This is a genomic window from Cobetia sp. UIB-001, from assembly GCF_044789135.1.
Lineage (GTDB): Bacteria > Pseudomonadota > Gammaproteobacteria > Pseudomonadales > Halomonadaceae > Cobetia > Cobetia amphilecti.
Map to the genome: position 1 here is coordinate 229,377 of NZ_CP058244.1, position 115,343 is coordinate 344,719.

The 115,343-nt window shown below is 63.9% G+C and carries 94 protein-coding genes and 9 tRNA genes (2 of these 103 cut by a window edge); 64 read left to right on the plus strand and 39 right to left on the minus strand.

All coding sequences use genetic code 11. The annotated features are described in order from the left end of the window. Positions 1-500, plus strand: partial view of a fumarylacetoacetate hydrolase family protein gene (locus HA399_RS01060; protein WP_216060197.1) — the 3' portion only. 235 nt of this gene lie to the left of the window's left edge; only the last 500 of its 735 coding nucleotides appear in the window; its start codon lies off the left edge, out of view; the stop codon is at positions 498-500. Between the two features lie 215 nt (positions 501-715). Here HA399_RS01060 and speA read toward each other — a convergent pair whose 3' ends face one another. The 3 genes from speA to HA399_RS01075 all read right to left on the minus strand — a co-directional run bounded on the left by speA (position 716) and on the right by HA399_RS01075 (position 4,278). After that, positions 716-2,614: a biosynthetic arginine decarboxylase gene (speA, locus tag HA399_RS01065; RefSeq protein ID WP_404325729.1), complete on the minus strand. Its 1,899-nt coding sequence runs from the start codon at positions 2,612-2,614 to the stop codon at positions 716-718. A gap of 176 nt (positions 2,615-2,790) precedes the next feature. Then, on the minus strand, positions 2,791-3,753 hold the full coding sequence (locus tag HA399_RS01070; RefSeq protein WP_248379758.1) for a homoserine kinase: 963 nt from the start codon (positions 3,751-3,753) through the stop codon (positions 2,791-2,793). Positions 3,754-3,948: 195 nt separating this feature from the next. Next, on the minus strand, positions 3,949-4,278 hold the full coding sequence (locus HA399_RS01075) for a DUF2782 domain-containing protein (RefSeq protein WP_082388170.1): 330 nt from the start codon (positions 4,276-4,278) through the stop codon (positions 3,949-3,951). A 357-nt stretch (positions 4,279-4,635) separates the two neighbouring features. Between HA399_RS01075 and polA the strand changes: the two genes are divergently transcribed. Together polA and HA399_RS01085 are read left to right on the plus strand one after the other, a co-directional pair. Beyond that, positions 4,636-7,524, plus strand: coding sequence for a DNA polymerase I (polA, locus tag HA399_RS01080; RefSeq protein WP_404325731.1), 2,889 nt, complete (start codon positions 4,636-4,638; stop codon positions 7,522-7,524). Positions 7,525-7,636: 112 nt separating this feature from the next. Next, positions 7,637-8,782 (plus strand): HNH endonuclease, encoded by a 1,146-nt coding sequence (locus tag HA399_RS01085; RefSeq protein ID WP_404325732.1) that lies wholly within the window; start codon positions 7,637-7,639, stop codon positions 8,780-8,782. A gap of 350 nt (positions 8,783-9,132) precedes the next feature. Here the strand turns inward: HA399_RS01085 and HA399_RS01090 are convergent, their stop codons facing one another. Further along, positions 9,133-9,588, minus strand: a complete 456-nt coding sequence (locus tag HA399_RS01090) for a hypothetical protein (protein ID WP_404325733.1) — start codon at positions 9,586-9,588, stop codon at positions 9,133-9,135. Between the two features lie 356 nt (positions 9,589-9,944). On the opposite strand from HA399_RS01090, the gene HA399_RS01095 reads away from it, so the two are divergent. The 12 genes from HA399_RS01095 (at position 9,945) to HA399_RS01150 (ending at position 22,866) form a co-directional block, all read left to right on the plus strand. Beyond that, the gene (locus HA399_RS01095; RefSeq protein WP_404325734.1) at positions 9,945-11,465 is read left to right on the plus strand and encodes a sigma-54 interaction domain-containing protein; all 1,521 of its coding nucleotides are present in this window, start codon (positions 9,945-9,947) and stop codon (positions 11,463-11,465) included. Positions 11,466-11,916: 451 nt separating this feature from the next. Next, positions 11,917-13,053 (plus strand): TRAP transporter substrate-binding protein, encoded by a 1,137-nt coding sequence (locus HA399_RS01100; protein WP_082388171.1) that lies wholly within the window; start codon positions 11,917-11,919, stop codon positions 13,051-13,053. Beyond that, positions 13,050-13,781, plus strand: coding sequence for a TRAP transporter small permease subunit (locus tag HA399_RS01105; protein WP_404325735.1), 732 nt, complete (start codon positions 13,050-13,052; stop codon positions 13,779-13,781). Before HA399_RS01100 ends, HA399_RS01105 begins: the two co-directional genes overlap by 4 nt. Then, positions 13,771-15,120, plus strand: coding sequence for a TRAP transporter large permease subunit (locus HA399_RS01110; RefSeq protein ID WP_054555227.1), 1,350 nt, complete (start codon positions 13,771-13,773; stop codon positions 15,118-15,120). Before HA399_RS01105 ends, HA399_RS01110 begins: the two co-directional genes overlap by 11 nt. 143 nt (positions 15,121-15,263) lie before the next feature. Next, entirely contained in the window at positions 15,264-15,887 is a 624-nt protein-coding gene (locus tag HA399_RS01115) for a hypothetical protein (RefSeq protein WP_054555228.1), read from the plus strand. 232 nt (positions 15,888-16,119) lie between these two features. Continuing rightward, positions 16,120-17,262: a TauD/TfdA family dioxygenase gene (locus HA399_RS01120; RefSeq protein ID WP_404325737.1), complete on the plus strand. Its 1,143-nt coding sequence runs from the start codon at positions 16,120-16,122 to the stop codon at positions 17,260-17,262. Continuing rightward, complete coding sequence (locus HA399_RS01125; protein ID WP_404325738.1) at positions 17,259-17,879, plus strand: HD domain-containing protein; 621 nt, start codon at positions 17,259-17,261, stop codon at positions 17,877-17,879. The genes HA399_RS01120 and HA399_RS01125 overlap by 4 nt, the downstream gene beginning before the upstream one ends. A 209-nt stretch (positions 17,880-18,088) precedes the next feature. Next, entirely contained in the window at positions 18,089-19,063 is a 975-nt protein-coding gene (locus tag HA399_RS01130) for an ABC transporter substrate-binding protein (protein WP_404325740.1), read from the plus strand. A gap of 432 nt (positions 19,064-19,495) precedes the next feature. Then, complete coding sequence (locus HA399_RS01135; protein WP_216060190.1) at positions 19,496-20,353, plus strand: amino acid ABC transporter ATP-binding protein; 858 nt, start codon at positions 19,496-19,498, stop codon at positions 20,351-20,353. 79 nt (positions 20,354-20,432) lie between these two features. Further along, positions 20,433-21,299 carry a transporter substrate-binding domain-containing protein gene (locus HA399_RS01140; protein WP_404325742.1) on the plus strand — a complete coding sequence of 289 codons (867 nt, stop codon included), beginning with the start codon at positions 20,433-20,435 and terminating at the stop codon, positions 21,297-21,299. 96 nt (positions 21,300-21,395) lie between these two features. Then, entirely contained in the window at positions 21,396-22,115 is a 720-nt protein-coding gene (locus HA399_RS01145) for an ABC transporter permease (RefSeq protein ID WP_404325743.1), read from the plus strand. 1 nt (position 22,116) lies between these two features. Beyond that, positions 22,117-22,866 (plus strand): ABC transporter permease, encoded by a 750-nt coding sequence (locus tag HA399_RS01150; RefSeq protein ID WP_215823721.1) that lies wholly within the window; start codon positions 22,117-22,119, stop codon positions 22,864-22,866. A gap of 317 nt (positions 22,867-23,183) precedes the next feature. Here the strand turns inward: HA399_RS01150 and HA399_RS01155 are convergent, their stop codons facing one another. Further along, positions 23,184-23,861, minus strand: coding sequence for a TetR/AcrR family transcriptional regulator (locus HA399_RS01155; RefSeq protein WP_404325745.1), 678 nt, complete (start codon positions 23,859-23,861; stop codon positions 23,184-23,186). A gap of 244 nt (positions 23,862-24,105) precedes the next feature. On the opposite strand from HA399_RS01155, the gene HA399_RS01160 reads away from it, so the two are divergent. Continuing rightward, complete coding sequence (locus HA399_RS01160; protein WP_404325747.1) at positions 24,106-25,233, plus strand: HlyD family secretion protein; 1,128 nt, start codon at positions 24,106-24,108, stop codon at positions 25,231-25,233. Between the two features lie 2 nt (positions 25,234-25,235). Then, the gene (locus HA399_RS01165) at positions 25,236-26,870 is read left to right on the plus strand and encodes a DHA2 family efflux MFS transporter permease subunit (RefSeq protein ID WP_404325749.1); all 1,635 of its coding nucleotides are present in this window, start codon (positions 25,236-25,238) and stop codon (positions 26,868-26,870) included. 149 nt (positions 26,871-27,019) lie between these two features. Here the strand turns inward: HA399_RS01165 and HA399_RS01170 are convergent, their stop codons facing one another. The 4 genes from HA399_RS01170 to HA399_RS01185 form a co-directional block, all read right to left on the minus strand. Beyond that, positions 27,020-28,498 carry a 4Fe-4S binding protein gene (locus tag HA399_RS01170; RefSeq protein ID WP_404325751.1) on the minus strand — a complete coding sequence of 493 codons (1,479 nt, stop codon included), beginning with the start codon at positions 28,496-28,498 and terminating at the stop codon, positions 27,020-27,022. A 41-nt stretch (positions 28,499-28,539) separates the two neighbouring features. After that, the gene (locus tag HA399_RS01175; RefSeq protein WP_043333240.1) at positions 28,540-29,400 is read right to left on the minus strand and encodes an FTR1 family protein; all 861 of its coding nucleotides are present in this window, start codon (positions 29,398-29,400) and stop codon (positions 28,540-28,542) included. 76 nt (positions 29,401-29,476) lie between these two features. Beyond that, a complete protein-coding gene (locus HA399_RS01180) occupies positions 29,477-29,800 on the minus strand; it encodes a cupredoxin domain-containing protein (RefSeq protein WP_404325752.1) in 324 nt (107 codons plus the stop codon). Positions 29,801-30,082: 282 nt separating this feature from the next. Further along, on the minus strand, positions 30,083-30,643 hold the full coding sequence (locus HA399_RS01185) for an iron transporter (RefSeq protein ID WP_404325753.1): 561 nt from the start codon (positions 30,641-30,643) through the stop codon (positions 30,083-30,085). A 279-nt stretch (positions 30,644-30,922) separates the two neighbouring features. On the opposite strand from HA399_RS01185, the gene HA399_RS01190 reads away from it, so the two are divergent. Together HA399_RS01190 and HA399_RS01195 are read left to right on the plus strand one after the other, a co-directional pair. Next, positions 30,923-33,253 carry a tRNA(Met) cytidine acetyltransferase TmcA gene (locus HA399_RS01190; protein ID WP_404325754.1) on the plus strand — a complete coding sequence of 777 codons (2,331 nt, stop codon included), beginning with the start codon at positions 30,923-30,925 and terminating at the stop codon, positions 33,251-33,253. A gap of 330 nt (positions 33,254-33,583) precedes the next feature. Next, a complete protein-coding gene (locus tag HA399_RS01195; protein ID WP_248379790.1) occupies positions 33,584-35,050 on the plus strand; it encodes an aminoacyl-histidine dipeptidase in 1,467 nt (488 codons plus the stop codon). A 117-nt stretch (positions 35,051-35,167) separates the two neighbouring features. Here the strand turns inward: HA399_RS01195 and HA399_RS01200 are convergent, their stop codons facing one another. Then, a complete protein-coding gene (locus HA399_RS01200; RefSeq protein WP_404325756.1) occupies positions 35,168-35,581 on the minus strand; it encodes a hypothetical protein in 414 nt (137 codons plus the stop codon). A gap of 375 nt (positions 35,582-35,956) precedes the next feature. After that, positions 35,957-36,544: a type 1 glutamine amidotransferase gene (locus HA399_RS01205; RefSeq protein WP_279834715.1), complete on the minus strand. Its 588-nt coding sequence runs from the start codon at positions 36,542-36,544 to the stop codon at positions 35,957-35,959. Positions 36,545-36,766: 222 nt separating this feature from the next. Here HA399_RS01205 and rmuC point away from each other — a divergent pair, with 222 nt between their 5' ends. The 5 genes from rmuC to HA399_RS01230 all read left to right on the plus strand — a co-directional run bounded on the left by rmuC (position 36,767) and on the right by HA399_RS01230 (position 41,627). Continuing rightward, the gene (gene rmuC / locus HA399_RS01210) at positions 36,767-38,593 is read left to right on the plus strand and encodes a DNA recombination protein RmuC (RefSeq protein WP_404325757.1); all 1,827 of its coding nucleotides are present in this window, start codon (positions 36,767-36,769) and stop codon (positions 38,591-38,593) included. A gap of 346 nt (positions 38,594-38,939) precedes the next feature. Continuing rightward, positions 38,940-39,236, plus strand: a complete 297-nt coding sequence (locus tag HA399_RS01215) for a DUF2282 domain-containing protein (RefSeq protein WP_043333233.1) — start codon at positions 38,940-38,942, stop codon at positions 39,234-39,236. A gap of 110 nt (positions 39,237-39,346) precedes the next feature. Continuing rightward, positions 39,347-40,273 carry a DUF692 family multinuclear iron-containing protein gene (locus HA399_RS01220; protein WP_404325759.1) on the plus strand — a complete coding sequence of 309 codons (927 nt, stop codon included), beginning with the start codon at positions 39,347-39,349 and terminating at the stop codon, positions 40,271-40,273. Next, the gene (locus tag HA399_RS01225) at positions 40,270-41,076 is read left to right on the plus strand and encodes a putative DNA-binding domain-containing protein (protein ID WP_404325760.1); all 807 of its coding nucleotides are present in this window, start codon (positions 40,270-40,272) and stop codon (positions 41,074-41,076) included. Before HA399_RS01220 ends, HA399_RS01225 begins: the two co-directional genes overlap by 4 nt. Positions 41,077-41,153: 77 nt before the next feature. Beyond that, positions 41,154-41,627 carry a DoxX family protein gene (locus HA399_RS01230; RefSeq protein ID WP_404325761.1) on the plus strand — a complete coding sequence of 158 codons (474 nt, stop codon included), beginning with the start codon at positions 41,154-41,156 and terminating at the stop codon, positions 41,625-41,627. A 124-nt stretch (positions 41,628-41,751) separates the two neighbouring features. On the opposite strand, the gene HA399_RS01235 is transcribed toward HA399_RS01230, so the two are convergent. The 3 genes from HA399_RS01235 to HA399_RS01245 form a co-directional block, all read right to left on the minus strand. Further along, positions 41,752-42,864, minus strand: coding sequence for an App1 family protein (locus HA399_RS01235; RefSeq protein ID WP_054555243.1), 1,113 nt, complete (start codon positions 42,862-42,864; stop codon positions 41,752-41,754). Positions 42,865-43,066: 202 nt separating this feature from the next. Beyond that, on the minus strand, positions 43,067-43,546 hold the full coding sequence (locus tag HA399_RS01240) for a Dps family protein (protein WP_043333228.1): 480 nt from the start codon (positions 43,544-43,546) through the stop codon (positions 43,067-43,069). Between the two features lie 364 nt (positions 43,547-43,910). Further along, positions 43,911-45,908: a BCCT family transporter gene (locus HA399_RS01245; protein ID WP_404325762.1), complete on the minus strand. Its 1,998-nt coding sequence runs from the start codon at positions 45,906-45,908 to the stop codon at positions 43,911-43,913. A gap of 412 nt (positions 45,909-46,320) precedes the next feature. Between HA399_RS01245 and HA399_RS01250 the strand changes: the two genes are divergently transcribed. From HA399_RS01250 to HA399_RS01275, 6 genes are all read left to right on the plus strand, one after another. Next, entirely contained in the window at positions 46,321-46,944 is a 624-nt protein-coding gene (locus HA399_RS01250) for a hypothetical protein (protein WP_404325764.1), read from the plus strand. Beyond that, a complete protein-coding gene (locus HA399_RS01255) occupies positions 46,944-47,381 on the plus strand; it encodes a hypothetical protein (RefSeq protein WP_216060180.1) in 438 nt (145 codons plus the stop codon). The genes HA399_RS01250 and HA399_RS01255 overlap by 1 nt, the downstream gene beginning before the upstream one ends. A 139-nt stretch (positions 47,382-47,520) precedes the next feature. After that, a complete protein-coding gene (locus tag HA399_RS01260) occupies positions 47,521-49,686 on the plus strand; it encodes an ATP-binding protein (RefSeq protein ID WP_404325766.1) in 2,166 nt (721 codons plus the stop codon). A gap of 16 nt (positions 49,687-49,702) precedes the next feature. Further along, positions 49,703-51,232 (plus strand): sigma-54-dependent transcriptional regulator, encoded by a 1,530-nt coding sequence (locus HA399_RS01265; RefSeq protein ID WP_404325767.1) that lies wholly within the window; start codon positions 49,703-49,705, stop codon positions 51,230-51,232. 122 nt (positions 51,233-51,354) lie between these two features. After that, the gene (locus HA399_RS01270) at positions 51,355-52,116 is read left to right on the plus strand and encodes a DUF1007 family protein (protein ID WP_084589350.1); all 762 of its coding nucleotides are present in this window, start codon (positions 51,355-51,357) and stop codon (positions 52,114-52,116) included. After that, a complete protein-coding gene (locus HA399_RS01275) occupies positions 52,106-53,356 on the plus strand; it encodes a nickel/cobalt transporter (protein WP_404325769.1) in 1,251 nt (416 codons plus the stop codon). Before HA399_RS01270 ends, HA399_RS01275 begins: the two co-directional genes overlap by 11 nt. A 115-nt stretch (positions 53,357-53,471) precedes the next feature. Here the strand turns inward: HA399_RS01275 and HA399_RS01280 are convergent, their stop codons facing one another. Next, positions 53,472-53,900 carry an HIT domain-containing protein gene (locus HA399_RS01280; protein WP_054555248.1) on the minus strand — a complete coding sequence of 143 codons (429 nt, stop codon included), beginning with the start codon at positions 53,898-53,900 and terminating at the stop codon, positions 53,472-53,474. A gap of 404 nt (positions 53,901-54,304) precedes the next feature. Between HA399_RS01280 and HA399_RS01285 the strand changes: the two genes are divergently transcribed. The 8 genes from HA399_RS01285 (at position 54,305) to HA399_RS01320 (ending at position 61,591) form a co-directional block, all read left to right on the plus strand. Beyond that, positions 54,305-55,312: a TAXI family TRAP transporter solute-binding subunit gene (locus HA399_RS01285; protein ID WP_404325770.1), complete on the plus strand. Its 1,008-nt coding sequence runs from the start codon at positions 54,305-54,307 to the stop codon at positions 55,310-55,312. A 363-nt stretch (positions 55,313-55,675) separates the two neighbouring features. Next, positions 55,676-57,748 (plus strand): TRAP transporter permease, encoded by a 2,073-nt coding sequence (locus HA399_RS01290; RefSeq protein ID WP_152965327.1) that lies wholly within the window; start codon positions 55,676-55,678, stop codon positions 57,746-57,748. Between the two features lie 202 nt (positions 57,749-57,950). Then, a complete protein-coding gene (locus tag HA399_RS01295) occupies positions 57,951-58,730 on the plus strand; it encodes a sulfite exporter TauE/SafE family protein (RefSeq protein ID WP_404325771.1) in 780 nt (259 codons plus the stop codon). A 168-nt stretch (positions 58,731-58,898) separates the two neighbouring features. Further along, complete coding sequence (locus HA399_RS01300; RefSeq protein WP_404325773.1) at positions 58,899-59,894, plus strand: zinc-dependent alcohol dehydrogenase family protein; 996 nt, start codon at positions 58,899-58,901, stop codon at positions 59,892-59,894. 65 nt (positions 59,895-59,959) lie between these two features. Next, on the plus strand, positions 59,960-60,091 hold the full coding sequence (locus HA399_RS01305) for an entericidin A/B family lipoprotein (RefSeq protein ID WP_084589348.1): 132 nt from the start codon (positions 59,960-59,962) through the stop codon (positions 60,089-60,091). Positions 60,092-60,114: 23 nt separating this feature from the next. Further along, the gene (locus HA399_RS01310; protein ID WP_107335644.1) at positions 60,115-60,246 is read left to right on the plus strand and encodes an entericidin A/B family lipoprotein; all 132 of its coding nucleotides are present in this window, start codon (positions 60,115-60,117) and stop codon (positions 60,244-60,246) included. A 151-nt stretch (positions 60,247-60,397) separates the two neighbouring features. After that, entirely contained in the window at positions 60,398-60,529 is a 132-nt protein-coding gene (locus tag HA399_RS01315) for an entericidin A/B family lipoprotein (protein ID WP_043333217.1), read from the plus strand. 174 nt (positions 60,530-60,703) lie between these two features. Next, positions 60,704-61,591 (plus strand): LysR family transcriptional regulator, encoded by an 888-nt coding sequence (locus HA399_RS01320; protein WP_317292537.1) that lies wholly within the window; start codon positions 60,704-60,706, stop codon positions 61,589-61,591. Positions 61,592-61,717: 126 nt separating this feature from the next. On the opposite strand, the gene HA399_RS01325 is transcribed toward HA399_RS01320, so the two are convergent. Further along, the gene (locus HA399_RS01325; RefSeq protein ID WP_404325775.1) at positions 61,718-62,830 is read right to left on the minus strand and encodes a rhodanese-related sulfurtransferase; all 1,113 of its coding nucleotides are present in this window, start codon (positions 62,828-62,830) and stop codon (positions 61,718-61,720) included. A 336-nt stretch (positions 62,831-63,166) separates the two neighbouring features. On the opposite strand from HA399_RS01325, the gene HA399_RS01330 reads away from it, so the two are divergent. The 4 genes from HA399_RS01330 (at position 63,167) to HA399_RS01345 (ending at position 68,488) form a co-directional block, all read left to right on the plus strand. Further along, a complete protein-coding gene (locus HA399_RS01330) occupies positions 63,167-63,958 on the plus strand; it encodes a formate dehydrogenase accessory sulfurtransferase FdhD (protein ID WP_404325777.1) in 792 nt (263 codons plus the stop codon). 15 nt (positions 63,959-63,973) lie between these two features. After that, entirely contained in the window at positions 63,974-66,361 is a 2,388-nt protein-coding gene (locus tag HA399_RS01335; protein ID WP_404325779.1) for an FdhF/YdeP family oxidoreductase, read from the plus strand. A gap of 174 nt (positions 66,362-66,535) precedes the next feature. Further along, positions 66,536-66,976 (plus strand): VOC family protein, encoded by a 441-nt coding sequence (locus HA399_RS01340; RefSeq protein WP_043333215.1) that lies wholly within the window; start codon positions 66,536-66,538, stop codon positions 66,974-66,976. Positions 66,977-67,261: 285 nt separating this feature from the next. Then, complete coding sequence (locus HA399_RS01345; protein WP_404325781.1) at positions 67,262-68,488, plus strand: diguanylate cyclase; 1,227 nt, start codon at positions 67,262-67,264, stop codon at positions 68,486-68,488. A 41-nt stretch (positions 68,489-68,529) separates the two neighbouring features. Here HA399_RS01345 and HA399_RS01350 read toward each other — a convergent pair whose 3' ends face one another. Further along, a complete protein-coding gene (locus tag HA399_RS01350; RefSeq protein ID WP_404325782.1) occupies positions 68,530-69,213 on the minus strand; it encodes a phosphatase PAP2 family protein in 684 nt (227 codons plus the stop codon). Between the two features lie 533 nt (positions 69,214-69,746). On the opposite strand from HA399_RS01350, the gene HA399_RS01355 reads away from it, so the two are divergent. Then, complete coding sequence (locus HA399_RS01355; RefSeq protein ID WP_404325783.1) at positions 69,747-70,253, plus strand: META domain-containing protein; 507 nt, start codon at positions 69,747-69,749, stop codon at positions 70,251-70,253. Between the two features lie 110 nt (positions 70,254-70,363). Here the strand turns inward: HA399_RS01355 and HA399_RS01360 are convergent, their stop codons facing one another. Next, a complete protein-coding gene (locus tag HA399_RS01360) occupies positions 70,364-73,207 on the minus strand; it encodes a valine--tRNA ligase (RefSeq protein WP_404325785.1) in 2,844 nt (947 codons plus the stop codon). A gap of 262 nt (positions 73,208-73,469) precedes the next feature. Between HA399_RS01360 and HA399_RS01365 the strand changes: the two genes are divergently transcribed. Next, positions 73,470-76,424, plus strand: coding sequence for an ATP-binding protein (locus tag HA399_RS01365; protein ID WP_404325787.1), 2,955 nt, complete (start codon positions 73,470-73,472; stop codon positions 76,422-76,424). A gap of 15 nt (positions 76,425-76,439) precedes the next feature. On the opposite strand, the gene HA399_RS01370 is transcribed toward HA399_RS01365, so the two are convergent. The 3 genes from HA399_RS01370 to HA399_RS01380 form a co-directional block, all read right to left on the minus strand. Continuing rightward, the gene (locus HA399_RS01370; RefSeq protein ID WP_043333207.1) at positions 76,440-76,910 is read right to left on the minus strand and encodes a DNA polymerase III subunit chi; all 471 of its coding nucleotides are present in this window, start codon (positions 76,908-76,910) and stop codon (positions 76,440-76,442) included. 249 nt (positions 76,911-77,159) lie between these two features. After that, positions 77,160-78,254, minus strand: a complete 1,095-nt coding sequence (locus HA399_RS01375; protein WP_192838659.1) for a branched-chain amino acid aminotransferase — start codon at positions 78,252-78,254, stop codon at positions 77,160-77,162. Positions 78,255-78,399: 145 nt separating this feature from the next. Next, entirely contained in the window at positions 78,400-79,920 is a 1,521-nt protein-coding gene (locus tag HA399_RS01380) for a leucyl aminopeptidase (RefSeq protein WP_043333204.1), read from the minus strand. A gap of 412 nt (positions 79,921-80,332) precedes the next feature. On the opposite strand from HA399_RS01380, the gene lptF reads away from it, so the two are divergent. Genes lptF through HA399_RS01395 form a run of 3 tightly spaced genes read left to right on the plus strand, consistent with a single transcriptional unit; the run spans position 80,333 to position 82,966 of the window. Further along, the gene (gene lptF / locus HA399_RS01385; RefSeq protein ID WP_082388186.1) at positions 80,333-81,427 is read left to right on the plus strand and encodes an LPS export ABC transporter permease LptF; all 1,095 of its coding nucleotides are present in this window, start codon (positions 80,333-80,335) and stop codon (positions 81,425-81,427) included. After that, positions 81,427-82,509 carry an LPS export ABC transporter permease LptG gene (gene lptG, locus HA399_RS01390; RefSeq protein WP_213113694.1) on the plus strand — a complete coding sequence of 361 codons (1,083 nt, stop codon included), beginning with the start codon at positions 81,427-81,429 and terminating at the stop codon, positions 82,507-82,509. Before lptF ends, lptG begins: the two co-directional genes overlap by 1 nt. Next, positions 82,502-82,966 (plus strand): RDD family protein, encoded by a 465-nt coding sequence (locus tag HA399_RS01395; protein ID WP_235506925.1) that lies wholly within the window; start codon positions 82,502-82,504, stop codon positions 82,964-82,966. The genes lptG and HA399_RS01395 overlap by 8 nt, the downstream gene beginning before the upstream one ends. 157 nt (positions 82,967-83,123) lie before the next feature. On the opposite strand, the gene HA399_RS01400 is transcribed toward HA399_RS01395, so the two are convergent. After that, on the minus strand, positions 83,124-83,948 hold the full coding sequence (locus HA399_RS01400) for a hypothetical protein (RefSeq protein ID WP_404325789.1): 825 nt from the start codon (positions 83,946-83,948) through the stop codon (positions 83,124-83,126). A 632-nt stretch (positions 83,949-84,580) separates the two neighbouring features. On the opposite strand from HA399_RS01400, the gene HA399_RS01405 reads away from it, so the two are divergent. Beyond that, positions 84,581-84,784, plus strand: coding sequence for a bacterioferritin-associated ferredoxin (locus tag HA399_RS01405; protein WP_043333196.1), 204 nt, complete (start codon positions 84,581-84,583; stop codon positions 84,782-84,784). 399 nt (positions 84,785-85,183) lie between these two features. Continuing rightward, the gene (bfr, locus tag HA399_RS01410) at positions 85,184-85,663 is read left to right on the plus strand and encodes a bacterioferritin (protein WP_043333195.1); all 480 of its coding nucleotides are present in this window, start codon (positions 85,184-85,186) and stop codon (positions 85,661-85,663) included. A 93-nt stretch (positions 85,664-85,756) separates the two neighbouring features. Here bfr and HA399_RS01415 read toward each other — a convergent pair whose 3' ends face one another. From HA399_RS01415 to HA399_RS01450, 8 genes are all read right to left on the minus strand, one after another. Then, positions 85,757-86,878, minus strand: a complete 1,122-nt coding sequence (locus HA399_RS01415; RefSeq protein ID WP_404325790.1) for a 5-(carboxyamino)imidazole ribonucleotide synthase — start codon at positions 86,876-86,878, stop codon at positions 85,757-85,759. Between the two features lie 3 nt (positions 86,879-86,881). Beyond that, positions 86,882-87,400: a 5-(carboxyamino)imidazole ribonucleotide mutase gene (gene purE, locus HA399_RS01420; protein WP_043333193.1), complete on the minus strand. Its 519-nt coding sequence runs from the start codon at positions 87,398-87,400 to the stop codon at positions 86,882-86,884. Between the two features lie 221 nt (positions 87,401-87,621). Continuing rightward, complete coding sequence (locus HA399_RS01425) at positions 87,622-87,879, minus strand: DUF1653 domain-containing protein (protein ID WP_225347491.1); 258 nt, start codon at positions 87,877-87,879, stop codon at positions 87,622-87,624. A 73-nt stretch (positions 87,880-87,952) separates the two neighbouring features. After that, positions 87,953-88,837, minus strand: a complete 885-nt coding sequence (tcdA, locus tag HA399_RS01430) for a tRNA cyclic N6-threonylcarbamoyladenosine(37) synthase TcdA (RefSeq protein WP_404326873.1) — start codon at positions 88,835-88,837, stop codon at positions 87,953-87,955. Positions 88,838-89,052: 215 nt separating this feature from the next. Continuing rightward, complete coding sequence (locus tag HA399_RS01435) at positions 89,053-89,991, minus strand: pseudouridine synthase (RefSeq protein ID WP_404325792.1); 939 nt, start codon at positions 89,989-89,991, stop codon at positions 89,053-89,055. Between the two features lie 133 nt (positions 89,992-90,124). Next, positions 90,125-90,961, minus strand: a complete 837-nt coding sequence (locus tag HA399_RS01440) for a putative DNA-binding domain-containing protein (protein WP_404325794.1) — start codon at positions 90,959-90,961, stop codon at positions 90,125-90,127. After that, positions 90,958-91,902 (minus strand): DUF692 domain-containing protein, encoded by a 945-nt coding sequence (locus HA399_RS01445; RefSeq protein WP_404325795.1) that lies wholly within the window; start codon positions 91,900-91,902, stop codon positions 90,958-90,960. Before HA399_RS01445 ends, HA399_RS01440 begins: the two co-directional genes overlap by 4 nt. A gap of 237 nt (positions 91,903-92,139) precedes the next feature. Next, positions 92,140-92,406, minus strand: coding sequence for a hypothetical protein (locus tag HA399_RS01450; RefSeq protein ID WP_197738697.1), 267 nt, complete (start codon positions 92,404-92,406; stop codon positions 92,140-92,142). Between the two features lie 269 nt (positions 92,407-92,675). Between HA399_RS01450 and HA399_RS01455 the strand changes: the two genes are divergently transcribed. Next, positions 92,676-95,174 (plus strand): fatty acid cis/trans isomerase, encoded by a 2,499-nt coding sequence (locus HA399_RS01455; protein ID WP_404325796.1) that lies wholly within the window; start codon positions 92,676-92,678, stop codon positions 95,172-95,174. Positions 95,175-95,381: 207 nt separating this feature from the next. Here HA399_RS01455 and fnr read toward each other — a convergent pair whose 3' ends face one another. The 4 genes from fnr to HA399_RS01475 all read right to left on the minus strand — a co-directional run bounded on the left by fnr (position 95,382) and on the right by HA399_RS01475 (position 98,828). After that, entirely contained in the window at positions 95,382-96,131 is a 750-nt protein-coding gene (gene fnr / locus HA399_RS01460) for a fumarate/nitrate reduction transcriptional regulator Fnr (protein ID WP_043333190.1), read from the minus strand. Between the two features lie 288 nt (positions 96,132-96,419). Further along, on the minus strand, positions 96,420-96,698 hold the full coding sequence (locus HA399_RS01465; RefSeq protein ID WP_192838652.1) for a hypothetical protein: 279 nt from the start codon (positions 96,696-96,698) through the stop codon (positions 96,420-96,422). 25 nt (positions 96,699-96,723) lie between these two features. Further along, positions 96,724-97,341, minus strand: coding sequence for a cbb3-type cytochrome c oxidase subunit II (locus HA399_RS01470; protein ID WP_404325797.1), 618 nt, complete (start codon positions 97,339-97,341; stop codon positions 96,724-96,726). Next, a complete protein-coding gene (locus HA399_RS01475; RefSeq protein ID WP_404325798.1) occupies positions 97,338-98,828 on the minus strand; it encodes a cbb3-type cytochrome c oxidase subunit I in 1,491 nt (496 codons plus the stop codon). The genes HA399_RS01470 and HA399_RS01475 overlap by 4 nt, the downstream gene beginning before the upstream one ends. 321 nt (positions 98,829-99,149) lie before the next feature. Between HA399_RS01475 and HA399_RS01480 the strand changes: the two genes are divergently transcribed. The 12 genes from HA399_RS01480 (at position 99,150) to HA399_RS01535 (ending at position 111,517) form a co-directional block, all read left to right on the plus strand. Beyond that, on the plus strand, positions 99,150-100,016 hold the full coding sequence (locus tag HA399_RS01480; protein ID WP_404325799.1) for an alpha/beta family hydrolase: 867 nt from the start codon (positions 99,150-99,152) through the stop codon (positions 100,014-100,016). A 216-nt stretch (positions 100,017-100,232) separates the two neighbouring features. After that, a tRNA-Val gene (locus HA399_RS01485) sits at positions 100,233-100,308 on the plus strand. Between the two features lie 78 nt (positions 100,309-100,386). Next, a tRNA-Asp gene (locus HA399_RS01490) sits at positions 100,387-100,463 on the plus strand. A gap of 41 nt (positions 100,464-100,504) precedes the next feature. Beyond that, positions 100,505-100,581, plus strand: a tRNA-Asp gene (locus HA399_RS01495). A gap of 49 nt (positions 100,582-100,630) precedes the next feature. Next, positions 100,631-100,707 (plus strand) — tRNA-Val (locus tag HA399_RS01500). A 4-nt stretch (positions 100,708-100,711) separates the two neighbouring features. After that, a tRNA-Asp gene (locus HA399_RS01505) sits at positions 100,712-100,788 on the plus strand. Positions 100,789-101,271: 483 nt separating this feature from the next. Next, the gene (locus tag HA399_RS01510; protein WP_404325800.1) at positions 101,272-103,299 is read left to right on the plus strand and encodes an FAD-dependent oxidoreductase; all 2,028 of its coding nucleotides are present in this window, start codon (positions 101,272-101,274) and stop codon (positions 103,297-103,299) included. 203 nt (positions 103,300-103,502) lie between these two features. After that, entirely contained in the window at positions 103,503-104,576 is a 1,074-nt protein-coding gene (locus tag HA399_RS01515; RefSeq protein WP_404325801.1) for a 1-aminocyclopropane-1-carboxylate deaminase/D-cysteine desulfhydrase, read from the plus strand. Positions 104,577-104,775: 199 nt separating this feature from the next. After that, entirely contained in the window at positions 104,776-105,861 is a 1,086-nt protein-coding gene (locus tag HA399_RS01520; RefSeq protein WP_131431206.1) for a low specificity L-threonine aldolase, read from the plus strand. A gap of 703 nt (positions 105,862-106,564) precedes the next feature. Next, positions 106,565-108,487, plus strand: coding sequence for a PrkA family serine protein kinase (locus tag HA399_RS01525; RefSeq protein WP_043334761.1), 1,923 nt, complete (start codon positions 106,565-106,567; stop codon positions 108,485-108,487). 97 nt (positions 108,488-108,584) lie between these two features. Further along, on the plus strand, positions 108,585-109,868 hold the full coding sequence (locus tag HA399_RS01530; RefSeq protein WP_043334759.1) for a YeaH/YhbH family protein: 1,284 nt from the start codon (positions 108,585-108,587) through the stop codon (positions 109,866-109,868). An 83-nt stretch (positions 109,869-109,951) separates the two neighbouring features. Continuing rightward, on the plus strand, positions 109,952-111,517 hold the full coding sequence (locus HA399_RS01535; protein ID WP_303569559.1) for a SpoVR family protein: 1,566 nt from the start codon (positions 109,952-109,954) through the stop codon (positions 111,515-111,517). 183 nt (positions 111,518-111,700) lie between these two features. On the opposite strand, the gene HA399_RS01540 is transcribed toward HA399_RS01535, so the two are convergent. After that, entirely contained in the window at positions 111,701-112,018 is a 318-nt protein-coding gene (locus HA399_RS01540) for a high-potential iron-sulfur protein (protein WP_043334757.1), read from the minus strand. A gap of 448 nt (positions 112,019-112,466) precedes the next feature. On the opposite strand from HA399_RS01540, the gene HA399_RS01545 reads away from it, so the two are divergent. Then, positions 112,467-113,333, plus strand: a complete 867-nt coding sequence (locus HA399_RS01545; RefSeq protein WP_303569195.1) for a DNA/RNA non-specific endonuclease — start codon at positions 112,467-112,469, stop codon at positions 113,331-113,333. A gap of 287 nt (positions 113,334-113,620) precedes the next feature. On the opposite strand, the gene HA399_RS01550 is transcribed toward HA399_RS01545, so the two are convergent. The 4 genes from HA399_RS01550 to HA399_RS01565 all read right to left on the minus strand — a co-directional run bounded on the left by HA399_RS01550 (position 113,621) and on the right by HA399_RS01565 (position 114,233). Continuing rightward, positions 113,621-113,707 (minus strand) — tRNA-Leu (locus HA399_RS01550). A 100-nt stretch (positions 113,708-113,807) separates the two neighbouring features. Further along, a tRNA-Leu gene (locus HA399_RS01555) sits at positions 113,808-113,894 on the minus strand. A gap of 42 nt (positions 113,895-113,936) precedes the next feature. After that, a tRNA-Leu gene (locus HA399_RS01560) sits at positions 113,937-114,023 on the minus strand. 123 nt (positions 114,024-114,146) lie between these two features. Continuing rightward, positions 114,147-114,233 (minus strand) — tRNA-Leu (locus tag HA399_RS01565). Positions 114,234-114,573: 340 nt separating this feature from the next. Here HA399_RS01565 and rnr point away from each other — a divergent pair. After that, on the plus strand, positions 114,574-115,343 hold the 5' portion of the coding sequence (gene rnr, locus HA399_RS01570) for a ribonuclease R (protein WP_404325806.1). The gene runs 1,936 nt beyond the window's last position; 770 of the gene's 2,706 nt are visible here — the first part of the coding sequence; it begins with the start codon at positions 114,574-114,576; the stop codon falls past the right edge of the window.

Consider the following 115,343-nt stretch of genomic DNA (forward strand, 5'->3'; position numbering starts at 1 on the left):
CGCTGCTGATCGGCAAGCCGCTGTGTGAAGCCAGCGAAGCAGAGGCGCTGGAAGCACTGGCCGGCATGGGCCTGGCACTGGACCTGACCCTGCGTGAGCGCCAGAGCAAGCTCAAGGCCAAGGGCCAGCCGTGGGAGCTGGCCAAGGCCTTCGATGGCAGCTGTCCGCTGTCTTCCTTCGTGGCGCTGGAAGGGCCGCGTTGGCGCGATGCCGATGGCGAGTTGCACAGCGTGGATTTCCAGGCGCTGCACTATCGCTTCGCCATCGATGGCGAGCAGCGCCAGCAGGCGGATACCAGCCTGATGCTGTTCCCCGTTGCGCGCCTGCTCAGTGAGATCAGCCACAGCTTCACCCTGCTGCCCGGCGATGTGGTGCTGACCGGCACGCCGGAAGGCGTCGGCGAGCTGAATCCGGATCAGGCGCTGGCACTGGCACTGGACGCCCCGGATGGCAGCGGTGAGCTGTTGCGCATCGAGACACGCACGCGCGGCGTGGCATGACGTCTGGGGTTGAGACAGCCTTGAGTGAGTAGACAGCAGCCCTGAGCGAGTTGAAAACAGCCCTGAGCGAGTTCTGAAAAAGAAAAGCCCCTGCCGGGTCACCGGCAGGGGCTTTTGCTGTCTGGGCTTTAGCTTTTGCTATCCGGGCCAATCCTTCCGAATCTGATCCTTCCAAACTCGGTTCATTGAGCCAGGGCCCGAGCCTCGCACAAGTCTCAGCTCTCCAGGTAGGTATAGCCGTCGAGACCGGCCTTCAGGTCTTCGAGCAGGTCTGCCTGTTCCAGCGCATTCAGGTTGGATGACTTGAGCTGACGCGCGAGACGTGCGGCCAGCTGCTCCGGGTCGAAGTTCACGTAACGCAGCACCTGCGCCACGCTATCACCCTGAATCGCATGGGAAAGCTGCCACTGGCCATCATCGTCGAGGCTGGCATCCACGGAATCGGTATCGCCGAACAGGTTGTGCAGGTCGCCGAGGATTTCCTGATAGGCGCCGACCATGAAGAAGCCGAGCAGCTTCTCTTCATCGGCATGCCATTCCGGCAGCGGCAGGGTGGCGTCCAGGCCCTGATCATCCACATAGGTGTCGATGCGGCCATCGCTGTCGCAGGTGATGTCCTGAATCACGCCACGTCGTGTCGGCGCGCGGTCGAGGCCGGTCAGCGGCAGGATCGGGAAGATCTGCTCGATGCCCCAGATGTCCGGCAGCGACTGGAACAGTGAGAAGTTGACGAACAGCTTGTCGGCCAGCTTCTCGTTGAGCTCATCGAGCACCGCGCGGTGCGAACGCTGACGCGCATCGAGACGCCCGGCCAGGCTACGACACACGTTGGTATAGATGGCTTCGGCCTCGGCGCGGATGGCGATGCTCGCCAGCCCCATCACGAAGCGCTCCTGCACCTGATGCTGGGCGTGCACCACGGCGTGGTAGATCTCCACCAGCTCACGCGGCTCCAGCTGTCCTTCCAGTCGTGCAGCCTGCGCCCACAGCGCGGCGATCTGGGCATCGTCCTCGCGGCGTGCGGGCAGCGACAGGTTCACGCGCTCCTCGCCGATCACGTCCGTCACCAGCACCGCATGATGGGCGGTCAGGGCGCGGCCGGATTCGGAGATGATGTGCGGATGCGGCAGGTCATGGGCATCACAGACGGCGTGGAAGGCACCGACCACATAGTCGGCATATTCGCGCATCGAGTAGTTGAGCGAGCAGGCGCTTTCCGAGCGGGTGCCTTCGTAGTCCACGCCCAGGCCACCGCCGACATCGACGATTTCCACGCCGGCGCCAGCTTCGTGCAGACCCTGATAGAAGCGCGCGCACTCGGCCAGACCGCGCTGGATATCGCTGATGTCCGCGATCTGGGAGCCAAGATGGAAGTGGACCAGCTTGAGGCAGTCCAGCGCATCCACTTCGCGCAGACGCTCGACCAGCGCGACGATCTGGCTGGCGGTCAGCCCGAACTTGGACTTCTCGCCGCCGGTGTTCTGCCAGTTGCCCTTGCCGATGGTGGCCAGGCGCGCGCGCAGGCCGATGCGCGGCCGCACGCCCAGGCGCTGTGCCTCTTCCAGCACCAGTTCCAGCTCGCTGGCCTTCTCGACCACCAGATGCACGCGGTGGCCGAGCTTCTCGCCCATCAGCGCCAGACGCACGTACTCGCGGTCCTTGTAGCCATTGCAGACGATCACCGACGGGCCGCTGTCCGACAGCGCCAGCACGGCGAGCAGTTCCGGCTTGCTGCCGGCTTCCAGCCCGACACGCCCGCGTGAGCGCTCGCTGGTCGCCAGCAGTTCCTCGACCACGCGACGCTGCTGATTGACCTTGATCGGGTAGACGGCGGTATAGCTGGCGCCATAGCCGCGCGAGCTGATGGCGGCATCGAAGGCAGCGCACAGCTGCTCGACGCGGTCATGCAGGATATCGGCGAAGCGAACCAGCAGCGGCAGGCGCAGGCCTTGGGCGCGCGCCTTGTCGATCAGCGAGATCAGCGGCAGCGCAGGCGTGCCCGGCTCGCCATGCGGGCGCACCAGTGTCAGGCCATCCTGGCCCACGTCGAAATAGCCGCTGCCCCACTGGTCGATGTTGTAGGTGCGGCGTGCTTCGGCTGCAAAGGAGGTCATCGCGGTCTCCGGAGATGGACGGCGTGAAGGCAAGCCCGGCGGTGCCCAACAGGTGTGGGCAGCGTCGGAGAAGACAATGACGCCCGCAGGAATGCGGGCGCTCAGAGGGCGCATTATGCCTGCTGGGGGCCAGCAGGCAATTGCTTTGACGACTCGGTCAATACGGAAGGTACCGATCAGGCCGGTTGCGTGGCCTCGGGCAGCGGCAGAGCGCCTTCCTCGATGCGCCGACCCAGCAGCTGGCGGTACTGTGCTGGGTCCTTCGGCGTCAGGCTGTGGGCGGGCGGGTCCACGTAGACCACCAGCAGGCGTGACAGCCAGTAGCGCAGCGCGGTCATGCGCAACATGCTCGGCCACAGGCGGCGCTCATCGGCGTTCATCGGGCGCTCGGCCAGATAGGCACTGAGCAGGGCGTCATAACGCGCCTGGTCCAGGCGGCCATCGTCATTGGAGCACCAGTCATTGACCAGAATCGACAGATCGAAGATCAGGTCGCCGGTGCAGCCATTGTAGAAGTCGATGATGCCGCCGAGGCGGTCGCCGTCGAACAGGGTGTTGTCGCGGAACAGGTCACCGTGCAGCGCGCCCTGCGGCAGCTCGACACCGCTGAAGACGTCTTCGCAGACATCGATCTCGTCGGCCATCAGCGCCTGGTCTTCCGGGCTCAGATACGCCAGCACCTTGTGGTGCATCGGCTTGATCCAGTGCAGGTCACGGGTGTTGGGGCGGTGGCCGGTAAAGTGCTGCGAGACGGCATGCATGCGCCCCAGCGCCGCGCCGATCTCGCGGCACTGGGCCACGTTGGGCGAGACCGGCCAGTTGCCCGGCATACGCGGGAACAGCAGCGCCGGCTTGCCTGCCAGCACCTTGAGCGCCTGGCCGTCGCGGTCGTGCAGCGGGCCCGGCACCGGCAGCTTGTGGCTGGCGAGGAAGTCGAGCAGCTCGACGAAGAAGGGCAGTTCCGCATGCTCGCCCTGCTCGAACAGGGTCAGCACCATCTCGCGGCGATCGGTGGTGACGAAGAAGGTCGAGTTCTCGGTGCCGTGCGCGACATCCTCAAGCGATGTCAGCGTGCCTGCGTCGTACTCTGCCAGAAATTCTGCGACCTGAGCGTCGCTCAGGGGGGTAAAGACTGCCATGGGTGACTCTTCTCGCCGAAATGTGTCCGCCCCGCCAGTGGCGCGCCGCCGGAGCGAAACGGCGGCAATGCGCTGACAGGAGTTGTTGTAGGTATGCAGGAAGGATGCCGCCACGCCCGGGGGCAAGAGATGTGCCGCGGGCGTGACGCCTGTCGCTGCTGGCTCAGCTGTCGCGTGAACCAGATGCCGAGCTTATCACTTTTTCAGTGCCCAGCCGGGTACCTTGAGCTGGCTGGCACTGGTGACGCTGGACTTGATGAAGTTGCCGTTGCCGTCACTGTCGAGCAGGAAGAAGGGCGCGCCGCCCTTGGGGATGATCTCGATGGCATACAGATGGCCATTGACGCGGTATTCGCGCAGCTGGCGGTCATCCTGCTGACGGCTGGTGATCTGCGGCTTGGGGGCCTCGCTCTCGGCGACGGCCAGCGGCGCACTCAGGGCGGTGACGGCCAGCAGCAGCCCGGTGGCCAGCAGCGTGGGCAGGCGCAGCAGGGAATGCGGAGCAATGGAAGCAGTCGAGCGCATGACAATCCTCCTTTACACAAGCGCAGCCTGTATCAGGTTCCGCGTGCAAAAGTTCTGTGAGCAAGGGGCCTGCAAGCAGGGTGCCTGCGAGCAAGCACCCGGTGCGTACCCGTGCAGAAGACAAGCGAATCGGCGCTGGCCTGAAACCTTGCCTGATGGGCGCAGTTTACGTCCCTTGCCGGCAGTGTGCACGACTTCCCGCCATCAATGCCGGGCGCAGAAGACACACGCGCCGAGGGTGGCGACTGTGCCTCGCCGCAGCCCTTGCGTATCATGACAGCCATAGCTGCCGAGAGGTTTTCGGCCCCGACTCTGCTTGCCCCAAGCTCACCCTTCAGCCTACGGATGCGACTGCTCATGGCCGCCACGCCGATCGTTCTCGTCGATGGATCTTCCTATCTCTATCGTGCCTTTCATGCTCTGCCGCCGCTGACCACCTCCAAGGGCCTGCCCACCGGCGCGGTGAAGGGCGTGATCAACATGCTCAAGAGCCTGATCCGCCAGTACCCGGACAGCCCCATGGCGGTGGTCTTCGATGCCAAGGGCAAGACCTTCCGCGACGACATGTACCCCGAGTACAAGGCACAGCGCCCGCCGATGCCGGATGACCTGCGCCTGCAGGTCGAGCCGCTGCATGCCTGCGTGCGCGCCCTTGGTCTGCCCCTGTTATGCGTGGAAGGCGTCGAGGCCGATGACGTCATCGGCACCCTGGCGCGCATGGCGACGGAGGCCGGGCGTGACGCCGTCATCTCCACCGGCGACAAGGACATGGCCCAGCTGGTGAACGAGCACATCACCCTGGTCAACACCATGAAGAACGAGACGCTGGACGTGGACGGCGTCACCGAGAAGTTCGGCATTCCGCCCAACCTGATCATCGACTTCCTCGCGCTGATGGGCGACAAGGTCGACAACATTCCCGGCGTGCCGGGCGTGGGCGAGAAGACCGCGCTGGGCCTGCTGCAGGGCATGGAAGGCGGCCTCGACACCATCTACGGCGATCTCGATCGCATCAAGACGCTCAGCTTCCGTGGCGCCAAGACCCTGGCCAAGAAGATGGAAGCGCATCGCGAAGATGCCTACCTCTCCTATCGTCTCGCCACCATCAAGCTGGACTGCGAGCTGGAATATGGCCTGGATGACCTCGCGATCGCCGCGCCGGACACCGCCGCGCTGGTCGAGCTCTACAAGGAGATGGAATTCCGCGCCTGGCTGAAGGAGCTGCTGGAAGGCGGCGACATGGCGGCCACGCCGCATGCCGACGAGAAAGACAGCGGAGTCGCCGGCAGTGACCTGTTCGGTGACAGCATCGCGCCGGTCGCTGAAAAGACCTCAGGCAAGGGCAAGACCGCCGCTGCGCCAACGCCTGATCTGGAAGCGGCGGAAGAGGGCGACGAGATGCCCGACGCGCTGCCGCCGCGTGAGGAGCGCAACTACCGCGCCATCACCGAGCAGGCCGAGCTGGATGCGTGGCTCGAGCGCGTGCGCAACGCCACCTCGCTGTGCTTCGATCTCGAGACCACCAGCCTCAACTACATGGAAGCCGAGATCGTCGGTATCGGCATGGCGCTGGAAGTCGGCGAGGCCGTCTACATTCCCGTCGCCCACAGCTATCTGGATGCCCCCGCGCAGCTGGAGCGCCAGGCCGTGCTGGAAGCGCTGACGCCGATTCTGGCCGATACCGCCATCACCAAGATCGGCCAAAACCTCAAGTACGACATCGAGGTGCTGGCGCGCTATGACATCGCGGTGGCCGGCCCGCTGGCCGACACCATGCTGATGTCCTACGTGCTCAATTCCACCGCGACCCGTCACGACATGGACTCGCTGGCGCTCAAGTATCTGGGCGAGAGCACCATCAGCTTCACCGACATCGCCGGCAAGGGCGCCAAGCAGCTGACGTTTGATCAGATCGCGCTGGAAGAGGCGATGCCGTATGCCTGCGAGGATGTCGACATCACCCTGCGTCTCGCCGCGCTGCTGATGCCGCGCATCGAGAAGCTGGGGCGTCTGGATGAAGTGCTGCGTCAGTTCGAATATCCGCTGATTCCGGTGCTGGCGCGCATCGAGCGCAACGGCGTCGCGATCGACCCCGAGCGCCTGCACACCCAGACCCGTGAGCTGACCGAGCAGATCCACGACATCGAGAAGCAGGCCTTCGAGCTGGCGGGTCGCGAGTTCAACCTCTCTTCCCCCAAGCAGCTGGGCGAGATCCTCTTCGAGGAGCAGAAGCTGCCAGTCAAGAAGAAGACGCCCAAGGGCGCGCCGTCCACCGCCGAAGCGGTACTGGAAGAGCTGGCGCTGGACTACCCGCTGCCCAAGCTGATCATGCGTCATCGCGGCATGACCAAGCTCAAGAGCACCTACACCGACAAGCTGCCGCAGCTGGTCAACCCGACCACGCGTCGCCTGCACACCAGCTACCATCAGGCCGTCACCGCCACGGGGCGTCTGTCGTCGTCCGATCCGAACCTGCAGAACATCCCGGTGCGCAGCGACGAGGGCCGTCGTATTCGTCAGGCCTTCATCGCGCGGCCCGGCTATCGCATCGTCGCGGCGGATTACTCGCAGATCGAGCTGCGCATCATGGCGCACCTCTCCGGTGACAAGGGCCTGCTCTCGGCCTTCGCCGACAACCGCGACGTGCATGCCGCCACCGCCGCTGAAGTCTTCGGCACCGAGGAATCGCGTGTCAGCAGTGACCAGCGCCGCAGCGCCAAAGCCATCAACTTCGGACTGATCTACGGCATGTCCGCCTGGGGTCTCTCGCGCCAGCTGGATATCGAACCCGGCCAGGCCAAGACCTACATCGAGCGCTACTTCGAGCGTTATCCGGGCGTCGCCACCTACATGGAAGACACGCGTCAGCTCGCCGCCGAGCAGGGCTACGTCGAGACCATCTTCGGCCGTCGTCTCTACCTGCCCGAAATCGGCTCACGCAATCACGCGCGTCGCAGCGCCGCCGAGCGCACCGCCATCAACGCCCCGATGCAAGGCAGCGCCGCCGACATCATCAAGCGCGCCATGATCGACGTGGACGCCTGGCTGGCGGGCAGCGATGGCGCCGACAGATACGACGCCATGATGGTCATGCAGGTACACGATGAACTCGTCTTCGAAGTCGCCGAAGCGCAGGTCGAAGACTTCATGAAAGACGTCGCCCAGCGCATGCAGAACGCCGCCTCCCTCGACGTCCCGCTGCTCGTCGAAGTCGAGCAAGGCGACAACTGGGAAGAAGCGCATTAATTAAAACGATGTTATAATATGTTTTGAAAGAGGTCCTCAGTTAATGAGGGCCTCTTTTTAGTATGTGTGGTGCAAGGCTCAATGGACTAATTTAATGTGAAGGGGAGTAGGGATGCTCAACTGTATTTATTGTCCTGATGAATTTTTCCTGCAAGGTAAAGGTTCTAGAGAGCATGTTATCCTTTCTTCTCTAGGGGGCAGGAAGGCATCAAGGAATATTTGTTGTGTCAAATGTAATCGTCGCCTAGGTAATGAGATTGATGAGCCTGTGACTAATGGCGTAAGATATTTGGCTAATTTGTGTTCCATTAAGACTGGGCGAGGGAAAAATACGTCAGTAATCCATAAGGCTGGTGTCTTCAATGATATGAACTACTCATTAGCACCAGGAGGTGAGATGTTTTTCCCTCGCTCAAATATAAGCTGTGATGGTGATCTCGGCAGTCCTAACAATAGCCTGAGAATAATATCGGGAGATATAGATAAGGCAAGAGTTTTGTTAGAAAATAAGCTTAAAAGCTTTGGCAAGGAAGTGGCAGAAAAGCTTTCATTCGAAGCGTACGAGTATGAGCATTATGTTCCTTACACTGAGATGGATGTAGATTTAGGGCTTCATGTTCATCATCGTTCTATAGCGAAAACGGCGTTAACCTATCTCGCTACCTTGACTTCTCCTCACAGGATTAGATCAACTTCTTTTGAAAATATAATAAATTATATAAATGGTGTTGACGAGAGTAATAGTTATGTGACTTTCATGGAAGGGGAATTTCCAAGTGAGCTACACCTAAGTCCTGTTCAGCATCGAGTAATGATATGTGCATCCTTCTCTAGGAAAAGTGTTATAGGGTTTGTTGAGTTATTTGGTGGTATAAAGTTTAAAATTCTCTTGTCTGATGCTTGGGAAGGCCCGAATTTAAGTAGTGTGTATGTGGTTGACGGTGTTGCTGGTGAAGATGCAGAGCAAAGTTTTAATATTGATGGGTTCAAGCAAGATGCTTTATTTGATATACCTTCTGCCTCGCAGGATGAGTATTTTAAGATGCATGTGAAAAGCTTTTCTAATGCATATGAGCAACATAGAAAGGTTGTCGAAATCAGTATGATCGAAAAGATTTTATCAGATTTTTACGAAGAATATGATGAGTGTGAAATGACGGATGAATTAAAATTTGAGTTGGCTGACAGATTGGCGAACGAATTAGCTAGATATAAGCTTAGAATAAACAATAAGGTGGAAGTAAAGCCTTTTAATTGACAGGCTGGTCTTAAATACTATCAGCATAATAATCTTTGATTGTTATTGATGCAGATCTTTTAGATTCAATGCTATACAACTATTCGTCACGTTGACCGTAAGCGGCGGTAGGCCGATGCTGTGGGTGGTGTCCGGTTTGCAGGATACTGGCTAGTTATGAGTATGCACTGCATAATCATCAGTTCCGATAGGTTCGGTGGCAGAGAGGGCGGCTGCCCACGATGACCAGATGCATCGAGAGAGCAGATAAGATTTTATAAGTGATAGAGTAAAATTTTCAAAAGGCAAGCGGCAATAGAATATATCGAAATCACTACTGCTTGCTTTTTGGAATGGATTATTAGGACGTTTTAGTTTGTTGCTTCGTGCATCTCGTCTGTCACTTGTTCTTTCTTTGCAAATTCCACCCGAAAAGTTCTTTCATCAAGCCAGGTGATAGATGTTTCATACCCTGCAGGGATGTCTTTGTCATCAAAGTCCAAGGCTTCGTTAACCAAAGCTTCCTTGGCCGCTAGATGCTTTTCGACGCATTTCTTTTTTAGTTGGCTTGCTAGTGCACATACGGCAACACCCAAGGAGGCAATATATAATCCACTGGCCAGAAGAATCTGACCAATAGTAGGGCCACGGAAAACATTGTAAGTAATTTCATCAGGGCCAAAAAAGTAAATTCCTAGCCCGACTGATATTATTATCCAGCCAAAAATGCTTACGAATATGTAACTTTCATCCATATCAGATAAACGGATCTTGATGGTCGCAGGCAAGTCTTCTGCAGTTGCTTTAGAGAGTGCTTTCTCTGACATGAATCTATCCTTGATTGTAGATCTGATGATTGATGAATTCCTTGTGAGGCATAATACAATGCTTCTCTTATGGAAGGAATGGTGTCTGCCTGATGTCAATTTTCCTATCAAGTAAAGAGATAAAAATCTGTCAGGTTTTCATGGTTTGATCTTGGCTATTTACTTTGGCTGATGCAGCGACTACGACCACTGGCTACGTTGATCCTTGGCGGCGGTAGGCCGATGCTGTGGGGGGTGTCCGGTTTTCCGGACGCTGGCTGCGTGATGGCGCAGCCCATAACAATCAGATCCGGCGGGTGTGGTGGCAGAGGGATATGGCTGCCCACGATGACCGGACACGCCAAGGGAGAGCGGTGATGGCTCAGCAGATGCCTGTGTCAGGCGCGGTGGGCGGGGAGAAGATGGCTGCCCCGCTGCGTGATGATTTACCTGCCACCTCGATTCATCTGGAGCGGGCGCGCCGCGAGTTGCTGCGTGCCGCGATGGATGCGGTGGAGGAGTGGGTCGTGGTGGTGGATGCCCAGGGTGGTATCCAGTTTCTGAATGCGCCCTATGCCGAGTTTCTCGGCGTCGAGGCCAGCGAGGTGCTGGGGCGCGATGTCAGCGAGGTGATCGAGAACACCCGCATGCACGAGGTGCTGGAGAGCGGACGCGCGGAGCTTGCCCAGCTGCAGCTGATTCGTGGCCACCACATGATTGCCCACCGTTACCCCATCTTCCGCGACGGCGAGCTGATTGGCGCCATCGGCTCGGTGCTCTATCACGACACCTGGGAATGGCGGCAGGTGAATGCTCAGGTTCAGGCGCTGGAAGCGGAGGTGGACTATTACCGTCAGGCGCTGGAAACCCCCACCGGCGCTCGCTGGCAGCTGAGTGATATCATCGGCGATTCGCCCGCCATGCGGGAACTTGCCTGCAAGGTGCGCAAGATCGCCCCCGGCGGCGCCTCGGTGTTGATCCGTGGCGAGTCCGGCACCGGCAAGGAGCTTTATGCCCATGCGCTGCACCGCAGCTCGGCGCGCGCCAAGGGCCCCTTCATCAAGCTCAACTGTGCGGCGATCCCCGAAGCGCTGCTGGAAGCGGAGCTGTTCGGCTATGAAGAAGGCGCCTTTACCGGCGCCAAGCGTGGTGGCAAGCCCGGCAAGTTCCAGCTCGCGGATGGCGGCACGCTGTTTCTCGATGAGGTCGGCGACATGCCGCTGGCGATGCAGGCCAAGCTGCTGCGCGTGCTGCAGGACCGCGAGGTCGAGGCGGTCGGCGCGACTCGTCTGGTCAGCGTCGATGTCCGTGTCATTGCCGCGACTCACCGCCCGCTGGAAGCGCTGGTCGAGAGCGGCGAATTCCGCGAAGACCTCTTCTATCGCATCAATGTGGTGCCCTTGAAGGTGCCGCCGCTGCGCGAGCGCCGCGACGACCTGCCGACCCTGGCCACGCACCTGCTGTCGCGTCTGGCACGCCGCAGTGGTCGCCGCCCGCCGATTCTCTCCGAAGCCGCCCTCGAGCGCTTGTGCGCCCACCATTGGCCCGGCAACGTGCGCGAGCTGGAAAACGTGCTCGAAGCCGCCTTCTATCTGGGCGGCAGCCATATCCAACCGACCGATCTACCGGATGCCATCGGTGCCCGGCACGCCGCTACCCATCAAAGCGACTTGTCCACACCCGCTTCAGCGTCCGAGTCGTCCACAACCGCCCGGGAATCGAGTACCACGCCGACCACGCTGCGTGAGGCGATGGCTCAGGCGGAGCGCCAGCTGATCGAGGATGCGCTGCGCGCCGCCGAGGGCAATCGCACCCGCGCCGCTCGGCAGCTCGGCATCGCCAAGTCCTCACTCTACGAGAAGCTCAACCGGCACGGCCTGTTGGCCGAAACGTCCTGACCGACCGGCATTTCACCTCCCCGCCACCAATGAGTGGCCAAAGCGTCCGGAATCTCGGTCAGTGACCGAAATTCCGGACGCTTTGCGTTTCTCGCCAGCCCACGGCGTGCATACCCGCATGGGGTCTGCATTCCTCTATCGGCATATTCGACTGGAGTCGTAGACAGAATTCATGACAGCGCGCGACCTTGGTCGCAGCCTCGGCAGCTTGAGTGTCCGGCTTTCCGGACGCTGTCGTAAGCCGATGCTGCCGCGCGGGGCGCGGTGAGTCGCCTCGTGCGGGCCTTGCTCTCGTAGCTCTCTGAAATCATTGACGTTGTTGTGGCGTGGTCAGCCGCTTGCGTTGTCATTGGGTAAGTTGACGTAAGCGTCATCTTGCAACGTGGCTCATGTCCAGCAAGCCACAAGCCGTACGACCAGCGAGCACAACAACAAATCAGGGAGCCGCACCATGTCGCAACACGCCACGCCGTATCAATCGACGCCGACCCGCCGCCTGCGCCTCGGAGCTGCCATTGCGGCGGCCGTGGCCACCACCACCTTGATGGCCGCCGCGCCAGCCCAGGCGGAAGGGCCGAAACAGCTCGACGTCGCCAGTACCTTCTCGACCAAGAACTTCCTCGGTGCCGGTGCTGTGCGCCTGTCAGAGGAACTCAAGAGCGCGACCGGCGGCGAAGTCGGCCTGCGCGTGCACGAGCCGGGGGACCTGGTGCCGGCCTTCGAAGTCTTCAACTCCGTGTCTTCCGGTGCCATCCAGGCCGGTTGGGACTGGATGGGCTACTGGGCCGGCACGGTGCCGATCACCAACCTCTACGGCGCACTGCCGTTCGGCCCGAGCCCGGAAGCCTTCATGTCCTGGATGTGGGCCGGTGAGGGTACCGAGCTTGTGCAGGCCGCCTACGACCCCTACGGCGTGAAGGTGCTGCCGTGCTTCATCTCGCCGCAGGAAACCGGCGGCTGGTACAACAAGGAAATCAACTCGCCGGAGGACTTCAAGGGCCTGTCGATGCGCATCTCCGGCCTTGGCGCCAAGGTGCTCAACAAGCTGGGCGCTTCCACCCAGCTGGTGCCGGGCAGCGAGATCTACCTCGCGCTGGAGCGTGGCCGTGTCGATGCTACCGAGTTCTCGGTGCCGCAGGTCGATCAGGCGATGGGCTTCAATGAAGTCGCCAAGTACTACTACTTCCCGGGTTGGCACCAGAGCGCCAGCTGGTTCTCGCTGCTGATCAACCAGCAGGTATGGGACAGCTACAGCGATGAGCGCAAGGCGCAGTTCCAGACGGCCTGCCGCGCGACCCTGCAGTGGGCAATGGCCGAAGCGCCGCCGGCTCAGGTGCGTGCGATCCACGAGCTCGAGGAGAAAGGTGTCGAGGTCAAGCGCTTCCCGGAGCCGGTGATGACCGCGCTGCAGGAAGCCTGGGGTGAAGTGCTGGCCGAAGAGAAGCAGACCAATCCTGACTTCGCCAAGGCCTACGATTCGCTGATGAAGCACGCCGCACTGATCGACGAATGGTACGAGCTGCAGGCCATGCCGCAGCCGATGGCCATGAAGCAGGCAGACAACGCTGACGAGGGTAGCGCCCAATGACCGACCCCCGCCTTGCGCCCTGGCGGGCACAGGGCGGGGCGGTGTGTGACGCCCTGGGCCGACCGCTGGTCGGCCTGGGGCTGTGGGTGGGTCGCCTGACCAGCTGGTTGGGTCTGGCGATCATCCTGGCCGTGCTCACCACCGTCACGCTCAACGCCCTGGGCATCAATGAAATCGCCAACTGGGGGTCGCCCGACGTGCTGCTGTTCGGCACCGCGATCACCATCAATTCCGTCACCGAGTTGCAGTGGCACCTGTTCGGTCTGCTGACGCTCTTCGGTGGCACCTACGCCCTGCACAGCGATACGCATGTGCGGGTCGACCTGTTCTATCAGCGCCTCTCGCCGCGCGGACGCGCCGTGGTCGATATCCTCGGCCACCTCATCATGCTGATTCCCTTCTGCCTGCTGATCGCCTGGCTGTCCAAGCACTTCGTCACCATGTCCTACATGTCCGGCGAGAAGTCCAACTATGGCGGTCTGGTGGACCGTTACCTGATCAAGGCGATGCTGCCGACGGGGCTGGTGTTCCTCGCCCTCGGTGCGCTGGGGCAGATCTTCGAGAATCTGGCCTGCCTGTTCGACCCGGCGCGCACCCCCGAGCGCCTGAAAGACCACGAGATTGCCAGTCTGGCCTGCCTTGCGGATCAGCAGAACGCTGCGCAAGCGACCACCGACGCCACGGCACCCCAGAATCATGCAGACGGGAGCCATGACAATGCTCGCTGAATACGCTCTGCCCATCACCATGGTGGTGGCACTTCTGATCGGTATCTTCTCCGGCTACCCGGTGGCCTTTCTGCTCGGCGGGCTGGGCATCCTGTTCGCCTTCATCGGCGATATCCCGCTGCCGTTTCTCGGCACCGTCGGCTCGCGCATCTTCGGCGGCGTGATCGAGAACTGGCTGCTGATCGCGATTCCGCTGTTCGTGTTCATGGGGCTGATGCTGGAAAGCTCCGGCGTGGCGCGCAATCTGCTGATGACACTGCAGCGGCTGTTCGGTCGCGTGCATGGCGGTCTGGCCGTCTCGGTGGCGCTGCTGGGCGTGGTGATGGCCGCCAGTACCGGCATCATCGGTGCCTCGGTGGTCATGCTGGGCCTGCTGGCGCTGCCGGTGATGCTGGGGCAGGGCTACAAGGCCGAGATGGCCTGTGGGGTCATCGCGGCCTCCGGCACTCTGGGCATCCTGATTCCGCCCTCGATCATGCTGGTGCTGATGGGCTCCATCCTGCAGATCTCGGTGGGGGCGCTGTTCAAGGCGGCGCTGATTCCGGGGCTGATGCTCGGCGCGCTCTACGTCGCCTATCTGCTGATCACCGCCAAGCTGCGCCCGGACTGGGCACCGCTGCCGGACCAGTCGCTGCTCGGCACCGACAAGACGCCGCTGCCGCTGGCGTTGCTGCGTGACCTGCTCGGCCCGATGGTGCTGATCGTCGCGGTGCTGGGGTCGATCATGACCGGCATCGCCACGCCCACCGAGGCCGCGGCCATCGGCGCGGGTGGCAGTCTGCTGCTGGCGCTGGTGATGGGCGGGCTGTCCTTCTCCACCCTGCGCAACACGCTGCGCGATACCTCGCGCACCAGTGCGATGATCCTGTTCGTCGTCATCGGCGCGACCTGCTTCTCGGTGGTCTTCAAGCGCCTCGGCGGTGACTACCTGATCGAGGATGTCATCACCGGCACCGGCCTTGGCCCTTACGGCCTGCTGTTGCTGCTGATGGGGCTGATCTTCGTGCTCGGCTTCTTCCTCGAGTGGATCGAGATCAGCTTCGTGGTGCTGCCGCTGGTGGCGCCGGTGGTCGAGGCGCTGGACTTCGGGCTCGGGCTTTCCGGCCAGGGGCTGCTGGTGTGGTTCGCGATTCTGGTGGCCATCAACCTGCAGACGAGTTTCCTGACGCCACCCTTCGGCTATGCGTTGTTCTACCTCAAGGGCATCACCGCCGGGCAGGTGTCCATCGGCACCATCTATCGCTCGATTCTGCCCTTCGTCGGCCTGCAGCTGGCGGGTCTGATCCTGTGCATGCTGTTCCCGGCGCTGGTGCTGTGGCTGCCGGGGCTGATGCCCTGACCCACGCCACTCGAGGCATCACAGGGAGGTGATGTCTGGGTAAGCAGAGAGCAGAGCAGAGGGTTGAGCAAAGAGCTGAGCAGCGCAGCGCGGCATGAGGCACGCAGGGGCGACCCTTCGGGGGTTCTATCAGGGAGAATGAGATGCTGCCACGACGCAGGGTATTGATCGCGGGGCAGGGGGAGTGGCTGGAGGCCATGGCGCGCACCTTCCTGGAAGATGGCGCCATCATCGCCCTGATGGGCACCGCGCCGGCGGACCTCGAACGCGTGCTGGATGCACTGGGCGGCGAGCAGTCGGATCGCTTCGGCCAGGTGGTCGGCGAGGGCTGCTTCGAGACACTGGTGGCGCGTCTCGGACGCCTCGACGTACTGGTCTGCATGCCGCCGCAGGCCATGGCCGGGCAGTCGCTGGAAGCCTGCCTGGTCGCGCAGGTCGCCGGCCCCGGCGCCTTGCTCAAGGCGGCCTGTGCGCGCATGTTGCGCCACGGCGGACGCCTGTTGGCCGTGGCGCCACCGCTGCCTTCGCAGCCGTCCTCGTCGCTGTCCTCGCAGCTATCCTCTCAAGAGCATCACGGCACTGCCATGGCACAGGCGGCGCTGAGTGAGTTGATCCAGCGGCTGGCATCCCGCGCGCCGGACAAGGTACGCGCCAATCTGCTGTGCCCCGAGGGCAGCCGACCGGACGCCGTGGCGGAATGCGCGCGCTTTCTGGCCGGTGGCGCCGGGCGCTCCCTCAATGGTCAGGTGCTGCACCTGAGCGACTGATCTCCCGATAGACGTTTTACAACACAAGCGGCCGTGGCATTGCCACGGCCGCTTGTTGTCGTCTGCTGGTCTGACATATGGCCAATTTGATCAAATATACGTCCAATAATATCAACCCGCTCTGGCTGAAGTGATTAAGGTAGAAGGAGACTCAGCGTCGCACCAGCATCCGCGAGCAGGTACCTGACCAGTAAGACAACAGTGCCGCTCCCTCAGCCGTGGAGATCATCGAGTGCCCAGCAGCCCGCATTCCGTCAGCCTGAAAGACCATGGACAACAACTGCACCTGAACCACCCCGAGGGCGATCTGACCCTCGAGGCGCTCTGGCTGCGTGAGCGGAGTCCCGATGAAACGACGCTCGACTCCCTCACCGGTCAGCGCCTGATCGAGGCGGCGGACCTGCCGCTGGACCTGAGCCTGACTCAGGCACAGCTGGATGGCGACATGCTGTCGCTGGCTTTCAGTGACGGCCATGCGGCGAGCTTCTCGCTGGCGGCCCTGCTGGCGGAGTGTCAGCCCTCCGAGGCCTATCAGGGCATGACCTTCTGGCAGGGGAGTCTCGCCCAGCTGCCCGAGGCCGACTTCGCTGCGGCGCTGGAGGATGACGCGGCCTTGCTGGACATGCTCGAGCAGTTGCAGCGCTTCGGCTTCGTGCGGGTCAGCGGCGTGCCGGACACGGAGGACGGCATGCAGGGGCTGATCCACCGTATCGGGCCGCTGCGGCGCACCAACTGGGGCGGTATCGCCGACGTGAAATCCGTCGCCAATGCCTATGACCTCACGATGACCCAGCGCGGGCTGGAGCCGCATACCGACAATCCCTATCGCGATCCGATTCCGGGCTATATCTGGCTGCACTGTCTGTGCAACGCGGCCCAGGGCGGCGACAGCATGCTGGTGGATGGCTTCAGCGCGGCGGAGCACCTGCGCCGTGAAGACCCCGAGGCCTTCGCCTGCCTGACAGAAGTCAGCCCCGGCTTCCGTTATCACGACGCCACCACGCGCCTGGAGAGCGAAGGCCCGCTGATCGAGCTGGACAGCCGTGGTCAGGTCGCCCGGGTACGCTTCTCCAACCGCACCGAGCGGGTGCCGGCGCTGCCCGGCGCGACCCTTCGTCGCTACTACGCTGCCCGCCAGGCGTTCTATCGCCTGATCTCCGGTGACGACTTCACGTTGCATCTCAAGCTGGCACCGGGCCAGATGCTGATCATGGACAACTACCGGCTGTTCCATGGCCGCAGCGCCTTCCAACTGGAGGGCGGCATCCGCCATATGCGCCAGGGCTATGTGGACCGCGACTCCACCGCCAGCCGCCGCCTGCTGCTGGCCGATCAGCTCGCCGGTCAGTTCGCCAATGAGGAGGCCAGCGCATGAGCGAGCAGGCCCGCTTCCGCAGCTTCGAGGAAAGCACGCATGCCGAGTGGGCGCTGATCGATGCGCGCTTCCGGGAATATCAGTCCGATGCCTGCCGGCGTGTGCTTGAGCATCTGGGGCGCCTCAAGGGCGATCACCACGGCTATCCGGTCGATCGCTACGAACACTGTCTGCAGACCGCCACCCGCGCGCTGCGCGCCGGCGCCGATGAGGAGATGGTGGTCTGCGCGCTGCTGCATGACATCGGCGACGACCTCGCACCGGCCAATCATGCCGAGATCGCCGCCGGTATCCTCGAGCCGTTCATCGACCCGCTGAGCACCTGGATGATTCGTCATCACGAGCTGTTCCAGGGCTATCACTACCGCGAATTCTTCGGTCAGGACCGCCACGCCCGCGAGGCACATGCCGGGCATCCCGCCTATGAGCGCACCGTGCGCTTCTGTGATGAGTGGGACCAGACCAGCTTCGACCCCGAATACGACACCCTGCCGCTGGAGCATTTCATCCCGATGCTGGAGCGGGTGATGGCGCGCGCGCCCTTCGGCGGCTTGCCGGATCTGGTGCCGGAGCCAGAACTTGAGAAGGGCCAGGTCAGGCAGGCCAGTGCTCGCTGAAGGCGTACTCTGCCTGAGGGTAAAGTTACAAAGAATCAATCGCTTGCGGCGAATTCAGCGACGCAGCAGGGCGGAGAAGACACAAGCGCCGACAACGACAACGACAGCGCCGTGAGCGATGGACACGCACGACGACCGCCATATACGAAGCCTTTCAGCCCCGACAACAACAAGGCCCGGCGCGACCGGAACCGACAAGGAAAGACACGATGACCACCACCCCGTACCCTCTGACACCTACGACGAAACACGGCGCCCGCCGTGGTCTGCTTGCCCTCGCGACCCTGCTGCTTAGCACGGCTAGCCTGGCAGCCTCGGCCCAGGACAAGGATGACGAGCTGACGCTGATCGTGCCGCCGTGGCCCGGCGTCACCGTCAAGAGCGAGATCGTCGCCCAGATTCTCGCCCCGCTGGGTTACGACGTGGAGCGACAGGAAGTCAGCTCCACCGTCGGCTACAACACCCTGACCACCGGCGACAGCGACGCCTTCCTCGCTGGCTGGCTGCCTGCCCAGCAAGACAGTTATGACGCGGCCATGGCCGCCGGTGCGATCACCGATCTCGGCAACAACGTCACCGGCGCCCGCATGGGCTTCGCGGTGCCGGGCTATGTCTACGAGGCCGGCATCCACAGCGCCGCGGACCTTGCCGCCCACGCCGAGCAATTCGACGAGACCGTCTACTCCATCGAAAGCGGCTCCACCGTCAGCGACATGCTCAATGGCGCCATCGACAATGATGTCTATGGCCTGGGCGACTGGGATGCGATGGAGTCCTCGACGCCCGGCATGCTCAGCGAGGTGCGTGCCGCCCAGCGCGAGCAACGCTGGATCGCCTTCTACGGCTGGACACCGCACTGGATGGTGCCGGAATTCGACACCCATATCCTGGAGGATCCGGAGTCGGTGTTCGGCCCCGACAATGGCGCCAGTGACGTCAAGACCGTCGTGCGTTCCGCCTACGCCGAAGCCAATCCCAACCTCGCCCGCTTCCTCGATCAGCTGGTCTTCAGCTCCGAAGAGCAGAGCGGCTTCATCCTCGACTACAGCCTGAAGGAGCGTGACCTCGATGAGGTGGCGCACGACTGGCTGGCCGCCAATCCGGACCGGCTGGCGGAATTTCTCGCCGACGTGACCACGCGCGATGGCGAGGATGCCCTGGCCGCCGTGAAGGCCAGCCTGTGAGGCTGACCTAGCCTTGCTGCCGCCTTGACTGCGTGGGCGGGCGCCGAGGGATGGCTCCCGCCCTCGGCCTCGTATTGTCTAAGCCTCGTAGCGCCCAGGCCACGTCGCGTCCAGGACGCGCAATCAGTGAGCCACGACCCTGCTTGCCATGCCTCAGGCGTGGAAAGTCGCAATGTGGAACGCCTCTTGCTATACAAGTGTATCAATAGTCGTTCGCTCGATTGCAGCTCGATCACCGATTGCGCAGCCCGCCGCGGCCCGCAGCGGCAAGACAGGCGTCATCCGCGCATCGTCCGTCAGGCCCGGCAGCAACACGCCGCACCAGCAGGGTGCGTCACGCCGCTAGCGGCTGCACGATCGCCCATTTCACGCCCGCCACAGCCACCCACTTGTGAGTCGCTCATGACTATCTCGCCCTCGAACGTATCTCCCATGACCCGCTCGAAGAATGCAGACAGTGACGGCATCTCCCAGCCTCAGCAGGCGCGCCCGGACGGCCAGGCCAGACCCGCGCGCGCTGCCTCGAATCGGGTCGTCGTCGAAGCCAGCAACATCGTCAAGCACTACGGTGATCTGGCGGTGCTGCACGACGTGTCCTTGCGGGTGAAGGAAGGCACCGTCACCACCATCATCGGCGCCAGTGGCTCCGGCAAGAGCACCTTGCTGCGCTGCATGAACCTGCTCGAGCGCCCCGATCGGGGCGAGCTGTCGATCGCCGATGAGCATGTGCGCTTCGACCGCGACAGCCGTGGCGGCCTCATCGGGCTCGACCGTCGTCAGATCCAGCGCCTGCGCTCCAAGGTCACCATGGTCTTCCAGCAGTTCAATCTGTGGCCGCACCTGACCGTGCTTGGCAATGTCACCGAGGCGCCGATGCGCGTGAAGGGCATGTCACGCCGTGAGGCGACGCGTATCGCGGAGCACTATCTGGAACGTGTCGGCATGCTGGAGCGCGCCGACAGCTATCCGGCCTTTCTCTCCGGCGGCCAGCAGCAACGGGTCGCGATCGCGCGTGCGCTGGCGATGGAGCCGCGCGTGCTGCTCTTCGATGAGCCGACCTCGGCGCTGGACCCGGAGCGGGTCAGTGAAGTGCTTGGCGTCATCCGCAGCCTCGCCGATGAGGGCCGCACCATGCTGATGGTGACCCACGAGATGGCCTTCGCCAGAGAAGTCTCCGATCAGATCGTGTTCCTCGATGAGGGCAGGGTAGGCGTGGCCGGAAGCCCGGCGGAGGTCTTCGAGCAGACCGAGCACGAGCGCTGCCGCCGCTTCATCGCACCGGCCGCCTGAGCCCCGCCTGCATCACCCCGGCATGGACCTCCCCGCCATGACGTAGATGAACCCACAACAACAGCCAGGAGATGGCCTGATGACCTTGATGAACGACGCTGGATTCGCTGCCAAGACACCTTCACTGACCGCGCGCGGAACGCGTTCTGCCTCTGATTCCACTTCCACCTCTGCGCTGCGCAAGCTGGCTGGCGCCCTGATGATGGGGGGACTGACGCTGGGCGCCGCTCAGGTGCATGCCGCCGACACCCTCAAGATCGGTATCTCCGCGGAACCTTACCCGCCCTTCACCTACACCTCCGCCAGCGGCGAGTGGACCGGCTTCGAGGTCGAGCTGGCCGAGGCGATCTGTGACGCCATGCAGCGTGAGTGCGAGATCACCCCGACCGGCTGGAGCGGCATCATCCCTTCGCTGAAGGCCGGCCGCATCGACATGATCATGAATTCGATGACCATCACCAAGGCCCGCGAGAAGGTCATCGACTTCAGCATCCCCTACTACAACTCGCCCGGCGCCTACGTGGCCGCCAAGGATCTCGAACTCGAGATTCCGGACGGCCTCGACGGCAAGATTCTCGGCACCCAGGCGGCGACCACCCACGCCAACTTCGCGCGTCGAGCGCTGCGCAGCACCGGCGTCGATGTGCGCCTGTATGACCAGCAGGAGCAGGTCAACAGTGACCTGCTGTCCGGGCGCGTGGACGTGATTCTGGCCGACGAGATCGCCATGAGCGCACTGGTCAAGCGTGACGAGGCCAGCAACTTCGAGATCAAGGCGACCACGCCGCAGCACGAGGCCTACGGCATCGGTGCCGGCGTCGGGGTACGCAAGGAAGATGGCGCGCTGAAAGAGGCGCTCGATGGCGCCATCCATCAGGTCTATGCGGACGGCACCTGCACGGTGCTCTCGAACAAGTACTTCGATACCGACGTCTGCCTGGGCTGATCCTGCGCGTGCTGGCCGGACGGCTGAGGTCGCCCGGTCAGCACGCCTCGCGTATCGCATCCGCCATTTCCTACTGATACGAGAAGGACGCTGATCATGTCCCAGTTCGCCCAGGAAGGGCTCGCCGATTGGGTAGCCCCGATACTCGCCGGTGCAGTCACCACCCTGCAGATCGCCTTCGCCGCCTACGCCATCGGCTTGCTGCTCGGGCTGGTGGGGGCGGCGTCACGACTCAGCCCCTGGGCGCCGCTGCGCGCGCTGGCCACCAGCTATTCGACGGCCGTGCGTGCGGTGCCGGAACTGCTGCTGATCATCCTGCTGTACTACGGCGGCTCCCAGGCGCTCACCGCCCTGATGAATGCGCTGGGTGTCGCGGGCAAGGTCGAGATCAGCGGCTTCGTCACCGCCGTCGGCGTGCTGGCCTTCGTGCAGGGCGCCTACATGACCGAAGTCTTTCGCGGCGCCATCCTGGCCATTCCCAAGGGCCAGCTGGAAGCGGCCGATGCCTACGGCTTCTCGCCCATGACGCGCTTTCGCTACATCACGCTGCCGGGCATGTTGCCCAACGCACTGCCGGGCATGTCCAACCTGTGGCTGATCCTGATCAAGGACACCGCCCTGATCAGCGTCATCGGCTTCAGCGAGCTGTTCTTCACCGTGCAACAGGCGGCCGCCAGCTCGCGCGCCTACTTCCTGTTCTACAGCGTGGCGGGGCTGCTCTATCTGCTGATGACCTTGACCTCGAGCGCCGCGTTCAGTCGTCTGGAGCGCTACGTGCGCCGCGGCGAACCCGATATTTCAGCCCAGGAGGCGTGATATGGATTTCAGCTGGTTATCGGACCCCTATTATCAGGAATCGCTGTGGACAGGGCTGATCAATACCCTGGTGCTGCTGGTGGTGTCAGCCGTGCTCGGCTTCACGCTGGCGGTCGGCATGGCGATGGCGCGCATCAAGGGCCCCAGGCCGCTCGCCTGGCTGGCCAGCGGCGTCTCCATCGTGATGCGTGGCACGCCCCTGCTGGTGCAGCTGTTCTTCTTCTATTACGGCATCGGCCGGCTGCTGGAGGGCATTCCCGGCATTCGCGAGAGCATGTTCTGGGGCATCCTGCGTGATCCGTTCTTCTACGCCACCCTGACCTTCACCCTCTCGGTGGGCGCCTACTCCGGTGAAGTCCTGCGCGGGGCGCTGCTCAGCGTGCCGCCGGGCGAGCGGGAAGCGGGGCGTGCCTTCGGCATGGGGCCGTTTCAGGTCTTCAGTCGCCTGTGGCTGCCGCGCGCCATCCAGCTGTGCCTGCCGACCCTGACCGGCGAGATGATCCTGCTGCTCAAGTCGGTGCCGCTGGTCTCGACGATCGCCATGATGGACCTGCTGCAGGTCGCCAACATCATCCGCGACGAGAACTTCCTCACCTACGAGCCGCTGCTGTTCATCGGCGCCATCTACCTCGTGCTGACCATCCTGCTGACCCTGTGCCTGCGCCAGGTCGAACTCAACTTCCCCGGCGTACGCGCCCAGGCACGCAGCGGCGGGTGGCTGTCGCGCCTGCGTCAGCCAAGGCCCGCTTGAGGCCACTCGCCTGGCGGGCATTGCTCACTTTCCGCAGAAAGCACACAAAGACGCCGAGTCAGTCGACTCGGCGTCTTTGTGTCAGTGGGCCGATGATCAGGCCCCGAAGCCAGCAAGCTTTCTCACTGGCACCGAAATCTGCAAGCTCTCCAACTGGCACCGAAGCCGGCAAGCTTTCTAACTGGTACCGAAGCCAGCAAGCTTTCTAACTGGCTCCGAAGCCAGCAAGCTTTCTAACTTGCCCCGAAGCCAGCAAGCTCTCTAACTTGCCCCGAAGCCAGCAAGCTTTCTAACTGGCACCGAAACCTGCCAGCTCTCTAACTTGCCCCGAAGCCGGCAAGAAAGACGCGCACACAGCGTCTGACATGTGGGCGGAGTTGTTCGGGGCTTGCGGTGTCGGGTGGGCAGCCGAGCAGGGCGTCGACATGCAGCGGGTTGAGCAGCATGCCGGTGAGCAGGTTGGCGGCGGCCAGTGGTTCCTGGCCGAGGCCGGTGGACGGCAGGTGGCCCTGGGCGACCTGACGCGACAGGTAGCCTGCCAGGCGTTGTCGGGTCAGCTTGGGGCCGTTGTCGAGGAACAGCTTGCCGAGCTGCGGGTTGCGGCCGCTCTCGAAGGCGAGGCCACGGAACAGGCGGATCAGTTCCGGCGCGAGGGCCAGCGTCAGCATCGCCATGCCGAAGTCTTCCAGCGCTTCCTCGACACTGCGTGTCTCGTTGGCTTCGTGGTCCATCACCGACCACACCGTCTGCGCCTCCTGCTGCATCACGGCCAGAAACAGGCCGTCCTTGTTGCCGAAATTACGATACAGCGTTGCCAGTGATCCGCCGGCCTGCCGAGCGATCTCATTGATGCTGGTCGCGGCGAAGCCGTGTTCGAGGAAATGTTCGCGCGCGACTTCCAGCTGGCGTTTGCGGCGTGCTTCCCCGCGCGGTGAGGCGCGAGTCGTGGTGCTTCCCGAGTCAGGGGCGGTCTCTGATGAGGGCGAATCAGTCATGTGAGTGTCCTGTCTGTGATCCGGAAACCGCCTGAAACAGGCAAGGTTGCGATATTGCGAACGAGAGACGCTGTCTGTCGAAACTGTCGGGGCTGCCTCAAGGAAGTGTAGTATTCATTACACTTTGTGGCGATGCAAGATGACAGCCGTGGCCTGAGCGCTCGCAAGCGCCGTGGCCGCCTCATCCGCAGCGTCAGACAGATTACACGCCTGTCACCGACAGGCAGCAAGAGAGAGTCGCCGAATGAACAAGGCAGGCAAGGGTGTCGTGGCACTCATCGTGGTGGCGGGCGTGATCGCTGGCGGAGTGATGGGGGTCGAATGGTGGCAGGTCGGGCGCTTCATGCAGGAGACCGACAACGCCTATGTGCGTACCGATAGCGTCGCGGTGCGCTCCGAGATCACCGCGCGGGTGACGCGCATGCTGGTGCATGACAACCAGCCGGTGAAGAAGGGGCAGTTGCTGGTGCAGCTGGATGACGAAGATGCCAGGGCCAATCTGGACCAGGCCAGTGCCGCGCTGGACAACGCCCGCACCGGGGAAGTCCAGGCCGAGCGTCAGCTGGACCTGCAAGACGCGAAGATCGACGAGGCTAGGGCAGCACTGGCCTCGGCCAGGGCCGAACGCGATCAGGCGGCGCTGCATCTCAAGCGCTCCAGAAGTCTGGAGAGCCGCAGCTACGCCTCGCGTCAGTCCTATGAAGATGACCAGGTGACCCTGCGAACCGCCGAGGCGAGCGTTGCCCAGAAGCAGGCCGCGCTGGTGTCTGCCCGGCAGCAGCTTGAGGTCTACAAGGCGCAGCTGGAATCGACGCGTGCCCAGGTGGTGTCAGCGGCGGCGGATCTCGCCTACGCGCGCCACCAGCTGGAGAAGACCTCGATCTACGCGCCGCAGGATGGCGTGGTCGGCAATCGCAGTGTCGAGGTGGGCACCATGGCCAGCGCCTCGTTGACCCTGATGCAGCTGGTGCCGGTGAAGAGCGCCTATGTGGTGGCCAACTACAAGGAAACCCAGACCGAGCGCATGCGCGTCGGCCAGCCGGTCAGTCTCGAGGCGGACGCCTACCCGGACATCGAGTTTGAGGGCGTGGTGGATAGCCTAGCGCCGGCGACCGGCACCGAGTTCAGTCTGCTGCCGACCGACAACGCCACCGGCAACTTCAACAAGATCGTCCAGCGTGTGCCGGTGCGCATTCGCCTGACCGGCCCAGCGGATGCGCTGCCGCGTCTGCGCGCCGGCCTGTCGGTCATCCCCAGCGTCGATACACGAGAGCTTTCGGACACCGGCACCTATGCCGTCGATAGCCTCTCAAATGACGTCATCGCGCCCGATGCCGCGCAGGTCGCCAGCGCTGATCGCGGAGCGCAGTAAGCATGGCCGAGACGACCCAGTCCTCGGCTCAATCCCCGAGCCAGCCCCCGAGCCAGCCCCCCGCGGGCAGCGCCAGTGACATGCCGACGCGCCGCCAGCAGATCGGCTTCGTGGCCGCGGTGTTCGGCATGTTCATGGCGATTCTGGATATCCAGATCGTGTCCAGCTCGCTCAACGAGCTGCAGGCGGGCCTGGCCGCCAGTCAGGACCAGATCTCCTGGGTGCAGACCAGCTACCTGATCGCCGAGATCGTGATGATTCCGCTCTCCGGCATGCTGGCGCGCATCTTCTCGACGCGGCTGGTGCTGACCGTCTCGGCGCTGGGCTTCACGCTGGCGAGTCTGGGCTGTGCGCTCTCGACCTCGCTGGAAGCCCTGATCGTGCTGCGCGCGGTCCAGGGCTTCATGGGCGGGGCGATGATTCCGCTGACCCAGGCGGCCAGCTTCTCGATCTTCCCGCGCCGCATGATGGGCAGCATCCAGGCGGTGATCGGCCTGGTGGCGACCATGGCGCCCTCCATCGGGCCGTCCGTCGGCGGCTACATCACCGAATACATGAGCTGGCATTGGCTGTTTCTGGTCAACCTGGTGCCGGGCATCATCGTGGCGGCGCTGGTGTGGCGCAATCTGGAGATCGACAGCGGCGACCGCGGCCTGCTCAGCCGTCTGGATACGCTGGGCCTGGCGCTGATGGCGGTCTTTCTCGGCAGCCTCGAATTCGTGCTCGAGGAGGGGCCCGGCGATGACTGGTTCGCCAGTTCGCTGATCCTGTTCTGGAGTGTGGTGTGCGCGGTGGCGGCGGTCGGCTTCTTCTGGCGCGTGCTGACGACCAGTAACCCCATCGTCGACCTGCGGGTGTTCAGGGACCGCAACTTCGCGCTGGGGGCGATCATCGGCTTCTGGATCGGCGTGGTGCTCTACGGGCTGGTCTATCTGGTGCCGCTGTTTCTCGGCTCGATTTCCGGCTTCTCCAGCGTGCAGATCGGGCAGGTGATGTTCGTCAGCGGCGTGGTGATGTTCCTGATGGCGCCGGTGGCGGGCAAGCTTTCCGACCGCATCGACCTGCGCCTGATGCTGTGTATCGGCCTGGTGCTGACCGGCCTCGGCACCGGCATGAACGTGCACCTGACCTCGGACTCGGGCTTCGATGACTTCTTCTGGCCGCAGGTGATCCGCGGCGCGGGCCAGATCATGGTGCTGCTGTCGGTCTCCCGGCTGGCGATGGGACGTCTGGCGCCCCACGAGATAGGCAACGGCAGTGGCCTGTTCAACGTGATGCGCAACCTGGGCGGCGCGGTGGGGCTGGCGCTGATCGACACCATCCGCGAGCTGCGTGAGGACTATCACTGGAACCAGATGATCGGGGCCATCGACCAGAGCCGTCAGGTGGTGATCGATCAGCTGGCAAGCTATCAGTCGACCTTCGCGGGGCTGGCTGATCCGTGGCAGGCCGGTGTGCAGATGATCGCCCAGCGCATCAGCATCCAGGCCGAGGTGCTGGCCTTCGACAATATCTTCCTGTGGCTGGGCGCGGTCTATGTAGTCGGCAGCGTGGCGGCCTTCCTGTTCCGTCGTCCGCAAGACCCGGCCAGCAAGGCGGATGCCAGCGAAAGTGGCGAACAGAGCCCGGCGCACTGATGGCGCCTTGAAGGCTCCTTGATCGTACTCTGAGAAGAAGCCGCATGTCGCTGAAAGACAAAGACCCGCCAATCGGCGGGTCTTTGTCTTTCAAGCCTTGGTGTGTCAGGCCTTGAGCCTCTGTCAGTCAGCATCCAGCCAGCAGGGCGTCACCAGCCCCAGAACATCAGATACCAGATGCCCAGCGCGGGCAGGCAGGCCAGCGCGACACTCGCGGTACCGATCAGCCGTGCAGCGTTGCCGGCGAGCAGGCCGCCGTTGCGCTGCTCACCGGTAATGCGCCAGGCCAGCCGCAGCCCCCACAGGCAGGCCAGTGCCAGCAGGGTGGCACGCAGGTCATTGGCCCAGGTGAGGTTGATGCCGTCACCGCGCAGCAGCGTCATGGTGGTGGCGGAGAGGCCGAGAAACACGCCCAGCCCGCCCAGCGGAATCAGGCTCAGCGAGAGGTGCCACAGGCGTGACAGCGTCGCCTTGCCACCCATCAGCCAGTTGCCCAGCAGCAGCGGCAGGCTGGTGAGCGCGCCCAGCAGGCCGCCACCGACCACGATCCACAGCGTGATCAGGCTGCCATCGAGCAGGTTGAAGACATCGTTGTGCTCGGGGTAGTTGGTCAGAATCCAGGTCGGCAGGGTGGTGGTCAGCGGCCACATCAGGTCGTGATCGATCAGCCAGAAGGCCAGCTGCTGCTTGAGGGCGACGAACCACGGGCTGGCGCTCCAGCTGAAGGCGCCGATGGCGATGCCGAGCAGGCCGAACACCAGCACCGAGTAGTGGGTGAAGCGCACCGGCTGCGGCGGCTCGACCAGCTCCACGCCCGGCGCACGCCACTCCAGCTGCATCGCGTCCTTGTAGCCGCTGCAGCGTCCGCAGACATGGCAGTCACCGGCGCTGTCGAGCTGCTTGAGCGGAATCAGCGGCGCGCAGTCAGGGGCGTGCATGCGTACGGCGTTGCCCTGACGGACAGCCTGGTTGTGGGCGTTCCAGCGGGCCTGGTCGGTACGGAAGTGGGTCGGTGACAGGCGCGCCAGCAGATTGAAGACGCCATTCACCGGACACAGCTGACGGCACCAGACGCGCGTGCCCTTGCCGTAGATCAGCCCGACGATGATCGCGGCCACCGTCGAGCCTCCCAGCACCACCAGTGCGCCCAGCGGGTACTGATAGACGCTGGCCAGCTGGCCATAGAGCGTGGTGCCGAGGAAGGCCACGAAGGGCCAGCCGCCCCAGCGCATCCAGCCGGGAATCGGGCGACCGAGGCCGATGCGGCTGGCGGCTTCGGTCAGGGTGCCTTCGGGGCAGAAGACACCACACCACACGCGGCCCATCAGCACCATGCTGATCAGCACGAAGGGCCACCACAGTCCCCAGAACACGAACTCGGCGAACACCGTCAGGTTGGTGAGGATATGCGCCTGGTAATCCGGCAGCGGCAACAGGGCCGGCACCACCAGCAGGAAGGCATAGACGCCGACCACCAGCCATTGCACCAGCTGGATCAAACCGCGCCGCTGCTGCATCGCCTGTCCGAAGCGCGCGATGCGCTTGGCCTGACGGCCAGGCGAGGTGCCGCCATCACTGGCGATGAGGTTGGCGATGTCACCGTGGGGGCTGGAGCCGCAATTGGCCATGACTATCTTTTCTCCTGACTGGCAGATCGCGTGAACAAGACTCAGCTGCGCGCGCGGGCAGTGAGCTGACGGCGCTGGTCGACGCGCTCCCTCTTGCGCTGACGCTTCATGAGGCTTGCGACGATGACCCAGTAGCCGAGATAGCCGACCACCATCGTCGTGGCAGGCCAGGCGCGATAGCCGGCGAAGGTCGCCAGCAGTCCGCCGAGGCCGCTGCCATCATCGAGCAGCCAGCTGGAATCCCACAGCGGGTCGAGGCCTGCCGGCAGATAGCCGAGGCCGATCAGCTGTTCGAGGCCTGACATCAGCAGTGACGCCGCCAGCAGCAACAGCAGGATTTCGGTCACGCGGAAGAACAGCTTCCACGAGAACAGTCGTGAACCGAGCTGCAGCGCCATGAAGGTCGCCACCGCGAGGGCGAAGCCGAGGCCCGCAGCCAGCGCGAAGCTGGCGATGCCGCCGGACTGCAGGCTGGCGGCGCCCATGCCGTAGAGGAAGACGACGGTTTCCGCGCCTTCACGCGCCACGGCGATGGCGACCAGCGTCGCCACGCCCCAGTAGCTGCCGGAGGAGACGGCGCTGGCCAGGCCGCTCTCGAGTTCTGCCTTGAGCGTGCGGCCCTTGGTGCGCATCCACAGCACCATCTGGGTGATCAACAGGCAGGCGGTCAGTACCAGTACGGCCTGGAAGACCTCCTGCGCGGTGCCGGTCAGCCAGGTGTTGGCGCCCATCAGCGCTGCCCCCATCAGGCCGGCCAGCACCAGGCCGGCAACGACCCCGCCCCACAGGTAGCGCAGGCCCGCGCGGGTGCCGGACTGCACCAGCCAGGCGTGCATGATGCCGATGACGAGAATGGCTTCGACGCTTTCACGCCAGACGATAAACAGGATCTGATCAAACATGCGGACTCTCTTCTACTGACGTTCGGTGCGCGCCATCGATGACGAAAAAGGCGTCATTGGCACAGGGTGGCCGAGCTTATTCGGCGACGACCTTGCCACGCGCGTCCGGCAGGTGGAAATCATCGAAGAAGTCATAGCTCCCCGCGCGCAGCGGATGGATGACGACGAACGACTTCACGCCCGGTGCCAGCACCTTTTCCTTGCGCAGGGAGTTGCTCTCGAATTCGGCTGGCGTATTGCCCGCGTTGTGCAGCTGGATGACGAATTTCTCGCCCGCCTTCACCTCAAGGACCTCAGGGATGAGCTTGCCGTTGTCGAGGGTCAGGTCGTAGGACGGCATGTCGCTGGCGGCCGCCGGCCGAGGCAGCAGGGCCGCGACCAGCAGGGCGATGAGCAACATGACGAGCGCGGGCAGCTGGGCGCTTGCTCGACGGGGCAGGCGAGAAGGCAAGTGAGAGGACAGGCGAGAGGGCAAGAGGGAGGGCAAGAAAGAGGTCAGGCGCATGGGACACTCCGGACGATGAGGGAAAGCGCACACTGATACCAGCACAAGGCGCTGGTGGTAGAGCGACCAATGGCCGCGAGTGCAGGTCAGCACAGGCGGCCATCGAAGGAGCAAGCGGCAATGGCCGCCTCACGGGATGCAGACATTCAGGGTCATGCAGCAAGGACAGAGCGGCGCTCAGTAGCCGCCTTTCTTGCCGACGCCGGCATAGACGAAGTCGTAGTCGGTGGTGATGGTCTGCGGCCACTCGGCGACGCCGGTTTCCTTGTCGATATGACGCGGCATGTCCGGATGCTGGATCTCGAAGGTCAGGTGGTACTTGCCCGGGCCATCCAGCTTGACGTTCTTGCCGTAGTGGGTGCCGTCATTGGCGATCATCGGCACCAGCTCGCCTTCGATCGGCGCCTCGCCACCCTGCCTGGTCAGGGTGTAGTGAATGCCGAGATAGGGAATCCAGTCGCCCGGCGCGAAGCCGTTGTCGTTTTCCATCAGCGCGTGGATATCGGCTTCCAGGTGGATATCGGCCTGATTGGCAGGCAGCTTGCCGGCCGGGGCCATCACCACCGGCTGCAGGTAGACCGCAGCGATTTCCATGCCGCCTTCCTTGACCGGCGTGCCGATCGGGTATTCGAGTGCCGAGGCCTGACCCGCCACGAATGTTGCCGCCAGGCTCAGGGCGAGCAGGCAAGGCTTGAGCGCGCGGGGCAGAGCAGTGGTGAGGGGGTGACGCTGTGGCATCGGGGGGACTCGCAATGATGGGAAGTGGAGCTTCATTATCCCGATAAGCCTAAATATAACCATTCTCATCCCTGCGCCGCTTGCGTTGCTCATCTTGCAACGGGGCGTTGTATGAGCACGAGCTTCTTCTCAAGTAACAGGCGCGAGTGGCAGGCCTGGCGGCAGCGCCGAGCAGATCGCGGTTTTCTTGCGACTACTTTACGACTGCCTCACGACTTTCTCGCGCCATCTGGTCTGCTCATCTGGTCTGGCACGCTGCCATGCGGCATGCTGCGCGACATGACGACTCCTCCTTCAGATTCTCCTTCTCGCATTGATCTGCCCGCCCTCGAGGCGTGGTGCCGAACGCTGCATCAACATCTGCTCGCGCGGCGTCAGCGTGCCTGCCTGTGGATCAGCGGCGATGACCCCTCTGGCGCCGCGCAGGCGATCTGCGAGCGGTGGCCAGCGCGTGAGCCTGCTCCGCTGTGGCTGGGCACAGGTGAAGCCTTGTCGACAGCGGGCGCGATGCCCGTGCGTGCGCTGGCGATGGCCAAGGCCGCCACTCAGCTGGGCGGTGAGCAGTCACTGGTCATCTTCGATGCGGCGCAGCCGGCGGCTGGTTTCGACCCCGATGCCTTCGGCGCCGTGGCCGGCACCCTGAAGGCGGGGGGCCTGCTGGTACTGATGACGCCTGCCGCCTGGGCCGCGGCAGACCCTGCGCCAGTGGCGGATGGCGATCACGCGCGTCTGGCCCACTGGCCCTTCGAGCGGCAGCAGCTGACGGCGCGCTATCTGGCGCGGCTGGCGCGGCGCCTCTCATCGCATGCCAGTGTGCTGCACTGGCCACAGGGAGGACACTTGCCTGCGCCATCGCTGGATGGCGGCAATCAGGCGGCGCGAGCAGACGCCATCGCCGACAGTGACTGCCTGACGCAGGACCAGGCCGCCAGCGTGGCTGCGCTGGAGGCACTGGCGCCTGCGCGGCCCGTGGTGATCAGCGCCGATCGCGGACGTGGCAAGAGTGGCGCGCTGGGCATCGCGGCGGCGCGCTGTCTGGCAGCGGGGCAGGATGTCTGGCTGACGGCGCCACGCCCTGCGGCGGTCAGCGCGATCTTCGCGCGCCTGGCGGCACTGCTGCCCCGGGGGCAGCGCGAGGGCAATGTCTTTCGCTTGCCGGCTGGGCAGGCGGATGACGATATGGCTTCCGGCAGCGAGCTGCGCTTTCTGGCGCCGGATGCCATCGAGGCGGCTCGCCTTGCCTGTCACGATGAGGCGCTGCCACGGCTGTTCGTCGATGAAGCCGCCGCCATCCCCACGCCATTGCTGAAAGGCTATCTGGCGCATTTTCCGCGCATCGCCTTCGCCACCACCGTGCATGGCTATGAAGGCACCGGGCGCGGCTTCCAGTTGCGGTTTCGCCATCATCTCGAGCGCCAGTGTCCCGGCTGGCAGGCGCTGGAGATGACGACGCCCGTGCGCTGGGCGCCCGGCGACCCGCTGGAAGCATTGACCGATGACCTGCTGCTGCTCTCGGCGCAGCCGCCTGAGCTGCCTGAGCCATGCGCGAAGAATGCTCAGCAGTGGCTGGAGGGCTGCGACATTGTCGTACTGGAGCGTGATGCATTGGCACGTGACGAGGCGGCGTTGCGGCAGCTGTTCGGCCTGCTGGTGCAGGCGCATTACCGCACTACACCGGCGGACCTGCGCCAGCTGCTCGACACGCCGGGGCTCACGCTGATGGCGATTCGTCAGCGCGACGTCACGACTGGGCGTGATGCCTGGCTAGGGGTGGTGGCCGCCGTCGAGGAGGGCGGCTTCCCGATGCCCCTGGCGCATGACATCTGGTGCGGCAAGCGGCGTCCGCACGGACACCTGCTGGCACAGTCGCTGGCGGCGCATGCAGGCCACCAGGGCGCCGCCGAGGCCCGCTGGTGGCGGGTGCTGCGCATCGCGGTGCATCCCGAGCTGTGGCGGCGTGGTCAGGGCGCGCGCTTGCTCCAGGCGCTCGAGCAGCAGGCGCTGGCGGCAGGCGTCACGCGACTCGGCACCAGCTTCGGGGCCGAGGCCGATCTGGTCGCCTTCTGGCTGGCGCAGGGCTTCGTGCCGCTGCGTATGGGCCTCAAGCGCGATGCCGCCAGTGGCGAGCATGCGGTGATGATGGGCAAGGCCATTGGCGAGAGCGGGAGTGGAGACTCTGCGCCGCGCGGGCAGTTGGCGCAGGATGCCTTGCTCGGCGCGCTGCAGCAGGACTTCCAGCGCCTGCTGCCCAGCCTGCTCAAGCATGAGCTGCACGGCTTGCCGCCCGCCTTGGTCGACAGGCTGCGGCAGCGAGGAAGTGAAACTGACCTGGCCACGCTGACGCCAGCCGCATGCGCGCAGCGACTGGACTGGTATCGGCGTGGTGGCGGGGGGCTGGCGCTGGTGCGGCCGTGGCTCGAGACAGCACTCGAGGCCTGTGAGCCTTCACGACTCGATGAGGCGTCGCGTCACGGGCTGGTGCTGGCACTGGGCGGACAGGATGCGCCTGCCTTCATCAGCTGGGCCGAGGGGCAGGGCATCGTGGGCCGCAAGGCGCGCGATCGCTGGTGCCGAGCGGCCGCCGGGCGCCTGATCGAACAGAGCGAATGACAAGGCCGTCTGACATGAGCATCAAATAAGCCCAGCGCGGCCGTTTGCGGCTCAGAGGCCCGGAATGCCGATCGGGCCGGGCATGTCAGGAATCGGCGAGCAGCCACTCAGCATCAGCAGGCCGGCAGTGGCGGAGATGGCGGTCAGCAGCAGTAGTCGACGAGGCATAAGGGCTCCGATGAGGGTGGGGAATGGCATGCAGCTGTCAGCAGGGTCGTGATTGTCATCCTTGCATATTCGAAGTCACTGATCGATAGGTGTCGACAACCACTAGCCACGCCCGTCCGCTGTTCCGTATGCTCGCTGATGACAAGAACAGGAATCTTCGCCATGAATGAGCATATCGATACGTTGGACCCCGCCATCCTCTGGCGTCATTTCCGCACTCTGTGCAATATTCCGCGCCCGTCCGGGCATGAAGCCGCGCTGGTGGCCTATCTGATCGACTGGGCCGAAGCGCGTGGTCTCGCCCATGATCGCGACGCTTTCGGCAACCTGCGTCTGCGCAAGCCCGCCACGCCCGGCCACGAGAGCGCAGCGGGCATCGTGCTGCAGGGCCATCTCGACATGGTCGCCCAGGCGGCCAGCGACAGTGATCACGACTTCACGCGTGATTCCCTCGACACCTATCTGGAAGACGGCTGGCTCAAGGCGCGCGGCACCACTCTGGGGGCCGACAACGGTCTCGGCGTCGCGGCGGCGCTGGCCGTTCTCGAAGACGACAGCCTCGTGCACGGTCCGCTGGAAGCGCTGTTCACCCTCGAGGAGGAAACCTCGATGGGTGGCGCGCTGAATCTGGCCGAGAACTGGCTGGAAGGGCGCTACCTGCTCAATCTGGATTCGGAAGACCGCGGACAGGTCTATATCGGCTGTGCCGGTGGTGCGGACATCAATGTCGCCCACGAGTTTGCCACCTCGTCGCTGAAGGATGCCGAAGCGGAGCTGGAGCTGACCATCGGCGGTCTGGTCGGCGGCCATTCCGGGCTCGATATCCACCGTGGGCGCGGCAATGCCAATCGCCTGATGTCACGCGCGCTGGTCGCGCTGGCCGAGTTCAAGCCGCGTCTGGTCAGCTGGTCTGGCGGTACGCTGCGCAACGCCTTGCCGCGTGAGGCCACGGTCGGCGTGGTGATCTATGACGAGCGCGTCGCCGCCGCGCGCCAGCGCCTCGCGGACTTCGAGGCCCAGATTCGCGATGAGCTGCGCGAGACGGACCCGGATGTCTCGCTCAGCGTGACCCGCGGCAACGCCGAGAATGCCCTGTCCGTCGAGGACACCCAGCGCCTGGTCGCGGTGCTGGATGCCGCGCCCTACGGGGTCGAGCGCATGAGCGCGGCGGTGGAAGGCGTGGTGGAAACCTCCAACAACCTCGGCGTGGTGCAGCTGCGCGAGGGGCGCTTCCACCTCTGCGCGCTGGTGCGTTCGCTGCGCGATGATGCCGTGACCATGATGGAGCAACGTATTCGTGGGCTCTTTGCGCTGATCGGCGCGACCACCGTGGCCGAGAATGCCTATCCGGGCTGGCAGCCGGCGCCGGATGCGCAGCTGCTGGCGCGCTTCTGCAGCCTGCACGAGAGCGTCACCGGCCGTGCGCCGGAGATCAAGGTCATCCATGCCGGACTCGAGTGCGGCATTCTGGGGGCCAAGTATCCCCAGCTCGAGATGATTTCCTTCGGGCCGCTGATTCGCGGCGCCCACTCGCCCAGCGAGCGGGTCGAGGTCGAGTCGGTCGGTGAATTCTGGCAGGTGCTCAAGGGCCTGATCACGGAACTTGCCGAGCCTGCCAAGGCCGCTTGAGCAACTCTCAGGCAAGACTCGTCACGTAGACGAACGACGCCCCCGCAGGTCAGCCTGCGGGGGCGTCGTCATCTCTGGGCATCAGGCGCTGGCGTGGCCTGATGAGAGTGCGCAAGCTCAGTTGATATTGATGCGGATCGCCGGAATGCCGATGCTCACGCCGTTATGGTAGCGGCGTATGCCATGCCGACTGGAGTCATGGTTCTGGTAGTAGTACGGGCGGTAGCGGTCGTGCTCAAGACGCCCATGCTGATGGTAGCGGCGCTTGGGGACATGGCGGCGGATGTCATGACGAGAATGCTGGCGCGAGTGATGGCGCTCCACGCGTGGCTCGTCGAACATCCTGAGGTGGCGGCGCTTGATCGCCTCGTGGCGACTGTGCGGTGTGCTGTGGCGCTCGCCGTGCTGGCCCTGCGCGCGATGGCGATCATCCGCGGCGACCAGCGTCGGCGTGGCGAGCATCAGCGTCAGTCCCAGCAGCAGGGAAGGCAGCAGAGAGGTAAGGGCTGTGGTCAAGGTCGAGATATGCATGGGGCGGTCTCCCGTATGGTCGGTCAGTCACCCAAGAGGATCCTTGTCGTCAGAATATCGTGTCGCAGCGCCTTTTACGAAAGGCGTTCGCTAATGTCTCCGTGCGTCGCTTGTCGTGTTGTTGTGGAGCTGAGTTGTCCAGATTGCGTTGCCTGTGGCGTAAGTGGTTGCTCGCAATGAGGTTATCCGGCGCAGGTCTGCAGAGTGGTCAACGATCCTCGGACATGAGGGGTTCAGCCAGTGCTGCGAGGACACTTCACTTCTGCCACCAAGGCACCGGATTGCGCCCTTGAGACAACGAAAACGCCCCTGCCGAAGTGGCAGGGGCGTCTGTCTGTTCAAGCTTCAGAGCTTGCGGCTCTCTGGCTGGCGGCCTCAGGCGTGCTGATGCTGGTGCTTGCCTTCGGCCAGTTCCTCGAGCAGCTTGGCGTTGAACGCATCGAGGTCTGCTGGCTTGCGGCTGGTGACCAGCGCGCTGTCACACACCACTTCGCTGTCCTGCCACTCGGCACCGGCATTCTTCAGGTCCTGTGCGACGGAAGGGAAGGAGGTCATCTGACGGCCTTCGACGACGCCGGCATCGATCAGGATCCACGGCGCGTGACAGATGGCGGCGACCGGCTTGTGGGCCTGGAAGAAGCTGCGCACGAAGCTCAGTGCGCTCTCGTCCTGACGCAGGGTGTCCGGATTGAACAGGCCACCCGGTAGCACCAGGCCGTGATAATCGTGTTCGCTGGCATTGCTGAGCGGGGTGTCGACCTGGTACTTCTCGCCCCAGTCGGTTTCGGCCCAGGCGCGAATGCCGTCTTTCTCCGGCGAGACGATATCTACCTCGACGCCCGCCTCCTGCAGTGCGGCGCGCGGCACCGCGAGCTCGGATTCCTCGAAGCCATGGGTCGCGAGAATGGCCACGCGCTTACCTTGCAGTTGTTGACGTGTCTGCTGATCGGTCTGCTGTGTCATGCGAATCTCCTTTCCGTGCTTCGGCTCTTGCGAGCGTGTTGGGCAGAGAAGTGGGGGATTCTGCTCTCGGCGTGCGTCACTCACCGCAGTGAGCATCGCTCGATGATGGCAGGCAATTCCCGTCCTTTCGTGCCCTGACACTCAAGACATGGATGCGCGATACTGACTTTCAAGGGGGGGGGGGGTGACCCCGCTGCATTTTCACAGGCCATGGAGTGCCCGATGTCGCTGCTTTCTGAATCTTCCGCCGTGATGTGGTTGCTGGTCGGCGTGCTGTTGATGCTGTCGTTGGCCCTGGGGCTGGGCTGGCGGCGAACCCGCGAGCAGCTCCATGCGCTGCAGGAAAGCAGTGAGGAGGAGCAACAGTCGATGCAGCAGACGTGGCAGGCCTCGCTGGACGAGTCGCGTGAGCGCCAGCAACAGGTCGAGCAGCGGGCGGCCCTGATCGAGCAACGTGCCGCGCTGGACGGGCAGCAGGCGGAGCAGCAGCAACGCTATCTGAGCCAGTCGCTGGAGGAGGCGCGCCAGGCGCGTGATGCCCTGACGGAGCAGCTCGCCACGCTGCGCGAATCGCTGCAGGGGCGCCTGGATGAACAGTCACGCGCCCTGAGTGAACAGCAGACGCTGGCGCGCAGCCTGACCCGCCAGCAGGAAGTGCTGGAGGCGCAGCTGCTGGAGCGTGAAGAGCGTCTCGAGACACTGAGCGAGCGCTACGCCGAGCTGCGCGAGACGCATGCCTCGCTGGTGACGCGCCAGCGTCAGGAGGCCAGCCATCACGAGCAGCAGCTGGCGTTGCTCAACGACTCGCGCGAGCGCCTGAGTCAGGAATTCGAGCAGCTGGCGGGCAAGGTGTTCGAGGAGCGCCAGCAGCGCTTCACCGCCGCCAGTGGCGCCCAGCTCGAGCAGCTGCTCAAGCCGTTTCGTGAGCAGGTCGGCGACTTCCGCCAGCGCCTCGAGCAGCTGCATGGCGAGGAGGTGCGCGAGCGCACCAGTCTCAAGAGTCAGCTCGACCAGCTGGCGGGCCTCAACCGCCAGATCACAGAGGAGGCAGCCAACCTGTCGCGGGCGCTCAAGGGCGACAGCAAGATGCAGGGCAACTGGGGCGAGATGATTCTGGAGACCGTGCTGGAGCGCTCCGGTCTGCGTGATGGCATCGAGTTCAAGCGCGAGGTGTCGTTCACCGGCGAGGGCGGACGCCAGCGTCCGGATGCCATCGTCTACCTGCCGGACAACAAGCATCTGATCATCGATGCCAAGGTCTCGCTGACCGCCTACACCGAGTACGTCAATGCCGAGGACGACGTGACGCGAGCACGCGCGCTGCGCGCGCATCTGACCTCGGTGCGCGGCCATGTCACCGGACTGGCGCGGCGCAACTATCCCGCCATCGAGGGGCTGGGCTCGCCGGACTTCGTGTTCCTGTTCCTGCCGATGGAGCCGGCCTTCGCGCTGGCCTTCGAACACGATGACAGCCTGTTCCAGGACGCCTTCACCCAGGGCGTGGTGATGGTGACGCCGACCACCTTGCTGGCCAGCCTGCGCACCGTGGCGAGTCTGTGGAGTCTGGAGCGCCAGAACGACAATGCGCGCGTGATCGGCGAGCGCGCCGGAGCGTTGCTCGACAAGTTCCGCGGTCTCGCCGAATCCCTCGAGGAGCTGGGCACTCAGCTGGGACGCACGCGCGAGGCGCATGATACCGCCATGAAGCGGCTGGCCAGCGGGCGCGGCAATCTGATCAGCCGTGCCGAGGAGCTGCTGGAACTCGGCGCGCGCATGAAGAAGCCACTGCCGGAAGCGCTGGTGCGCCAGTCGCGTGACACCCTGCATCAACCCGAGCAGGCGCTGGGTCAGCCATCGACATCCGCGCCGTCGGCGCTTGATCGCCAGCCCGCGCCCGAGCCGCCTGCCAGTGAAGAATCGGCAGCCAGCGAAGGCCAGGATGTCACCGGAGCGCCGGATGCCGAGACACTGGACACCGAGGCAGGGCAGGCGCCTGCGTCGCTCTCGCGCTGGGAGCTCATGGAGCGCAAGTGGCAGGGCGATACCTGATGGCCCTCATCGCCTGCAGCACGGCAGGCAGCCGTTGCGACTGACGTTACAACAGACGTTGCGACATGCCCTCAGACAGCAGATGACAGTCGACGCAAGCGGCCCCTATATGGGGCCGCTTGCGTTTGCATGGCGAGGTCAACGCAAGCGCGGGGTATCGTTTCCGCATGCGATGAGGGGAGTGCGGTCTGCGCGATATTGTCGAGTCGCGGCAAGAATTTCGATTTTTTCTGCATCCATCTCCCCAAGCCCCCCGTAAGTTGGATTGAGCCCGCAGCGCAGGGGCGAAAGTGATAGATAAATAACGTTTGGCTCATTAAAGAGCATTTTCTCAGGAGATGTGCCCATGTCTACCAAGACGAACAAGTCCGCCAAGACCGCTTTTGCCCTGGCCTCCGCACTCGGAACCGCTGTCGCTCTGTCTACCGCTGTCGTCTCCCTTCCGGCCCACGCGGCGGGCATGGAAAAGTGCTACGGCGTGTCGCTGGCCGGTGAGAATGACTGCGCCGCTGGCCCGGGTACTTCGTGTGCCGGGACTTCCACCGTCGATTATCAGGGCAATGCCTGGAAGCTGGTTCCGGAAGGCACCTGCACCTCCATCGAGACGCCGAATGGCACCGGCAGCCTGGAAGAAATCAAGTAAGCATCACGCCTCGGGGCTGGCTCGGACTTTCCCGAGCATCCCCCCGAACTTGACGTCCGGTGGCCTGGCGCCACGCCGCCACCGGACGCTCGCCGCCTCGAGAGGTCTTCATGCACCAGCCATCCCCTTCCTCCGGCAGTCCGGATTTCGGTACGGCCTATCCGTCCCTCGACGAGATGGCCGTCGGTATCAGCCTCAAGGCGCAGCATGTGCGTGAACTGATGTCGTCGCGCCCGGCGCTGGGGTTTCTCGAGATTCATGCCGAGAACTACATGGGCGCCGGCGGGGCACCTCATGCCCGGCTGGATGCGCTGCAGAAGTACCCGCTCTCGATTCATGGTGTCGGCCTGTCGCTGGCATCGGAGCGCCCGCTGGATGCCACGCATCTGGCGCGTCTCAGAACGCTCTGCGAGCGTCACCCGCCCACCAGCGTGTCAGAACACCTGGCCTGGGCCGGCCATAGTGGCCACTTCTACAACGACCTGCTGCCGGTACCGCTGACAGACGCGATGCTGGCACGGGTCAGCGATAACCTGATGCAGTTGCAGGACACCCTGGGCCGTCAGGTATTGATCGAAAATCCCGCCCACTATCTGCGTTTCGATGCACGCGAGCTGGGGGCGGAACTGATTCCCGAGACGCATTTCCTCACTCGCCTGGTCGAGCGCAGTGGCTGTGGACTGCTGATCGACGTCAACAATGTCTTCGTCTCGGCGCACAACATCGGGATCGATCCCGCGGCCTGGCTGGAGTCCATTCCGGGCCACGCCGTCGGGGAGATCCATCTGGCGGGGCATGGCGAGGACTCGCGTGAAGGTCTGCTGATCGACAATCATGGCGCGCCGGTCTGTGATGAGGTCTGGGCGCTGTATGCCGACTTCATCAATCGCATCGGGCCGCGTCCGACGCTGATTGAATGGGATACCCAGGTACCGGCGCTGGAGGTCTTGCTGGGGCAGACCACGCGCGCTCAGGCGTTGCTGCACAGCACACGGGCGCAGCAGCTGACGCGCTCCGGCATGGAGGGCGACCGATGACCTCTCTCGAGCGGCATGCCAGCGCTGAGCGCCAGCCCGACTGGCAGCGCGCCTTCATCGAGGCACTCACCCAGCCCGATGCCGCGCTTCTGGGTATCGAGGCAGGCCATCAGCAGCGCCTCGATGTCTATCGCAACAATGTCTGGGCCAGCCTGATCAGCGCGCTGGAAGAGGCCTATCCGGTGACCCGTCAGGTGGTGGGCGAGCGCTTCTTTGCGGCCCTGGCCCACGATCATTCCCGCCAGCATCTGCCGCGCTCACCGCTGATGATGGAGTACGGGGCCGGGCTTGCCGAGACCCTGCACACGACCCTGACCACGCTGGTCGAGACGCGTCAGGTGTCGGCCGCTCAGCTGCCGTTCTATGCGGTGGACCTGGCCCGCTTCGAGGCCGCTCGTCTGGTGGCCTATCACGCGGCGGACGCCGAAACCCTGGTGCCGACCCAGCTGGCGGGGTTGCCGCCTGAGGCGGTGATGGAACTCAGGTTCTCGGCGCACCCCGCGGCATGTCTGCTGCGCCTGGAGCATGCGGTGCTCGAGATTTGGCAGCGCCATCAGCATGCCGGCGCGACCCTTGAGGGGCTGGATATCGCGCGGCCGGAGCGGATCTTGATCACGCGCCCGGCGCTGGAGGTGCAGGTCACGGTGCTGTGCGAGGCCGCTGCCTTGCTGCTCGAGCTGCTGCTGGCGGGGGAGACGCTGGCGGACGCGGCAGCGCGGCTCGCGGACGCGCACCCCGAGCAGGAGCTTGGGCAGTTACTGGCACCATTGCTGGCAAGCGGTGTGTTCCTGGCGCTGGATTAGTCGCGCATCAAGCAGGTCATTACAAGCCGTTCATTCCCCTTTTTAGCGCCCTGGCGCACCCTTGAGGAGGCCTCATCATGAGCCTTGAATCATCAACGACGCCTGCGGTTCGTACCGGTATGGCGAGGCAGGTCCTGAAAGTGTTCGTCTGGCTGGAAAACCTGCGCATGGATGCGGTGCTGATCCTGATGCGCATCATCGTCGGCGCGGTATTCTTCATGTCAGCGCAGACCAAGGTCGATGGCTTCACGATCAAGGAGAGCACCTTCTTTCTGTTCGAGTATGAATATGGCCTGCCGCTGGTGTCGCCAGTGCTGGCCGCCTGGCTGGCGACCATCGCCGAGCACCTCTTCCCGCTGATGCTGTGGCTGGGGCTGGGGACGCGCTTCGCGGCACTGGGACTGGCCCTCATGACACTGACCATTCAGCTATTCGTGTATCCGGAAGCCTGGGTCACTCATGGCCTGTGGTTGTCCAGCCTGCTGGTGCTGGTACTGCAGGGCCCGGGACGTCTGTCGCTCGATCAGCTGATTCGCTCACGCATCGCCTGAGGCCGTCATGCGGCAGAGTCGTTCGGTGAGGCTCATATCAGTCGCACACAACGCAAGACGGAGACCCTGGGGTCTCCGTCTTGCGTTGTGTTGCCAGCTATCTATCCGCTGGCTAGCGAGGCGCTCAGGCCGGCTCGTCGGCGAGTTGATGCTCGATCTCGGCACGTACCATCTCGACGCTGGCGGCATCGATGTAGCCGTTGGCATGCGCGTGGTGCGCCATGTCGAGGCTGTCGGTGCTCAACAGCATCACGCAGCCGAGGGCGGCCAGCTCCTCGCCGAGCCGGTCCAGCTCGGCCTTGCGCGAGTCCGAATCACCTATCTGGCGAATGTAGATCGCGCAGATGCGACCGGGATAGCGGCGCACGACCTCGGCGTAGACTTCCGGGTCATGCTGGCCGCTGTCGCCGATGAGCAGGAACTGCATCTCGTCATACAGGCCGAGCATCTTCTCGATCAGCGCCTGCTTGTGGTCTTCGGAGCGTCTGGGCAGCGGGCGTTGCAGCGTCAGCCCCCACTCGCGCAGGAACAGGATCGGCCCGACCGGAATGCGGTTGTGCTGGAAGAAGACCTCCAGCATCTCGTAGATGCTCCACGGGCCACGCGATACATAGAGCAGCGGGCGCTGCTGCTGGCCGTCATCACCCTCATGAAGCGCCTGATAGAGCGCGGCCACGCCGGGGAAGGCGGTGCGCCGCTCGGCGGACTCGATGAACAGGCGGTAAAGCATCTTGAGCTTGTTGGCGACACCGGTGTACATCACGGTGTCGTCGATATCGCTGATCACCCCGAGGCGTGTACTGATGGGCGGCAGATAGACCTGCGCCTCGCCCTCCACCGGGGGCTGCTTCGGCGGACACGCGGTGATGCGGGCGGTATGCCACTGCCCCTGGTGTTCCAGCGGCTCATCGAGCGGCAGATGCACGCTGAAGTAGCCATCGCGGTCGGTGATGGCGGTGGTGCGGTTGTCCCCCAGCGCGACCTCTACCTCGACGCCGCTCTTGCCCCAGCGCAGCATGCGGCGACCGACATCCATCAGGTCGCGCCCGGCGCCGGGAGCCAGCTGGCTGCGGGAGCCGGGCTGGCGGAAGATGCGCCCCATCAGAAAGGCTTCGCTGTGCGAGCCGTAGCCACGATAGGCGTGAATGACGTAGCCATCCTTGCCCTGGGCGTGGCGCATGGGCTTGGCAGCCACATGCAGCAGCTTGCGTAGCAGACGTGTCAGCGGCAGTGACATGCAACCCTCCTGGTCGGTATCTGGCGGGCCTTCATGGCCACATGACAACGCCGCCTTTCGAGTCCCGCGTGTGCAGGGTCGAAAGGCGGCGTTCACACTGCGCGAATGCCTCGCGGCCCAGTGTCAGTCAAGTACAGCGTCAGACAGGAGCAACATCAGAGATTCGCGCTGCCATGTCCTGGCGCTGCATTGGCTTGAGCGCTTACTCGCCCAGGTAGGCGGACAGCATCCACACGGTCTTTTCCTGCTCGCGGATGTAGTCACCGACCAGTGAAGCGGTACCTTCATCATCGGCGTCAGACGCGACGGACATGATCTCGCGCTGCAGTTCGATCAGGGACTTGTAACCGGTCAGCAGGCCCTTGACGCAAGCCGTGCCGTCGCTGACGTGGGTGTCTTCCTTGATGGTGGCGACACGCGCGTAGTCACTGTAGGCGTGCAGCGGCTCGTGACCCAGAGTCAGGATACGCTCGGCGATCTCGTCGACCTTGGTCAGCAGGTCGGTGTAGGTTTCCTCGAACTTCACGTGCAGCTCGAAGAACTGGTTGCCCTTCACGTTCCAGTGGTAACCACGGGCATTCATGTAGAAGGTCTGGTAGTTGGCCAGCAGGATGTTGAGGTGCTCGGCCAGCTGAGTGGCGCTGGCAGTGTGCAGGCCGATGGCATTGGTATCGTTGGACATGAAGACTCTCCTGAAAAATGTGAAGTGAACGGCATTGTGGGGAAAGTGGAGATGCAGGTGGCGAGCCGTGCTGCCAGTATGCCACCAGTGTAGAGGCTGGGCGGGATGCAGGGTAACGAATTCACTGTATCGCCCTCATCGGCCACCCCTATCGTCGCCGGCGCACCACCCTCAAGCCGTAGATGAATGCTTGGTGAGAGATGTGGTGCGCGCACGCGGTTTTCAAGGTCGCACACGGATATTGCAGCCAATGTCGTCGGCTCGGACATTCTGATATCGGCCACATACGCAAAGGCCCCGCACGGGGCGGGGCCTTTGCGACAGCCATGTCATCAGCTGTCATCGCTTCTGCAACGCTCAGGCGTCAGTTGCGCGCCATGTGCAGGAAGTGCATGTGCTTCTCGTACTGGTCCAGCACGTCGCCGATCACCTGCTCCTTGGTGTAACCCATGACGTCATAGGTCTGGCCACCTTCACGCAGGAAGACCTCGGCGCGGTAATGGCGTTCCACGTCGCTGGTGCCCTTGCGCTTGACGTTGCGCAGCGCGAAGGCCGGTGCTGCGTATTCGCGCACCCGCACACCGTAGACGAAGTCGACTTCCTCGCCGTGGCTGACCTGCAGATAGCTGCGGTCTTCCTCGTCATTGACGCGCGTATCCAGGCCTTGGGCCTCGAATTCCTTCGCGACATCCGCCAGTGCCGGCGTGACGGTGTTGATCAGGTACTGCTCGACGTTCTTCTGGCGCGGCGTCTCGACCAGGGTCTGGACGCGCTTCTGCCAGCTGCGTGCGCCACCGGCGGTGTGGCCCGGCGTGTTGCTCAGGTGCTGCATGGAGCGTTGCTTGACGCCCTCGAGACGCAGTGCCTTGAGCAGGCCATAGCAGACGAACATCAGGATGATCGCGAACGGCAGGGCAGAGGCCAGCGAGGCGGTCTGCAGCGCGCCCAGACCACCTGCCAACAGCAGCGCCACGGCGACGAAACCTTCGGAGAAGGCCCAGAAGACACGCTGCCAGACCGGAGATTCATCACCTTCCTTGGAGGTCAGCATGTCGATGACCAGCGAGCCGGAATCCGAGGAAGTGACGAAGAAGGTCACCACCAGCAGGGTGGCCAGCATGGAGGTGATGCTACCGAACGGGAACAGCTCCAGGAACTTGAACAGTGCCACGGACGCATCGGCGGAGACCGCTTCTGCCAGGTTGCCCGCGGTATCGGTCAGCAGCATGTGCAGGGCGCTGTCGCCGAAGAAGGTCAGCCACAGGAAGGTGAAGCCCATCGGCACGAACAGTACGCCGTAGACGAATTCACGGATGGTGCGGCCACGCGAGACGCGTGCGATGAACATGCCCACGAACGGGGACCACGCGATCCACCAGCCCCAGTAGAACAGGGTCCAGCCACCCAGCCACTTGGACGGGCCATCTTCGGGGATATAGGCGAACATGTTGAAGGTCTTGTCGACCACTTCGCTGAGGTAGCCACCGATGTTCTGGATCAGCGTCTGCAGCAGGAAGATGGTCGGACCCACGCACAGCACGAACAGCATCAGCGCCAGTGCCAGGCCAAGGTTCAGCTCGGAGAGACGACGGATGCCGCCGTCCAGACCCATGACCACGGAAACGGTCGCCAGACAGGTGATGATGGCGATCAGGATGATCTGGGTGGTCAGGTCGTTGTCGATATCGAACAGATAATGCAGACCGGAGCTGACCTGCAGCACGCCCAGACCCAGCGAAGTCGCGACCCCGAACATGGTGCCGAAGACGGCGAAGATATCGACGGCGTGGCCGATCGGGCCATGGATGCGCTTGCCGATCAGCGGATACAGCGCAGAGCTGATGCGCAGCGGCAGGTTGTGGCGGAAGCTGAAGTAGGCCAGCGCCAGCGCCACCACGGCATAGACGCCCCAGGCGTGGATGCCCCAGTGGAAGAAGGTGGTCTTCATGGCTTCACGCGCGGCCTCGACGGTGCCGGCATCGCCGACCGGAGGCGCAGTGAAGTGGAAGACAGGCTCGGCGACGCCGTAGAACATCAGGCCGATGCCCATGCCCGCGGAGAACAGCATCGCGAACCAGGAGCCGTAGCTGAAATCAGGCTCGGAATGGTCTGGCCCCAGCTTGATGTCGCCATAGCTCGAGAAGGCGAGACCCAGCGTGAAGATCACGAACACGCCCATGGCCAGCAGGTAGAACCAGCCGACGGTGTCGATGATCCAGGTCTGGACATGACCGAAGGCGGTCTGCGCGGTATCCGGCATGGCGACCGTAAAGATCACGAACGCCAGAATCACCACGGCGGAGCCGAAGAAGACTGGCGGGTTGATCTTGGCGACCGTGGGCTGGTCGGCATTTTCTGACATAAATTTCTCTCCCTGATTGCCTATTCGTCGATAATGGTAACTTATTGAACCTGTAGCGTCGTGAGTTGTCCGCGCGATATCGTTTCCATATGTAACCAGTGTTGCGCGCGCTGACCGGCGGTTTGCGCGCCGAGCGAGCGGCCCTGGCAGCGCTGGCGTTGCGTGATCATCGTGCGAAATGGCAATGGCGGTAAGCTCTTGGCTTGCATTGTCGGGTGCTGGATACGGTAGGCGCTGGCATGGCTGGGCGCTAAGATGAGGCTTCCTGCATCCAGGGTATCCCGCTGTCTCGATACCATAATTATGCAGAAACCCTACAAGACTTATGTGTCAGTCTAGTGCCTCTGGTGTGTCTCATGGTGTGAAAATCGTGATGCCGCGCCGGCTCAAGTGGCTGACCGGAGACGTTCGCATGCTCCATCGACTTCCCGAATTTTCCGCACGGCCGGACGTGGCTGACCCGTCAGCGCGCTCGCGCCTGCCGCGCATGACACTGCTCGCAGTGGGGCTGGTGCTGCTGAGCGGCTGCTCGGCCCTGTCCGGCAAGGACCCGCTGGCCGCGAATGACAGCGCTGGCCTGCCCGAAGCCTGCATCTTCCCGCGTGAGGGCGATGCCAATCAGTGGTTGCGTGCCGCGGCGCAGGTCGTCGAGGCCCGTGGCTACAAGATCCGCGAGAGCGAACAGGCGCTGGGCGTGGTGACGGGTGAGCGCAAGGTGGACCAGCCGGGCCTGGGCGCGATCGATGGGCCCTTCGGCTCGCGCATCGGCTTCTCGGTGGGCTATGGCGTCGCGGCGGGCAATGATTTCGGCGTGGGCGTCGGCAATGACACCTTCCGCGAGGACCCGATCAGCTTCGAGCGCATCTCGCTGGTCGCGCCGGATGAGCGCGTGCGCGTGATCCGCGATGAGCAGGTCATCAATCAGGGCGGCTACGTCATCGATGCCCGCCCTCACAATGACAGCGACAGCTGCCGCCAGATCGAGCGTCAGCTGCAGGCTGCGCTGGCGGGTCGTGATCCACGGGAGGTTCGCTGATGAACATGCGCAAGGCATCTCCACGCTCGCTGTGGCAACGTCTGGGGCTCGTGACGCTGCTCGCCGGCCTGCTGGTGCTGGGTGGCTGCATGAATCAGCCGACCCATGCGCCGGACTCGCGCACCGCGGTGATCGCCCCCAACAGCGGCACCCTGACCTCCCAGCAGGTCTTCGTCACCCTGCTGACGACGCTGGCGGAGCGTGGCTTCATCATCGAGCGCGCAGACCCGGACCTCGAGCGTCTCGATGCCAGCTACGCTGCCCGGCCGCCGCTGGCGCTGGAAGCCTGGGTGAGCGAGGTCAACGGCCAGATTCGTCTCAGCGTGAGCGGTGACAGCAATGGTGCCGATATCGCGCCGGGCCGCCTCGACAACCTGCTGGTGGAGGTCGCCGTGGCCCTGGATGCGCGCACCGTGCCGGTGATCGGCGCGCCGTGACCGCCCCGCGCATGGCAACCCCACGCATGGCAACCCCACGAGGCGGCCCTCGGCGTCGCCTCTTTGGCCTTGCCCACCACTTCGCCGGCGGGCAGTGCCGGAGCCCGGTCGAGCCCGCGCTTGCGCGGTGTGATGGCCCATGACGCTGAGTGCGCTGCGCCGTCGGCGTCTGGCCTGGCTGGCACTCTCGGCCAGCCTGCTGGCCGGGCTGATGGCCTTGTTTGCTCTCTGGCACTGGGAGCTGGCGCGCGGTGAGCGTGATGCCCGCCAGCACGCCGCGACTCGCCTGAATTTCTACGCCAGCACGCTGAATGCCGAGTTGTCGCGCTTCCAGTGGCTGCCGGAATTGCTGGCGCGCCAGGCCCGTGTGCGTATCGCCCTTGGCGAGCAGGGCGTTCCGCCTGCGGCAACGGCGCCTGTTATCCCCTCAGACGAACGCGACGCCGCCAGTGCCGCCGCTCCCCTCGGTTCGAGCAGTGATCTCAACCAGCACCTGCGGCGTGTCGCGCGTGCCTCCGGCGCGGCGGCCATCTTCCTGACCGACCGCGACGGCATGACCGTGGCCGCGAGCAACTTCGATGAGCCAGACAGCTTCGTCGGCTATCGCTACGACTACCGGCCCTACTTCATCGATGCCCTGGCGCGCGGGCGCGGCGAGTTCTTCGCCGTCGGCAATACCACCGGGCGCCCCGGCTATTTCGTCTCGGCGCCGGTACTCGGGGCCGAGGGTCAGCCGCTGGGCGTCATGGTGGTCAAGGTCTCGCTGGAGGCGCTGGAGGATACCTGGCGCCAGGCGGGAGAGACGGTGCTGCTCGCCGATGCCAATCGCATCGTGCTGCTGGCCTCGCGGCGTAACTGGAAGTATCGCGCGCTGGAGGCGATCGAACCGCAGGCGCTGGACAGCATTCGGGCACAGCAGCAGTTTCGCGGGGCGCCGCTGACACCACTGTCGCGGGAGCTGGAGGACGGCAGTCTGGTGCTGGGCGACAACCATGAGCTGGCGGCGTCGGAGATCGCGCGGCTGCCGACGGCGGCGATGGGCCAGCGCTATCTGGATGAGTCGCTGGCCAGCGGGCCGCTGGGCTGGCAGCTGCATTTTCTGATGCCGCTGCGGCCACTCTATATCCAGGCGCGCAATGTGGTGCTGGTCGGGCTCGCCGTGATTCTGGGGCTGGCGATGATGGCGCTGTGGATGCGCGAGCGTCAGGCGCGTCTGGGACTGATTCGGCGCGAAGCGCTGATGATGCGCGAGATCAACGAGCGCCTCGAGGAGCGGGTCGCCCAGCGCTCGCGCGAACTCGAGGCCACGCGTGACGAGCTGGTGCAGGCCGGCAAGCTGGCCGCGCTGGGCACCATGGCGGCCGGTATCGCCCATGAGCTCAATCAGCCGCTGGTCGGTATTCGCACCTACGCCGGCAGCGGCGGCAAACTGCTGGCGCGGGGCATCGCCTCCGCCGCAACGCGCCCCGAGCTGACCGCGCGTGCCGCCGAATCCGCCGCCAGCAACTTCACGCGCATCAGTGAGCTGTCCGAGCGCCTGGCGGACATGATTCGCCAGCTGCGCGTCTTCGTGCGTCCGGCCAGTCAGCAGGCGCCCGTTGCCCTGGCGCTGGCGCCGCGCATCGACTTCGCGCTGGAACTGCTCGCCGAGCGAGTCACCGCCCTCGACCTGACGGTGGAGCGGGACGCGTTGCCCCGGGACATCATCGTGATGGGCGAACAGGTGCGTCTCGAGCAGTTGCTGACCAACCTGATCCGCAATGCGCTCGATGCGCTGGAAGGGCAGCAGAGAGCACAGCAGGCCGATCAGCAGAGCGACAAGCGCACGGCCCCGCGACTGCGCCTCAGTTGGCAGGCCTGGCCGGCAGTGGCCAGCCTTGAGGGGCAGCCGGGCGGATGTCTGCGCATCGAGGACAACGGCCCCGGCATCGACCCTGCGCTGCGTGACACGCTGTTCGATCCTTTCACCACCACGCGTGAGGTCGGCGAAGGCATGGGAATGGGGCTGTTTCTGAGTTATGGCCTGGCGCGCGATCTCGGTGGCCAGCTGCGTCTGGCCGATGGCGCTTCTGTGTCTGAACCGGCTGAGGGCTCCTTGCTGGCTGATGGCTCCTCGCTGGCTGAGGGCTCTTCAGTGTCTGAACCGGCCGAGGGCTCCTCGCTGGCTGAGGGCTCTTCGCTGGCTGAGGGCTCTGCGCTGGGCGGCGCCTGCTTCGAATTGTGGCTACGCACGCCGGCGTCGGAGGCAACGCATGCAGCCGACGGCACCGAACCACAAGGCAGCGGGCAGCAATCCGTGACATGACGGGGTATACGCACGAATGACAGGCTATACGCACGACAGCGATGGCTTCGAGGGCGCAGAGGAGTTTGCCGCCACGGGCCTGGACCCGGCAGAGCTGCGCCTGCAGCAGGACAGCGATCTGACCCGCGAGGCGCCGGTATGGCTGGTGGATGATGATCCGGCGGTGCGCGAATCTCTCGCCCAGTGGCTGGAGCTGGCCGAGATCCACCTGCGCTGCTTCTCGCGCGCCGAGGCGCTGTTGGAAGCCTTGGCCGCCGCTGAGCCGGTCAGCGTGGTGATCAGCGATATCCGCATGCCGGGCATGGATGGCCTGACGCTGCTGGCGCGGCTTGCGCTAAAGGCGCCGGAGCTGCCGGTGCTGATGATGACCGGGCACGGCGATGTCGCCACGGCCGTTGCCGCGATGCAGGGCGGCGCACGCGATTTCATCGAGAAGCCGTTTGACCCCGAAGCGCTGGAGCTCAAGCTGCGTCAGGCGCTGGCGGGGCGGCGTCTGAGTGATGAAAACCAACGCCTGCGCCGCCGCTTGAGCGTGCGCGGCCTCAGTGGTCTGCTGCGGGGCGAGAGCCGTCAGATTCGCCAGCTGCGTGAGCGACTGCTTGAATTGCGCGGACATCCTGCGCGGGTCTGGATCAGCGGCGAGGCGGGCAGCGGGCGCAGCACTCTGGCGCTGGCACTGGCCGAGCATGCGCCGCCTGCCGACGCGTCGGCCTCATCTGCTGCCATGTCGACGGCGGCGACGGCCTTGCTGGCGCGAGTGGAATGCGCGCCCCTGTCGCAAGCCAGGGCAGAGGGCGCGGAGGCATTGGCGGGCGCGATCGAGGATGCGCTCGCGGCATGTCCTGCGGCCAATACCTTGCTGCTGCATGAGGTGGATCACCTGAGTGGCGCGCAATGGCAGTGGCTGGAAGGCTGGATCGCCGCGCGTGAGGACGGCGCCCGACTGGCGCCACGGCTGGTGTGCAGCGCGCAGTGCAGCGTGGGCGACGTGATGGCAAGCGGGCCGCTGACGCGCACCCTGGGGCATGCACTGGCCGAGATCGAACTGACGACACCCGCCCTGCGCGAGCGGCGCGAGGACATCCCGTTGCTGATGGCGCATTTCAGTCGTCAGGCCGCCGAGGTGCATGAGGTGGAGGCGCAACCCTTCGCCAGCGGTGAGCTGGCCGCATTGATGGCGGCGGACTGGCCGGGCAATCTGTGGCAGCTGCGCCAGGCCGCCAGTCGCCGCGTGGTGCTGGGGGAATCGCCCATAACGCGGCAGTCATCCGCGCTGGGCAATGCCTCAGCGGAGGAGGACGCAGGCGAGGCCGGCAATGGGGCGAGCGACGAGGCACTGGCGAGCAGCGAGGAGCATGGGCTGGCGGCACAGGTGGCGATGTTCGAGTCGACCTTGATTCGCGCCGCCTTGACCCGCGCACGCGGCAACATCGCTCAGGTGCTGGAGGAGCTGGCGCTGCCGCGGCGTACGCTCAATCTCAAGATGCACAAATACGGGCTGCGCCGAGAAGACTTTCGCCATGGCCATGATGATTCGGCGAACTGACCGCCATCAAAGCCTGTCGAAGATGTCCTCGGGCTGCGTCGGGATGCCGCCCGTTTTGTCATGAAGTAACATCCTGCCAATCCCTTCCTGTCGTCCCCGTGACGTTCTGCCGGAGTTTCCCGATGTCTGTTGCTGTTCATCGCCTGGTGGCGGCGCTGTCGTCCGCGCTGGCGCGTTTCCCGTCTCGTCACAGCCTGCGCCCCGCAGTCTGGCTGACACCGTTGTTGATGCTGGGCACCCTGGTGGCCAGTCAGCCCGCCGCCGCGCATCCGCACGGCTGGGTCGATCTGCGGGTGACGCTGCGCCTCGATGACCAGGGGCGGGCCGTCGCGATGCGCCAGTATTGGCTGCTCGACCCCTTCTACAGCCTGACGCTGCGTCAGGAGCTGGCCGCGCTCGAGGACGATACCAGCATGGAACAGCGCCTCGATGTGCTGGGCAGCGAGATTCTGGCCAATCTGTCGCAGTTCGATTACTACACCCATGTCACGCTGGACGGCGAACCCGTGGCGCTTGGCAAGGCGACGCGCCAGACCACCTGGCTCAAGGGTGAGCGTGTCGCCTTCCAGATGGAGCTGCCGCTGGCCGAGCCGGTCGCGATGGCTGGCCACACCCTCAGTTATCGCATCTATGACCCCACCTATTACATCGAGATTCTGCATGACCCGGATGCCATCGCCGTGCAGCAAGGGCTGGTGGTGAGCGGGCTGGAAGGGCAGGACTCGGCGCTGAGCTGCACGCCGGGCATCACGCCGGCCGACCCGGACCCGTCCAAGGTCGCCGAGGCCTCGATGCTGGATATCAACGCCACCGCACCGATGGATCTCGGCCAGTACTTCGCCGAGGTCGGCAGTGTCAGCTGTGAGGTGGCTGATGAGCAGTGAGCCGAAGGACACCAGCGGGCTTGGCGATATCAAGAGCCTCAAGGGCATGCGTGATGGCCTGCTGAAGCCGGCCTCGTCGCGGGGGCGGCGACTGGCCGGCTGGCTGGCGGTCGGCTGCGGGCTGCTTGTGCTGGGCATGGCGCTCTGGCCAAGCCTGGTGCAGGGCTGGGGCGAGGCGCTGGGGTGGATCTTTGCCGAGCAATCGCGTTTCCAGCGCTCGCTGGGGCGCGCCATGAGTGAACTTGCCGCCCATCCCGGCACGCCCTGGGCGCTGATCGGGCTGTCCTTCGCCTATGGCGTGCTGCATGCCGCGGGCCCCGGGCATGGCAAGGTCGTGATCAGTACGCTGCTGGTCAGCCAGCCCATCGTTCGGCGCCGTGCGCTGTGGCTGTCGTTGCTGGCGGCCTTGCTGCAGGGCGTCAGTGCGCTGGTGCTGGTCGGCCTCGGGGCGGGGCTGCTCGACTGGGCGGGGCGCGATGTGCTCGGACAGGTCGAGAAGGTCACCCTGCTCAGTCATCTCGGGGTGCTGGTGCTGGGGCTGTTGCTGCTGTGGCGCGCCGCTCGCACGCTATGGCGTGTTGTCAGAGCACAGCCTGCCTCTAGCGTGGGAGCGCCGCAGGCGCCAGCGATGCAGGGGCTGGCGTTCGAGCCGTCGCCTGGCCACGACCACTCACATTCTCACTCCCACTCTCACTCCCACTCTCACGGCCACGCTCATTCACACGGGCATGACTGCGGTTGCGGCCATGCGCATGGCGTGACCGCGGAGCAGGCCAGTGGCGACTGGCGCACCATGGGCATGGCGGTGCTGGCGATCGGCCTGCGGCCGTGTTCCGGCGCGATTCTGGTCTTGCTGGCCGCGCTGGCGCTGAACATGGTCGGCAGCGGGGTACTGGCGGTGCTGGCGATGTCATTGGGCACCGCGCTGACGGTGGGCAGCGTGGCGATGGCCACCTTGATCATGAAGGCCAGCGGACGCCTGGCGGCGGCCGGCTCGCGCCTGGGTGGGCCGCACTCAAACGGCCGCGCGCGCCGTCAGTGGCCGTGGGCGGCACTGGTCGGGCTGCTCGGCGGCATCATCATCACGGTCTTTGGCGCTTTGCTGGTCGCCAGCAGTCTCAAGGCGCTGGATTCTCCCACCGGTCGCGGCGCCTCGCCCTTCGATCGCTCGGCGCCGGGCACCTCCCTCCAGAGCCCTCTGGGCCCGCGGTCGTCAGGGCAGATCTCAGGCCACGAGTGAGGTCTGCGGTGCCGCCCTAGTTACCTGCTACACACTACCTGCCATCTACAAGAACGGGGCCCATTGGGCCCCGTTCTTGTAGATGGCAGTGTCCGTGAAAGCGCAGGTGGTGCTGTCAGTAGGAATAGCTCGGCAGCTCGGCGATCTTCATGCGCAGGGTGTCGACCAGCACCGTCAGCGCTTCGCTGTCGTGGGGCTCTGCCGTGCCGACGCCCCACACCGGCCCTGGCCAGGCTGCATCATCGCTGCGGCGGGCGATCACGTGCATGTGCAGCTGCGGCACCATGTTGCCCAGTGCGCCGATATTGAGCTTCTCGCCGCCGCTTACCGTCATCAGCAGCTCGCCCAGTTGGGTGGTTTCCTGCCACAGCTGCTGCTGGGCGCTGCTGTCCAGCTCGTAGATCTCGCGGATGGCATCGCGGCGCGGAATCAGTACCAGCCACGGATAGCGCGCATCGTTCATCAGGCGCACGGTGCACAGCGGCAGGTCGGCCACGAAGTGGGTGTCGGCGTCCAGCTGCGGGTGAAGGCTGAAGGGGGTCATCGTCTCTCCTTGATCGGATGGAGCAGGGCGGGCGTGAGTCGAGGGCAAAGGGTAACCCGAATCGTGGCGGACTCCCTGGCGTGAACGCCCGCGAATGCCCTCAGTGTGACCAGATCGGCAGAATCCTGCCACTTTGCGGATTGCCCGTGCGCGCTGTGGAGGCTGCGCAATGCCCCCATCGCCAAATACCGCGCCGCGCGGACAGTTGCTAACCTTCTTCCTACGCTGAAGCAGAGGCTCGCAACGAACGCCCCACGCAAAAGAGGACTACCTTGCGCATTGTCGGTCGCGACATGGCCAGCACCGCCCAGGGCCAGAGCCTGCTCAGCCGCAATGTCCGTCTGCCTACCCACATTACAAGAATGCTCAACCTGCGCCCGGCAGGTTCGCCAAGGAGTCACTCCATGCAAAAGCGTCAGTTCCTCAAGGCCGGTCTCGGTCTCGCCATCGCAGCCTCTCTTGGTCTCAGTGCCGTGGCTCAGGCGGAAGGCAAGTACATCATGGGTACCGCCACCACCGGTGGCACCTTCTACCCGGTCGGCGTGGCACTCTCCACGCTGATCAAGGTCAAGCTCGAGCCGACCGCCGGCATCTCCGTGTCCGCGATCTCCTCTGCCGGCTCCGGCGAGAACCTCAAGCTGATGGAAGAGGACCAGGCCCAGTTCGGCATCATCCAGGGCCTCTACGGCGCCTGGGCATGGAATGGCACCCCGCCGGTCAACAAGGCGCACAAGAACCTGCGCAGCATCTCGATGCTGTGGCAGAACGTCGAGCACTTCGTGGCCCGCAATGATGAGGTCAAGTCCGGCACCATCGAGGACATGACCAACTTCTACGGCAAGAGCTTCTCCATCGGCAAGAAGAACTCCGGTACCGAAGGCTCGGGTCGCTTCATCCTCGAGCAGCTGGGCATCGATGCCGACAAGATGGATCTGGCCTACATGGGCTATGGCCCGAGCGCCGACGCGATGCAGAACGGCAACATCGACGGCATGAACATTCCGGCCGGCGCACCGGCCTCCGCCGTGACTCGTGCCTACGCCAACCTGGGCGGCGAGATCACCACGCTGGACTTCACCGAAGAGCAGCTGGCCAAGGTCAACTCCCAGTTCGAGCTGTGGACTCCGTACGAAATCGCCGCTGGCACCTACCCGGGTCAGGACGAGGCGATCAACACCATCGCCCAGCCGAACATCCTGGTGGTGCGTGACGATGTCTCCGAAGAAGACGTCTATCAGATCACCAAGACCATGTACGAGAACCTGCCGTTCCTGAACAACATCCACCCGGCCACCAAGGCCATGGCCCTCGACAAGGCCATCGCGGGCCTGCCGCTGCCGCTGCACCCGGGTGCCGCACGTTACTTCAAGGAGCAGGGCATCGAGATTCCGGCGCGCCTGATCGCCGAGTGATCCATACCTGATGTTCCCGCTGCCCTCATCGCTCGCCTCTGGCGGCGGTGAGGGCAGCGCAGTTTCCCAGACCAATAAACCACCGCCGGTCCGGCGCCATGACACTGCCCCGCGTGGGCAAGGTGAGGCGCAGGACCAGAGCAGTGCCCACGATTGATTGCTGTAGAAGCCCGTATTCTCCTCGCAAGCCCGGGCGCATGGTGACGCAAGTCGCCGCTGCGCCATCGCTGTCTGATCCCGTTTTGAGGCAACGCCATGCATGATTCCCGCTCGCCAGAGCCCTCTCGTCCCACTGATAGCGAAGCGCAGGAGCCGGATCTCTCCGGTGTGCGCGACGAATCCGCCGAAGCTGCGCCGTGGCGCATGGAGCTGCCCTGGCTGGGGCGTGCCGTCTTCGTGATCTCCATCGTCATCTGTCTGGCGCACCTGTACTTCAACACCGTCTCGACCCTGTCGGAGCTGTGGGTGAGCGCCTTGCACTACGGCCTGTTCGGTCTGCTGTGCGCGCTGACCATTCCGATGCTGACGCCGGCCAGTGATGGTGCCAAGCGCTGGGTGCTGGGCGTGGATGTCATGCTGGGGCTGGCGGCACTGGGTTGCGGCCTCTACCTGATCGGCTTCGAGGATGCGCTCTATGACCGCGGCGTGGTGTTCTCCACCGCGGACTGGGTGGTCTCCATCGTCGCGGTCGGCCTGATCCTCGAGTTCGCGCGTCGCACCACCGGCTGGTTCATCCCGGTGCTGTGTCTGATCGCGCTGACCTACGTGGCCTGGTGGGGCAAGTATGTCGGTGGCGTGTTCAACTTCCCGGGCCTGACCTGGGAGACGGTGCTGTTCAGAAGCTTCATCGGCGGCGAAGGGATGCTGGGCTCCATCGCACGCATCTCCTGGTCCTACGTGTTCATGTTCATCCTGTTCGGGGCCTTCCTGGTCAAGTCCGGCGCGGGTGACTTCATCATCGATCTGGCGCGCTGCGCGGCGGGTCGCTTCAAGGGTGGCCCGGGCTTCGTGGCGGTGTTCGCCTCCGGCCTGATGGGCTCGGTGTCCGGCTCGAGTGTCGCCAACACCGTCTCCACCGGCGTGATCACGATTCCGCTGATGCGCCGTGCCGGCTTCCCGGCGCGCTTCGCGGCAGGCGTCGAGGCCGCCGCCTCGACCGGTGGCCAGCTGATGCCGCCGGTGATGGGCGCGGGCGCCTTCATCATGGCGTCCTACACCCAGGTGCCGTACCTGACCATCGTCGGCGTGGCCGCCTTGCCGGCGCTGCTCTACTTCCTGTCGGTGGCCATGTTCGTGCGCATCGAGGCCAAGCGCTCCGACGCCACGGCGCTGGATGACCCGCAGGGCCCGCGTCTCAAGGACGTGCTCAAGGATGGCTGGCACTATCTGGCACCGCTGTTCGTGCTGGTCGGCGCGCTGATCTACGGCTTCACGCCGACCTACGCCGCCGGCATCGCGATCCTGTCCGTCATCGCGGCCTCGTGGCTGTCGAAGAATCCGATGAAGCTCGGTGACATCATCGAGGCGATGCTGGCCGGGGTGCGCAACATGACCACCACGGCGATCCTGCTGATCACCGTCGGCCTGATCGTCAACGTCGTCTCCACCACCGGTATCGGCAACACCTTCTCGCTGATGATCACCGACTGGGCGGGTGGCAGTCTGCTGATCACCATCATCCTGATCGCGCTGGCGTCATTGATTCTGGGCATGGGCCTGCCGGTGACGGCGTCCTATATCGTGCTGGGCACGCTGTCCGCCCCGGCGCTCTACAACCTGATCGCCCATTCCCAGCTGGTGGATCTGCTGGCGGCGGGCAACCTGCCGGAGCAGGCCAAGGCCATCTTCATGCTGGCTGCACCGGACAAGCTGGACCTGCTGGGCGCGCCGATGAGCATGGACGCCGCCCGCGAACTGCTGGCACTGGTGCCGGATACCTTCCAGAGCCAGCTGTATGAGCAGGCGCTGTCGCCGCACGTGCTGACCATGGCGCTGGTGAGTGCGCACATGATCATCTTCTGGCTGTCCCAGGATTCCAACGTCACACCGCCGGTCTGCCTGACCGCCTTCGCGGCAGCCGCGATCGCCCGCACACCGCCGATGAAGACCGGCCTGATGGCCTGGAAGATCGCCAAGGGCCTCTACATCGTGCCGCTGCTGTTCGCCTGGAGCCCGCTGATCTCCGGTGACATCGGCGAGATGCTGACGGTGTTCGTGTTCGCGCTGTTCGGGATCTACGCCATCGTCGCGGGCCTGGAAGGCTATCTGGAGCACGAGCTGCCCTGGTGGCTGCGTCTGGCGATGTTCCCGCTCGGTGCGCTGATGCTGTGGCCGCATGGTCAGCTGACCTACGACCTCGCAGGCCTGGTCATCTTCCTGGGCGTGCTGACCTACAGCGTGCGTCAGAGTGGCCGGCAGGAAGCGCTGGCGCACTGAGCCAGGCGTGTCGGATGAGCGCCAGACGCGTCAGCCGATGTGGCTGAAGCAGGCGTGACGCGTCGCGATATGCTATGAACGATGCCCGGCATCACTTTCCCCCGCTCAGTCGCGAGGGTGGTGTGTCGGGCATCGCGCGCTCTGGGGCATGTCTGCCGCGGGCGTCTTCACTCAACAGGATGGCGGGACAAGGAATGTCGGCATGATGTCGGATGTTGCAGGGCTGACCAGCGGCCTTGATCTGATCAGCGTAGTGGCGCTGATCGCACTGGGTGGCGTGGCCGGTTTCATCAATGTGCTGTCGGCGGGTGGCTCGATGCTGACGCTGCCATTGCTGATGTTTCTCGGCCTGCCGCCTGCGCAGGCCAATGCCACCAACCGCGTGGCGATCGCGTTGCAGAGTGCGACCGCGACCAGCACCTTCCTCAAGGCGGGCGCACACAACATGGGGGTGGCCTGGCGGCTGGCCGTGCCCGCCGTGGCAGGCGCCATGCTGGGGGCCTGGCTGGCGACCCGCATCAGTGCCGAGGCCTTCGAGAGCGTCCTGATCGTGGTGATGGTGGTGTGTTCGATCATGATGCTGCTGCCGACGCCACGCATCGACACCCGTGAACTGACGCCGGAGCGCATCACGCCCGTGGTGTTGCTGGCGATGTTCGGCATCGGCATTTATGGTGGCTTCATTCAGGTCGGTGTCGGCGTGCTGTTCATCGTGGTGCTCTACCGGCTGCTCAAGATCGACCTGACCCAGGTCAACGTCTTCAAGGTCTTCATCGTGTTGATGTATACCCTGCCGGCGCTGGCGGTGTTCGTGTTCGATGGTCAGGTGCGCTGGGCCTACGGTCTGGTGCTGGCGGTCGGCAACATGAGCGGCGCCTTCCTCGGCGCGCGGGTCAACATGGGGCCGGCAGGGGCGCGTTGGGTGAAATGGCTGACGGTCGCGGTCATCTTCATCATCGTGCTCAAGCTGGCGCTGACCTGATGCTGAGCTGATGCTGACCTTATGTTAGACACGGAGTAAGCTCGCGGTAATCTGAGCGAAATGCCAGTCTGTCCTGTCGGCACTCCGGCACGCCGCTCACCCCCTATTCATGATGGCGCCGAGCCCGGCTATGGCGTCTCTTCCTTCATCGTTCAGGAGTCTTTCCTCATGCAAGCCATGGTCATCGAGCAGTACGGCGGTCCCGAAGTGTTCGTCGAGCGCGAACTGGAGACCCCGACACCGGCGCGGGGGCAGGTGCGTATCAAGGTGACGGCTTCCAGCATCAACCCCATCGAGACCAAGCTGCGCAGAGGGCTGGTCAAGTCGCACCCGGAATTCCCGGCCATTCTCAATGGCGATGTCTCCGGGGTGATCGATGCCGTCGGCGAAGGCGTATCGGACTTCTCCGTCGGGGATGAAGTGCTGGGTTGTGCCGGTGGCGTGAAGGGCTGGCAGGGCGCTCTGGCGGACTACATGATCGCCGACACCCGTGTGATCGTGAAGCGCCCGAGCCTGGCGGCGCTGACGCTGGAAGAGTGTGCGGCCTTGCCGCTGGTATTCCTGACGGCCTGGACGGCACTGGCATCACGCGGTCAGATCAAGGAAGGCGAGCACGTGCTGATCCACGCCGGCACCGGCGGCGTCGGCCATGTCGCGGTACAGATCGCCAAGTATCTCGGCGCGCATGTCACCACCACCGTGTCCAGCGAAGCCAAGGCGGACCTGGCACGCCAGCTGGGCGCCGACGAGATCATCAACTACCGCGAGGAAGCGGTCGCGGACTACTTGACGCGCCTGACCTCCGGGCGTGGCTTCGATCTGGTCTTCGACACCGTCGGTGGCGACAACCTGGATCGCTCCATCGAGGCCACCGCGACCTCCGGTCGTCTGTGCTCCATCAATACCCGCTCGACCCACGACCTGACCCAGCTGCACTCCAAGAACCTGTCGCTGCACGTCATCTTCCGCTCGGTACCGCTGCTGACCGGTATCGGCATGGACGACCAGCCGGAACTGCTCAACGCCCTGAGCGAGATGCTGGAGGCCGGTGCGGTACGTCCGCTGCTCGACGAGCACCAGTTCAGCTTCCGTGACGTCGCCAAGGCGCATGAGCTGCTGGAGTCCGGCGAGGCGCTGGGCAAGATTCTGCTGGTAAATCGTTGAGGATTGGCACCTTCGGTCAGTGAGGGTGTCTCACCTTCATTGGCCGTTGATCAGGAAGAGAAGTGATGAGAATGACGCGTTTGATGGTGGCTGCCCTGTTGGTGGCCAGTGTGAGTCTGGCCGGCTGCAATACCGTGGCCGGTTTCGGCAAGGACCTGGAGCATCTGGGCGGTTCGATCGACAACGCCGCCAGCTGATTGCCCGAGAGAGAGGAATGCCCATGCGACGATTCATGATGATGACTGGCACCGCGCTGCTGTTCGGCCTGCTGTTGGGTGGCTGCAATACCGTGGAAGGTTTCGGGGAAGATCTCGAACACCTTGGGGGTTCCATCGAGGAATCGGCCAGTTGATGGCACTGTCCATGACATGGGCGGCGAGTGAACAAAACATGAATCTCACCCCTTGAAAGCCCATGGGGCGGCCCAAGGTATGAGGGTAGAGGCGCAGGCACTGGCGTCTTTACGAGATTTCTCGATATTCACTACCGCAAGGAGCATGACCATGTCCCGCACCATTGCACTCATCTTCGCCTCTTTCTTCACTCTGGCAGCGCTTTCCGGCTGCAACACCGTTGACGGTGCCGGCCAGGATGTCGAGCATGCTGGCGAAGCTGTCCAGGACGCTGCTCAATAAGCGACGCCTGGATAGTGGTGATATCCAACGCCCGGCCATCGCGCCGGGCGTTTTCGTGTCTGATCGCCAGACATGCAGGCGTGCTGACTGACGGGCTGCCTTGCGTCATCATAGCGCTGACGGCATGCGCCCCCAGCGTACGTCACTCCCGCCACCGCGAGCCAAGGGCCCGACATGGATCATCGACAGTTGAGTTTTCTGGTCGCGCTGGCCAGTGAGCGCCATTTCGGTCGCGCAGCGCGGGTCTGTCATGTCACCCAGCCGACGCTGTCGGCGCGCCTCAAGCAGCTCGAGGAGGAGCTGGGCACGGCGCTGATACTGCGCGGCCACCGCTTCGAGGGCTTCACCCCGGAAGGGGAGCGCGTGCTGACCCACGCACGGCGCATTCTCGCCGAGCTGGATGAGCTGAAGGGAGACCTGTCACCGGACGCGGTGCTGACCGGCCGCCTGTCACTGGGCGTGGTGCCGTCGGCGCTGGCGGCGGTCGGCGAGTTTCTGCCGCGGCTGCGCGAGGCCTTCCCGCAGCTCTCGCTGCGCCTGCGCGAGCTGTCGACCTCATCGCTGGCCCAGGGGCTCGAGGATGGCGAGCTGGATCTCGCGGTCGGCTACCCTGCGGCGCCGGCCATGAGCGGCTTCGCCTGTCGGCCGCTCTATCAGGAGCATTCGGCGCTGATCGCCAGTCAGGCGCATTTCCGCCTGCCCGACGCGCCGCAGTGGGAGTGCCTGCGCGACTATCCGCTGGTGTTGCTGACGCCGGAGATGCAGCAGCGGCGGCGCCTCAATCAGCAGTTCGAGCTGCTGGGCCTGCAGCCCTCGCCCTTGTTGGAGGCCAATTCGATTTCCGGCCTCGGCGTGATGCTGGAGGCTGGCCTGGGAGTCAGCGTGCTGGCGGAGAACCTGGCCGATTCGCGGCTTGGTGAAGGGCTGATCGCGCGTCGACTGCCCGGCGAGGGCGAGACGGTCGGGCTGTTGTGGCGCAGTGGACAGCAGCGTAGCCGACGGCTGAATGCCGTGCTGGAACTGCTGCGTTCGCTGCCTCACTCGGCGGGTGTGGCCGATTGAGTGAGCCTGCAACGCAGAACACCCCGTCGAGACGGGGTGTTCGGGTAGCGAAAGCGGCGTTGGCTGCTATCAGCTCTTCTTGCTGGGCTTTCTATGCCGGGCTTTCTTGCAGGTCTATTGGCAGATCTACTTGCCGGACTTCTCGCTGGCCTTCTTGCTGGCTTCCAGCGCGGCGCGGCGGGCGGCTTCACGCTGCTGCTGCTTGGCATCGCGTCGCGCCTGCATCTGGGCGACGGCGTCCATGCCCAGGTGGGCTTCGCCACGTTCTCTGGCGAGGCGAATCTGGTTCTCGCGTTCGGCGAAGCGCGCCTTCTGGGCGTCGCTCAGCTTGTCGTAGCAACGTGGGCAGCTGACGCCTTTCTGGTAGCGCTCGCTCTGCTTGTCTTCCTCGGTGATCGGCAGGCGGCAGGCATGGCACTGATCGTACTGGCCAGGGCGCAGCTGATGGTCGACGGTGACGCGCTCATCGAACACGAAGCACTCGCCCTGCCACAGCGTCTCTTCCTCGGGCACCTCTTCCAGATACTTCAGGATACCGCCCTTGAGGTGATAGACCTCATCGAAGCCCTGCTCCTTGAGATAGGCCGTGGACTTCTCGCAGCGGATGCCGCCGGTGCAGAACATCGCCACCTTGCGGTGCTGTGTCGGGTCCAGCTCGCGCGAGACGTAGTCCGGGAAATCACGGAAGGCAGTGGTGTTCGGGTTGACGGCACCGGCGAAGGTCCCCACTTCCACTTCATAGTCATTGCGCGTGTCGATCAGCAGCACTTCAGGATCGGAGATCAGCGCATTCCAGTCCTTCGGCTCCACATAGGTCCCGACGGTGTGACGCGGATCGATGCCCTCGACGCCCATGGTGACGATCTCGCGCTTGAGCTTGACCTTGGCGCGCAGGAAGGGCGCCTGCTCGGCCAGTGACTGCTTGGTGTCGAGCTCGGCCAGGCGCGGGTCGCTGGTCAGCCAGGCGAGCAGCGCATCGATGCCCGCGCGTGAGCCGGACACGGTGCCGTTGATGCCTTCGCGGGCCAGCAGCAGGGTGCCGCGGATGGCGTGCTCGTTCATCACCGCCAGCAGTGGGTCGCGCAGCGCCTCGAAGTCCTCGAGGGTGACGAACTTGTAGAGCGCGCAGACCACATGCTGCGGCGCCAGCGGGCTGGGGCGGGCGGAGGCAGACGTGCTGGTCAGCTGCGGGGCGCTGGCCTGATCAGACGCGGTGGTCAGGTCGGGCGTGTCGGTCATGCGAAGGTCCTCATGCGGGCCGGAACGTAAATCCGGAGCAGGATGATCGAGAGATGAGAGCGGCCGGCGGGCGGGTGATAGCGCGACAGCAGGAGCACCCTCAAGGGTCGGCGACGCATTTTACGCGACTCGCGCGCGAATTTCTCGCCCACCGCGATGGCCCGCATGCCTGTCACCGGCTGGACGTCATCTTCATTGGCGGTGTCTATCAATTGGCGGCTCGGCTCAATTGGTCGCTCTCATGGCATGGCGGTAGGATATTCCCATATTGCGCAGAGGTCGGGTGAGGGTTGCGTGCACCATTCTCGCCACACATCTGCGCCACGGAGAGCCGTAATGAAAGATTCGCTCTATCAACAGGCGCCAGGCGCTGCAGGCTACGCGGATGCCCGCGAGGTGCCGCTGCGCGAGCTGGATGGCCCATCGGAGCTGCCGGTGAGTCTGGCGCTCAATGACACCGCGATGGGCACCTTGCTGGCCAGTCCAGAGGCCCTTGAGCCGCTGGCGCTGGGGCATGCCTTCACCGCGGGCTGGATCACGCGGCGTGACGAGGTCTCGGCGATCCATCTCTCGCGGCTGCGTCATGGGCTGGCGGTGCGCCTTGAGGTCAGTGACTCGCTGGCGCGCAAGGCCGAGCGTCATCAGCGGCGTGAGAGCAGTGTCTCGAGCTGCGGCGCCTGTGGCGTGCAGGACGAAGCGGAGCTGATGGCGGGACTCATGCGTCTGCCGCCACGGGCAGCGCTGGCGCCCGATGCGTTGATGCGCGGATTGGAGCGCCTGGAGCGCGCCACGCGCCGCGGCATGCATCTGGCGCTGGGGTTGGACGCCGAAGGCGGTCTGATCTCGCAGGGCGCCGATATCGGTCGCCACAATGCGCTGGACCGCGTGATCGGCATGAGCCTCGACAGCGGTGTGTGGCCCGAGGCGTTGCTGGTGTCGAGCCGCTGCAGCCTGGAGCTGGTGCAGAAGACCATCCGTGCGCGCATTCCGACCCTGGTTACCCTGGCGGTGCCCTCGCGACTCGCCGTCGAGACCGCCCGCGCCTGCGACCTCAATCTGATCTGTGCCCACCGCGGGCGTCGACTCGAATTGCTCAGCGGTCACGCTGATCGCCCCCGTTCATCCTAGCCAGTGGATCCTGACATGACCGACATTGCTGCCCCCGAGATCGAGACGCCTGCGTCTGCCAGCCTGCCCCGCGAGGATGCGCAACAGACGCGTCATCCGCGCATTGCCGCCTATTCCGGGCCGGCGGGTGGCTGGGGCGCACTCAAGAGCGTCGGCCAGCATGTCAGTCACTCCAGGGCGCCGTGGAAGAGCGTGCGCTCCCTGCTCAAGGCCAATCAGGACAAGGGCTTCGACTGCCCCGGCTGTGCCTGGGGAGACCCGGAACACGGCTCCTCCTTCGAATTCTGCGAGAACGGCGCCAAGGCGGTGGCCTGGGAAGTGACCGCCAAGCGGGTCACGCCGCGCTTCTTCGCTCAGCACACCGTCACGGAGCTGCTGGGCTGGGACGACTTCATGCTCGAGGATCAGGGGCGTCTGACCGAACCGATGCGCTACGACGCGGCCAGTGATCGCTATATGCCGATCAGCTGGGACGCGGCCTTCGAGCTTGTCGCCGAGCACCTCAGCGCGCTGACGTCGCCGGATAAGGCGCTGTTCTATACCTCGGGGCGTGCCAGCAACGAGGCGGCCTATCTCTACCAGCTTTTCGTGCGTCTGTTCGGTACCAACAACTTCCCCGACTGCTCCAACATGTGCCACGAGGCCAGCGGCGTCGGCATGAAGGCGAGCCTCGGCGTCGGCAAGGGCACGGTGCTGCTGGAGGACTTCGAGCACGCGGATGCCATCTTCGTGTTCGGTCAGAACCCCGGCACCAATCACCCGCGCATGCTGGGCGATCTGCGGCGCGCCTCACGGCGTGGCGCGCGCATCGTCAGCTTCAATCCGCTGCGTGAGCGGGGGCTGGAGCGCTTTGCCGATCCGCAGTCGCCGCTGGAGATGATGACCCTCTCCAGCCAGCCCATCAGCCATCGCTATTACCAGCCACGCATGGGCGGCGACATGGCGGCGGTGCGTGGCATGGCCAAGGCGCTGTTCGCGATGGAGGCGCGGGGCGAATTCACGCGCGCCGCCAGCTTCATCGAAGCGCATACCCGCGGCGTCGAGGCCTGGCAGGCGCTGGTCGAGGCGACCGAGTGGGCAACCCTCGAGGGCCAGTCCGGCCTGACGCGCGCTCAGCTCGAGGAGGCGGCCGCCATCTTCGCCAGTGCCGGCAACGTCATCTGCACCTGGGCGATGGGCATCACCCAGCATCTGCATGCCGTCGAGAGTGTGCGCGAGATCGTCAATCTGCTGTTGCTCGGCGGGCACTTCGGTCGCCCCGGTGCCGGGGCCTGTCCGGTGCGTGGCCATTCCAACGTCCAGGGCGATCGCACCATGGGCATCGACGAGAAGGCGCCCGCCTGGCTGATCGATGCACTGGAAGCGCGCTACGGCGTCAGCATGCCGCGTGCGCCGGGCTACAACACCGTGGAGAGCTTGGCGGCGCTGGAGCAGGGCAAGGCGAAGACCTTCATCGCGCTGGGCGGCAACTTCACGCGTGCCACGCCGGACAGCGAGCGGACCGAGGCCGCGATGCGCAACCTCGAGCTCAACGTCCAGATCAGCACCAAGCTCAATCGCAGTCATCTGGTGATGGGCAAGCAGACCGATGCGCTGATTCTGCCGTGTCTCGGGCGCAGCGAGATCGATCGCTCCTCACAGGTGGCTTCCCAGCACATCAGCGTCGAGGACTCGATGTCGATGGTGCACTCCAGCGCCGGCATCAAGGCGCCGGCCAGCCCTGAGTTGCGCTCCGAGCCCGGCATCATCGCGGCGATCGCGCGTGCCACTCTGGCGCGCGTGCTGCCGGCGCGAGGGGGCAGTGATCCGGTCGATTGGCAGGCCCTGAGCGAGAACTATGACCTGATCCGTGACGAGATCGCGGCGGTCATTCCCGGCTTCGCGGACTTCAATGCACGGCTGGCACACAAGCGCGGCTTCCACCTCGCCAATCCGGTGCGCGAGCTTGCCTTCCCGACCTCCAGCGGCCTGGCCGAGTTCTCGCACATGCCGCTGCCGGAGTCGGTGATGCATCAACAGCTGGCGCGGCGTGACGGCTGGCTGACGCTGCAGACCATGCGCAGCCACGATCAGTACAACACCACCGTCTACGGCTACAACGACCGCTATCGTGGCGTGTCGGGTCAGCGGCGGGTGATCTTCATCAATGGTGACGACCTGGCGCGGCTGGGGCTGGCCGACGGTGATTGGGTCGACATGCTCGGCGAGCCGCGTCCGGACGGCAGCGAGCGACGTGCGCCGCAGTTCCGTCTGGTCGAGTACGACATCCCGGCCGGTTGCATCGGGGCCTACTATCCGGAAACCAACGTGCTGGTCGCATTGGAAAGCCACGGCGCTGATACCGGCACGCCATCCTCCAAGGCGGTGCCCGTACGTCTGGAGCGCAGTTCACGCATCGCCTGACGGCGCGAGACGCCAGCAGCAGGGTGCATGCATTACCACACTGCCGCGCCGCGAGGAGACTCGTCGCGCGGCAGTCGTGTGTCTAGAATATTCCCGTGCGCCGAGCCAGCTACGCTCGGCGCACGTCTTTTCCGTCCTCAGTGCTGCCTCAACCACCGTTCAAGAGAGTGATCCATGCAATATCTGCACACCATGCTGCGTATCCGTGATGTCGACGCTTCACTGCATTTCTTCCGTGACCTGCTCGGCATGGTCGAGATCTCGCGCAAGGATTCCGAGAAGGGCCGCTTCACGCTGATCTTCCTGGCAGCCCCGCAGGATGCCGAACGTGCCCGCGAGATGCAGGCGCCGATGCTGGAACTGACCCATAACTGGGACCCGGAAGAATACGAAGGTGGGCGCAACTTCGGCCATCTGGCCTATCGCGTCGAGGATATCTACGCCACCTGTCAGCATCTGATGGACAACGGCGTGACCATCAATCGCCCGCCGCGTGACGGCCACATGGCATTCGTGAAGAGCCCGGATGGGATTTCGCTGGAGCTGCTGCAGGCCGGTGACGCCCTTGCGCCGCAGGAACCCTGGGCCTCCATGAGCAACACGGGCAGCTGGTAAGCAAGCAAGGCCGCAGGTTGACGTGTGCGTAAGCGTCGCATCCAGGCAACGCAATAGCCGAATTATGACTGGTGCATCGCCCAGCAGGGCTTATGATGTAATGAAGTTCATAAGCCCCGTAGCATGATGTGTGACATGTCGTGCTCGGCCTTTGTGGAGTGCCATCGCGGCAGGCAGCTATACCTTCTTCCTTTCTCTTGCTGCCCGCCTGACGCGATGTTGCACCTTCTGGAGTCGCGTGAGGGACCGCCACGCGGACACTGCCTAGCTGGCAAGGATTGCCTGATGCCGAGAGTCATAAGCACCTGGCTACGTCATGAACCACGATTGCTCGCCGTGGAGCATCGTCGTTTCTACCATGCCTATCTTTGGGTCTATCTGATGCTGATGGGCCTCTTCGTGGTGTGGGTTCCCTTCTTCACTCTCTTCAACGAGTCGCGGTTGGCATTCGCCAGCGGCATCATGGCGCTCGTGTCCGTGCTGGGCGTGATGCTGCACCGGGCGCATCAGCTGACCTTGGGTCTGGCCCTGATGATGAGCGCCTTGACGCTGATGGCCTGGCTCTCGGTTTTCTGCTTCGGGCTCTCGGCGGGCTATGAGTACTATTTCTTCATCGTGATGGCCGGCATCCACCTGGCCCCGCTGGCGCCGCGCATTCGAGTGGTGACGACACTGATGCTGTTCATGGCGGCTGTCTCGGCGCTGATGGTCTCGCCAGTCCTGCATGAGGGCGGCGTCCTGTCGGTCTGGGTGCTGCAATCGACCAATCTGTTCGCGGTCTTCCTGATGATGGTCACCTTCCTGTGGCGCATGCTGGCGCTTACCGAACACTTCGAGCGCCAGTATCTGAAAGATGCCAGTCGTGATGAGTTGACCGAATTGCTCAATCGCCGCCAGATATTGCGCCACGCCGAGGACTGGTGGCGTGACGGAGTGCCCTGTGCGGTCTTGATGCTGGATGCGGACAACTTCAAGCGCGTCAATGACCTGCATGGGCATGCCGTCGGAGATGAAGTGCTGCGTCATCTGGGCCGTCTGCTGACGGCCACATTGCGTCAGGGCGATCGCGCCGGACGCGTCGGTGGCGAGGAATTCCTGGTGCTGTTGCCGCGTATCGGGCGTTCCGAAGCCATTTCCGTGGCGGGGCGCATGCGCTCCCTGCTGGCCAAGTCTCCTCCGGCCTTCGCCGGCACGCCGGTACCGGTCACGGTTTCCATCGGCGTTGCCATCAGTCATGAGGTCGATTCGCTGGATGAGCTGATGCAGCTGGCCGACAGGCGGTTGTATCACGCCAAGCACAATGGACGTGATCAGGTGGTGGCCGGTGGGGAACACGAGATGACAGGCCTTGCCACGGCCGATGCCAGCCCTCCGCCCCCCGGGAATGGCGGTAGCGGGCTTGGCAAGGCTGAGGCCGTGGAGGAGGGCGCTCGCGACAAGGAGGATGACCGCCAGGGAAAGCGGCACCACAAGGACTCCAGCCCTTTCTCGCGGACACCCCTCGTCGGCTGACCTGAGTTCAGGTTCTTGAATGCAGGTTCACGAATGCTGCTTCAGGAGCGCTGCTTGAATCGGGTCAGCGCGTTTTCCATGCCACGGGCAACGGTGGTCGCCAGTGGTGTGCACAGCACCCAGGGCAACGCGATCAGTGCAATGCTGAGCGAGCCCAGATAGACATCGCTGAACCAGTGAGCGCCGACCATGATCCGCGGAGCGCTCAGCAGTACCACGAACGCCAGGCTGCACAGGGCGATGCGGCGCGGTGCGAAGGCCAGCATGAAACTCGCGAATACCATCAGCATCAGGCCGTGATCCCCCGGGAAGCTGTTCGACGCCGAATCCTTGGTCTTGAAGGACACCAGCTCGGAGAGATGCTGTGCGTGGCTGAAGAAGCGCGTCGGGCTGGCATGGCCATAGCTGATGGCGCGCAGCACGAACAGCGAGAGCAGGCCCGCCGTCAGCAGCATGGTGATGCCGATGCTGGTCCAGCGGCGATAGCGGGCAGGCTGCTGATCAGTGAGCATCGCCCAGCAGAACAATACCCCCATCATGGCGAAGGCCACGGCGTCGAAGGCGCGCGTGTTCAGAATGCCGAGCAGCGTGTCCCAGTGCGGGTTGAGCGGTGTGATGAACTGGTTGAAGTCCCAGAAGACATCGCGGTCGAGGGTGGGCCAGAAATCCAGCGCCGGTATCCACCAGCACGCCAGCAGCGCCACACCGAGCGCATTCAGGAGCACCAGTCGTCGCAGGTTGAATCCCGTCTGCGCCCTGTGCGACCTGTGCGAGCGGGGCGGGGGCGAGGGTTGCACGTGCGGAGCCTGCTGCGAACCACTGACTCGCTGTGAAGACGCAGTATCAGCGGCGTGCATGGAAGGACTGTCGGGGGCGGCGGGAGTCATGTCGTGTCAGCTCTGCAGGGCTCATGTCGGGACAGGCGCACTCAGGTCGGTAGCTCGCTGGCCAGAGGACTCGAGACAGGCGACGCGGAGTGGCGATCTGGTCGAAATTCTAGAGCAGGCTCCGCTTTGAAAACACTGTTTTCAAAGTTGGCGAGGTGGACAGATGGTTGCGTCCATCGCGCTGCTGGCAAGCCGGCGGTAGTCCGGCAGGTGACACTCAGGCGCATGGCGTGAGGGCCTGTCGTTCATGACAGCCGTGCGCATGATCGCTACCCTTGCTGTCATGTCCGTTCCTTACCCACCGTTCTCTCCGTCTGCCGGGTGATTGCCGTTGCCGGCAATGCCACTGGCGGGCGCCACAGGAGTCATCCATGTCCATTACCGTGCGTCGTCTATCGCGTTATACCTCCGTGGGGTTCGCTATCTCCTTGCTGGCTGGCTGCGCGGCCATGACACAGCATCCGCAGGGCAGTGACTCATCGGGTGCCGCTGCTCCTGCCCTGGTGGGCACCCAATGGAGTTTCTCCGCCACGGATGCCAGTGAAGAGGCCGCCAACTTCCTGCTGCAGCCCCCCAGTCAGCAGCAGCTGGCAGACGAGGAGGACGACCGTCTGCGTCTGGTCGGCAGCAATGGTTGCAACCGCCTGATGGGGCCGGTGGTGCTGGATGAGTCGCGTCAGACGCTGGATATCGGCCCGCTGGCCTCGACCATGAAGATGTGTCCCAACCCCGAGCAGTCCAACGCCTTCAATCGCATGCTCGAGGATGTGGCCAGTTACCAGATCACCGGCAGTGGGGAGAGCGCTCGGCTGCGCGTGATGGATGACACCGGCTATCTGCTGGCGACCTTCATGCCGCTGGAAGGCCCCGCCGAGTAATTGCTCGGCGCGCTTGTGAGGGCGCTTCGCGAGCGGGCTGCCAGAAACGAGAAAGCCCCCTGCACCGTTCGGTGCAGGGGGCTTTTGCTTGCGTGAAGCGCGTGCGTGACTTACAGCGCTTCGATCTTGACGCGCTGGCTTTCCAGCAGCGCAAGTTCCGCCTGGGCGTCGGCCAGCTTGGCACGCTCCTTCTCGACCACATCAGCCGGTGCACGACCGACGAACTTCTCGTTGCCGAGCTTGTTCTCGAGGCCGGTGATGACCTTCTGCTGCTTCTCGTGCTCCTTGTCGATGCGCTTGAGCTCGGCTTCCTTGTCGATCAGGCCTGCCATCGGCACCAGCACTTCCAGCTCACCGACGCGCTGGATGGCGGACATCGGGGCTTCGTCGCCTGCCGCCAGGAAGGTGATGCTTTCCAGACGTGCCAGCTTGGAGAGGAACAGGCGGTTGGCTTCCAGACGCTCGGCATCGCCAGCCGCGCCGTTCTGCAGGAAGACTTCCAGCGGCTTGGCCGGTGACAGGTTGAGCTCGCCGCGCACGTTGCGGATGGCGATGATGATGCCTTTCAGCCACTCGATATCGCGGATGGCCTGCTCATCGATCCGGTCGGCTTCGGCCTGCGGCCACGCCTGGCTCATGATGCTCTCGCCCTCCACCGGCTTGCCGGCGTGCGGTGCGATACGCTGCCAGATCTCCTCGGAGATGAACGGCATCATCGGGTGGATCAGGCGCAGGATGGTCTCGAGGGCGCGCACCAGGGTGCGACGCGTGCCGCGCTTGGCTTCGATGCTGGCGTTGTCGTCCCACAGAACCGGCTTGGACAGCTCCAGATACCAGTCGCAGTACTCGTTCCAGATGAACTCGTAGAGCGCCTGGGAGGCGTGGTCGAAGCGGAACTCTTCCAGCGCGCGGGTGACCTGCTGCTCGGTCTGCTGCAGGCGCGCGATGATCCAGCGATCGGCCAGCGACAGTTCGACGGCTTCGCCGTTGACGCCGCAATCCTGGTCCTCGGCATTCATCAGCACGTAGCGCGCCGCATTCCACAGCTTGTTGCAGAAGTTGCGATAGCCATCGAGACGGCCCATGTCGAACTTCACGTCACGCCCGGTGGAGGCGAGTGACAGCAGGGTGTAGCGCAGGGCATCGGTACCGTGAGGCTCGATGCCTTCCGGGAACTCGTTGCGCGTGGCCTTGGCGATCGCCTTGGCCTTCTTCGGCTGCATCATGTTGCCGGTACGCTTCTCGACCAGCTCCTCGATGCCGATGCCGTCGATCAGGTCGATGGGATCGAGCACGTTGCCCTTGGACTTGGACATCTTCTGACCGAGGCTGTCACGCACCAGACCATGCACGTAGACCTTGCGGAACGGCACTTCACCCTTGAACTTCAGGGTGAACATGATCATCCGCGCCACCCAGAAGAAGATGATGTCGAAGCCGGTGACCAGCACGTCGGTGGAGTGGAAGGTCTTGAGTTCTTCCGTGTCCGCCGGCCAGCCGAGGGTGCCGAAGGTCCACAGCGCGGAGCTGAACCAGGTGTCGAGGACGTCTTCGTCCTGACGCAGTTCGACGTCGGCACCCAGGTTGTTCTCGGCGCGGACTTCTTCTTCATTGCGGCCGACGTAGACGTTGCCGTCGTTGTCGTACCAGGCCGGAATGCGGTGGCCCCACCACAGCTGACGCGAGATGCACCAGTCCTGCAGGTCACGCATCCACGCGAAGTACATGTTCTCGTAGTTCTTGGGCACGAACTCGATGTCGCCGTTCTCGACCGCTTCGATGGCCGGACGCGCCAGCTCCTCGACGGCCACGAACCACTGGTCCGTCAGCAGCGGCTCGATGACATCGCCGGAGCGGTCACCGTGCGGCAGGGTGTTGTTGACGGCCTCGACCTGCTCCAGCAGGCCCAGCGCGTCCATGTCGGCGACCAGCTTCTCGCGGGCGACGAAGCGATCCAGACCGGCGTAGGCGGCCGGCAGGCTGGCGTCTTCCTGGGGCTGCGGACGGCCCTGGAGGTCATAGATCTCGGCGCGCTGCAGGATGGTGGCATCCTGGCTCATCACGTTGATCAGCAGATGGCCCTGACGCTTGCCGACTTCGTAGTCATTGAAGTCGTGGGCCGGGGTGATCTTGACGCAACCGGAGCCCTTTTCCATATCGGCGTGTTCATCGGCGACGATGGGGATGCGACGGCCGACCAGCGGCAGCTCGATGAACTTGCCGACCAGGCTTGCGTAGCGCTCATCCTTGGGATTGACGGCCACGCCGGTGTCACCCAGCAGGGTTTCCGGGCGCGTGGTGGCGACGATGACGTAGTCCTTGCCATCGGCGGTCTTGACGCCATCGGCCAGCGGGTAGCGGAAGTGCCAGAAGCTGCCCTGCTGATCGCGGTTCTCGACTTCGAGATCGGAAATCGCGGTGTGCAGGGTCGGGTCCCAGTTGACCAGACGCTTGCCGCGGTAGATCAGGTCTTCCTTGTGCAGGCGCACGAAGACTTCCTGCACCGCCTTGTAGAAGCCGTCATCCATGGTGAAGCGCTCGCGCTTCCAGTCGATGCTGGTGCCCATGCGACGCAGCTGGCGGGTGATGTTGCCGCCGGACTCTTCCTTCCACTCCCAGATCTTGTCGGTGAAGGCTTCGCGGCCGAGGTCATGGCGGGTCTTGCCTTCTTCGGCGGCGACCTTGCGCTCGACCAGCATCTGGGTGGCGATACCGGCGTGGTCGGTGCCTACCTGCCACAGGGTGTTGCGACCCTGCATGCGGCGCCAGCGGACCAGGGTGTCCATGATGGAATCCTGGAAGGCGTGGCCCATGTGCAGGGAGCCGGTGACGTTGGGCGGCGGGATGACCAATGAGAAGCTCTCGCCCTGGCCTGACGGCGCAAAGCGGTTGTCGGATTCCCAGCGCTCGTACCAGCGCGTCTCGATGGCGTTCGGTTGGTAGGTCTTGTCCATGGGTCTGCATTGATCCGGTTGGGCGGGGCGTCCCGCGCCGGCTCAAGGAGCGGTCAGCGCAGGCAGAAAATGGGCTCGATTATAGCGCCGCTGATGACGGGCGTCATTCGGTCTTGGCGGGCAGGCCCTCATGGCGTCTGGCAGACGCTGTTTTCACAAAGCAGGCAACATCCACGCACTGATGCCGTATCCTGTTGCGACCTCATGAGCCGAGGCTTGCCGCCTCGCACACTTCCCATTCTCTCACGCTCGCGGAGCCGCAATGTCCAAGCCTCGCCCCACGGACGGTGCCCCTCGTCCGACACGTCGTTGGGTCTGGCATGAACTGCTGCGTCATGCGCTGGTGCCATTGCTGGTGCTCGAGGTGGCGCTGCTGGGCTGCTATCTGGTGTTGCACTGGCTGGTCTCCGGGCAGCAGGACTCCACGCGCAGTGAGCTGGTGAATACCCAGCTCGAGCAGCTGACCCATTACGAGGCAGAGCACATCAGCCTGCTGGCGGACGACTGGCGCAGTGATGCCCGCCAGCTGGCGCGCAGCACTCTGCGTCACATGGACACCCCCGTGACGGCCCGCCAGCGCGAGCAGGAGCTGCAGCGCCACATGAGCGCGGGCGACGGCACCCTGTACGTCGCCGAGAACGATGGTGGCGCCGGCTCCTATTACTCCTCGCTGGTGCCCAGCTATCTGCAGGACCACGACAAGGTGGTGCGCCTCTCGGCAATGGATGCCCAGGTGTCGGACATGCTCGCCACGCAACCCGAGCTGCGCCAGATCTGGTTCTCCGGCTACGACGGCTACTTCCGCATATCGCCGTGGACCGATACCCGCAACATCTTCACGCCCGGCGTCGACCTCACCAGCTACGGCTTCTACTACCTGGCGGATGACCGCAACAACCCGAGCCGTGGCGCCGTCATCACGCCGCCCTACCAGGACCCGGTCGGCAGCGGCTGGCTGGTCTCGACGCTGATGCCGGTCCATCGCGGCGACTTCCTCGAAGGCGTGGTCGGCATCGACGTCACCCTCGATTCTCTGGTCGAGCGGCTCGAGAATGCCGAGCTGCCCTGGGGCGCCTATCTGATTCTGGTGAGTGACGATGTCGTAATGGCCATGCCGAGTGTCGGCGAGCAGGATTTCGGCCCCCAGCCCGACCCTGAAGTGGTGCCGATGCCGCTGCTGCACGATCGCTTCCTCGATACGGCGCATGATGTCGAGAACTCCCCGGCCATGGCGCACCTGCTGCGCAGCATCTCGGATGAGGCGCAGGGCGTGCGCAGCGTTTCCTTGCTCGCCGGTGAGCGGCTGGTCGGCTGGCAATCGGTGCCGGGCACCGACTGGCGGTTGCTGGCGGTGGTGGATGCGCAGCAGGTCAACAGCGGCATCGATATCTGGAATGAGCGCTTCAATCAGCTGGGCTACGTGATGCTGGTGGGGCTGATTCTGTTCTTCTTCGCCCTGCTGGTAGTGATGCGGTGGCGGGCCGAAGCCATGGCGGCCACCCTGTCCGAATCACTGGCACGCCTCAGCGACATGGCGCTGCGCATCGGTCGCGGCCAGCCCGTGGTGCGCGAGCGCTTCCAGCTCCAGGAGCTGGACCAGGCCGGTGAGGCGCTGCGCGAAGCGGCCCAGCGGCGCGACCAGATCGAGCTTGAACGCGCCGAAGGTGCGCGGCACGTCGAGATGGTGATGGCGGCCTCCGGCGATGCCACCTGGCGCTATGACTTCGATCAGGACGATCTCTACCTGCACGAGAATTTCTTCCTGATGCTGGGGCTGCCGGTCCGCGCCAGCATGCATCTGGCGGACCTTGACGCCATGATGCACCCGGAAGACCTCGTCGGTCTGCTCGAGGCGCGCTGGCGAGTCATGCACGGTGAGAGCTGGGCCGAGGCGCGCGACGTGCGCTATCGGCATGCGCGTGGTCACTGGGTCTGGGTGCAGATTCGCGGCCAGATCACCCGGCGTGATCATGAGGGCCGGCCTCAGCGCGCCACCGGGCTTGCGCTGGACATCCAGCGCCACAAGCAGTCACTCAAGCTGCTGGAGGCGGCCCGCGACAGTGCCACCGAGGCCAGCCAGTCCAAGTCGCGTTTCTTCTCGAGTTTCAGTCACGAGATTCGCACCCCGCTCAACGCCATCATGGGCTTCACGGATCTGCTCTGCGAGGAAGCCGACCTGACCCGCGAGCAGCGCCGCTACGTGGATGAGGCCAGTCATGCGGCGGCACAGCTGTCGGCGCTGATCGAGGACGTGCTGCAGATGTCGAGTCTGGAAGCCGGTGACCTGCCGCTGGATTGCCAACCTCTCTCGGTGGGCCAGAAACTGATCCGGCTGGCGGGGCAATATCAGCCGCGCCTGGAGAGTGCCAACCTGACGCTGTCACTGGCACTGGAAGGCGAGTCACTGTGGCTGAATGCCGACCAGCGCCGTCTGGATCAGATTCTCGGCAACCTGATGGGCAATGCCATCAAGTACAACCGCGAGGGGGGCTGGATTCGTCTGGCCATCGGCCAGGAGCGCAATGCCAGCGGAGTGGAGATGGGCTGGGTGGAAATCACCGATGGCGGCTTCGGCTTTGATTCCGCGCAGGCGGTCCAGCTGTTCCAGCCGTTCTCGCGTCTGGGGCGTGAAGATTCAGGCATCGAGGGCACCGGGCTCGGGTTGGCGCTGTCGCGAGAGCTCGCCCGCCGCATGGGCGGTGACATCACGGCGCGGGGCGAACTGGGCGAGGGCGCCAGCTTCCGGGTCTGGTTGCCGCTGGCGGATGTCAGTGCCCATGAGCGCGTCGTTCAGGCGGCGTGGTCGGCGGAGAAGGTGCTGCCGGTGCCCTGTCGCTGGCTGGTGATCAGCACGCGGGCGCAGGACCGTCTGCGCCTCGAGGTGATCGGCAGTCACGTCGCCAATCTGGAGATCATCATCGCCAGCAGTGCGGCCCAGGCGTTGCGCCTGGTGCGAGATGTCAGCCCGTGTCTGGTCATCTTCGGCGATGTGCCGGACATGAACGTGGCGGCGCTGTTCGCCGAGATCCAGCGCATGCCGCGCGAACTGCCGTTGTGGGCCGTGCGTATCGGGGAGCGTGACGCCAGCGAGGCCGCAGGCGGCCTGCCCGAGGCCTTCTTCGACAGTGGTGAAAGTCCGCCCGGCATGGACGATATCGAGCGCTGGATGACGCATCTGATGGTCAGCTTCCAGCGTGCCTGCGATACGGACCGCTGACGCATGGCGTGTCGCTCAGCTGACGCCCTTGAGCTGATGCGAGCGCACGGCATAACCGCGCGACTTGTAGGTGCGCCAGCATTCGCGCTTGGTCACCAGCACATCCTGATGCTGATTGATGATCTCGGCGACGCGCTCGAAGCGTGAGAACCACTCGGGAATCTCGGGGTGCAGGTTGAGCAGCGCCTCGATACCCGGCGCCGGGGCGTCCTGCCAGCCGATGGTGACCGGCGGGCGCGGCACGTCATCGGCGTGTTCGGCCTCGCGGGCGGCCATGTCGAGATCGATATCCAGCGCATGGGGCACGAAGCTTTCCGGGCGGAACTGCCACAGATGCTCATCGAATTGGCGCGCCATCGCCTCGTCCTCGACATGCACATGCAGGCGAAAGCCCTTGGCGTGGATGGTCTCGGCCAGCCGGCAGGCGAATTCCAGCCGGGCTTCCAGCGTGGTGTCGGGCAGGATGTAGAAGTCGATCTGGGTCATGGGCACCGCTCGGGCAAGGAATTCTCGAGCGCTCAGGATACCGCACTCGCCGCGCGGCTTCGATGCAGCCTGCATTCCGTGATGTCTTTCCGCAGTCAGATATCCGTGCGCCAGAAACCCCAAGGCCCGCCTCTTGCGAGGCGGGCCTTGGGGTTTCGGTCATCCCTCAAGCCACAGGGGCGGGCTCGAGGGCTTGTTCCCGTGCACTAATGTCAGCGCACTTATGTCCGTGCACTTATGTCCGTGCACTTATGCCAGACGAGTCATCCAGCCACGCGTGTCTTCGGCGCGACCATATTGCAGATCCAGCAGCTGGCTGCGCAGACGCATGGCGACATCGCCGGCGTTGGCGGTCAGGTCGAGGCGACCTTCTTCACTGACCAGCTCGCCCACCGGGGTGATGACGGCGGCGGTGCCGCAGGCGAACACCTCGGTGATCTCGCCGGAGGCGATGCCTTCACGCCACTCGTCGATGCTGATCGGGCGCTCTTCCGGCGTCAGGCCCAGATCGGTCGCCAGGGTCAGGATGGAGTCACGGGTGACACCTTCCAGAATGGTGCCGGTCAGGCGCGGCGTGACCAGACGGCCGTCCTTGAAGACGAAGAACAGGTTCATGCCACCCAGTTCCTCGACCCACTTGTTCTCGGCGGCGTCCAGGAACACGACCTGGTCACAGCCATTGGCGGAAGCTTCGCTCTGCGCGGCCAGTGAACCCGCGTAGTTGCCGCCACACTTGGCGAAACCGGTACCGCCGGCGGCCGCACGGTTGTAGTGCGAGGACAGCCAGATGGAGACCGGCTTGATGCCGCCCTTGAAGTAGGCCGCCACCGGTGAGGCGATCACGTAGTAATCGACTTCACGCGACGGACGCACGCCGAGGAAGGCTTCGCTGGCGATCATGAACGGACGCAGATAGAGGCTGCATTCGTCACTGACGCTGGCCGGAGTCGGCACCCAGGCGCTGTCCTGCGCGAGCAGGGCCTTGAGCGAGCCGACGAAGTCCTCGTCGGACAGCTCCGGCAGTGCCAGACGGCGGGCGGAGTTGCGGAAACGTGCGGCGTTCTTCTCGGGGCGGAAGGTCCACACCGAGCCGTCTTCATGACGGTAGGCCTTGATGCCTTCGAAGATTTCCTGGGCGTAGTGCAGTACCGAGGCGGCGGGGTCGAGGCTCAGCGGGCCGTAGGGGCGGACTTCATGGCCGTGCCAGCCGCCGTCGGCGGTCCAGCGTACATGGGCCATGTGATCGCTGAAGTGACGGCCGAAGCCGGGATTGGCCAGAATGGTGTCACGAACGGCAGCATCCGCCGGTTGCGTGGACGCGCGGACGTCGAAGCCTTTGGTCACGTGGGTGTCTCCGTAGCAGCGAGACCCCCGACGCGGAACGCCGGGGGTCGAATCATTTTTATAGGACCTCTCGGGTCAGCGGTGCCGAGTGGCGTCGCGACCCGCGTGTCTCAACGCTAGCACGCTATCGAGAGCATGCGAAGCCTCAGACGGTCTCTTCCTGCGGGGCGCTGAGTTCCGCTTCGCGATCCAGCAGGTATTGGGTCAGAAGGCCCACCGGGCGGCCGCTGGCGCCTTTCTGCTTGCCGGACATCCAGGCGGTGCCGGCGATGTCCAGATGCGCCCACGGGAAGGTGTCCGCGAAGCGTGACAGGAAGCAACCTGCGGTGATCATGCCGGCTTCGCGACCGCCGATGTTGGCGATGTCGGCGAAGTTGGAATCCAGCTGCGTCTGATATTCGTCCCACAGCGGCATGTGCCAGGCGCGGTCCCAGGCTTCTTCGCCGGCGTCGAGCAGGTCGAGCGCCAGGTCATCATCGTTGGAGATCAGGCCGGTGGCGTGATTGCCCAGCGCGATGACGCAGGCGCCGGTCAGGGTGGCGATGTCGACGACGCTGGCCGGCTCGAAGCGCTCGGCGTAGGTCAGTGCATCGCACAGCACCAGACGGCCTTCGGCGTCGGTGTTGAGGACTTCGACGGTCAGACCCTTCAGGGTCTTGATGATGTCGCCCGGCTTGGTGGCGCGGCCGTCCGGCATGTTCTCGGCGCTGGCCACGATGGCCACCACGTTGAGCTTGGGCTTGAGTTCCAGCACGGTGCGCATGGTGCCGAACACGCTGGCCGCGCCGCCCATGTCGTACTTCATCTCGTCCATGCCGGCGCCCGGCTTGAGCGAGATGCCGCCGGTATCGAAGGTGATGCCCTTGCCGACCAGCACGTGCGGGGCTTCGTTCTCGTCTTCCGCGCCGCGGTATTCCATCACGATCAGGCGGCTCGGCTCTTCACTGCCGCGGCCGACCGACAGCAGGGACAGGGCGCCGAGCTCCTCGAGCTCTTCCTCGCCGAGCACGGTCACTTTCAGGGCGCCATCGGAGGCGGCACCCAGTTGCTCGGCACGCTCGCCCAGGTAGCGCGGCGTGCAGATGTTGCCCGGCAGATTGCCCAGCGTGCGCGCTTCATTGACGCCCATGCCGATGGCGGCACCGACGCGCAGGCCGGCTTCCAGTTCGGCCTGACGCTGCTTGTCGGCACTAACCACGCTCAGGCGGGTCAGAGAGACGGGCTCACCCGGCTTGCTCTTCATCTCGGTGAAGCGATAGGCAGTGCGCAGTGCGCTCTCGGCGATCATGCGCGCCATCCAGTCAGCCTCACGCAGCTCGAGATTCAGCTCGAGACCAGCGAAGGCCGCGTCTTCGATGGGCAGCTTGAGCAGGGCAGTCATAGCGGCATCGAGGCCACGCTTGTAACGGCTTTCGTCGAGCTTTTCCTCACTGCCGAAACCGGCCAGCAGCAGGCGCTGAGCGCCGAGGCCCGGAGCGAAGGGCACCAGCAGGGTATTGCCGAGCTCGGGCTTGAAGTCGCCGCGCTCGATCAGCTGGGAGATCAGCTTCTCGCTGGCATCGTCGAGTCGTGCCGCAGCACCGGTGAGGTCGCCCTCGATGACAGGTACCACGATGCAGGCGGTTTCAAGCTGGGCCGGATTGGCAGTGACTACAGGAAATTCCATGGCAACTCCACGCGCGCGAGTGAGGGTACGAAGATGAACAGTACAAGGATGAAGGATGTCGTCAGGCCAGGCGTGCCCGGCTCGCGGCGACATCGGGGTCATGGTCTGGATGGGGGCGCAGACCGCTCATGACAAGCTGAGCTGGCATGCACGAGTGAGGGCAGTCCATCATGTCAGGCTGTCCACGTGCAATGCCTGCAGCCGCGACAAGGCAGCATCCTTTCTGGATAATGCTGCTGCATGAGGGGGAGCCGCTCCCGTCCAGTCTTCAGACCCGTGCCGCCAGTGTACGCAAAGGCTGCGCACCATGCATGAGGGGGATGATGCCTTCATGTGATCACGACCATTCCTCCACCGGCTATCATCGATCTGGTCAACACGCTCGCTTGCGAGCGGGAAACAGGAGTTCCACTTGATCATCTTCCGCTACCTGACACGCGAGATACTCACCACCATGGCCGCCGTGGCCGGGGTGCTGATGCTTGTCATCATGGGCAGCCGATTCATCCGCTATTTCAGTGATGCGGCGGAGGGGGATTTCCCGGCGTCGATTCTCGGCAGCCTGATGCTCTATCACCTGCCGGGTTTCTTCGAACTGCTGCTGCCGCTGTCCTTCTTCCTCGCCGTGTTGCTGGCCTTCGGTCAGCTGTACATGAACAGCGAGATCACCGTGCTGGTCGCCTGTGGCGTCGGCCCGGAGCGCCTGCTGCGGGTCACCCTGCTGCCGGCGCTGTTGATCACGGCGCTGGTCGCGGCCTGCAGCCTCTATCTGACGCCTGCCGGCGCGCTCAAGAATGAGCTGTTGCTCGAGCAGCAGAAGCAGAAGACCGACTTCTCGATTCTCGGTGCGGGACGCTTCCAGGAGATCGGCAATCGCACCGTCTATGCCGAGAGCATGAGCGATGACAACAGCGAGCTGGAAAACGTCTTCATCGCCGAGGCAGGTGACAGCAATGCCGCCAGCACGCCCGACAGCGAACCGAGCCAATCGGTGGTGCGCGCCGAGCGTGCCTTCCAGGAAGTCAGCCCCGAGACCGGCAGTCGCTATCTGGTGTTGAGCGACGGTACGCGCTACGGGGTGGAGCCCGGCAAGGCGATCGCCCAGCGACTGGGCTTTGATCGCTACGGCGTGCGCATCACCGAGGGCCAGGACGCCGCGGCCCTCAAGGAAGACATCGAGCTTGCGACCACGGCGCAGCTCTGGGCTTCCGATCTCCCGGAGGCCAAGGCCCAGCTGCAGTGGCGCATCTCGCTGCCGTTGATGGTGCCGATCCTGATGCTGATCGGCCTGCCGCTGGCACGCGTCAATCCGCGTCAGGGGCGTTTCGCGCGTCTGCTGCCGGCCATCTTCGTGCACATCACCTATCTCAGCCTGTTGATCGCGGCGCAGAATGCCGTCGCATCCGAGAAGTACCCGGCCGCCATCGGCCTGTGGCCCATTCACGGCGTCTATCTGGCGCTCGGCATCTGGCTGAGCTGGCGCGACAACCGCGGAGGTGGCCGCTGATGCTGCTTGATCGTCTCGACCGTTACATCGCCCGCAATGTGCTGGTGGCCATGCTGGTAGTGCAGGTACTGATTCTCGGGCTCGACCTGATGATCACCTACATCAATGATCTGGGGGATGTGAAAGGCGACTACGGCGCCTTTGAAGTGCTCCTCTATCTGCTGATGCGTCTGCCGTCGCGCTTCTACGAATTCGTGCCGGTCGGCGTACTGCTGGGCGCCCTGATCGGGCTGGGCAGCATGGCCTCGAGCAATGAGCTGACCATCATGCGCGCCGCCGGTCGTTCACTGACGCGCATTCTGTGGGGCGTGATGAAGCCGCTGGGGCTGGTCATCGCCATCACCATGGCGGTCGGTGAATACGTCGCCCCCGTCACCGAACTGCAGGCCGACGCCTGGCGCGCCGAGAAGCAGCAGGGCGCAGGCGCCGTCTATGCCGAGGGTGGCGGCTGGCAGCGCGAGGGCAACGACTACTACCGATTCGGCTCGATTCGCAGCGATGATGTGGTGCTCAACGTCACCCGCTATCGCTTCGATGACGAGCGCCATCTGACCCAGGCGCTCTACGCCAGGCGCGCCGTCTGGGAGAGCGATGGCTGGACGCTGGAGGCGGTGCAGACCACCACCTTCGAGTCCCAGGATGGCGAGCCGAGCGCCACCACGGTGGCTCAGCAGGAGACCCGCGAGTGGGACACCCAGCTGACGCCGGACCTGCTCAAGCTGGTCATCAGCGACCCCAAGCAGCAGTCAGCCTCCGACCTGTGGCGCTATTCCCGCTACCTGCAGGACCAGGGGCTGTCGGCCAATCAGCCGCTGCTCTACTTCTGGCAGAAGATTCTGCAGCCGCTGACACTGGCGGCGCTGGTGCTGGTGGCCGCCTCCTTCGTCTTCGGGCCCTTGCGCACGGTGGCGGCGGGGACACGGGTCTTCTACGGCATCGTGGTCGGCCTGCTGTTCAAGTATCTGCAGGACCTGCTCGCCCCGGCCTCGGTGGTGTTCGGCTTCGCGCCCATCTGGGCGGTGCTGGCGCCGATGCTGGCCTGTTACGTGATCGGCCTGCTGCTGATCCGGCGCAGTGGCTAGGGGCGCCCCGCACTCTCGCCGCCGTCTCGACCCGCAGGGAGCGCGCCCTGCGGGCCTGATGCGGCGTCTGGGCGGCGTGGTCTATGACGCCTTCCTCGTGATGGCGTTGTTGATCGTGCTGGGCTTCATCGGCGTCGCCGTCAATGGCGGTGAGGCCAATCAGTCACCGCTGTTCCGCAGTCTGTTGCTGGTGGCGATGTTCGCCTTCTTCGGCGGCTGCTGGAGTCGCAGTGGCATGACGCTGGGCATGCAGGCCTGGCGACTGCGCATCGAGACGCCACAGGGCCATGTCCCGACGCTGCAGCAGTGCCTGATACGCTTTGTGGTTGCCGGGCTGTCATTGGGCGCCTGCGGGCTGGGGTACGTCTGGCAGCTGTGGGACCCTGAGCAGCGCAGCTGGCAGGACATCGCCTCCGGCACTCGCGTGGTGGTGCTGCCCAAGCCGCGGCGCGAGTGAGGCACCAATAGGGAGCCTCTGGCGCGTGCGCCATGCAGGAAAGCAGTGAGCTCATCCAGAAGTCATCTCAGCCAGACGTGATCTCAATCAGATAAAAAAACGCCCCGCCAGTCATCGACTGGCGGGGCGTTGTGTTTTCCGCGAGTGCAGGGGGTGATCAGACGCCCAGCAGGCCATCCAGGCGCGTGATGATGCGCTCCACACTGGTGCGTGACACCACCAGGCTGTCTTCCTGTGCCGCCGTCTCGGGCAGCTCGCGCGGCAGGTCGATCACCGCGGTACCCATGCCTTCCAGGCGCACGCCCTCGCGATAGCGCACGAAGGACAGCTGACCGATCGGGCGCTGGCCATCGTGATCGAGGCGCGCCAGACGCGTGAAGGCGCTGACGGTATCGAGCACCGGCGCGCTGGTCAGCGGCAGGTGTGTCAGGCGCCATGCCAGCCAGCCATCGATGTCGACGGCTTCATCGCGCAGGGTGGCGAACCAGTGGCGCGCCTGATCCAGGCGGTAGCGAGCACGGCCCTGCTTGTCGAGCCACAGCACGTCGGCGCTGGCCTGGCGCGGGCTTTCCAGCTCGCCCGGCAGGTACAGCCAGGATTCGGTCAGGCGCTGCAGGGCGCCCGGCAGCGGCTCATCCAGGGTGCGCTCGTTCAGGGAGTCCAGCGCCGCGCTCAGGTCGCCCTGTTCCGCGCTCTCGCCGGTGTTGGAGTAACCGACGTTGTAGCGCCAGACGCGGTCGGAAATTTCCTGGGTGACCACGTGGTCATGGGGCAGAGCGATATGGCTCATCAGTTCACGCGCGTTGCAATGCTCATCCACCAGGCCTTCACGGCGGGCTTCACGATAGAGATTGCGCAGCAGCGGGGTCAGCGGCAGACGGTGGTGGTCACCGAAGCAGCTGCCGGCGTCGCGGACGGCGTCCAGATCAAGTGGCAGGTGGGACGTGGCGTGATGATCGGCGGTGGCGAGTTGTACTGACATGATATCGGGCTCCTTGCGGATTGGCGTTCGGAAATCGGCAGATAGGGCAACAGCAGACGGATTCAGGCCGGTCACGGCTTCAGCATGGCGCCCATCATCGGCATGCCGATGCGGGTCATGGCCATGAGGAGGCGGAGCGACGGAATCTCTTGCAGTGTCCTGTTCATGTTCTTTCCTGATTGCCTGGCGGGGCGTGGCAGTCATTTGCCTGCATCGTGACGCGGCGCTTCCCGTGAGCGAGGAGCTGGGCTGCGTTCAGCTGGGCTGCGTTCGAGTGACCCGCCTGAGTGATCGGCTAGCGATGACTCATTATGTTTTGGTGCGATTGTTTTTCGAATTGCATAAAAAATCGTTATACATACTAGCGGCCTCGTGTGAAATCGCAACCCTACCTTTCTGTCAGCCACGGGCCATCATTCTTTATACGGCGCTGGCTTTCCCCACGGCAATGGCTTTGTGAGGCTGATGTGGCCTGCTTATGACATCGTGTGTTCCGCAACCGTAAACCGGCCAGAAATCGCCTCGCTAAGTATTTGATATAACGTGTGAATGAGAATTTTTTGCAGTCAGGTGTTGCGCATGTTTCTGCGAATCATTTACATTTGTCTCACTTGGAGTGAGCGAGGTGAGCCATGTACGTCTGTCTGTGCAAAGGTGTGTCAGACCACAAGATCCGCGAAGTCGTGGAACAGGGAGCGCGCAGCTTCCGCGAAGTCCGTGAGCAGACCGGCTGCGCGACTCAGTGCGGCAAATGTGCCTGCATGGCCAAGACCATCACTCGCGAAGCGGTCGCGCGTGAAATGATGCCGGCAGAGGATCTCGCCTACGCGGTGTGATGCAGGCTCGAGCCCAGGCTCGCCTGTCGGCGACTGACACTCCAGTCGCCGCGCTGTCCATTGTTGCGTGATCCGTTCTCGTCGACTCCCGGCAAGTGCTCGCTTGCCTGACGCCCGCCACCTGGTCTCAAGACCGGGCGGCGGGCGTTTTCGTATGGGCGCCAGGCAATCCGGCGTCAGCCGCCACATGACAACGCGGATACCAATCCTTCCCATTTGCGCCTAAAAGTCGATAACTTGTTGGTATGTCTCGAAAAATTCATGTTTTTGCGCCATACTTGCCGCACCTGACCGATAGGGCACGCCTGACGTGCCCGCGCTGCGGCTGATGCATGCCGTCATCAGGCGCAGCACAGAACCTGACGCAAGCAGCAACCCTGACAAGAGAGGAATGGCGACATGAAAGGCGATCCCAAGATCATCGAGCATCTCAACACCATACTGGCCAACGAACTGGTCGCCATAAATCAGTACTTCCTGCATGCGCGCATGTACAAGGACTGGGGCCTCAAGCGCCTGGCCAAGTGGGAATACGACGAGTCCATCGAAGAGATGCGTCACGCCGACACCCTGATCGAGCGCATCCTGTTCCTGGAAGGTCTGCCCAACCTGCAGGACCTCGGCAAGCTGCGCATCGGCGAGAACACCAAGGAAATGCTCGAGTGCGATCTGGCGCTGGAGCACCAGGCACATGGCGATCTGAAGGAAGCGATCGCCTACGCCGAGCAGGTTCGCGATTACACCTCGCGTGACCTGTTCCGCAAGATCCTCGACGACGAGGAAGAGCACATCGATCACCTGGAGACCGAGCTGGGCCTGATCGAGAAGGTCGGCATCGAGCTTTACCTGCAGAAGCAGATCCACCACGAGATCGACTGATTCCGTGGCGGCTCGCTGAGCCGTGCCGAAACGAAAACGCCCCCGCTGCCGATGGCAGCGGGGGCGTTTTGTCTTCAGTGGCGCAGAACCGGCTTACTTGCCCAGTTCATTGACCAGCAGCGCTTCGACAGCCGCGATGCGGGCGTCGAGGCTCGCCTTGTCGGCGGCCAGCAGCGTGATGTGGCCGATCTTGCGCCCCGCACGCGGCGCCTTGCCGTAGTCGTGCAGACGCGCGCCGGGGATGGCGAGCACGGCGTCACGTTCCGGCATGCGGCCGATGATGTTGAGCATCGCGCAGGGCGTGAGCAGTGCGGTCTCGCCCAGCGGCATGCCGGCGACGGCACGCAGGTGATTCTCGAACTGGCTGGTGACGGCGCCTTCGATGCTCCAGTGCCCCGAGTTGTGCACACGCGGTGCGATCTCGTTGGCCAGCAGGCGCTCGCTGCCATCGGCGTCCTTGACGACGAAGAATTCGAAGGCCATCACGCCGACATAGTCGAGTTCGTGCATCACCTTGAAGGCAGCCGCCTCGGCTTCGGCCTGCAGGCCGTGGGAGTCGAGCGGCGTGGAGCAGTGCAGGATGCCGCTGCGATGTTCATTGCGCGACAGCGGCCAGGCGCGCGTCTCGCCATCGCGACCGCGTACCGCGATCACCGAGACTTCGTGATCGAAGGCGATGAAGCCTTCCAGGATCAGCGGCACGCTGCCGAGTTCGGCGAAGGTGTCGGCGACGTCGGCCATCTCGCGCAGCACCTTCTGGCCCTTGCCGTCATAGCCCAGCGTACGTGTCTTGAGCACGGCGGGCAGACCGATGGTCGCGACACCCGCTTCAAAGTCCGCCTGGCTGTCGACCAGCGCCAGCGGCGGCACCTCGATGCCCAGACGCATGAACAGCGACTTCTCGCTCCAGCGGTCACGCGCGGTATCCAGGGCGCCAGCCGGCGGGAAGGTCGGGCGCTCGGCTGCCAGACGCGCGACGGCGTCCGCCGGCACGTTCTCGAACTCGAAGGTGATGGCGTCAGAGGCCGCCACCAGCTGCGTCAGGGCCGCATCATCCTGCCAATCGGCGCAGAGATGATGACCGTGGACGCGACCGCAGGGCGAATCCGAAGGATCAAGGAAGGTGAAGCGGGCATTCAGGGCGGCGCCGGCCTGAGCCAACATGCGGCCCAGCTGACCGCCGCCGACGATACCGAAGCGGAACGGCTGGCTCATGGCTTACTCGCCTCCGTGGGACAGGCTGGGTGCGTCGGGGCGCGGGTCCGGGTTGTCGAGCACACGGTCGGTCTGCTCGGCACGGAAGTTGATCAGCGCGGTGCGAATGGCCGGGTACTTGTTGGCCAGCTGGCTGGCGGCCAGCAGCGCGGCATTCACGGCACCGGCGCGGCCGATGGCCAGCGTGCCGGTGGGGATGCCGGCGGGCATCTGCACGATGGAGAGCAGGGAATCGACACCTGACAGCATGCTGGACTGCACCGGCACGCCCAGCACCGGCAGCCAGGTCTTGGCGGCACACATGCCCGGCAGGTGCGCCGCGCCACCGGCACCGGCGATGATGACCTCAAGGCCACGCTCGGCAGCGGTATCGGCATAGTCGAACAGCAGGTCGGGCGTGCGATGGGCAGAGACGACCTTGACCTCGTGTTCGATCCCCAGCGCTTCCAGGGTTTCGACCGTATGGCACATGGTCGCCCAATCCGATTTTGATCCCATGATGACACCAACCAGTGCGCTCATGCTTCCTCCGCTCTTGACGTGGTATGAACCAGCTCACAGTGCCTGCCAGACGTGCCGGGCAGTGCGCTGTGTGGGCGTGGCCGAGCCGCGCGGGCAGATCATGCCCGCAAGCGGCTCAATGCGTATGTCTGGAAAAACAAGCGGCGCAGTATAGCACCGCGACCGACAGGCGGCATGTACCTGTCTGGTCGGTCAGGATGTGGGTGCGGCAAGGCCGCGGGTCAGCAGGACCACGCCGAGATCAGCGCGAAGCGTGGCACCGGCTCGCCCTGGATCTCGACGTTCTCCATGAACATGCTCAGCGGACGCACCCACAGCCCACATTCACCATAAAGAGCACGATAGACCACCAGCAGCTCTTCGGTCTCGCTGTGGCGACTGGTGCCGATCACTTCGTACTGCGCGCCCTTGTAGTGGCGGTAGAGACCCGGCACGGGACGATTTTCCGGCAGCGGTGGCATGGCAGGCAGGTCAGTCATGGCGATTTCCTTGAGGGTGAAGCCAAAAGCGAGAAGCAAGAAGCGGTGAAGCCAACAGCGAGAAGCAGGCGTATCAGTCGGCAGCGCTCGGCGCATCAGCCACAGAGGTGTCATCAGCGACAGGCGTGGCCTTGGCACCGCGGCGTGCGATGCGCGCCAGCGCGCGGGCAGCGGCGGTGAAGCCGAAGCTGCCGGTGACGAAGGTGGCCGCGCCGAAGCCGCCAGCGCAATCCAGGCGCGTGGCGCTGTCGCCGGGCTTGGTGGCACACACCTCGCCGTCGGCGCCGGGGTAGGTCAGCTGCTCGTCGGAATAGACGCACTCGACATCGAATCGGCGCTTCAGGTTGCGACTGAAATTGTAGTCGCGACGCAGCAGTGAGCGAACGCGCGCCAACAGCGGGTCCTGCTCGGTGCGAGCGAGATCACCGATCTGGATGCGCGTCGGGTCGAGCTGGCCACCGGCGCCGCCCGTCACGGTCAGGCCCAGCTTGCGCCGCTTGCACCAGGCGATCAGCGCTGTCTTGGCGGGCACGCTATCGATGGCGTCGATGACGTGATCGAGGTCGTCGTGGATCAGCTCGGCGAGATTGTCCGGCGTGACGAAGGCCGAGATGGCGTGGATCTTCATCTGCGGCGCGATCAGCTGGCAGCGCTCGGCCAGCACCTCGACCTTGGGACGGCCGATCTGGCCATCCAGCGCATGCAGCTGCCGATTGACGTTGGAGACGCAGACATCATCGAGATCAATCAGCGTCATCTCGCCGATGCCGGAGCGAGCCAGCGCCTCGGCGCTCCAGCTGCCGACGCCGCCGACCCCGATCACCGCGACATGCGCGTGACGGAAGTGGGCGAAGGCGCTGGCGCCGTAGAGGCGACGGATGCCACCGAAGCGGAAGTCGTAGTCGTCTTCTGCGGGGGCCTGACTGGCAGCGCCGGCCGCAAAGAAGCTCTCCAGCATCCGTTCGCTGGCTGAGGGCGTGCTGTCGTGGGTCGACGGCTCGCCTGAGGGCTGGCGTTCAGGGCTCTGTTCTTCAGAGCTTTTGTTTTCAGAGCTTTTATTGTCAGAACTCTGCTGTTCTGGGCTCATGTCGGTCGAGTCCGGGGTGTCGGAAGAGGTGGTCATACGCAGCTCGCGAATCTCGGGGGAACGGGTGGCAGTCGGCAGGGACACGTTCAGTCAGCCAGGTCGCCGGCGGGCGCATCGAGCCAGTGTCTGGTCGGGCATTCTGCCAGATGTTCAGCGTAGCGTTCGGGCAGATGGCCCAGCCAGCCGAAGCGCTCCATCAGTGCCGCGTAGGCACCTTCTGGCGGACACGACAGGCTCAGCCAGCCACCCTCGGGGTGAGGAAGCTCAAGCCCGACAGCCGCCAGCAGCAGGCGGGGGCATTCCAGTGTCGTGGCGAAGTAGCGATTGTAGTTGCCCTTGCCATGCTTGGCGTCGCCGATGATCGGGTAACCACGGCGTGACAGGTGACGGCGAATCTGATGGCGGCGGCCGGTCAGCGGACGGGCCTCGACCAGCGAGAAGCGCGACTGCGGGTAGCGATCGATGGCGATGGGCAGCTCGACCTGTGCCAGGCGGCGCGTGTCGGTGATGGCTTCCTGCTCCGGCATCTCGGCCTTGGGCAGCTTGCCATCTTCCTTGCGCAGGCCGTAATCGAGGCGTTGCTGCTCGGGCGCGACGCCGCGCACTATCGCCAGATAGCGCTTGCTGACCTGCTGCTCCTCGAAGGCGGTGCTCAGCTTGCGCGCCGCCTGGGGCGAGAGGCCAAACACCATCAGCCCTGATGTGGGGCGATCGAGGCGATGCACGGGGAAGACATGCTGGCCGATCTGGTCGCGCAGGCGCTGAAGCAGAAACTCGGTCTCGTGCTTGTCGATGGGGCTGCGGTGCACCAGCAGGCCCGATGGCTTGTGGACCACCACCAGCACTTCATCCTGGAACAGGATGTCGAGTGGCTCGGCGGGTTCAGTCAGCTCAACAGGCTCAGCCGGCTCAGTCACCTCAGCAGACTTGCCCTCGAGGGGCGTTGGCGTGGCGTCCGCCATCGGCGCAGGTGTCTGAGGCGCCGTCGGCGCGTCGGAGTGCGGAGCATCAGGAGAAGAGGGCATGGGCATCACGGCAGCAGGAAGACGAAAGCCGACCATCGCAATGAGGGTCGGCGTGTATTGTCCGGCTTTCGCCGCTGGCTGTCATGTCCGCTGTGGCGTCGGGCGCGCGGATGCCTGATGACAGGGCCTGATGTCAGGGCCTGATCAGCAGACCGGCGGCGAGCCACTGCACCAGCAGGTTGATCGCCACGCCCGGGGCTTGCTCTGCCCCCACCTGCGGCGTCAGCAGCTCACCGAGCCGGCCGAAGCTCAGGCCCTCGGCACCGGCCGCGAGGATGGCGCCGAGAGCCAGGTCTTCCAGCGGCTCGAGAGAGCGATAGTGCACCTCGGGCGCGCCAGCGGTGGGCTGACGCCAGACGATCCAGGGCGTGGGCGTGTCGGACTCGACCGGCGCGCGTGGCGGCTCATCGTTGTCGATGGCCTTCCAGATGGCCGGCGTATCGAAGTGAAACGAGAAGCGCTTGAGGGACGGATGCGCTGCCAGGGCCAGCTCTGGCCACTCCTCGGGGGCCAGCGTCTGCAGGGCCTCGACACTCAGCGGGGTGCTGTCCACCACATCCAGCGCCAGCCCCAAAGCCCACTCGAAGGCGGCCATCTCGGTGACCAGGGAGCGCTCGGGTTCGCGCGCCGCGACGAAGGCCGGGAAATGCTGGCCGGCCCAGCGAATCGAATAATGACTCGGCGGATGGGCCGCGAGGTAGTCACGACACAGCAGCCCGAAGGCGTCATCGCCGATCAGGGTGTGCACGGCCTCGAAATCCCCGCCGAAGACCTCGAAAAGCCGCAGCCGATAGGCCATCGCGTAGATGTCGAGGCGCTCCTCGGCACTGGCAAGCTGATCACTGATGACGGCCTCGGCCGCCGCGCTGCGGGTGTCAGGGCTCGGTGTCGCGAGGTAGGCGCCCGTGGTCTCCTGCAGTTGCATCAGGGCGCTGCGATCAGCACCGCCTGCGGGGCTCGCTTGCGTCATGCGCGCAGCCCTCCGTGGTCTGCCGTCTGATTCGCGCGCGTGGCATCCGCCAGCGGACGACCACTGCGGCGGCGCAGCTCGGCGTACTCCTGCATCAATTCCGACCAGGGCGGGAAGTTGTCGTCACGCTCGATCATGGTGGCGACATCGCCGAAGCGCTCCCGCGCGGCGTCATACAGCGTCCAAACGGCGTCCGGGACGGGCTGGTTATGGGTGTCGATGCATAGCTCGCCGCCGGAGACTTCCTGCCGGATATGCCCGGCCAGATGGTGCTGCCAGACGCGTTCTGCCGGCATGGCGTCCAGATAGGTCAGCGGGTCGAAGCCATGATTGTGGCTCGAGACGATGACGTTGTTCAGGTCGAGCAGGATCAGGCAGTCGGCGCGGCGGCTGACCTCGGCCAGAAACTCCCATTCGCTCATCTCGTCAGGGCGCCAGGTCAGATAGCTGGAGACATTTTCCAGCAATAACTGACGGCCGAGCGCGTTCTGGACCTGATCGATGCGTTCGGCCAGATGATCGATGGTGGCATCGGTATAGGGCAGCGGCAGCAGGTCGTGGAACTGATGCGCGCCGGTACGCGTCCAGCACAGGTGATCGGAGACCCACAGCGGTTCGATGCGCTCACACAAGGCGCGCAGCTCGCGCAGGTAACGGCTGTCGATGGGATGGCTGCCACCGATGGACAGCGAAACGCCATGCAGGGCGATGGGGTAGTGCTCGCGGACACGCTCGAGATGATGCAGTGGCTTGCCGCCGGCACTCAGACCTCCGGATTCGCTGGCGCCGTGGCCCATGTAGTTCTCGCTGATGGCCTCGAACCAGTCGATGTCCGGCAGCGTCGTCAGAATCTCGTGATAGTACTCGGGGCGCAGGCCCAGCCCCTGACCGATGCCGGCGCTGGCGGGCGTGGGCAGGCGAGCGGTGACAGCTGTCGTCATGCGTGAATCCTCTTCTGAGCGAAGGCAGAGGGTGCGGAAAAGGGCGAGGCAGAGGGCGAGTCAGGAGCGCTGAAAGACACCCGCCAGGGTTTCCGGACAGAAACAGAGCCAGAACCAGAGCTAGAGCCAGAACCAGAGCTAGAGCCAGAACCAGGAACGGGAGGACGGTGTGCCGTCCTCCCGTCGGGAATTCGCCAGAGGCGCCTGCCAGGGCAGACGCCTCTGCGTGCCTGAGGATCAGCCCTCGACGACAGTACCACCTTCGCCGACACAGGATTCAGCGCTGGCAGTGTAGGACCAGCCCTGGCCCTTGCAGGCGTTGTGGCCCTTGCAGGCGCTATTGGCGGTCGCGCATTCGGAGGTGCCCTTGCAGGAGTTGATGCCGGAGCACTTCACCGCATTGTCACCGGCGTGCACCGGCAGCGAGGTCAGGGCGGCAGTGGAGAACAGCGCGGCGGCAGCGGCGGCGAAGGTGGCAGCAGTAACGGTCTTCTTCATGGTCATGATGGCTTCCTATCGGGCAGGGCCCGTATTTTTTGAATTATCGATCAGGAACATCGTGGCACCCGCTTGCGTCAGACAGCTCGTTCAGGCGGGTCATGAAGTCATACGCCGTCAGAATAAAGTTGGATGCGGTAGCGCCAAAAAAAACTGACATCATTGTTCACTATGCTTGGAAAGGCAGTCTTGCCGAATTAGTGAGCCTGCTTATGGTACGCTTTCGCCATCATCTGCCCGATTGCCGATATCCCTTCCTCTTGCTGGAGTTCCCCATGCCGGACCTACTTCGACGCCTGTGGCGCATACCGCGCTGGCGCTGGAGCATCGTGCTCGTTCTACTGTTGGGGGGCTGCAGTGCCGTCGCGATTCATCAGCTCGATGAGCGTTTCGGCCCCGCGTCACCGCGTGAGCGGGTGGTGTCACACGACAGTCTTGCCGGGCGTCAGTGGGAGGATGAGGTCAAGCCGGTGATCGAGACGCGCTGCGTGGTCTGTCATGGCTGCTACGACGCTCCCTGTCAGCTCAAGATGTCATCGGCCGCCGGGATCGATCGCGGCATGAATCCGGCGCCGGTCTACGATGGCACGCGCCTGCTGGCGGCCAATCTGACGCGCATGTTCGAGGACGCGGACACCACCGAGCAGTGGCGCAGCATGGACTTCTCGCCGGTGCTCAATGAGCGCTTCGACTCTCCGGCCGCCAATCTGGAGGGCAGTGTGCTGTTCCGTGCGCTCAGCCAGAAGCGCAAGGCGCCGCTGCCGGTGACGGAAGATGGCCTGCTGCCGGAAGACCGCTTCGACCTGTCGCTCAATCGCAGTCAGGTGTGTGCCCCCGTCGAGGGCTACGACAAGTTCGCCGAAGACCATCCTGACTGGGGCATGCCCTACGCCCTGCCACAGGTCAGCGATGAAGAGCACCGCACGCTGGTGAACTGGCTGGCCAAGGGTGGCGCGATGACGGGCCCGGCGCCGTTGCCCCAGGCGCTGATGCCGCACATCGAGCAGGCCGAGCGCTTCTTCAATGGCGACAGCCTCAAGCAGCGCCTGATGAATCGCTATATCTACGAGCATCTCTTCCTGAGCCATGTGTATTTCCCGGGCATCAAGGGCGCGGACGGCCGGCCGATCTTCTTCAAGCTGGTGCGTTCCAGCACCCCGCCGGGCGAGCCGATCAAGCGCATCTCCACGCGCCGCCCCTACGATGCACCCTATGCCTCCTACACCGCCGGTGAGCGCGCGAGCCTGCCCCACGATGACGCCGGGCGCCCGCGGGTCTATTACCGTCTGTGGCAGGAGCGCGCGACGATCCTGGCCAAGAGTCATCTGCCCTATGCGCTCGATGATGCTCGCTTCAAGCGCTGGCGGGCGCTGTTCCTGACACCGGATTACCCGGTGGATGACCTGCCGGATTACGACCTCAAGACGGCCTCGAATCCTTTCCTGACCTTCGAGGCCATTCCGGCCGAGTCACGCTATCGCTTCATGCTGGATGAGTCGCAGAACACCATCATGGGCTTCATCAAGGGGCCGGTCTGTCGCGGGCAGGTCGCGGTGGATGTGATCAATGATCACTTCTGGGTCGGCTTCACTGACCCGAAGATGTTCAGTCACCCGGAAGTGGAACGCACCCTGGCCGAGGAAGGGAAGAATCTCAGCCTGCCCGCCGAGCAGAGCAGCAATGCGTTGCCGATCAGCTCCTGGGTCAAGTTCGAGAGCAAGCAGACCGCCTACCTCAAGGCCAAGCAGCGCCTGATGTCCCAGGCCTATCTCGATGGCGATCTGCGCCTGGATGAGCGAGTGCTGTGGGACGGCAGCGGCTGGACCGAGGGCCCCGGCCAGGGGCGTAACCCCAACGCGGCCCTGACCATCTATCGTCACTTCGACAATGCGGCGGTGATGAAGGGGCTGGTCGGTGGCGTGCCCAAGACGGGCTGGATCATCGATTACCCGATGCTTGAGCGCATCCACTACCTGCTGGTCGCCGGCTTCGATGTCTACGGCAATCTCGGCCATCAGCTTGTCACCCGTCTGTACATGGACTTCCTGCGCATGGAAGGCGAGAACAACCTGCTGGTGCTGTTGCCGGCAGGCGAGCGCCAGGCGGTGCATGACAGCTGGTATCGCGACGTCAGCCCCGGGCTTGGCGAGCTGCTGTTCAAGAAGCCGCCGCAGTTCGATGCGCCCAGTGGCATCGTCTGGACGCCGCAGGAGCTGTCATCGCCGAACCAGGCGCGCCTTGGTCTGATGCGGCGCATGAAGGAGCGCCTCGCACCGGAACTCGGTCATGAGCGCAGCCTGAGCAATGTCGAGGACGAGCATGTGCGACATGAGCTGCAGGCCCTCGCTGCGGTGCAGGGAGTCTCGGCCAGCCTGATGCCGGAGGTGACGATCGTCGCGCTGGAGGATGGTACTGACGACTCGCCACGCCTTTACAGCGTGCTGCGCAATTCCGCCCACGCCAACATCACCAGCCTGTTCGATGAGGAGGAAAATCGCCGTCCTGAGGAAGACACTCTCGATGTCTTGCGGGGCGTGGCGGGCGATTACCCGAATGCCTTCTGGCGTTTGACGCCTGACACCCTGACGGGGCTGGCAGAGCGGGTGGCGGCACTCGAGACCGAAGAGGACTATCGCGCCCTGCAGGCCGATATCGGGGTGCGCCGGACTGACCCGCGCTTCTGGGAGTTCTCCGACAGCGTGCTGCGCACCAACTATGCTGATCGCCCTGTCGAAGCGGGCCTGCTGGACTATAACCGCCTCGAGAACCGCTGATCGCCAGCGAAGGCCGAGACAAGCCCTATTGTCATGACTATCTGGGCTGTCAGGGTTGTCAGGACGACTGACGACTGGCCTGACAGAAAGAAGAAGCCCGCCACGCAAATTGCGTGGCGGGCTTCTGTCTTGTGTGGTGCCGACATGGCGCCCTGGCGGCGGATCAGCGCAGTGTCGCTCAGCGTGATGTGCTGTCAGCAGGCGTCATCAGCGACCGCCCTGACACTCGCCTTCGGCCAGTTCGATCAGGCCATCCAAATGCAGGATATGCACCTCGCGGGCACGAATGTCGACCAGCCCCTGGGTCTGGAAGCGGGTCAGGATACGGCTGATGGTTTCGACGGCCAGCCCCAGATAGTTGCCGATATCGGCGCGTGCCATCGAGAGGCGGAAGCTGTACGGCGAATAGCCACGGCGACGGAAGCGCTGTGACAGGTTGACCAGGAAGCTCGCCAGTCGCTCATCGGCTGTCTTGCGCGACAGCAGCATCATCATGCGGCGATCTTCGTGCAACTCCTTGCTCAGGCTCTTGAACAGCTGGGTTCTCAGCTCCGGCATCTGCTCCGAGAGCGCATTGAGGCGGTCGAAGGGAATCTCGCAGACGGTGGTGGTTTCCAGCGCCACCGCAGTGCCGGGATAGCAATTGCTGTCGATGGCATCCAGCCCGGCCAGCTCGCTGGGCAGGTAGAAGCCGGTCAGCTGCTCCATGCCGCTGTTTTCATTGGTGATCTGCTTGAGACTTCCGGAGCGCACCGTGAAGACGCAATCGAAGGCATCGCCCTGGGTGAAGAGTACTTCCCCTTTTCTGAGTGGCGCGCGACGGCGGATGATGGCGTCAAACTGGTCGATATCTTCCATGTTCAGTGCCAGTGGCAGGCACAGTGAACTCAGCGAACAGGTCTGGCAGCGGGCTTCATGGGCGCGCAAGCGGTGTGATGCCTGTGCATTGGCCGTCATGGTGACTCTCCTGAGGAATGTCACCGCTACCCCTGGGGTAGGGCAGCGGAGGGGTCTTTCGGGCGCAACGAAAGGTGGGGCGGGGCCTTGTCGCCCGCCGCTACCCTGCCTAGCCGAATTGATTCGAGCGGCCAGAGTCTGAGCGCTCATCGGCTGGGGCAGTGCAATTTCGTGGCACCATAATATTAGATTTTATTAATTCATTATCCTGCCCAACCCATGGGCGTTGCAAGGTGTGTGAACTTTAGGCCCGGTTGGCCCCGCATGACCATACCGCGACGACCTGCCTCAGCCAGCTGCGCCGAGCAGCAGGATCAGTGCGGCGGCCAGCGTCGCCAGTGCCAGTATGCCCCAGGCACGTGGCGCTGGTGTGTCAGGCTGACGTACGCCGTTGATGCGATGTTCCTGCATGGGGCCATCGCCTTCGCGCTCGTCGCTGTCAGCGCTTGCAGCGCGCGAAAGACTGCCCAGGGCCAGCATGGCGAACAGCACCAGGCTGCCCAGCGTGAGGGCCAGCACCCAGAGATTCCAGAACAGGGGGAGTCCAGTTGTCTCCAGCAGATTCATGTCGTGTCTCCTGAGCGGTGTCCTGTCATGGGCCGCGGCTGGCGATGTCGCTCGCGGGGGCGGCCTGCTGCAGGTAGGCGAGCAGCGCCGTGATTTCGGCAGTGCCACGCACGTCATTGGGGGCGGCGAGAATCTCGTCTTCCGCGTAGGGCACGCCCAGGCCCTGCAGGGCTCGCATGCGGGCCGCGATGCCTTCGCCGCTCAACGCCCGCTCGAACAGCCACGGGTAGGCGGGCATCGCTGAGCCCGGCACCTGACTGCGCGGGGCATTCAGATGCAGACGCTGCCAGGCATCGTCATGTTGCGCAGGCAGCCGGCTCAAATCCGTCCCCCAGCGCTCGACGCCCCACAGCGAAGGGCGGTCGTAGTAGCGCGCCCGGGCGGTCGTCGCTTCGCCGTGGCGCGCCGTGTCGCCCGGTAGATCGCGCACCATGCGTGTATGGCACTGCTGACAGCCCTCGCGTTGGTAGATGCGCTGGCCCTCCAGCGCCAGGGCGCTCAGCGGTCTGAGGTCTTCGGGTGCGCTGGCGAGACTGGGGTGAGCCCCGAGCGGCACCAGCTGGGCAAGGGCGCCGAGGCTCATGGTGAGCAGGCATAGTGCCGTCATCAGGCCGGCGTGACGTTCGAGCAGGACATGTCTCATGCGTAGTGCCCTCCCGAGGATGTGGCAGGGGGCGTGGTAGAGGGGGACGCAGAGTGCATGGCTGGCTCTGATGATGCCTTGTGCGAGCCGGAGCTCAGGCGCTGGCGCTCGTGAGCGGCTTGGCGTTCGCTCTTTTTATCAGCCAGGGTGCGCGTCACGTTGAGGAGCATCAGCAGCAAGCCGAGCGCCCAGCAGGCGAGCCCGCCCAGCGAGATCATCATCGGCATGCGGGCCACTTCCAGCACCTCGCTCAAGGTATATAGCGGCCTGCCGTCATCTGCCAGCACATGCCACATGCTGCCTTGAAGCAGCGTGGTCGCCCAGCTGGCGGCAACGCACAGCAGGGTGCCGATGATGGCCAGCAGGGCGTGCGTCTTGAGCAGCGCGAGGGAGCGCATCGGGGGCAGCAGGTGATAGGCCATCACGATGGCGACTGTCGCGACCACCCCCAGGCTTGCTGCCGGCGACAGACTGTTGGCGGCACTGAAGGTCAGGGCGTTGAGTGTCGGCAATGACAGCAGGCTGTATTCAAGAACCGCAAGGGCGAAGCTGATCAGAGCTGCCGCCAGCAGGCAGTTAAGCGGATCCCGGCGCAATGAGTGCCAATCCTCCTTGAGTGTCATCAGGCCATTGAGGCTGAGTGCCAGCCCCGGCGCCAGCAGCAGGAGGCCCATCGCCATGCCCAGCGTCTGGCTCCAGGCCGGCAGGGCGCTCGCGAACAGCAGCGGAGCGCCTCCCCATGTCACCAGCAGCACCAGCATCCAGAAGCTGGTGGCGGCCAGCCGATGCGAGTAGAGCGGCAGCCGTGAGCGGCTCGTCACCATGTGATGGAGCAAGGCAATGACGCCGAATGCGAACATGCCGCCGGGGAGAGGTCCTGTCTGCCAGCGCTGAATCAGTGCCTCGAGGCTGCCCGTGAAGAGCGGTATCGATTCCAGCAGGCCGACCGGCACGCTGAGCGAGATCAACACATGCTGTATCAACACCAGCATCAGGCCGGCGATGAAGTACCAGCAGGCCACCGGCAGGCGGCGCAGCGTGCGCTGTTCCAGCACCGTGAAGAAGACCCACGCCACGGCCAGCCAGACGAGGGCCATCAGGAGATCGACGAGCCAGGGCGCTTCGGCCATGTATTGGCCCGAGGAGTAGCCTGCGACAATCGCCAGTGCGCCGAGCGCGACCACGGTCTGCCAGCCGAGGAAGGTGAAATGCATCAGCTTGAGCGTGAAGGGGGGCAGTGCGATATCCGGTATCGCCGTCTCGGCGTCGGTGCGTGATTCGCGTTGCAGGACACTGTGCATGGCGATGGAGTAGCCGCCGGCGATCACTGCCGAGCCGCCCAGACCGAAGAGCAGCAGGTGGTGCTGCAAGGGAGCGAGGCGGCCGTAGCTCATCCAGGCCACTTCCGGCCCCAGCGAGGGCCATAGCCAGATGAGGTTGAGCCACACCGCCAGGCAGAGGCTGAGCAGGCCCCAGATGACGGCCATGCGAGCGAAATCATGGCTTGCGTGATGATGATGGTTCACGCGGGGATGGCAGGCCGAAGCCTCAAGAGCTGTACGCATATCACGACCTCGTCGGCAGTGGGCGAAAGCGCAGTGCAGGTGATGACGGTGCTGGAAGCGGCGCTGCGGGAGCGGCCAGGTCATCGACGCCCCTGTCAGGGCGGCAGGGCTGGCGCTGACCGATATCACGCGCGACCATGACCGACTGACAGGCCATCCCTCGCGCTGGAATGCAGCGTTTACCCCTCATCGGTTCCAGCGTTGTCTGGCGCGAGCCGTACGAGATCAACAGGAGAATTTCGCTTGCCCGCCGTCACTTCATCATCGGACGAAGATGCCAATGCGTCCAATACGGCTGAGGTTCCCAGCCCTTACGCCGAGGAAGGCTTTCGTGTCGCCAGCCTGGCCGATGTCGCCTCGGAGCTTGCTGCTCGCCAGACCATGTCCCACGACGCGCTGGCCGCGCGAGGGCCGTGGCGAGGCTGGTTGGCGGAACTGGGCCCGCTTGAGATCCATGGGCGGCCGGGGCGTGCCCTGCTGTTGCATGCGCATGGTGCCGGCGCCGGGCGTGAGACCGACTTCCATCAACAGTTCGGCGCTGCCTGCCTGATGCAGGACATGGCGTGGCTGGCATTCGATTTCGGCTATCTCGTCAGGATGCGCTGCGAAAGCCGCCGCCGACCGCCGCCCCGGCTGCCCGGGCTGATCGAGGAGATGGCGCGCTGGTGTCAGGCGCTGATGGCGTGTGTGGCGGCCATCGACTCCTTGCGATCGCTGCCCTGGCTGGTCGGCGGCAAGTCGATGGGCAGTCGTGTGGCCTCCCATCTGCTGGTGGAGTTGACCCGGGCGGCGCATGCGCCGTTGCCGGTCGGGTGGTACGCGCTGGGCTATCCGTTTCATCCCACGGGCAAGCCCGACAAGTTGCGTATCGACCATCTGCCGGATATCCCGATGGCCGGCTTGATCTGTCAGGGCAGCCGCGATCCCTTCGGAACTCGCGAGGAAGTGACGGAATATCCGTTGCCGGAAAGCCTTACATTGCTTTGGCTGAATGATGGCGAACATGATTTCAAGCCACGAAAAGCGAGTGGCGAGACGCGTGAAGGACTGATTTCGCGTGCGGCGCAGGCCTTGGCCAATCACCCGGCGCTGGGCGGAAAACGGCAGTGAATCGCCACCATGCGAGGGGCATTACCCTGGCCTTCGATGGCGACAGCGGCATGTCAGAATGATGACGCAACGCTGATGTTTACTGGCCTGCAGGCGAGATGCAGCGGGAAAGTCCTGTCTTATCAATACTCTGTCGCGGGCGATTGCTGAAATTGCGCGCAAAAAAAGTATTGACTCATGGGCCGGATTCCGTAGAATGCAGCGCCAACGAGACAGGGGTGGTTAGCTCAGTTGGTAGAGCACCAGCCTTACAAGCTGGGGGTCACTGGTTCGAACCCAGTACCACCCACCATTTGAAAAAAGTCATTGCTTTTCAAAGCGTTACTTGATTAAATGGCCTGGTTCGTTAGCAGAAGCAAGCGATTGTCGTGGACCGGTAGTTCAGTTGGTTAGAATGCCGGCCTGTCACGCCGGAGGTCGCGGGTTCGAGTCCCGTCCGGTCCGCCATTCTCGTTTGTCATGCGTCCGATGTTGAGTTGTTCTGAAGTGGACCGGTAGTTCAGTTGGTTAGAATGCCGGCCTGTCACGCCGGAGGTCGCGGGTTCGAGTCCCGTCCGGTCCGCCATCAGAATAGCGAGATATCACCGCTGCTTGCAGCAAAGATCGTTTGTGTTGGGTGATTAGCTCAGTTGGTTAGAGCACAAGCTTCACATGCTTGGGGTCACTGGTTCGAATCCAGTATCACCCACCAATGCGGACCGGTAGTTCAGTTGGTTAGAATGCCGGCCTGTCACGCCGGAGGTCGCGGGTTCGAGTCCCGTCCGGTCCGCCATTCGATCTCATAGAATTCGTGAAACCCGAGCTTTCGAGCTCGGGTTTTTGCGTTTCTGGCTGTCGGAAAGTCTTCTGTGCTGGCCCGGCCCGCTTGTCTCCCTGTCCTTGCCTCTTTCCTCTCTCTTTTCTCTTCTCTCTTCTCGACCTGGCCATGCTCCAGGCTTGTCGGCCTTCCCTGGGCACATCACGACATTTCGCTCTTTCCCGTTGATGGGTGTGTCCTGCGCGGTTGCTCACCTCTCTGATGTCATCACTGATGTCATCCGCAATGTGGCCTTTGGGAGTATTGAGCCCATGGCGCGATGCTCTACACTGGGATCACTCGTTTCATACGACCGTTTGCCATCTGTCATCAGTCGTTGATGTCCTGACAACCTGTTGCTGATGACCATGACTGAGTGAGTGTTGCTGATGAGAGTGGCGGCGGCGCGATATAACAATGATTGTCCGAGGTGCTCGAGACAGCCAAGGAGAGACCGCAATGACTGCCTATCCGAATATCTTCCGTCCGCTGACGTTGGGCCACATCACGCTCAAGAACCGTGTATTGATGGGCTCTATGCACACGGGGCTTGAGGAGACTCCCGATGGCTTCGCGCGCCTGGCGGCGTTCTATCGTGAGCGTGCGCGCCACGGGGTGGCGCTGATCGTCACGGGCGGTATCGCGCCGAATGCGGAAGGGGCTGTCATGCAGGGGGCCGCGAAGCTGACCACCCCGGAAGAGGCGGAGCACCATCGCGAGGTCACCGAGGCGGTGCACGCCGAGGATGGGCGCATCTGTCTGCAGATTCTGCATGCAGGGCGCTATGCCTACTCGCCGGATCAGGTCGCGCCCTCGGCGATTCAGGCGCCGATCAACCCCTTCACGCCACGCGCGCTGAGCACGTCAGAGGTCAAGGAGCAGATCGCCGACTACGTGCGCTGCGCCAGCCTGGCACGCGAGGCCGGCTATGACGGCGTCGAGGTGATGGGCTCGGAAGGCTATTTCATCAACCAGTTCATCTGTCGGCGCACCAATCAGCGCGAGGATGAGTATGGTGGCAGCTTCGAGAATCGCATCCGCCTGGCGGTGGAGATCGTCGCCGGCATTCGCGCCGCGCTGGGTGAGGACTTCCTGATCATCTATCGCCTCTCGATGCTGGACCTGGTCGATGAGGGTAGCACCTGGGAGGAAGTGGTCGCGCTCGGCAAGGCCATCGAGGCGGCGGGGGCGAGCCTGATCAATACCGGCATCGGCTGGCATGAGGCGCGTGTGCCGACCATCGTCACCAGCGTGCCGCGCGCTGTCTTCACCGGGCTGACCCAGCGCATGAAGCAGGAGCTCAGCCTGCCGCTGATCACCACCAATCGCATCAACATGCCCGAGGTTGCCGAGTCGGTGCTGTCCGACGGTCATGCCGACATGGTGTCGATGGCGCGACCGTTCCTGGCGGACCCGCAATGGGTCAGCAAGGCCAGGGCGGACGACGCTGCCATCATCAATACCTGCATCGCCTGCAATCAGGCGTGTCTCGATCATACCTTCCAGATGAAGCTGACCTCGTGCCTGGTCAATCCGCGCGCCTGTCATGAAACCGAGATGGTGATCGAGCCCGCGCGACATGAGCGCCGCGTGGCAGTGGTGGGCGCAGGGCCGGCGGGACTGTCTGCCGCCGTGACGGCGGCCGAGCGTGGTCACGAGGTGGTGCTGTTCGAGGCGCAGTCCGAGGTGGGTGGCCAGTTCAATTTCGCGCGGCGTATTCCCGGCAAGGAAGAGTTCGACGAGACACTGCGTTACTTCAACGAGAAGCTGGTGCGTTGTGGGGTCGAGGTGCGTCTCAATACTCGCGCCACCGCCGAGATGCTGGCGGAATTCGATGCCGTGATTCTGGCCTCGGGCGTGAAGGCGCGGACGCCGGATATCGAGGGTGTCGAAGCCGGTATCGAGCGGGGTCAGGTGCTCAGCTATGCCGAGGCGATCAGTGCGCCGGAGCGGGTCGGGCGTCGCGTGGCGTTGATCGGAGCTGGCGGGATCGGCTTCGATGTCGCGGAACTGATGACTCACGTCGAGCCGTCGCCCTCGCTGGATGGTGAGCTGTGGTGCGAGGAGTGGGGGGTGGATCTCTCGGTCAGCACGCCTGGCGGCCTCAAGGCACCCGTGGTGCCGCAGGCGCCTCGTGAGGTGTGGCTGCTGCAGCGCAAGACCTCCAAGCCCGGCAAGGGACTGGGCAAGACCACTGGCTGGGTGCATCGCGCGACCCTCAAGCAGCGTGGCGTCAAGATGGTCGCCGGCTGTGAGTATCGCTCGATCGACAGTGAAGGCCTGACCGTCAGCCTCAATGGCGAAGAGCAGCATCTGGCGCTGGACAGCATCGTGCTGTGCGCCGGGCAGGATTCGGTGCTGGAGCTCAAGGCGCCTCTTGAGGCGGCGGGGGTGGAGCTGCATATCATCGGGGGCGCCGACAAGGCGGCAGAGCTGGATGCCAAGCGCGCGATCGCGCAGGGCACCATGGCGGCCGCTGCCCTTTGAGTTGACCGCGATCACGCATGGGGATATTCAGCGTTGAGCTGAGCCTGACCACTGCCTAGACTGATGGAAGCCACCGCGGACGCCGTGCCTTTGCTGCATGTGCCTTCGTGGTGGCTTTGTCGTCTTCAGAGTTTGCCTCGGGCGCCGCGCCAGCGGCTCGATGCGCTCTGATCTTTGCCTTGCCGCCACGATGGGATCTGCTCATGTCACCGCACGCTGCCGCCTCACGCCATGCCACCGCTGAGGCTCTGATGCCGGACACCGAGGACAGTCCTTTGCCGCCACACAGGGAGGGTGCTCGGGCTTCATCATCGCTGGCCGCCTCCCCGCCGGTAGCCGAGACACTGGACAGCCTGCTGGATCTGTTCACGCCTCCAGCGGTCGAGCGCCTGGCGTGGCCACTGGCCGATGAGGCCGGTGTGATCGTCGAGTGCCTGCGCACCGACACGCTGGACAGCGAGATTTCCGGCAACAAGGCCTGGAAGTTGCGCCTGCCGCTGGCCAGGGCGTTGAGCGAGAAGCGGGGCATCATCAGCTGTGGGGGTGGTTGGTCGAACCATCTGCATGCGCTGGCGGCGGCGGGTGCCAGATTGGGCATCGAGACGCATGGCCTGGTGCGCGGGCATCCCGAAGCGCCGCTGACGCCCACGCTCGCCGATGCGCGCGACAATGGCATGCGCTTGAGTTTCGTCTCGCGAGCCGAGTACCGGCAGCGCGACCAGCCTGATTTTGCCAGGCGCCATGGTGAGGGAGTATGGATTCCCGAGGGTGGCGGTTGCGTGGAGGGCGTCGCCGGGCTGGCACCGTTGGCACAGGCGCTGGCCGAGCCGGTGCCGGGCGAATCTGCGCCGCAGCTGGTGCTGCTGGCCTGTGGCAGCGGCACGACGCTTGCCGGGGTGCTGAGTGCGCTGGGCGAGCGCGATGGGCTGCGGGTCATCGGGGTGCCGACCATGAATCATGGCGATCAGCTCTATCACCGTGTGCGTCGCCTGCTGGCGGAGAGTGGCGGCAGCCAGCAGAAGACGCCGGAGTGGGGCCTGTGGCTGGGGGCGCAGGCCGGCGGCTTTGCCAAGGCGCCTGACTGGTTGATCCAGTTCATTCAGCGCTTCGAGGCCGAGACCGGCGTTGCGGTGGAGCCGGTCTACACCGCCAAGCTGTTTGCGGCGCTGGCGCATCATCTTGCCAATGGTCTGATCGCACGCGGTACGCGCATTCGCGTGCTGCACAGCGGGGGCTTGCAGGGGCGGCGAGGTTATCCGGCGTTGCAGGCCATCTGAGGGTGCTGGCGAGGCGAGTGTCATCTGGCTCGTCCCCTCCTGTGAGGCGCCCTCCGGTGGCTTGCGTGCAGCCTTCACCTGCCACTGGCGGCGGCGTGCAGCGCTGTTATGATGGAGTTTCTGCAGCGGCTCCTGCCATCCGGGAGCCGTGTCTGTTTCACCGGACAGGGTGATCCCCTGTCCCGCTCTGGAAATCCCCATGACGACTGACGCCATTGCCCCGACCCCCGCTGCGACCTCTGCTGCCGATGAAGCGTGCACTTCACGCTTTCTGGCCAGTGACAACACGTCCGGTATCTGTCCCGAGGCGATGGCGTACATGATGCAGGCCAATCGTGATGACGATCTCGCCTACGGCAATGACCGCTGGACACAGCAGGTCACCGACAGCTTCCGTCAGCTGTTCGAGACCGAGTGCGAGGTGTTCTTCGTCTTCAATGGCACCGCCGCCAACTCCCTGTCGCTGGCCCACCTGTGCCAGTCCTATCACAGCGTCATCTGCCACGAACTGGCCCATATCGAGACCGATGAATGCGGCGGGCCGGAGTTCTTCTCCAACGGTTCCAAGTTGCTCAACGCGCCGGGCCCCGACGGCAAGCTGACGCCGGAAGGTATCGAGCAGCTGGTCACCAAGCGCAGCGATATCCACTATCCGCGTCCGCGCGTGATCTCCCTGACTCAGTGCACCGAGGTCGGCACCGTCTACAGCCTGGAAGAGCTGCAGGCGATTCGTGAAGTGGCGGACCGTCATGATCTGCAGATCCATATGGATGGCGCCCGTTTCGCCAATGCCTGCGCCGCGCTGAATGTCTCGCCGGCCGAGCTGACCTGGAAGGCGGGCGTGGACGTGCTGTGCTTCTCCGGCACCAAGAATGGTCTGGCCATGGGGGAGGCGGTGATCTTCTTCGATCGCAAGCTGGCACGCGATTTCGATTACCGCTGCAAGCAGGCCGGTCAGCTGGCCTCCAAGATGCGCTTCATCGCGGCGCCCTGGATGGGGCTGCTGGAAAATGATGTCTGGCTGAACAACGCCCGCCATGCAAACGGCATGGCACAGTATCTGGCCGAGCGTCTCGAGGCGCTGGAGGGCATCGAGCTGCTGTTCCCCAGCGAGGCCAACAGCGTGTTCGCCAGCTTCCCCGAGCATGTGCTGGCGGCACTGCGTGAGCGTGGCTGGACCTTCTATACCTTCATCGGTGCGGGTGGCGCGCGCTTCGTCTGCTCCTGGAATACCACCACCGAGTTGCTCGACGCCCTGCTCAAGGATATTCGCGACGTGCTGTGAGCCTCTTGATTCAGGCAGTCCCGAAGGCGTGAGCGCCTCCCTCGAGATCCCCATCGCCCCGGCGGTGGGGATTTTTTTGTGGCCGGTTGTCCGGTCTTGTCAACGTCATGCGTGATTGAGGCAAGCGTCTGATCAGGTTGGTAGCCACTTCGTCGCCAGTCGTTGTTTTCATGGTCTTTGTGGTGAGCCAGGAGGCTGCGTGAAGCATGGCGGAGGTGGTCGGGTGTGGAGTGTGGCCGCGGCCATTCTTGCTTGGTGGGCTGGTGTGCAGCGTCGCCTGGGCGTGGGAGTGACTGGCGTCAACCGTCAGTCTGTTCCTATGCTCAAGGTGTGCTGCGGTGCAACATGGCATGAGTGAATCACCCGCGACAGCAGAAGCATTGGTCGAGTTTTCGCGTCTTTCGCAGCTTTCTTCAACGCGTTGTCAGGGGCGTTCAGGCGCCATCGTAGTATCTGCTGACCCACTGGCTGCCGTAGATCCTGCGGTGCTTGGCAGAACTGGCTCCGCCGGCGGAAAGTTCGTTGAATGCATTCATTCACTGTATTGGACACCAGCACCCTATATCGACCTATGCTGATAAACACGCCGAGGCAGTCGTCCTGCGTACGCTATCCAGGCTGAGCGGACGAACGAATTTTGCGGTCTTACCTGAGTGGGCCCGGCGATGGTCCCAGCGACTGATGTCGCGACAAGGAGGCTTCCATGAGCATCTTCGATCACGTGCAGAGCCGCTACGAGCGGATTCAGCAAGAAGAGATGAGTCTCCAGGAGTACCTGGAGTTGTGCCGGCAGGACACTACTGCCTACGCCAGCGCTGCCGAGCGCATGCTGGCGGCCATCGGTGAACCGGAGGTCATCGATACCGCCAAGGACCCCAGTCTTTCCCGTATCTTTTCCAACAAGCTGATCCGCCGTTATCCAAGCTTTGCCGAGTTCTATGGCATGGAAGAGGCTATCGAGCAGATCGTTTCCTACTTCCGGCATGCGGCGCAGGGACTGGAGGAGCGCAAGCAGATCCTGTATCTGCTCGGCCCGGTGGGCGGCGGCAAGTCGTCTCTGGCGGAGCGTCTCAAGCTGCTGATGGAGCAGATTCCCTTCTATGCCATCAAGGGCTCGCCGGTCTTCGAGTCTCCTTTGGGGCTGTTCTCGCCGGAGGAAGATGGTGAGCTGATCGAGAAGGAGTACGGCATTCCCCAGCGCTGCATGCGCAGTGCCATGTCACCGTGGGCCGCCAAGCGCCTCAAGGAATATGGCGGTGATATCAGCAAGTTCCGCGTGGTCAAGCTCTATCCCTCGCGCCTCAATCAGATCGGTATCTCCAAGACCGAGCCGGGCGATGACAACAACCAGGATATTTCCGCGCTGGTCGGCAAGGTCGATATCCGTCAGCTGGAGCTCTATGCCCAGGATGACCCGGATGCCTACAGCTTCTCCGGCGGGCTGTGCAAGGCCAACCAGGGGCTGATGGAATTCGTCGAGATGTTCAAGGCGCCGATCAAGGTGCTGCACCCGCTGCTGACCGCGACTCAGGAGGGCAATTACAACCCGACGGAAGGCATGGGCGCGATTCCCTTCGATGGCGTGGTGCTGGCGCACTCAAACGAGAGCGAGTGGCAGGCATTCCGCAACAATCGCAACAATGAGGCCTTCCTCGATCGCGTCTACATCGTCAAGGTGCCTTATTGCCTGCGCGCCTCCGAGGAGGTCAAGATCTACGCCAAGCTGCTGGAGCATTCGTCGCTGAATCAGGCGCCCTGTGCCCCGGATACGCTGCGCATGCTGTCCCAGTTCATCGTGCTGTCGCGTCTGCGTGAGCCGGAGAATTCCAGCGTCTACTCGAAGATGCGCATCTATGATGGCGAGAACCTCAAGGATACCGATCCGCGCGCCAAGTCGATCCAGGAATACCGCGACAGCGCCGGTGTCGACGAGGGGATGGATGGGCTCTCGACACGCTTTGCCTTCAAGATTCTCTCCAAGGTCTTCAACTTCGATGCCAGTGAGGTTGCGGCCAATCCGGTCCATCTGCTCTACGTGCTGGAGCAGCGCCTCGATCAGGAGCAGCTGCCCAAGGAAACCCATGAGCGCTACCTGCGCTATATCAAGGAATACCTGGCGCCCCGCTACGTCGACTTCATCGGCAAGGAGATCCAGACCGCCTATCTCGAGTCCTATTCCGAGTATGGGCAGAACATCTTCGATCGCTATGTGACCTATGCCGACTTCTGGATCCAGGAGCAGGAGTATCGCGATCCCGAGACCGGCGAACTGCTGGACCGTCAGTCACTCAACGAGGAACTGGAGAAGATCGAGAAGCCCGCGGGCATCTCCAACCCGAAGGATTTCCGTCACGAGGTGGTCAACTTCGTGCTGCGCGCACGGGCGCAGAACAACGGTACCAACCCGAGCTGGCAGTCCTACGAGAAGCTGCGTGCGGTGATCGAGAAGAAGATGTTCGCCAATACCGAAGAGCTGCTGCCGGTCATCTCCTTCAATGCCAAGGCCTCGGCATCCGACCAGCGCAAGCACGAGGACTTCGTGGCGCGCATGGTGGATCGCGGCTACACCGAGAAGCAGGTGCGCCTGTTGTCCGAATGGTATCTGCGCGTACGCAAGTCGCAGTAAGCCCTGCCGACTGACGACAGGCCTGCCGGCGGGCACGATTGCCGCCGGCACTTGCCATCCGGCCATCCGCTGAGGGCGGGGCCGGCAAGGAGGGCGAATGAGTTATTTCATTGATCGACGCAGCAATGCACGCAACAAGAGTGCAGTGAATCGACAGCGCTTCATTCGGCGCTATCGCAGTCATATCAAGCGGGCGGTGGAGGATGCCGTCAATCGGCGCTCCATCACCGACATGGAGCGCGGCGAGGAAGTCTCCATTCCGACGCGTGACATTTCCGAGCCGGTCTTCCAGCACGGTCAGGGCGGCAAGCGGCGTGTGATCAATCCCGGCAACAAGGAATTTGTCGAAGGGGACCGCATGCGCCGTCCCAGCGGCGGTGGTGGGGGAGGCGGCAGTGGCGAGGGCCAGGCCTCCAACCAGGGCGAGGGGGAAGATGACTTTGCCTTCACCCTGTCGCGTGAGGAATTTCTCGAGTTCGTCTTCGACGGGCTGGAACTGCCGCATCTGGAGCGCAAGCAGATCGCGGACATGGAAGAGGTGCGCCCGGTGCGCGCGGGGATTGCGCGTGACGGCACACCGGCACGTATCAATATCGTGCGCTCGATGCGCTCGGCACAGGCGCGGCGCATCGCGATGCGTTCCCCGATCAAGCGGGCGCTGAAGGAGGCTGTCGAAGCGCTGGAGCAGGAGGAGCGCAAGGACCCGGTGCTGCGCAACAAGGTGCGCATCAGTGAGCTCAAGGCGGAAATCGAGCGGCTCGAGGCGCGCCTCAAGGCGGTGCCGTTCCTCGATACCTATGATCTGCGCTACAACCACCTCATCAATCAGCCGATGCCGTCCAACAAGGCGGTGATGTTCTGCGTGATGGATGTCTCGGGGTCGATGACCCAGGCGCACAAGGACATCGGCAAGCGTTTCTTCCTGTTGCTGTATCTGTTTCTGGAGCGCAACTACGAGAAGGTCGAGCTGGTCTTCATCCGTCACCACACCGCTGCCAAGGAAGTCGACGAGGAGGAGTTCTTCTACTCCCGCGAGACCGGCGGCACCATCGTGTCCAGTGCCCTCACGCTGCTCGATGAGGTGATCGAATCGCGCTATCCGGCCGGTGAGTGGAATCTCTACGTGGCGCAGGCCTCGGATGGCGACAACTGGGACGACGATTCCACCAACTGTCGCGAGCTGATGATCAAGAAGCTGATGCCGCGCCTGCAGTACTACGCCTATGTGGAGATCACTCCGCATGCCCATCAGGCGCTATGGGAGGAGTACGAGCGGGTCGAGGCGGAATTTCCGGAACGCTTTGCCATGCAGCAGATCGTCGAGGCAGGCGATATCTACCCGGTATTCCGCGAGCTGTTCAAGCGCCGCATCAGCGCCTGATCACATCATGCGACGTGCCCGGCAGTCGCGCCGGGCCAGGAGGCCTCATGAGTCATGGTCTTGATGGCGGTCTTGATGACCGAATGAGCAAGCGCATCGATAGCCGGCTGGAAGACACCCAGCCGGCCAGCGGGTCGGATTGGACCTTCGAATTGCTCGAGCATTTCGAAAGCGAGATCGCGCGCATTGCCGCGCAGTACAAGCTGGATATCTACCCCAACCAGATCGAGGTGATCACGTCCGAGCAGATGATGGATGCCTACGCCAGCATCGGCATGCCGGTCGGCTACCATCACTGGTCGTTCGGCAAGCAGTTCCTGTCGGTGGAGCAGGCGTATCGGCGAGGGCAGATGGGGCTGGCCTATGAACTGGTGATCAATTCCGACCCGTGCATCGCCTATCTGATGGAAGAGAACACCCTGATGATGCAGATTCTGGTCATGGCGCATGCCTGCTATGGCCACAACAGCTTCTTCAAGGGCAATTATCTGTTCCGCACCTGGACGGATGCCTCGGCGATCATCGACTACCTCGTCTTCGCGCGGAAATACGTGTCCGAGTGCGAGGAGCGTCATGGCGTGGACGCCGTCGAGCAGCTGCTCGACGCCTGCCATGCACTGCAGAACTATGGCGTGGATCGCTACAAGCGCCCTTCGGCCATCTCGCCGGAGGAGGAGGTTCAGCGTCAGCAGGAGCGTGAGGCCTATCTGCAGGCCCAGGTGAATGCGCTGTGGACCACGATTCCCCAGGCGGGCGAAGAGGATGAGGTGGTCGATGAGGTCAATGACCCCCTCGGTCTGCATCGCCGCGGCCGCTATCCGCCGGAACCGCAGGAGAACCTGCTCTATTTCATCGAGAAGAATGCCCCGTTGCTGGAGCCCTGGCAGCGCGAGCTGGTGCGTATCGTGCGCAAGCTGGCGCAGTACTTCTACCCGCAGCGCCAGACGCAGGTGATGAACGAGGGCTGGGCATGTTTCTGGCACTACACCATCATGAATCAGCTCTATGATGAGGGATTGATCGGCGAGGGCGTGATTCTCGAGTTCCTGCAGTCGCATACTTCGGTGGTGCAGCAGCCCGGCTTCGATCACCCGCATTACAACGGCATCAATCCCTATGCGCTGGGCTTCGCGATGTTCACCGATATCAAGCGTATCTGTGAGAACCCCGATGATGAGGATCGTGAGTGGTTCCCGGATATCGCCGGCAGCGACTGGCTGGAAACGGTGCACTTCGCGATGCGCAACTTCAAGGATGAGTCCTTCATCCAGCAATTCCTGTCGCCCAAGGTGATCCGGGATCTCAAGCTGTTCTCGCTGGTCGATGATGACAGCGATGAGCATCTCGTCATCGACGCCATTCACGACAGTCGCGGTTACAAGCGCATTCGTGAGGCGCTGTGCGTGCAGTACGCGCTGAGCCATCGTGAGCCGAATATCCAGGTGTGGGCCGCCAACATTCGCGGTGATCGCTCGCTGACCCTGCGCCATGTGCAGGATGATCGGCGCCCGCTGGCGCGCAGCGTCTACCCCGTGATGCGCTATCTGCATCAGCTGTGGGGCTTCCCTGTCCATCTGGAGTCGATGGAGAACGATGAGGTGGCAAGGCGCTACCAGTGGCCACTGCCGGAGGACGCCAATCCCGGCTGACAGGGCTTCACGTGACGCTCATGGCGGATCGAGTAGGTGTCGAGGGATGCCAGCCCTGACCGGCGCGCAATCGGCATAAGGCAGGCATGAAAAAACCGCCGTGAGGACACCCTCGCGGCGGTTTTCTTGTCTCAATCGGCTGTCGTGCTCGTGCTCTCAGCCAGAGGGTTCCGGTTGAGCGTCTCAGGCCGGGCGCTTGGTCCAGGACTGACACCAGCCCTTCGGCTCGACGCTATGGCTTGGGAAAAGCTGGCAGCCTTCGTTCTCGGGCTTGTAGAACATGCAGTTGGCGCAGTCCGAACCCGGCTTGAAGGCGGGGTGGTCCTTGGCTTCACTGGCGACTTCCACGTAGTTGAGCGCCTTGGCTTGCGGATTGGAGGTATCCAGCCGCGGCAGGTCGGCGGCAAGGGCGCGGGGTGAGAGTATGGCGGCGCCCAGTGGCAGGGCAGCGAGCCCCAGCAGGCTGTTGCGCATGAAGTTACGGCGGCTCTGATTGGCCATGGTCTGATTCCTTCTCATCAATGGAGCACAACCGTCGGGATGTGCTGCGGTCACGGCTCGCCTGTCAGGAGGCGCTTGCATGTCAGTCGTTGCAGTGTCGCGGGTGCCACCGGCACCTTGATGGGCACTCTGTGTGGCATTGCTGACCGCTTGCTGGCATTCATGGATGCAGGTGGCATGCCAGATGCTGAACATATGGTCAGGTTCTGCGCCATCAGTGTTCGGGCAGATTTGTCAGGAGGTCTCTGCTCGCCGATGGTGCATCAAGCGGGTGCTGCCTGCTTATTGTGGCTTGAGTTGGGGCAACCGTCAGCCTCGCTGGCAGAACTCTGGCATGATGGAAATGACACAGGAACGTGAATGGCGTCGCTGTGGCCCGCGAGCCATGGCGAAATGATGGATGCATGCCTTGCCGAGGTAACTGCAACGACAAGAAGGAAATGGCGGGATGCTGGATGTGATGGACGATATTCGCTCGGCCGGCCGCAAGCTGTGGCGGGGCCTCGGGGTCAGCGTGGTGTTTGCACTGGTAGGGGGTGGGCTCTGGTGGTGGCAGGAGCGCGACTACCAGCAGTTCTACGTCTGGCAGGGCGTACCGCAGGCGCGTGCACTGGATTGGAAGACGCTGGCGCGCGGCTTGCGCAGCGATGCCTATCTGGTGGGCTGGTCTGATCTGCGCGCCAACCCGTTGTGGGTGACATGGCGGCTCGAGAATACTCAAGGGTCGCGGCTGGGGGAGCGTCCTGACGAGTTCGAGCGCGACTGGCGCTCGCTATGGCCCGTCACGCCGGATAGCTATCGCAACAGTGGCTACGACCGTGGACACCTGGCGCCCAACTACGCCATCGGCAAGATCTACGGCGTCAAGGCGCAGCATCAGACCTTTCGCATGACGAATATCTCGCCACAGACACCGGCGCTCAATCGCAAGCTCTGGCAACGTCTGGAAGCCGCCATCATGGACAGCATCCTGCCGCGCGAAGGCGCACTGTGGATCACGGCAGGGCCGGTCTTCAGCGGCAGTATCGAGCGGCTGCCCAATCTGATCGAGATTCCCGATGCCTTCTACAAGATCATCATCTCTCCCGGCTCCGGTCGGCAGGCACCGCGTGCGTTGGCCTTTCTCTTCCCGCAGCAGGTGAGGGGAGATGAACCGCTGGACCGTTTTCTGGTCAGCATCGATCGCATCGAGTCACTGACAGGGCTGGATTTCTTCCATGAGCTTCCCGATGACGTCGAGCAGCGCCTCGAGGCGCAGGTCGTGCGCGATGGCTGGCAGGTCGACAGTTTCAGTCGTACGCCATCACGTTATTGAGCGAACAGCCAAGGTCCGACTGACAGGAGCGTACTGAAGGAGTTCGGCGGACGGGTGCCGACTGAAGGGGTGCAGCTGAAAAGAGTTATCCACAATGCCAGGCGTAGTAATGGGTGTGGACAAGTTGCGCATGAGGCGAGCGGTATTTTCTTCGAAGCATGCGGAAGACAACGCAGGGCGCTGTGGGTCTAGGCAAAACAAGAGGGTGAGTCAGTCAGGATATTGCGAGGGGGAGTATCGCGATGTGAGCAGCAGGCGCTGCGAGGATGCATCGGATATCAACTTGATGGTGCCCAGAAGAGGACTTGAACCTCCACGTCCATACGGACACTAGCACCTGAAGCTAGCGCGTCTACCAATTCCGCCATCTGGGCATCAAGTTGTGTGCTGAAGTCTCATGAGCTGAGTCTTGCAGCTGAACGAGCATGAAATCCTTGGTAGTGGATGCCATGTTCCCTGTTCGAGTGCGCATCGTGGTGCCCAGAAGAGGACTTGAACCTCCACATCCTTACGGATACTAGCACCTGAAGCTAGCGCGTCTACCAATTCCGCCATCTGGGCGAAGCGCGATACAGGGGTCGTTCGTTGTGAGTCTGACGTCCGTGGTGCCCAGGAGAGGACTTGAACCTCCACATCCTTACGGATACTAGCACCTGAAGCTAGCGCGTCTACCAATTCCGCCACCTGGGCAGACATCAGAACTCGTTTCGGTCCGCAGACCCGGATCAGCAGTCAAGTTGTTGAAACTTAAATGCTTTACCCGTTTTCTGGTATCCATCTTAACGTGTGTCACGCCAACATGAAACCTGAAATTGGTGCCCAGAAGAGGACTTGAACCTCCACGTCCATACGGACACTAGCACCTGAAGCTAGCGCGTCTACCAATTCCGCCATCTGGGCAAGTGGTGCCGAATAATACGGATGTACTGCGGGAATGCAAGCTTTTTCTTTCATGCCCTGTTGAGCGAGCCGCAGAAAGCCTCTCTCGCTTCATGAGGACAGACAGAGGAAAGATAGAGAACAGACAGATGAAGCTCATCAATTGGCGAGCTTTCAGGCTTGAGAGTCAGGCCCCGGGCCGCCATTGAGAGCACTGAATGGCCCCTCCGCCGTGATGAGTGGCGGGGAATGGTTGGGTCGGCCCAAGGGTAGAGGCTATAATGCGCGGATGAGAGACAACCTGTCATTCCGTGCCGCGATCGCTGCCCGTCTCGAATTCATCGTCAAGGAATCCTGATTAATGACCCAATGGACGCTCAGCGACGACCCGCACGCGGAACGCGAAGCCCATAAGTACGACAAGCCCATCCCCAGCCGAGAGTTCTTGCTCGACAAGCTGGAAGAGTATGGCAAGCCCATTACCCACGAGAACATGAGCCGCATGCTCGGTTTCGAGGACGAGGAGCAGCAGGAAGCTGTGCGCCGTCGCCTCAATGCCATGGAGCGTGATGGTCAGGTGCTGCGCAATCGTCGCGGTGCCTATGCCCTGATCGACAAGCTGGACCTGATCCGTGGCCGCGTCGTCGGTCACCGCGACGGCTTCGGCTTCCTGGCGCGCGAAGATGGCGTCAAGCCGGACCTCGCCGTGCCGCCGCGCCAGATGCGTCGTGTCTTCCATGGCGATCAGGTGCTGGCTCGCGTCAGCGGCCGTGATCGTCGTGGCCGCGACGAGATCACCATCGTCGAGGTGCTGGCGCGCAATACCCAGACCCTGGTCGGTATCTATCGTCAGTCCGAGCCGGACTTCGGTGTGCTGATTCCCGAGAACTCGCGCATCGCGCAGGAAGTCATCATCCCCAACCGCGTGGCCAATGGTGCCAAGGACGGTCAGGTGGTGTCCGTGCGCATCACTCAGCAGCCCGCCACACGCGTGCAGCCGGTGGGGGAAGTGGTCGAGGTGCTCGGTGAGCGCATGGACCCGGGCATGGAAATCGATATCGCGATCCGTTCCCACGATATCCCCAGTGAATTCCCGCCGGAAGTCGAAGACCAGATCTCGACCATTTCCGC

What these genes read in the sequence shown, in the direction of transcription:
- speA (WP_404325729.1), bottom strand. Translation starts at nt 2,614, where the DNA reads ATGACCTCCTTTGCAGCCGAAGCACGCCGCACCTACAACATCGACCAG.
- HA399_RS01070 (WP_248379758.1), bottom strand. Translation starts at nt 3,753, where the DNA reads ATGGCAGTCTTTACCCCCCTGAGCGACGCTCAGGTCGCAGAATTTCTG.
- HA399_RS01075 (WP_082388170.1), bottom strand. Translation starts at nt 4,278, where the DNA reads ATGCGCTCGACTGCTTCCATTGCTCCGCATTCCCTGCTGCGCCTGCCC.
- polA (WP_404325731.1), top strand. Translation starts at nt 4,636, where the DNA reads ATGGCCGCCACGCCGATCGTTCTCGTCGATGGATCTTCCTATCTCTAT.
- HA399_RS01085 (WP_404325732.1), top strand. Translation starts at nt 7,637, where the DNA reads ATGCTCAACTGTATTTATTGTCCTGATGAATTTTTCCTGCAAGGTAAA.
- HA399_RS01090 (WP_404325733.1), bottom strand. Translation starts at nt 9,588, where the DNA reads ATGTCAGAGAAAGCACTCTCTAAAGCAACTGCAGAAGACTTGCCTGCG.
- HA399_RS01095 (WP_404325734.1), top strand. Translation starts at nt 9,945, where the DNA reads ATGGCTCAGCAGATGCCTGTGTCAGGCGCGGTGGGCGGGGAGAAGATG.
- HA399_RS01100 (WP_082388171.1), top strand. Translation starts at nt 11,917, where the DNA reads ATGTCGCAACACGCCACGCCGTATCAATCGACGCCGACCCGCCGCCTG.
- HA399_RS01105 (WP_404325735.1), top strand. Translation starts at nt 13,050, where the DNA reads ATGACCGACCCCCGCCTTGCGCCCTGGCGGGCACAGGGCGGGGCGGTG.
- HA399_RS01110 (WP_054555227.1), top strand. Translation starts at nt 13,771, where the DNA reads ATGCTCGCTGAATACGCTCTGCCCATCACCATGGTGGTGGCACTTCTG.
- HA399_RS01115 (WP_054555228.1), top strand. Translation starts at nt 15,264, where the DNA reads ATGCTGCCACGACGCAGGGTATTGATCGCGGGGCAGGGGGAGTGGCTG.
- HA399_RS01125 (WP_404325738.1), top strand. Translation starts at nt 17,259, where the DNA reads ATGAGCGAGCAGGCCCGCTTCCGCAGCTTCGAGGAAAGCACGCATGCC.
- HA399_RS01130 (WP_404325740.1), top strand. Translation starts at nt 18,089, where the DNA reads ATGACCACCACCCCGTACCCTCTGACACCTACGACGAAACACGGCGCC.
- HA399_RS01135 (WP_216060190.1), top strand. Translation starts at nt 19,496, where the DNA reads ATGACCCGCTCGAAGAATGCAGACAGTGACGGCATCTCCCAGCCTCAG.
- HA399_RS01140 (WP_404325742.1), top strand. Translation starts at nt 20,433, where the DNA reads ATGACCTTGATGAACGACGCTGGATTCGCTGCCAAGACACCTTCACTG.
- HA399_RS01145 (WP_404325743.1), top strand. Translation starts at nt 21,396, where the DNA reads ATGTCCCAGTTCGCCCAGGAAGGGCTCGCCGATTGGGTAGCCCCGATA.
- HA399_RS01150 (WP_215823721.1), top strand. Translation starts at nt 22,117, where the DNA reads ATGGATTTCAGCTGGTTATCGGACCCCTATTATCAGGAATCGCTGTGG.
- HA399_RS01155 (WP_404325745.1), bottom strand. Translation starts at nt 23,861, where the DNA reads ATGACTGATTCGCCCTCATCAGAGACCGCCCCTGACTCGGGAAGCACC.
- HA399_RS01160 (WP_404325747.1), top strand. Translation starts at nt 24,106, where the DNA reads ATGAACAAGGCAGGCAAGGGTGTCGTGGCACTCATCGTGGTGGCGGGC.
- HA399_RS01165 (WP_404325749.1), top strand. Translation starts at nt 25,236, where the DNA reads ATGGCCGAGACGACCCAGTCCTCGGCTCAATCCCCGAGCCAGCCCCCG.
- HA399_RS01170 (WP_404325751.1), bottom strand. Translation starts at nt 28,498, where the DNA reads ATGGCCAATTGCGGCTCCAGCCCCCACGGTGACATCGCCAACCTCATC.
- HA399_RS01175 (WP_043333240.1), bottom strand. Translation starts at nt 29,400, where the DNA reads ATGTTTGATCAGATCCTGTTTATCGTCTGGCGTGAAAGCGTCGAAGCC.
- HA399_RS01180 (WP_404325752.1), bottom strand. Translation starts at nt 29,800, where the DNA reads ATGTTGCTCATCGCCCTGCTGGTCGCGGCCCTGCTGCCTCGGCCGGCG.
- HA399_RS01185 (WP_404325753.1), bottom strand. Translation starts at nt 30,643, where the DNA reads ATGCCACAGCGTCACCCCCTCACCACTGCTCTGCCCCGCGCGCTCAAG.
- HA399_RS01190 (WP_404325754.1), top strand. Translation starts at nt 30,923, where the DNA reads ATGACGACTCCTCCTTCAGATTCTCCTTCTCGCATTGATCTGCCCGCC.
- HA399_RS01195 (WP_248379790.1), top strand. Translation starts at nt 33,584, where the DNA reads ATGAATGAGCATATCGATACGTTGGACCCCGCCATCCTCTGGCGTCAT.
- HA399_RS01200 (WP_404325756.1), bottom strand. Translation starts at nt 35,581, where the DNA reads ATGCATATCTCGACCTTGACCACAGCCCTTACCTCTCTGCTGCCTTCC.
- HA399_RS01205 (WP_279834715.1), bottom strand. Translation starts at nt 36,544, where the DNA reads ATGACACAGCAGACCGATCAGCAGACACGTCAACAACTGCAAGGTAAG.
- rmuC (WP_404325757.1), top strand. Translation starts at nt 36,767, where the DNA reads ATGTCGCTGCTTTCTGAATCTTCCGCCGTGATGTGGTTGCTGGTCGGC.
- HA399_RS01215 (WP_043333233.1), top strand. Translation starts at nt 38,940, where the DNA reads ATGTCTACCAAGACGAACAAGTCCGCCAAGACCGCTTTTGCCCTGGCC.
- HA399_RS01220 (WP_404325759.1), top strand. Translation starts at nt 39,347, where the DNA reads ATGCACCAGCCATCCCCTTCCTCCGGCAGTCCGGATTTCGGTACGGCC.
- HA399_RS01225 (WP_404325760.1), top strand. Translation starts at nt 40,270, where the DNA reads ATGACCTCTCTCGAGCGGCATGCCAGCGCTGAGCGCCAGCCCGACTGG.
- HA399_RS01230 (WP_404325761.1), top strand. Translation starts at nt 41,154, where the DNA reads ATGAGCCTTGAATCATCAACGACGCCTGCGGTTCGTACCGGTATGGCG.
- HA399_RS01235 (WP_054555243.1), bottom strand. Translation starts at nt 42,864, where the DNA reads ATGTCACTGCCGCTGACACGTCTGCTACGCAAGCTGCTGCATGTGGCT.
- HA399_RS01240 (WP_043333228.1), bottom strand. Translation starts at nt 43,546, where the DNA reads ATGTCCAACGATACCAATGCCATCGGCCTGCACACTGCCAGCGCCACT.
- HA399_RS01245 (WP_404325762.1), bottom strand. Translation starts at nt 45,908, where the DNA reads ATGTCAGAAAATGCCGACCAGCCCACGGTCGCCAAGATCAACCCGCCA.
- HA399_RS01250 (WP_404325764.1), top strand. Translation starts at nt 46,321, where the DNA reads ATGCTCCATCGACTTCCCGAATTTTCCGCACGGCCGGACGTGGCTGAC.
- HA399_RS01255 (WP_216060180.1), top strand. Translation starts at nt 46,944, where the DNA reads ATGAACATGCGCAAGGCATCTCCACGCTCGCTGTGGCAACGTCTGGGG.
- HA399_RS01260 (WP_404325766.1), top strand. Translation starts at nt 47,521, where the DNA reads ATGACGCTGAGTGCGCTGCGCCGTCGGCGTCTGGCCTGGCTGGCACTC.
- HA399_RS01265 (WP_404325767.1), top strand. Translation starts at nt 49,703, where the DNA reads ATGACAGGCTATACGCACGACAGCGATGGCTTCGAGGGCGCAGAGGAG.
- HA399_RS01270 (WP_084589350.1), top strand. Translation starts at nt 51,355, where the DNA reads ATGTCTGTTGCTGTTCATCGCCTGGTGGCGGCGCTGTCGTCCGCGCTG.
- HA399_RS01275 (WP_404325769.1), top strand. Translation starts at nt 52,106, where the DNA reads ATGAGCAGTGAGCCGAAGGACACCAGCGGGCTTGGCGATATCAAGAGC.
- HA399_RS01280 (WP_054555248.1), bottom strand. Translation starts at nt 53,900, where the DNA reads ATGACCCCCTTCAGCCTTCACCCGCAGCTGGACGCCGACACCCACTTC.
- HA399_RS01285 (WP_404325770.1), top strand. Translation starts at nt 54,305, where the DNA reads ATGCAAAAGCGTCAGTTCCTCAAGGCCGGTCTCGGTCTCGCCATCGCA.
- HA399_RS01290 (WP_152965327.1), top strand. Translation starts at nt 55,676, where the DNA reads ATGGAGCTGCCCTGGCTGGGGCGTGCCGTCTTCGTGATCTCCATCGTC.
- HA399_RS01295 (WP_404325771.1), top strand. Translation starts at nt 57,951, where the DNA reads ATGATGTCGGATGTTGCAGGGCTGACCAGCGGCCTTGATCTGATCAGC.
- HA399_RS01300 (WP_404325773.1), top strand. Translation starts at nt 58,899, where the DNA reads ATGCAAGCCATGGTCATCGAGCAGTACGGCGGTCCCGAAGTGTTCGTC.
- HA399_RS01305 (WP_084589348.1), top strand. Translation starts at nt 59,960, where the DNA reads ATGAGAATGACGCGTTTGATGGTGGCTGCCCTGTTGGTGGCCAGTGTG.
- HA399_RS01310 (WP_107335644.1), top strand. Translation starts at nt 60,115, where the DNA reads ATGCGACGATTCATGATGATGACTGGCACCGCGCTGCTGTTCGGCCTG.
- HA399_RS01315 (WP_043333217.1), top strand. Translation starts at nt 60,398, where the DNA reads ATGTCCCGCACCATTGCACTCATCTTCGCCTCTTTCTTCACTCTGGCA.
- HA399_RS01320 (WP_317292537.1), top strand. Translation starts at nt 60,704, where the DNA reads ATGGATCATCGACAGTTGAGTTTTCTGGTCGCGCTGGCCAGTGAGCGC.
- HA399_RS01325 (WP_404325775.1), bottom strand. Translation starts at nt 62,830, where the DNA reads ATGACCGACACGCCCGACCTGACCACCGCGTCTGATCAGGCCAGCGCC.
- HA399_RS01330 (WP_404325777.1), top strand. Translation starts at nt 63,167, where the DNA reads ATGAAAGATTCGCTCTATCAACAGGCGCCAGGCGCTGCAGGCTACGCG.
- HA399_RS01335 (WP_404325779.1), top strand. Translation starts at nt 63,974, where the DNA reads ATGACCGACATTGCTGCCCCCGAGATCGAGACGCCTGCGTCTGCCAGC.
- HA399_RS01340 (WP_043333215.1), top strand. Translation starts at nt 66,536, where the DNA reads ATGCAATATCTGCACACCATGCTGCGTATCCGTGATGTCGACGCTTCA.
- HA399_RS01345 (WP_404325781.1), top strand. Translation starts at nt 67,262, where the DNA reads ATGCCGAGAGTCATAAGCACCTGGCTACGTCATGAACCACGATTGCTC.
- HA399_RS01355 (WP_404325783.1), top strand. Translation starts at nt 69,747, where the DNA reads ATGTCCATTACCGTGCGTCGTCTATCGCGTTATACCTCCGTGGGGTTC.
- HA399_RS01360 (WP_404325785.1), bottom strand. Translation starts at nt 73,207, where the DNA reads ATGGACAAGACCTACCAACCGAACGCCATCGAGACGCGCTGGTACGAG.
- HA399_RS01365 (WP_404325787.1), top strand. Translation starts at nt 73,470, where the DNA reads ATGTCCAAGCCTCGCCCCACGGACGGTGCCCCTCGTCCGACACGTCGT.
- HA399_RS01370 (WP_043333207.1), bottom strand. Translation starts at nt 76,910, where the DNA reads ATGACCCAGATCGACTTCTACATCCTGCCCGACACCACGCTGGAAGCC.
- HA399_RS01380 (WP_043333204.1), bottom strand. Translation starts at nt 79,920, where the DNA reads ATGGAATTTCCTGTAGTCACTGCCAATCCGGCCCAGCTTGAAACCGCC.
- lptG (WP_213113694.1), top strand. Translation starts at nt 81,427, where the DNA reads ATGCTGCTTGATCGTCTCGACCGTTACATCGCCCGCAATGTGCTGGTG.
- HA399_RS01400 (WP_404325789.1), bottom strand. Translation starts at nt 83,948, where the DNA reads ATGTCAGTACAACTCGCCACCGCCGATCATCACGCCACGTCCCACCTG.
- HA399_RS01405 (WP_043333196.1), top strand. Translation starts at nt 84,581, where the DNA reads ATGTACGTCTGTCTGTGCAAAGGTGTGTCAGACCACAAGATCCGCGAA.
- bfr (WP_043333195.1), top strand. Translation starts at nt 85,184, where the DNA reads ATGAAAGGCGATCCCAAGATCATCGAGCATCTCAACACCATACTGGCC.
- HA399_RS01415 (WP_404325790.1), bottom strand. Translation starts at nt 86,878, where the DNA reads ATGAGCCAGCCGTTCCGCTTCGGTATCGTCGGCGGCGGTCAGCTGGGC.
- purE (WP_043333193.1), bottom strand. Translation starts at nt 87,400, where the DNA reads ATGAGCGCACTGGTTGGTGTCATCATGGGATCAAAATCGGATTGGGCG.
- HA399_RS01425 (WP_225347491.1), bottom strand. Translation starts at nt 87,879, where the DNA reads ATGACTGACCTGCCTGCCATGCCACCGCTGCCGGAAAATCGTCCCGTG.
- tcdA (WP_404326873.1), bottom strand. Translation starts at nt 88,837, where the DNA reads ATGCTGGAGAGCTTCTTTGCGGCCGGCGCTGCCAGTCAGGCCCCCGCA.
- HA399_RS01435 (WP_404325792.1), bottom strand. Translation starts at nt 89,991, where the DNA reads ATGCCCTCTTCTCCTGATGCTCCGCACTCCGACGCGCCGACGGCGCCT.
- HA399_RS01440 (WP_404325794.1), bottom strand. Translation starts at nt 90,961, where the DNA reads ATGACGCAAGCGAGCCCCGCAGGCGGTGCTGATCGCAGCGCCCTGATG.
- HA399_RS01445 (WP_404325795.1), bottom strand. Translation starts at nt 91,902, where the DNA reads ATGACGACAGCTGTCACCGCTCGCCTGCCCACGCCCGCCAGCGCCGGC.
- HA399_RS01450 (WP_197738697.1), bottom strand. Translation starts at nt 92,406, where the DNA reads ATGACCATGAAGAAGACCGTTACTGCTGCCACCTTCGCCGCCGCTGCC.
- HA399_RS01455 (WP_404325796.1), top strand. Translation starts at nt 92,676, where the DNA reads ATGCCGGACCTACTTCGACGCCTGTGGCGCATACCGCGCTGGCGCTGG.
- fnr (WP_043333190.1), bottom strand. Translation starts at nt 96,131, where the DNA reads ATGACGGCCAATGCACAGGCATCACACCGCTTGCGCGCCCATGAAGCC.
- HA399_RS01465 (WP_192838652.1), bottom strand. Translation starts at nt 96,698, where the DNA reads ATGAATCTGCTGGAGACAACTGGACTCCCCCTGTTCTGGAATCTCTGG.
- HA399_RS01470 (WP_404325797.1), bottom strand. Translation starts at nt 97,341, where the DNA reads ATGAGACATGTCCTGCTCGAACGTCACGCCGGCCTGATGACGGCACTA.
- HA399_RS01475 (WP_404325798.1), bottom strand. Translation starts at nt 98,828, where the DNA reads ATGGCCGTCATCTGGGGCCTGCTCAGCCTCTGCCTGGCGGTGTGGCTC.
- HA399_RS01510 (WP_404325800.1), top strand. Translation starts at nt 101,272, where the DNA reads ATGACTGCCTATCCGAATATCTTCCGTCCGCTGACGTTGGGCCACATC.
- HA399_RS01515 (WP_404325801.1), top strand. Translation starts at nt 103,503, where the DNA reads ATGTCACCGCACGCTGCCGCCTCACGCCATGCCACCGCTGAGGCTCTG.
- HA399_RS01520 (WP_131431206.1), top strand. Translation starts at nt 104,776, where the DNA reads ATGACGACTGACGCCATTGCCCCGACCCCCGCTGCGACCTCTGCTGCC.
- HA399_RS01525 (WP_043334761.1), top strand. Translation starts at nt 106,565, where the DNA reads ATGAGCATCTTCGATCACGTGCAGAGCCGCTACGAGCGGATTCAGCAA.
- HA399_RS01530 (WP_043334759.1), top strand. Translation starts at nt 108,585, where the DNA reads ATGAGTTATTTCATTGATCGACGCAGCAATGCACGCAACAAGAGTGCA.
- HA399_RS01535 (WP_303569559.1), top strand. Translation starts at nt 109,952, where the DNA reads ATGAGCAAGCGCATCGATAGCCGGCTGGAAGACACCCAGCCGGCCAGC.
- HA399_RS01540 (WP_043334757.1), bottom strand. Translation starts at nt 112,018, where the DNA reads ATGGCCAATCAGAGCCGCCGTAACTTCATGCGCAACAGCCTGCTGGGG.
- HA399_RS01545 (WP_303569195.1), top strand. Translation starts at nt 112,467, where the DNA reads ATGCTGGATGTGATGGACGATATTCGCTCGGCCGGCCGCAAGCTGTGG.